This window comes from Achromobacter pulmonis (assembly GCF_002885955.2).
Taxonomy (GTDB): Bacteria; Pseudomonadota; Gammaproteobacteria; order Burkholderiales; family Burkholderiaceae_B; genus Achromobacter; species Achromobacter pulmonis_A.
This window is the reverse complement of sequence record NZ_POQS01000006.1, coordinates 111,079-218,493: the sequence shown is the minus strand read 5'-3', so window position 1 is coordinate 218,493 and position 107,415 is coordinate 111,079. Positions and strand designations below refer to the sequence as shown.

The window sequence follows — 107,415 nt, the reverse complement described above, 5'->3', positions numbered from 1 at the left end:
ATCCCCCCAAAAAAGCCGCCAGCGAACTGGCGGCTTTTTTTGCGCCGCCGGTTGAGGAACCCCCGGAGGAGTCTCCGGGAGCCTCGGGAACCTTCCCCGCGGCGGGCAACCCAGGAGCAGTACCGTGTCACACAATACCGATGACCTTCGCATTCGAGAAATCAAAGAGCTGAACCCGCCCGCGCACGTCATGCGTGAGTTCGCCTGCACCAAGGAGGCGTCGGACACCGTGTTCGCCGCCCGCCAGGCGATGCACCGCATCCTGCACGGCATGGACGACCGCATGATCGTCGTGATCGGTCCCTGCTCGATTCACGATACGCGCGCGGCCATCGAGTATGCGAAACGCCTGAAACCGGTGCGCGACCGCCTGAGCGCCGACCTGGAAATCGTGATGCGGGTGTATTTCGAGAAGCCGCGCACGACGGTGGGCTGGAAGGGCCTGATCAACGATCCCGACCTGGACGGCAGCTTCGACATCAACAAGGGCGTGCGCGTGGCGCGCGAACTGCTGCTGGACATCAACAGCCTGGGGCTGCCGGCGGGCTGCGAGTTCCTGGACATGATTACGCCGCAGTACATCGCGGATCTGGTCTCCTGGGGGGCGATCGGGGCGCGCACGACGGAAAGCCAGGTGCACCGCGAACTGGCTTCCGGACTGTCGTGTCCGGTGGGATTCAAGAACGGCACGGACGGCAATGTGAAGATCGCGGTCGACGCCATCAAGGCCGCGTCGCAGCCGCATCACTTCCTGTCGGTGACCAAGGGCGGGCATTCGGCCATCGTGTCGACCGCCGGCAACGAGGACTGCCACGTCATCCTGCGCGGTGGCAAGACGCCGAACTACGACGCGCAAAGCGTGGATGCGGCCTGCGCGGACATGGCCAAGGCCGGCCTGGCGCAGCGCGTGATGGTCGACGCCAGCCACGCCAACAGCAGCAAGAAGCCCGAGAACCAGCCGCTCGTCATCGAAGACGTGGCGCGCCAGATGGAAGCGGGCGATGCGCGCCTGGTGGGCGTGATGGTGGAAAGCCATCTGCTGGGCGGACGCCAGGACATGGTGCCGGGCACGCCGCTGGTCTACGGCCAGAGCATCACCGACGGCTGCATCGACTGGGACGCCTCGGTCGCGGTGCTCGAACGCCTGGCCCATGCCGTGCGTGAACGCCGCCGCGTCGCGCTGACCTCGGGCAAGTAAATACGCAACCCGCGCCGCGCGCCGCCCGCCAGCGGCGGTGTGCGGCGCAGCACGCGCGGCGGCGTAGAATATTCGGATTATCGAACCCGAATCCACGCTGACCATGAACGCTTCCCTGCCCGCTGAAACATTGCGCCGTCCGGTGCCGGCCGCCTGTCTGGACGCCCTGCGCGCGCGCTTCGGCGATCGCTTCTCCGAGTCCGCCGCGGTGCGCGAGCACCACGGCCGCGACGAATCCCCTTATGCGGCCATGCCGCCGGATGCGGTGGTGTTCGCGCACACCACCGAGGAAGTGGCCGAGGTCGCCAGGCTGTGCAACGAGCACCGCGTGCCGCTAATTCCGTATGGCGCCGGCTCCTCGCTGGAAGGCCACATCCTGGCGATCCAGGGCGGCGTCTGCCTCGACCTGTCGCAGATGAACAAGGTGCTGGCGGTCAACGCCGAAGACCTGACCGCCACGGTGCAGGCCGGCGTGCTGCGCAAGCAGCTCAACGAAGAGATCCGCGACACCGGCCTGTTCTTTCCGATCGACCCCGGCGCCGACGCCAGCCTGGGCGGCATGGCCGCCACGCGCGCCTCCGGCACCAACGCCGTGCGCTACGGCACCATGCGCGAGAACGTCATGTCGCTGACCGTGGTGACGGCCGACGGGCGCATCGTGCGCACGGCCGGGCGCGCCCGCAAGTCCTCGGCCGGCTACGACCTGACGCGCATCTTCGTCGGCAGCGAAGGCACGCTGGGCATCATCACCGAAGTCACGGTGCGCCTGTATCCGCAGCCCGAGGCGGTGTCCGCCGCGGTCTGCAACTTCCCCACGCTGGACGCCGCCGTGCAGAGCGTGATCGAGATCATCCAGATGGGCGTGCCGGTCGCCCGCGTCGAATTCATGGACGCGGCCAGCGTGCGCGCCGTCAACCTGCACAGCAAGCTGAGCCTGCGCGAAACTCCGCTGCTGGTGTTCGAGTTCCACGGCAGTCCGGCCGGCGTGCAGGAGCAGGCCGAGACCGTGCAGGCCATCACCGCCGAGCACGGCGGCATGGACTTCGAATGGGCCGAGCGTCCCGAAGACCGCAGCCGCCTCTGGACCGCGCGCCACAACGCCTATTTCGCCGGCCTGCAGCTGCGTCCCGGCTGCCGCGCCAGCACCACCGACGTCTGCGTGCCGATTTCGCGCCTGGCCGATTGCGTGCGCGACACTGTCGAGGAACTGGACCGCGCCAGCTTCCCGTACACCATCGTGGGCCACGTCGGCGACGGCAACTTCCACGTGCTGATGCTGCTGGACGCCGACAGCGCCGAAGAATGGCAGGAGTCCGAGGCCATCAACCACAACCTGGTGCGCCGCGCGATCGCCGCTGACGGCACCTGCACCGGCGAGCATGGCGTGGGCCTGCACAAGATGCAGTTCATGGCCGAGGAGCATGGCGAAGACGCGCTGGCGCTGATGCGCAGCCTCAAGCATGCGTTCGACCCGAACAACATCCTGAATCCGGGCAAAATCGTTTCCTGGCAGGGCTGAGGAAACGCAGTTCCGGCGGTCGCGCCTTTACGGCTGGTTACTTCTGAGCCCGCGGAAGACCGCCGGATGCGGGTAAATCCCGGCCTGCTTATGGCCGGCGCTCGCGCTATTGTTGCGCTCATGAATTCATTGGTCGAAACCGGCCTGGCACAAGTGCAGGCGCCTTACTCTTTGCAGCAGCTCATCGAGGCCCTGTCGGCGGCGTTGCCCGCGCACTGCGTGTTGTTCCGCGAAGAGGACACCCGCCCTTACGAGTGCGACGGCCTATCCCTTTATCGCGCGCTGCCGGCGGTCGTGGCCCTGCCCGAAACCGAGGAGCAGGTGCAGGCGGTCATGCGCATCTGCAAGCGCCTGAACGCGCCGCTGGTGGCGCGCGGCGCCGGCACCGGCCTGTCCGGCGGCGCCATGCCGCACAGCCGCGGCGTGCTGCTGGGGCTGTCCAAGTTCAACCGCATCAAGCACATCGACCTGGCCAGCGCGACCGCCGTGGTCCAGCCCGGCGTGCGCAACCTCGCCATCTCGGAAGCGGCTGCGCCGTATGGGCTGTACTACGCGCCCGATCCGTCCAGCCAGATCGCCTGCTCCATCGGCGGCAACGTGGCCGAGAACTCGGGCGGCGTGCACTGCCTGAAGTACGGCCTGACCGTGCACAACGTGCTGCGCGTGCGCGTGGTGACCATAGACGGCGACATCGTGGAGCTGGGCTCGGAGGCGCCGGACGCGCCCGGCCTGGATCTGCTGTCGGTCTTCATCGGCTCCGAAGGCATGCTGGGCGTGGTCACCGAGGTCACCGTCAAGCTGATTCCCAAGCCGGCCTGCGCGCAGGTCGTGATGGCCAGTTTTTCCAGCGTCGAGGCGGCCGGCAACGCGGTCACCCAGGTCATTGCCGCGGGCATGATACCCGCCGGCCTGGAGATGATGGACCGGCGCGCCACGCACATGGTCGAGCCCTTCGTGCGCGCCGGCTACGACCTGGACGCGCAGGCCATCCTGCTGTGCGAGTCCGACGGCACGCCCGAAGAGGTGGCGCACGAGATCGAGCGCATGGAAACGGTGTTCCGCCTTGCCGGCTCCACGCGCTGCCAGGTGTCGACGTCCGAGGCCGAACGCCTCAAGTTCTGGGCCGGGCGCAAGAACGCGTTTCCGGCCGCCGGGCGCGTGTCGCCCGACTATTACTGCATGGACGGCACGATACCGCGCCGCCATCTGGCGCGCGTGCTGGGCGCCATCGAACAGATGGAAGACGAGTTCGGGCTGCGCTGCGCCAACGTATTTCACGCGGGAGACGGCAATCTGCATCCGTTGATCCTGTTCGATTCGAACAAGCCGGACGAAGTGGAGCGCGCCGAGAAATTCGGCGCCGCCATACTGGAGCTGTGCGTGCAGGTAGGAGGCACCGTGACCGGAGAGCACGGGGTGGGAATGGAGAAGATAAATCAAATGTGCGTGCAATTCTCTCGCGAAGAACTCGACGCCTTCCTGGCGGTGAAGCGGGCTTTCGATCCGCCTTGCCTGCTCAATCCCGAAAAAGTCATCCCCACGCTGGCCCGCTGCGCCGAATACGGCAAGATGCACGTCCATGCGGGCGAATTGCGCTTCCCCGATCTCGCCCGTTTCTAGGACGCATCCCCTATGGATTTCGTCCTGTCGGAATTGTGCGACCAGGTCATGACGGCCCGCGCCGGCCACAAGCCTTTGTTCGTGATGGGCGGCGGCAGCAAGGCGTTCTATGGCAACTACCGTCCGGTGACGCCGCAGGACGGGCATTGCCTGCTGGACATGACGCCTTATCGCGGCATCGTCAGCTATCACCCCTCTGAACTGGTTGTGACCGTGCGCGCGGGCACGCCGCTTGCGGAACTGGAAGCCGCGCTGGCCGAGCACGGGCAGATGCTGGCGTTCGAGCCGCCGCATTATTCGCCGTCGGCCACGGTGGGCGGCTGCGTGGCGGCGGGCCTGTCGGGGCCGCGCCGCATGAGCGCCGGCGCGCTGAAGGATTTCGTGCTGGGCACGCAGCTGCTGGATTCGGAAGGGCGCATCCTGTCGTTCGGCGGCGAGGTCATGAAGAACGTGGCGGGCTACGACGTGTCGCGCCTGCTGGCCGGCTCGCACGGCATCTTCGGCGCGATACTGGAAGTGTCGCTGAAGGTCGCGCCGCGGCCGATGGAAGAACTCACGCTGGTGCTGCCGGCCACGCAGGCGCAGGCGCTGTCCAGTTTCGCGCTGTGGCGCGGCAAGCCCCTGCCGATCTCGGCCACCAGCTGGAGCGGCGACGACGACCGGGCCGAAGGCGCGATGCGCGTGCGCCTGTCCGGCGCGCCGCCGGCGATCGCCAGCGCGCGCCAGCAGATCGGCGGCGAGCCGATGGCGCCCGACGCGGCGGCGGGCTGGTGGCAGTCGCTGCGCGAGCAGACGCATCCGTTTTTCGCGCCGGGCCAGCCGTTGTGGCGCCTGGCGCTGCCGCCCACGGCCGCCGCGCTCGGGTTGGGGCCGACCCTGATCGAGTGGGGCGGGGGCCAGCGCTGGCTGTCCGGCGCGCACGACGCGGCCATGTTGAGCGAAACCGCGGCCCGGCTGGGCGGCCATGCGACGCTGTTTCGCGCCGGTCACGCCAAGCCGCCGGCCGACGGCGTCTTCCATCCGCTGGCGCCGGGAATCGCGGCGATCACGCGCCGGCTCAAACAAGAGCTCGATCCGGCCGGCTTGTTCAACCCCGGCCGCCTGGTCCTGGAGCTATAAGGCATCATGCAAACCAAGCTGGCATCCTGGGCCCGCGACACCGATCTGGGCAACGAGGCCGACGCCATCCTGCGGCGTTGCGTCCATTGCGGCTTCTGCACGGCGACCTGCCCGACCTATCAGGTGCTGGGCGACGAGCTCGACAGCCCGCGCGGCCGCATCTACCTGATCAAGCAGGTGCTCGAAGGCGCCGAGCCCACGCAGTCCACGCAGCAGCATCTGGACCGCTGCCTGACCTGCCGCAATTGCGAAACCACCTGCCCCTCGGGCGTGGAGTACGGGCACCTGGTGGACATCGGCCGCAAGATCGTCGAGGAACGCGTGCCGCGCTCCTGGGGCGACAGGACCAAGCGCACCGTGCTGCGCAAGGCCATGATGTCGCCCTTGTTCGGCCCCGCGATGCGGCTGGGACAGGCCGTGCGCGGGCTGCTGCCCGAATCGATCCGGCGCAAGGTGCCGGAGCGCCGCGCCGCGGGCGCGCTGCCGCAGGTGGCCGGGCACGCGCGCCAGGTGCTGATGCTGGCCGGCTGTGTGCAGCCCGCCATGATGCCGACCATAGACGCGGCCACCATCCGGGTGCTGGACGCCGTGGGCATCGGCGCGCGCATCGCGCCGGGCGCCGGCTGTTGCGGCGCGGCCAGTTTCCACCTGGACGCGCAGGAAGCCGCGCTGGCGCAGATGCGCGCCAACATCGACGCCTGGTGGCCGCTGGTGCAGGACGGCAAGGCCGAGGCCATTGTCATGAACGCCTCGGGCTGCGGCGCGATGGTGAAGGAATACGCCCATCATCTGCGGCACGATCCGGCCTATGCGCAAAAGGCCGCCGACATCGTGGCGCTGGTCAAGGACGTGGCCGAGATCGTGGCGCCGCACGCCGCGCAGCTGCGCGCGCGCCTGCCGGCGGGCACGCGCGCGGCGTTCCATCCGCCATGCACGCTGCAGCACTGGCAGGGCCTGCGGCCGCTGTCCGAGCAATTGCTTGCCGATCTGGGTTTCGAATTGCTGCCGTTCGCCGACAAGCACCTGTGCTGCGGCTCGGCGGGGGCCTACTCGGTGCTCAATCCGGAGATCGCGCTGGCGCTGCGCGACCGCAAGCTGGGCGCGATTGCGGCCGGCGGCCCGGACGTGATCCTGTCGGCCAACATCGGCTGCATCGGCCACCTGCAAAGCGGCACCGACACGCCGGTGCGGCACTGGGTCGAGGTGGTGGACGAACAGCTGCGCCGCCAGGCGGGCGCGCCGGCCTGAGACCGGCGGCGCCCGCGCAGGCGGTTTACTCCACCGCCTTGACCATGTCTTCCAGCACCTTCTTCGCGTCGCCGAAGACCATCATGGTGCGGTCCATGTAGAACAGCTCGTTGTCCAGGCCGGCGTAGCCGGAGGCCATCGAGCGCTTGTTCACGATCACGGTGCGCGCCTTGTAGGCTTCCAGGATGGGCATGCCGGCGATGGGCGACTTGGGATCGTTCTTGGCCGCCGGGTTGACCACGTCGTTGGCGCCCAGCACCAGCACCACGTCGGTCTGGCCGAACTCGCTGTTGATGTCTTCCATTTCGAAGACCTGGTCGTACGGTACCTCGGCCTCGGCCAGCAGCACGTTCATGTGGCCCGGCATGCGTCCGGCCACCGGGTGGATGGCGTACTTCACGGTCACGCCGCGCTCGGTGAGCTTTTCCGCCAGTTCCTTCAGCGCGTGCTGCGCGCGCGCCACCGCCAGGCCGTAGCCGGGCACGATGGTCACGCTCTCGGCGTTGGTCATCAGGAAGGCGGCGTCGTCCGGGCTGCCCGACTTGACGCTGCGCTGCTGGGCCTCGCCGGCCGCCGCGCCGCCGCCGGCCTGGCCGCCGAAGCCGCCCAGGATGACGTTGAAGAACGAGCGGTTCATCGCCTTGCACATGATGTAGGACAGGATGGCGCCCGACGAGCCCACCAGCGAGCCGGCGATGATCAGCATCGGATTGTTCAGCGAGAAGCCGATGCCGGCCGCGGCCCAGCCCGAGTAGCTGTTCAGCATGGACACCACTACCGGCATGTCGGCGCCGCCGATCGGGATGATGATGAGCACGCCCAGCACGAAGGCGATGGCGGTCATGATGACGAAGGGCGTCCATTCCTGCGTCAGCATGAACCAGATGCCGCAGGCCAGCATCAGCAGCGCCAGCGCCAGGTTCAGCAGGTGCTGGCCGGCGAACACCACCGGCGCGCCCTGGAACAGCCGGAACTTGTACTTGCCCGACAGCTTGCCGAAGGCGATGACCGAGCCCGAGAAGGTGATCGCGCCCACGAAGGTGCCGATGAAGAGCTCGAAGCGGTTGCCGGTGGGAATGGGCATGCCGGCCGGCGCGATGCCGAAGGCATGCGGCTCGGCCACCACGGCCACGGCGATGGCCACCGCGGCCAGGCCGATCATGCTGTGCATGAAGGCGACCAGCTCGGGCATCTTGGTCATTTCGACGCGCTTGGCCATCAGGGTGCCGATGGAGCCGCCGACCAGCAGGCCCAGCACCACCCATCCCAGCCCGATGGTGGCGCCGCCGTCGCGCGCCAGGCCGATGATGAGCGCGGCCGTGGTGAGCACGGCGATGGCCATGCCGGCCATGCCGAACACGTTGCCCAGGCGCGAGGTGGTGGGATGCGACAGGCCCTTGAGCGCTTGGATGAAGCAGACGGAAGCCACCAGGTACAGCAGCGTGACCAGGTTCAGCGAGATCATTGCGCGCCCTCCTTGCCCGGCTTCCTGTCCTTCTTCTTGAACATCTCCAGCATGCGCCGGGTGACGAGGAAGCCGCCGAACACGTTGACCGCGGCCAGCGCCACGGCGAACACGCCCATGCCGCGCGCCAGCCCGCCTTCTGTCAGCGCCGCGGCCAGCATGGCGCCGACGATGATGATGGCGGAAATGGCGTTGGTCACGGCCATCAGCGGCGTGTGCAGGGCAGGGGTGACGTTCCAGACCACGTGGTAGCCGACATAGACGGCGAGCACGAAGATGATGAGGTTCATCAGGGTGGGGTTGATCGCTTCCATGTTCAGGTCCTCCGCGTCACGTTGCCGCCTTCGCACACCAGGCAGGCCGCCACGATTTCGTCGTCGCGCCGGATCGCCAGCGCGCCTTCGGCATCGGTGATGAGTTTCAGGAAATCCAGGATGTTGCGGGCGTACAGCGCCGACGCGTCGGTCGCCACCAGGCCGGGCAGGTTGGTCAGCCCGATGAGGGTCACGCCATGCTTTTCCACGATCTGCCCTTTTTCGGACAGCGGGCAGTTGCCGCCGCGCTCGACGGCCAGGTCCACCAGCACCGAGCCGGGCTTCATGGCCGCGATGGTTTCGGCCGAGACCAGCGTGGGCGCGGGGCGGCCGGGAATCAGCGCGGTCGTGATGACGATGTCCGCCTGCTTGCAGCGCTCGGCCACCAGCACGGCCTGGCGCGCCATCCATGCCGGCGGCATGGGGCGGGCGTAGCCGCCCCTGCCCTGCGCGATCTCGCGTTCTTCGTCGGTCTCGAAGGGCACGTCGATGAACTTGGCGCCCAGGGACTCCACCTGTTCGCGCGCCGCGGGCCGCACGTCCGAGGCCTCGACCACGGCGCCCAGCCGCTTGGCGGTGGCGATGGCCTGCAGGCCGGCCACGCCGGTGCCCAGCACCACGACGCGGGCGGCCTTGAGCGTGCCCGCGGCGGTCATCATCATGGGAATCAGGCGGCCGTAGTGGTGCGCGGCCAGCAGCACGGCCTTGTAGCCGGCGAGGTTGGCCTGCGAGGACAGCACGTCCAGGCTTTGCGCGCGCGTGATGCGCGGCGCGGCCTCCAGGGCGAATCCGACCAGTCCGGCCGCCGCCATCCGCTGCAGGCCTTCGGCGTCGAAGGGGTCGAGCATGCCGACCACGACCGTGCCCGCTTTCATGTGCGCCAGTTCGGCGGCGTCCGGCGCGCGAACCTTCATGACGAGTCCGGCGCCCAGCGCATCCTGGGCGGTGCCCAGCGTGGCGCCGGCGGCTTCATAGGCGTCATCCGGATAGCGGGCGGCGCTGCCGGCCCCGCGCTCCACGACGACGGTGTGCTTGCCGCCTACGTACTTCTTGACGGTCTCTGGTGTTGCTGCGACACGGGTTTCCCCGTCTCGGGTTTCTTTTGGTATCCCGATGTGCATCTACGCCTCTCCTCAGAAGGTTCGCCGTAGTTATACACGGAATGGGGGTACGTACGCGCCCCTCCGTAAAGGAGGGGGCGGCCGCGCGGCCGAAAAAAAGCCCCATGGCGAACCATGGGGCAGGGGTTTTGCAACCCGGTTTGCGGCCGGACGGGTCGCCCCGCCGGCCGCCACTGCGCGCAAACGTCCGGCGTCAAGCCGTTTGCGCGCGAGTCCATGCGATCAGCGCGGCGGTGAGGTCGCGCAGGTCGGCTTTGAGGCGGGCATAGTTCTCGGACGGGCGCAGAGTGACCTCGTCCATGTAGAGCTTGCGGTTGATTTCGATCTGCAGGCTGTGGCGTCCTTCGTCGGGACGGCCGAAGGCGCGCACCAGCTCCACGCCCTTGTAGGGATCGTTCACGCTGACGTCGTAGCCGCGCTCGCGCAGCCAGGCCGCGACGAATTCGCGGAAGGCCGGGTCGCTGGTGCTGCCGTCGCGGTCGCCCAGCACGAAGTCCGGGTGCACCAGGCCGGGGCGGTCGGTGGCGAAGGCGCCGGCCACGCTGGGCATGGAGTGGCAGTTGATGTGCCAGACCTTGCCGAACCTGCGGTGGGCGTCGTCCAGCACGCGGGCCAGGGCCTCGTGGTAGGGCTTCCAGCAGGCGTCGATGCGGTGGCGGACTTCGGCGACCGTCAGCTTGCGGTCGTACAGCGGCGTGCCGTCGTCGAGCATGCGCCAGATCAGGCCCTTGCCCAGCTTGACCTTGGGCGAGGCGTTCAGCGCGTCGGGCCAGGGCTGGTCCAGCAGCAGTTCGTCGATCTCGTCGGGCGCGCGGTTGGCGTCGATGTAGGCGCGCGGGAAAGCGGCCGCGATCATGGGCACGCCCATGTCGATGGCGTCGCCCCACAGGTCGTCAACCCAGGTGTCCTCGGCGGTGCGCAGTGCGCCATAGTCCACCGCGGCGGCGAAATCGGGAGGGTAGGCGGTGCCGCTGTGCGGGGAGTCCAGCACGAGCGGGGCCGAGGAGTCCGAGTCCGGATATTGCTGCGGAAGGTCGAGCCGGTAAGACAGGGGTTGGGTGATTCGCATAGGGGGGTGGTGCGTTCGTCTATCGGAGGCCTGCGCGCCCCGCGGCGGGGGCGGCAGGCCGAAGATCGATCAGTCGATCTTCACGTTGGCTTCTTTGGCGATGCGCTTGTTCTTGGCGATTTCCGCCGCGATCTGCGCACTGAATTCAGCCGGGGTGTTGGCCGCGGGCGCGGCGCCCAGCGCTTCCAGGCGCGACTTGACGTCGGCTTCGGCGCTGACCTTCTGGACCGCGGCGTTGAGCTTGGCCAGGACCGGCGCCGGCAGCTTGGCCGGGGCCACCAGGCCGAACCAGGAGGCGTCGTTCACGGCGGGCAGGCCGGCTTCGGCGAAGGTCGGCACGTCGGGCAGGGCGGCGACGCGCTTGGGCGCGGCCACGGCCATGGCGACCAGGCGGCCCGACTGCACGTGCGGCAGCGACGAGGGCAGGTTGTCATACATGACGTCGACCTGGCCGGCCAGCGCGTCGTTCAGCGCCGGGCCCACGCCGCGGTACGGCACGTGCATCAGGTTGGTGCCCGAGGACATCTTGAACAGCTCGCCCATCATGTGCGAGACCGAGCCGTTGCCGGCCGACGCGTAGGTCAGCTTGCCCGGTTCGCTCTTGGCCAGCTTGATCAGGTCGGCGATGTTCTTGGCCGCAACCTTGGGGTTGACGGTCATGATGTTCGGCACGGCGGCCAGGTTCGAGATGGGCGTGAAGTCCTTCTCGCCGTCGAACGGCAGGTTCGGGTAGATGGCCGGGTTGATGCCGTGCGTGCTGACGGTGGCGATGCCCAGGACGTAGCCGTCGGGCGCGCTGCTGGCGACGAAGGCGCTGCCGATCGAACCGCCGGCGCCGCCGCGGTTTTCGACCACCACGGTCTGGCCCAATTCCTTGCTCAGCTTGTCGGCGAACAGGCGGCCGACGATGTCGGTCGTGCCTCCGGGCGGGAACGGAACGATCAGGCGGATGGGCTTGGACGGATACGCGTCTTCTGCGTGCGCGATACCCGAGGCGAGCGGCGTGGCCAGGGTCGCGGCGGCGACGCACAGGCCCAGGACAACTTTACGGCGTTGCATGGATTCCCCTATTGAATGGAAAGCGGATGCGCAAAGGCAGACGCAAACGCAACGATTCTTTCCCGCCAGCCCCGTTTGCGCAAACGAAAGTTTCTCCGTAAGCTATGACTTTTTTTCATACCTCATTTTGGCGGCAGCCGGGGAAGCGAAAGCAATGCGGCGTTTCTGTCCCTCTTTGACCGACCTCCAGGCGTTCGAGGTGGCCGCGCGGCACAGCAGCTTCACGCGCGCGGCCCAGGAGCTGTGCGTCACGCAGGGCGCGGTCAGCAAGCAGGTCAAGCACCTGGAGGAATTCGTCGGGGTCGAACTATTCCTGCGGATCAGGCAAGGCCTGGTCCTGACCGAGGCTGGGCGCAGCTATCTGGCCAAGGTCCAGGCCGGCCTGGGCCAGATCGAGGCGGCAACCGTCGAACTGATCGCCCACCAGGGGCAGGGCGGCACGCTCAACCTGACCTGTATGCCGACCTTCGGCGCGCGCTGGCTGATCCCGCGCCTGACCGCCTTCATGCGCCTGCGGCCGGACATCCACGTGGAATTCCTGCCGCACCGCCAGGGCTACGATTTTTCCACGCCCGAGCTGGACGCCGCCGTGCGCTTCGGCGAAGGCCTGTGGCCGGGCAGTGGGGCCGACTACATCGTCGGCCGCGAAATCCTGCCGGTGTGCAGCCCGCGCCTGATCCCGGGCGGCTGTAGCTCGCCGGCGGACCTGCTGGCGTACCCGCTTCTGCATCACACCTCGGCGCTGGACGGCTGGCGCGACTGGTTCGAGCAGGCCGGCTGCGACACCCGCCGCAGCCTGGAGGGGGCGCGCTTCGACCAGTACGCGCTGTTGTCGCAGGCCGCGGCGGCCGGCTTCGGCGTGGCCCTGATCCCGCGCTGCCTGATCGAGGACGAACTGCGCGACGGCAAGCTGGCCGTGGCCATCCAGCTGCCCATCCGGGCGCGCATGGGCTACTACCTGTGCTATCCGGAACAGAAGGCCAACCTGCCCACGCTGCAGGCCTTCCGCACCTGGCTGATGGAGGTCTCGCGCGCCGCCGAGCCGCAGCCCGAGGACGCGGCCCAGTCCGATCTAAAATAGCGTCATCATGAGTCAAACACACACCAAGAAGGGCCGCGTCGTCGTCGGTATGTCCGGCGGAGTCGACTCTTCGGTCACCGCCTGGCTGCTCAAGCAGCAGGGCTACGAGGTCGTCGGCCTGTTCATGAAGAACTGGGAAGACGATGACGATTCCGAATACTGCTCCACGCGCCAGGACCTGCTGGACGCAGCCAGCGTCGCCGACCGGGTCGGCGTGGAATTCGAGTTCGTCAATTTCGCCGCCGAATACAAGGACCGCGTGTTCGCGGAGTTCCTGCGCGAATACTCCGCGGGCCGCACGCCCAATCCCGACGTGCTGTGCAACGCCGAGATCAAGTTCAAGGCGTTTCTCGACCACGCCATGGCGCTGGGCGCCGAGCGCATCGCCACCGGCCATTACGCGCGCGTGCGCGAAGTGCCGGCGCAGGGCGGGGGCACCGAATTCCAGCTGCTCAAGGCGCTGGACGGCTCCAAGGACCAGAGCTACTTCCTGCACCGCCTGAACCAGGCGCAGCTGTCGCGCACCCTGTTTCCGCTGGGCGAGATCCACAAGACCGAGGTGCGCCGCATCGCCCACGAGATCGGGCTGCACAACGCCGCCAAAAAGGATTCCACCGGCATCTGCTTCATCGGCGAGCGGCCGTTCCGGGAGTTCCTGAACCGCTACCTGCCCACCGAACCCGGCCCCATCAAGACGCCGGAAGGGCAGACGGTGGGCCGCCACGAGGGCCTGTCGTTCTATACGCTGGGCCAGCGCAAGGGCCTGGGCGTGGGCGGCGTGAAAGGCCGCCAGCGCGAGGACGGCACCGCCGAGGCCTGGTACGTGGCGCGCAAGGACCTGGAGCGCAACGTGCTCTACGTGGTGCAGGGGCACGACCATCCCTGGCTGCTCTCGCAAGGGCTGCGGGCGCAGGACGCCAGCTGGATCGCCGGCCGTGCGCCGCAAGCGGGCGCCTACGGCGCCAAGACGCGCTACCGGCAGGCCGACGCGGCCTGCCGGCTGGACGCCGCGGCGCAGGATACTTTCGCGCTCGATTTCACCGAGCCGCAATGGGCGGTGACGCCCGGGCAGTCCGCCGTGCTTTACGATGGCGAGGTTTGCCTGGGCGGCGGCATCATCGTGTAGGCGTCGCGCCGGAACGCCAGTTTCGAGGGCCCCTGGGGCTGAAGCTCCAGGGGCCTTGTTCATGACCAAGAAAAAGAGGAGACCGTTGTGGATGTAACGATGTTGATTTGCCTGCTGGCGCTCGGTGCGGTGGTGGGCTTTGCCGCGGGCCTGCTGGGCATCGGCGGCGGCATGCTGCTGGTGCCGTTCCTGACCATGCTGTTCACCTGGAAGGGCATGCCCGCCGACCTGGTGGTGCACGCGGCGATCGCCACGTCCATGACCTCCATCCTGTTCACGTCGATATCCAGCGTGCGCGCCCACCAGCAGCGCAAGACGATCAAATGGAACATCGTCTGGGCCATGGCGCCCGGCATCATCATCGGCGGCCTGCTGTCGGGCGGCGCCGTGTTCGCCGCGCTCAGCACCCTGTGGCTGTCGCTGTTCTTCGCGCTGTTCGTCGGCTACTCCGGCTGGAGCATGCTGCGCAATAAAAAGCCCAAGCCCAGCCGCCAGATGCCGGGCGTGGTCGGCACCAGCGCGGCCGGGGCCGGCATCGGCTTTCTGTCAGGCCTGGTGGGCGCGGGCGGCGGCTTCCTGTCGGTGCCGTTCATGGTCTGGTGCAACGTGGCCCTGCACAACGCCGTCTCGACCTCGGCCGCGCTCGGCTTCCCGATAGCGCTGGCCAACAGCGTGGGCTACGTCGTGTCCGGCCTGAATGAAGGCGCCTCGCGCCCCGGCATGCTGGGCTACATCTACTGGCCCGCGCTGCTGGCCCTGGTCTGCACCAGCGTGCTCACGGCCCCCCTGGGCGCGCGCATGGCGCACCGCCTGCCCGTCCAGACCCTGAAGCGCGTATTCGCCGCCCTGCTGTTCGCCCTGGCCGCCTACATGCTCTTCAAGGCCTGGCAGACTTTCAGCGCCTAGCGCAGAGAAGCGGCGGAGCACGCCGCACGGGCGCCGCCACGAAGACACGACGAGCGGGGCGGCGCGGATCCGGCTCCGCCGGTCCGCAGCCGCGCCCCCTTGGGGGGGAAGGCGCGGTAGCGCCTCGGGGGGGATTAGACCACCGGTACGGTGTCGATGAAGGATTGGCGCTGCGACAGCTTCTCGTACAGCCGGGCCAGGTTGGGCTGGCTCGTGCGCCAGTCGAGATCGGCGAAGCGCAGGTCCAGGTAGCCCAGCGCACAGCCGACGGCGATGTCGGCCAGGCTGTAATTGATGCCCATGCAGTGGGCGTTGTCGCCCAGGCTCTTGTTCATCGCGTCCAGGCTGGCGTGGATCTTGGAGTACTGGCGCTGGATCCACTCGGGGCTGCGCTGGGCCTCGGGACGCTGGTTTTCCTTGACGATGGTCACGCAGGCGTCGAGCAGGCCGTCGGCGATGGCTTCCCAGCACTTCACGGCGGCGCGGTCGCGTCCCGGCTGCGGGATCAGGCGGGCGACGGGAGACAGGGTGTCCAGGTATTCGACGATGACGCGCGAATCGAACAGGGCGCCGCCGTCTTCCATGACCAGGCAGGGAACCTTGCCCAGCGGATTGTACGTTTGGATCTGCGTGTCGGCGGACCAGACGTTTTCGAGTTCAAGCCGGTAGTCCAGCTTTTTCTCGGCCATGACGATACGCACTTTGCGCACGTAAGGACTGGTAAGCGAGCCGATCAGTTTCATGGAGTCACAAGCGGAGTCGGAAAGCGGCCGAAGTATAGCAGGCCGCATGACGGGGGTGCCGTCCGCGGGGCGGAATCTTCGCCAGTTTGCCACAATGTTGCAGGCTACCGGATGATAAAATCGGCCGATTCGCTCATTCCCTGTTTTTTTCCTCCCTCAGACCATGCAAATCGCCGACCAGCTCAGCCAACTCAACGCCCTTTCGCCACTGGATGGCCGCTACGCTACGCGGGGCGATGCGCTGCGCGGCCTGCTGTCGGAGGCGGGCTTCATGGCGCACCGCGTCGAAGTCGAGGTGGCCTGGCTGATCGCGCTGTCCGACGCCGGCCTGCCGGAACTGCCGGCCTTCTCGGAATCGGCGCGTGCGCGCCTGCAGCAACTGGTGCGCGATTTCTCCGAATCGGACGCCGCCCGGATCAAGGACATCGAACGCGTCACCAACCATGACGTCAAGGCGGTCGAATACTGGCTGAAGGAAAAAGTGGCCGACGACGCCGAACTGGCCCGCGCCGCCGAGTTCATCCATTTCGCCTGCACTTCCGAAGACATCAACAACACCTCGCATGCGCTGATGCTGACCCGCGCGCGCAACGAGGTGGTGGTGCCGCGCCTGCGCGAGCTGGCCGCCAAGCTGAACGAGATGGCCATCGCCCATGCCGACCAGCCCATGCTGTCGCGCACGCACGGCCAGCCCGCCAGCCCGACCACGCTGGGCAAGGAGTTCGCCAACGTGGCCGCGCGCCTGAACCGCGCCATCGCCGCCATCGAGGCGGTCGAGCCGCTGGCCAAGCTCAACGGCGCCACCGGCAACTACAACGCCCACCTGTCGGCCTACCCCGAGATCGACTGGCCCGCGTTCAGCCAGCGCGTGCTGGCCGGCCTGGGCCTGACCCAGAACCGCCACACCATCCAGATCGAACCGCACGACTGGATGGCGGCGCTGTTCGACGCCGTCACGCGCGCCAACATCATCGTGCTGGACCTGGACCGCGACATCTGGGGCTACGTGGCGCTGGGCTACTTCAAGCAGCGCCTGAAGGAAGGCGAGGTCGGCTCGTCCACCATGCCGCACAAGGTCAACCCGATCGACTTCGAGAACTCCGAAGGCAACCTGGGCCTGGCCAACGCCGTGCTGCGCCATCTCGCCGACAAGCTGCCGGTCTCGCGCTGGCAGCGCGACCTGACCGACTCGACCGTGCTGCGCAACCTGGGCGTGGGCCTGGGCTACTGCCTGGTGGCGTGGGACGCCTGCATGCGCGGCCTGGGCAAGCTCGAGGTCAATGCCGCCGCCATCGACGCCGACATCGACGCGTGCTGGGAAGTGCTGGCCGAGCCGGTGCAGACCGTCATGCGCCGCTATGGCCTGCCGCAGCCCTACGAGCAGCTCAAGGCCTTGACGCGGGGCAAGGGCATCACCGAGGAAGGTCTGCGAGAATTCATCCAGGGCCTGGAGCTGCCTGCCGAACCCAAGGCCCGCCTGCTGGCGATGACGCCGCGCTCCTACATCGGGTTGGCCGCGGCCTTGGCCCGGGCGGTCTAATCGTCTTGCCGCGCGCCGGGGCGCGCGGCCTCTTGTTTGACCTCACCGGAGATAGCAATGAAGAAGTTGTCCACGCTCGTCGCAATGGCCTGTATCACGGTTGGGCCGTTGTTGGCGACGAACGCCTCCGCCCAGTTCGCCAAGCCCGAGGACGCGGTCAAGTACCGCCAGTCGGCCCTGACGCTGATGGCTTCGCACTTCGGCCGCATGGCGCCGGTGGTCAAGGGCCAGGCGCCCTATGACGCGGCCCAGATCAAGGCCAACGTCGAAGTGCTGAAGACGCTGTCGGCGCTGCCCTGGGCGGCGTTCGGTCCGGGCACCGAAGGCGGCGACGCGCTGCCGAAAGTCTGGAGCGATGCCGCCGGCTTCAAGCAGAAGCAGCAGGCGTTCCAGGACAACATCGTCAAGCTGTCGGCGGCGGCCGACGCCGGCGACCTGGACAAGCTGCGCGCGGCGTTCGGCGACGTGGGCGCCAGCTGCAAGGCCTGCCACGATTCGTACCGCAAGAAGAAATAAGCCTTTGGCCGTCCTCGGACGGTCCGACGAAAAAAAAGCCTGGCAATGCCAGGCTTTTTCGTTTTTTCGTTCGTGCGCGGATCAGGAAAAAGACATGTCCGCGGCCACCTCCAGCGAGCGTATCCACAGCACCAGGCCGGTCACGCAGGCGCCCAGCACCAGGGCGCGCAGCCAGACGGCGAAGCCGTCCTGCGCGGGCGGCGTGCCGGCGGGCACGTCCTTGGCGTCGACCTTGCCCGTGATGATGGCGCGCACCAGGCGCTTGCGGCGCACCACCGCGTACCAGGCCACGGCCAGCAGGTGCAGCGCCACCAGGGCGATGATGACCCACTCGTTGAGCTTGTGCCAGGACGTCATGGCGCCGGAGAGGCCTTCGCTGACGTGGCCGAACAGCGGCCCCTGCGTCATGATGTCGTCGGTGGCGAACAGGCCGCTGACGGCCTGGAAACCGATGACCAGCAGCAGCGCCATGACCGACAGCGCGCCCAGCGGATTGTGGCCGGCCGGCGCGGCGGCGCCCTTGAGGTAGCGGGCCACGGCCGCGGGGCCGCGCAGGAACTGCGAAAACCGGGCGTAGCGCGGGCCGAAGAAGCCCCACAGCAGGCGGAACAGGATCAGGCCCAGGGCGGTACAGCCGAAGCGGACGTGCCAGTCCATGTACAGCCCGCCCAGCTTGACGCTGACGAAGGCGCCGACGATACAGACGACGAGCGCCCAGTGGAACAGGCGGGTAGGGAGGTCCCAGATGTGGATCGCTTGGCGGTTGTTCTGCATGTCGGGATTGCAAAGACCTGATTGCCGGAAACTTTATCACGCGCCATCCGCCCGGCCGGGCGGGCAGGGCGAGGCGCATGGGTTCAGCGGGCGGCGCGGCGCACCGGCTCGATGCGATGCACGTGCTCGTGGCGGAAGCGGATGCGCTGGCCCGGGGCCTTTTGCGCCGCCGCGCCGCAGGGCACGACTTCGGTCGTGTAGGTGGTCATGCCGTCGATCGGCGCGTTGAAAATGACTTCCGCGCGGATGGCGGGGCCGTCGACCGGTTGCAGGTAAACGATGTCGCCGATGTGGATCGGCATGTTGTCCAGCTTGGTGTGGGCGGGACGACGGATCAGGTCCGTGGTGGTGAAGTGAGTGTTCATGGTGTCTGTTCTCTTCTTGGTTTCTAGTTATGGGGAAAGCCGGCAGCTTCATGGCCCGTAGGCCAGTCATGACACTACCGCACAATTGCTGCAGGTTTCTTGCGCATTCTCATACGCGCGCCGGTTTGCGGCGTGCGTGCGCAAGCGTGTTCCGGCGCCAGGGCGCGCCTGGTTGCAGGAATGCTGCTGGATGTGCAGGTGCCCAAGGGGGCGAGCTACTGCCAGTCTTGCTCAGGCCGCACGCCGTTTGTTTTCAAATGAAGTGGCGTGGATGGCGAGAGCGCCGCCGCGTTGCCGGTTGTCTATGCTGGGGCCTATTTCAGGCTCCATACCGATGCCATGTTGGGTAAGCATCGCCCGACGTGGCACAGTCGTGTTCGTCGGGGGTATTTCAGGCCGCCGGTATTTCAAGCCGCCAAGACTATGTAGTGTTTATACTTCGCGTGTCTGGCGGCCAACAAAGAATATTAATCGAAGTTGGCCGATTTTGCAAGCTTTTTGTGCAAGCGCTTCAATGCGCCGAGGAATGGGCCTGGCGCTGCGCCTCGATGATCAGCCCTTCCAGCCGCGGCGACATGCGCAGCGCCACCTGTGCGCCGACCTGGCCGTCCGGCCCGGTCGCGGTTTCCAGCGCCAGCCCGATGCTTTCGTTGTCGAAGGCCTCGGGAGCCGCCTTGATTTCCACGTAGCGCGCGAGCAGTGCATCGACCGCCTTCTGCGCATCGGCCAGGGCCTCTCCGGACAGCTGCCCGTGGCCCAGGTATTGGTTGACCACGCGCGCGAGGTCGTCCATGAAAAACAGCAGCGCGGCCGCGCCGCGGCAGTCGGGATGGGCGAAGCCCCAGGCGTTTTGAGTCATATGGCAAGTCTGCGTTACGGGCGGCCCGTCCGGGCCGAAAACGCCATTTTAGAGGAGCCCGGCTTGCGGCATACTGCGAGGCCTATGATCAGACTCGCACGACCTTCCGACCTGGCCGGCCTGGCCGCCATAGAACATTCCGCCGGCCAGCGCTTTTTGGGCACCGCCATGGCCTGGGCCGCCGACGACGATCCGGTGCCGCTGGCCGAGCTGGAGCAGGCCTGCGCCGCCGGCCTGCTGTGGATCGCCGAAGGGCAGGACGGCCAGCCCGCCGGATTCGCGCTGACGCGGCCCATGGACCGCGATCTCTACCTGGCCGAAATGGCCGTGGCGCTGCCCAGCCAGGGCCGCGGGCTGGGCAGGGCGCTGCTGCAGGCGGTGCGCGCCCATGCGTGCGCCGCCGGCTATCGCTCGGTGCTGCTGACCACCGACCGCGAGCTGTCCTGGAACGCGCCTTTCTATCGCCGCAACGGTTTTTCCGAGCTGGCGCCCGGGCAATTGCCCGCGCCGCTCGCGGCGCGCCTGCGGCTGGAAGCGCAGGCCGGCTTCGATCCGGCGCGGCGCTGCGCGATGGCCTGCCCGGCGGCGGCATGATGCTTGCGGGCCGCCCTGTGTCAACACGCTTCGATGGCAACAAAATCCGCCTGCCGGCGGCGCCGGCCCGGCGCTTCGGGATAATCTGGCGGGGAGCGGCGGCCCTGTGGCCGGGCCGCTCCGCCACCGCACAACCGCATGCAAGGAGGATGCGCATGGCATGGCTGCGAGCTTGCCTGCTGGGACTGGCGACGGCATCGCTGCTGCCGCTCGCGGCCTGCGTCAACAAAGAGCCGCAGGAACGTGCGGCGTTCATCCAACTGCTGCAATCCCGCATCGACAGCGCCGCGCTGCTGCCGCTGCCCGTGCTCAGCGAACCGGAGCAGGAGGCGGTGGGCGACTACGCCGACGCCTATGAGGTGATGGGCGAATTCCAGCAGGCCATGGCCCGCGCCGCCGCGCCCATGCGCGACGTGCTGGCGCTGGAAACCCTGCGCTCGGTGGGCGAGATCGTCGAGCGCAGGCCGCGCTTCGAGGCCGCGCGCAAGACGCTGGCCGAGCAGGCCGCCAAGCTGGGGCAGGCGCGGGCCGAGGCCGACAAGGCGCGCGCGGCCCTGGCGCTGCCGCCCGATCTCGCGCCCATCTACGACGGCGTCTACGACGAAGCGGTCAGCGCCCCGGCCGCCGAGCTGATCGAGGCGGCGTCGAAGATGGACGCGGTCGCGCGCGACGCGCTGGGCGTGGCCGACTTCGTGGCCGCGCACGAGGACGAATTCCAGTTCGTGGACGGCCAGACCCTGGTCACGGCGCCGACCCTGCAGCAGGAGCTGAACCTGCGCCTGCAGGGACTGAACGCGCAGTCCGAGGGCCTGGAGCGGGCCCGCGCCACCCTGGCGCAGGCGGCGGGCCTGGCGCGCGGAGAGCGCTGAAACAGGCGCTTTGTACAATGCGGGTCTCGCGGCGCTTGCCGTGCCTGGGACGGAACATGAGTCAATCTTCCAGCGTGCACTACCGAACCTTTCTGCTCCTGCTGGTAGCGGTTTCCATCGCGTTCGGGTGGTTGTTGTGGCCTTTCTACGGGGCCGTTTTCTGGGGCACCATCCTCGCCATCATTTTTGCTCCCCTGCAGCGCCGCCTGGTGCCGCGCATCGGAGGCCGGCGCAACCTCGCCGCGCTGATCACGCTGTTGCTGGTGCTGCTGCTGGTGATCCTGCCGCTGGTCGTCATCAGCGGATCGCTGGTGCGCGAAGGCGCGAATCTCTATCAAAGCATCAAGTCGGGGCAGATCAATTTCGGCGCCTACTTCCAGCAGGCCATGGCGGCGCTGCCGCCGTCGGTGCACGATTTGCTGGCGCGCTTCGACCTGGCCGACATTCCGAGCCTGCAGGAAAAACTGAGCGCCGGCGCGATGCAGGCCAGCCAGTTCCTGGCCACGCAGGCGCTGAGCATCGGACAGGACACGTTCCAGTTCGTGATCAGCTTCGGCATCATGCTGTACCTGCTGTTCTTCCTGCTGCGCGACGGCCCGCAGCTCTCGGCGCGGCTCAAGCGCGCCATGCCGCTGAGCGACACGCACAAGCAGCACCTGTTCCGCAAGTTCACCACCGTCGTGCGCGCCACCGTCAAGGGCAACGTCGCGGTGGCGGCCGCGCAGGGAGCGCTGGGCGGCATCATCTTCTCGATCCTGTCGATCCAGGGCGCGCTGCTCTGGGGCGTCATCATGGGATTTCTGTCGCTGCTGCCGGCGGTGGGCGCCGGCCTGATCTGGGCACCGGTGGCGCTGTACTTCCTGCTGACCGGCGCCACGCTCAAGGGCGTCGCGCTGATCCTGTTCGGCGTGCTGGTCATCGGCATGGTGGACAACGTGCTGCGTCCCATCCTGGTGGGCAAGGACACCAAGATGCCGGACTACGTGGTGCTGATCTCCACGCTGGGCGGCATGGCCTTGTTCGGCTTGAACGGCTTCGTGATCGGCCCGCTGATCGCGGCCCTGTTCATGGCCAGCTGGGACCTGTTCGCGCCCTTGCCCGAGAGCGCGCCCGGCATCGCCGACCAACGCCCGCCCGCCAGGAAATAGGCGCGCGGTGTATGGTGTAGTGGCGCCCGGCCTCCAGGGGGGCGGGCATTTCGTGTGGACTTCGCCTATCAGGAGCGTGTTGCATATGGAATGGAAACTGCATCGGTCCGGCTGGATCGAAGAGCGCAACTTCGATATTGAATTCGCCGAGGTGCCGGAGGGCTTTCGCACCCGCGTGCGCGTCTTCGGCTTTCCCACGCTGGAAGACACCAAGCACGTGTTTCCCAACGAGGCGCTGGCGGAAAAGGGCGCCTTGACCCTGCTCAAGAGCCAGTTCGCCGGCACACCCGACCTGGAAGAGCCGTAGCGCCGGGCGGTTGCCTCCCGTGGTCCGGCGAGCGCTTTCGGGGTAAATTGGGGACACGAAAGTTTTAGCCACACTATCGCCGCGTATTTTGTTGCGAATTGTGTGGCAGCTGGCGGATCCCTCGGGAGGCGCATGAGTGCAATGGTGTCGGTGCAATCGCAGCAGCGCAAGCCGCGCCGCTACTCCATGCGGACCGGCTTGCTGGCGCTGGTCGTGGCCTGTATTTCGCCGGCGCTGATCGTGGCGTCGATCGCCGTCTACGAAAGCTACGTCATCCAGAAAGAACGGATTTTCCGCGACACCATATTCCTGGCGCGCAATCTCACCGCCATTCTCGACCGTGAATTGACCGGCGTCGAAGCCGGGCTGCGCATGCTGGCGTCGTCCCCCGACGCGGTGGCGGGCAATCTGCAGGGCCTCTACGAGCGCGCCCGCGAAGCGGTGGGCTTCCATATCGCCGAACACTACGTGCTGTCGGACCGCGACGGCCGCCAGCTCATCAACACCCTGGTGCCTTACGGCGAGGCGCTGCCCACGTCCAGTACCTCCCCGGAACTGGCGCGCGTGTTCCAGACCGGCGCGCCGGTGCTCACGGGACTGTTCACCGGCGGCGTCAGCCGCGCTCCGTCCATCGCGCTGGGCGCGCCGGTGATGCGCGGCGGGCAGGTGGTCTACACCCTGAGCGCGGGCATTCCACCCGAGCGCATCGGCCAGGTGCTGAGCCGGCGCGCCTTGCCGGACGGCTGGATCGCGGTGGTGCTGGACGGCTCGGGCACCATCGTCGCGCGCACGCGCGACTCGGCCAGGCTCGTCGGCCAGAAGGCCGTGCCCACGCTGACCCGCGCCGCCCTGCAGGAAAGCGAGGGCTCGCTGGAAACGGTCACGAGAGAGGGCGTGCCCGTCTATACGGCCTTCAGCCGCTCGTCGCTGTCGGGCTGGACCGTCGCCGCCGGCGCGCCCATGTCCCTGGTCACGACCGACCTGTACCGTTCCATCGCCTGGATCGCCCTGGGCACCCTGGCCGCCTTCGGCCTGGGCCTGTGGCTGGCGTTGCGGCTGGCCAACCGGCTGACCTCTTCGGTGCAGGGCCTGGTCGCGCCGGCGCTGGCGCTGGGCACCGGCCGCGCGGTGGAGCTGCCGGGCACGCGCGTCAAGGAAGTGGCGGAGGTGGGCGGCGCCATGCTGCAGGCCTCGCGCATGCTGGCGCACGCGCAGCGCCTGGCGCACTACGATCCGCTGACCGGCCTGTGCAACCGGGTCCTGTTCAGCGAACTGGTGCAGCGCGAACTGGCGGTGGCGCAGCGCAGCGGCGACTCCTTCGCCATCCTGGCGATCGACCTGGATGGCTTCAAGGCCGTCAACGACATGCACGGCCACGCCGCCGGCGACGAGGTCCTGCGGGACGTGGCCGAGCGCATGGTCGAGGCGGTGCGGGTCTCGGACGTGGCGGCCCGCCTTGGCGGCGACGAATTCGCGGTGCTGCTGCTGGGGGTCACCGGGGACAACGCGCGGCTGGTCGCCGAAGCGCTGGTTGAGCGCCTGTCGCAGCCTTACCCGGACATCCAGCCGACCGTGTCGGCCAGCGTGGGCGTGGCCATGTTCCCGCAGTCCGGCATGGAGCTGCAGCAGCTCATGGAGCGCGCCGACGTGGCGCTCTACAAGGCCAAGGGGCTGGGCAAGCGGCGGGTGGTGCTGGATGGCTGACGCCAACCGGGCGTTGCCCGCCCGGCGTTTTCGCTACACTGCGCGGTTCGACGCCGCGCGCGACGCGGCGCACCATCGGAAGCGGAAATGCAATTCACCATCGGCCGGAACATGGCCACGACTTCGGGTTTGCTGGCGGTGCTGCTGTGGGGCACGGTCGTCGGCCTGATCCGCAGCGTCAGCGAAAACTTCGGCCCCGTCGGCGGGGCGGCGCTGATCTATACGGCGGGCTCCATTTTCCTGGTGCTTTTGCTGGGCTTTCCCAGGCTGCGCGCGTTCCCCCGTTCCTATCTCATCGTCGGCAGCCTGCTCTTCGTCGCCTACGAGATCTGCCTTTCGCTCTCGCTGGGCTACGCCGCCGACCGCGCGCAGGCGATCGAACTGGGCATCGTCAACTACCTGTGGCCCTGCTTCACGGTGGTGCTGGCCATGCTCATCAACGGCCAGCGCGCCAGCGCCTGGGTGGCGCCCGGCATCCTGCTGTCGCTGGGCGGCATTGTCTGGGTCGTCGGCGGCTCGGGCGGGCTGTCCTGGGAACGCACCGTGGCCAACGTCTCCAGCAATCCCCTGAGCTACGGGCTGGCGTTCAGCGGCGCCGTCATCTGGGCCTTGTATTGCAACGTGACGCGCCGCTACGCCGACGGTAAGAACGGCGTCGCGCTGTTTTTCATGCTGACCGCGGCGGCCCTGTGGACCAAATACCTGCTGGGCGCGGAGCCCGCGCTGGCGTTCACCTGGCCCGCCACGCTGGAGCTTGGCGTGACCGGCGGGGCCATGGCGGCCGGCTACGCGCTGTGGAACGTGGGCATACTCAAGGGCAACCTGACCTTGCTCGCCACCGCCTCGTATTTCACGCCGGTGTTCTCCACCTTTTTCGCCGCCGTGTGGCTGTCGACGCGCCTGGGCGCGCCGTTCTGGCAAGGGGTGGCCATGGTCACCGCCGGGTCGCTGATCTGCTGGGCGGCGACGCGCAACAGGCCGGCCCGGGGCGTGTAGCCCCAGGCCGGGCCGTCATGTCGAAGAAGAATCGCTCGGTCAGAGCACGGATTGCGCGACCGCGTATCCCAGCGGGATCAGCAGCAGCGAAGCGAACAGGGAACTGACGATCGCCGCCGATATTTTCAGCAAGGGCTCGGGCCCTGCGGTTTGAATCGTTTGAATCACCAACGCGACGATACCCATAACCATCAAACAGCTGATAACCACTGCTACGTGAGTCATGTTGTCTCCGTCCTCGCCTGATTAAAGGGATTCGGCGCCGCTGAGCGGTCTAGATGTTTGTATTGATTGTGCGCCTGTATTCGGGCGGCGGGCCCTAGGGTTTTCCTGACGGCGCGCGCGGTTTGTGGCGTATTAGCCGCGCACCCTGCAGCATGAAATCCATGTGCGCATGCAGCATTCGGGACGGCCTTCAAAGCGGCGATGCGCCGCCGGTTTGCGCTACGATGACGGCATCGAATCCCATCAAGAGGCCGCCACATGCCGCAGAAATTGCGTCCGGGCACGCGCGCCACATTGCAGGTCAGGCAACTGATGCCGGGCGAATTCGCCTGGATCATCACCTTGTTCGACCCGGAAAGCGGCAATGTGCGCAGCACCAATTATTCCGAAAAGCGCTACGGCAGCCAGGACGAGGCGTCGGCGGCGGGCAAGGCCGCGGTGGTGGAATTCCTGGGCAGCGATCCGCAAACCCCCGAGCCGGGCAAGGACGGCCGCTCCAGGTCCTGAACCGGCCCGCCTCATTCTTCTTCTTTTCCAAGCCCTCGCCAGAGGGCTTTTTGCTGCCCGCGCGGGCACGCGGATTGCTGGAGGGCGCGTGCGCACCCTGCGCCGATCGAGGAGATTCCGCCATGTCCCAGTCCATGCATAGAGAACCCGGCCAGCCCGACGATCTGCCGCCGGACGATCCCACGATACCCGGCAGCCTGCCGCCCGATGGCTCCGTGCCGCCGCCCGACGACCCCGGCGAGGAAGTCCCGCCGGACCCGCGCCGGCCCGACCCCAGCGACCCGCGCACGATAGACCTGGCCTGAGCGCCGCATCCCGCGCTATGCGCAATCCAAGCAAGGAGGCTTACTCATGCGATCGATCCTGTTGTGGCTGCTGGGCGTGCCCATCCCCATCATCATCCTGCTCGCGCTTTTCTGGCATTGACCTACGCCGCAGCCTACCCGCAATGAACGAGGAATAGTCCATGGAAAACGCATCGATGTTGAACCAACCCTATACCGGCGGCGCGCTGCCACGGGAATCCGCGGCCTCCGCGGTCTCGTGGGCGGCCGTGTTCGCCGGCGCGGTCATCGCGGCCGCGCTGTCGCTGGCCCTGTTCGCCGGCGGCGCCGGCCTGGGCTTTCTCTCGGTTTCCCCATGGGGAGACGAGGGCCTCTCGGCGCCCGCGGCCGGCATCGGCGTCATCGCCTGGATGCTGTTCACGCAGATCGTCGCCTACGGCATCGCCGGCTATGTCACCGGCCGCTTGCGCACTAAATGGGCCGACGTGCACACCGATGAGATCTACTTCCGCGACACCGCGCACGGCTTTCTGGTGTGGGCGCTGAGCGCCGTCGTCAGCGCCGCGCTGGTGGGAGCCTCCATCGTCTCGCTGGCCACGGGCGTGGCCAAGACCGGCGCCTCGATGGCGGGCGCCGGCGCCACGGTCGCCGCGTCCGCGGCGGGCGGCGCCGCGGCATCGGGCGCGGGCTCGGGCGGCATGGCGCAGACCGGCGATTACCTGGCCGACCTGCTGCTGCGCGCCGAACGGCCCGACGCCACAGGCGACCGCGCCAGCGCGCGCGCCGAAGTCGGGCGCATCGTGGCCGTCAGCCTGGCGCGCGGCGACATAACGCCGGCGGACCGCGACTACGTGGCGAAAGTGGTGGCGGCGCAGGCCGGCATCGAGCCGGACGCGGCGCAGCGCCGCGTCGAACAGGCGATCCAGGATGCCCGTAAAACGGCCGACGAAGCCAAGCAGAAGGCCAAGGAGGCCGCGGACGCCGCGCGCAAGGCGGCCGCCGCATTGGCGCTGTGGGGCTTCGCCTCGATGCTGATCGGCGCTTTCGTGGCAAGCCTGGCGGCGACCTGGGGCGGACGGCGCCGGGACCTGCCTTAGTCTGGTTTTTCTCGCCGCTCAAACAGCGTATGCCGCGGGCCGGGCAGGCCCGTGGCCGCCAATTTCGGCCCGATGTGCATTTCGCCGCGAGATGGTAGAAATCGGATTCGTATCCGCAAGCGCAGGCGAAGGGGGGATTGGTTGAGAAAGCCGAGAATCACGCTGCTACTGCTTATCGTCGCGCTGGGGGTGCTGACGGCGATGATCGCGTTCGTCAACGCCCTGGCCGCGGCCCAGATCGTTCAGAAGGAGCAATTGATCGCCCGGTCCCTGGAGGCCAACCGGGCGTATGCCGCCAAGCTCGCCGCCACCGTGGACCTGTACATCGGGTCCGTGCAGCGGCAGCTGGAGGTCAGCGCCAGCCGTCTGCCGGCGCTGCTGTCCTCGCCCCAAGCCCTGGCCGCCGAGGCCGCCAGGGTCGCCCGGCAGTCCGACGGCGTGGTCGCGGCTTTCGTCGCCGACCGCGACAACAGAGTCATCGCATTCGAATCGCTGGCGCCCGAACTCACCCAGAAGCCGGCGATGCTGAGCCGCGTCGAAATCGACCAGCGCGAAGTCGCCGGCCATGTCTCGGCCGTCTATTTGTCCGCCGACGGCTTTCCGATAGTCCTATTTTCACAACCGATTCGCGACGCCGCCGGCAGCTATCTGGGCCTGCTCGGCGCGGTGATCTTCCTGCAGCAGGACAACGAACTCGACCGCCTGGTCAGCGTCCATTTCCACCACGACGGTTCCAACGTCTATGTGGTCGATTCCGGCGGCAAGGTCCTGGTGCACCAGGACAAGTCCCGGATTGGAACGAACGAAAGCGGCAACGTGGTGGTCGATGCGCTCGGGCGGGGCGAGGCCGGCGCGGTGGCCGTCACCGGCACGCGCGGCAAGCGTTACTTCGCCGGCTACGCGCCCATGCGCAGCGGCAAGTGGGGCGTGGTGGTGCAGACCCCGGAAGCGGTCACGCTGGAACCGCAGCGCGACCTGCTGCGCCGCGCGCTGCTGTATTCCGTGCCGGCCGCGGCGCTGACGCTGCTGCTGATCTACGTGCTGGCCCGCGGCATCGCGCACCCGCTGTCCCAATTGGCCCAGGCCATGCGGCGCGACGACGGCGGCAGGGACGAAAAGCCCTTGCGCGGCCTGCGGCCGTGGTACTACGAGGCGCAGCAGCTGCGCGAAGCCGTATGCGTGACGCTGGCGCAGCACCGGCGCCGGATCACCCAGCTCAACACCGAAACGCACACCGATCCCATGACCCGCCTCATGAATCGGCGCGGCATGGAAGGCGCGATCGAACGGCTGATGGCCTCGCATCAGCCGTTCTCGGTGCTGGCCCTGGACATCGACCGCTTCAAGCGCGTCAACGACACCTACGGCCATGCCGCCGGCGACAAGGTGCTGATGACGCTGGCCGACCTGCTGCGCGCCGTTATCCGCGCGGGCGACCTGCCGTGCCGCATCGGCGGCGAGGAATTCCTGGTGCTGATGCCGGCAGGCAACCCCCGGGTCGCGCAACTGGTGGCCGCACGCATCCGCGCAGCCGTCGCCAACACCCATATGCCTGACGGCGTGGGCTGCATCACCATCTCCATCGGCGTGGCCCGCTGGCCCCACGACAACGAAGACGTCTGTGAAGTCGTGAAATCCGCCGACCAGGCGCTGTACGCGGCCAAGAAAGCGGGGGGCGACAGGGTGGTGGTGTATCCGTTCTAGCGAAAACAATGGCCCGTAGTTGCGGGTGCTCTTGAGCCGGAGGTGCCGGTATGACCATCGCGATCTTTTCCAGCAGCGAATTCAGGCTGCATGTGGCGCGTGCGAAGAAGGCGGCCGGTATCGGCCCTGTATTCATCACAGATCACGGCAAGCCGACACATGTGCTGTTGAGCATCGAGGAATACCGTCGGCTGACGAAACCGCGGCGCAACATTGCTGATGCCCTGGCTATGCCGGGCGTCGAGGATTGCGAGTGTTCGTCATAGCCCAGGAGGTGTGCTGTGGAACAAGGTGCCGTTTTTCAAAGCAACCGTAGTCAGGCCATAAGACTGCCCAGGGCCGTCGCGTTTCCTGAGGGCGTGAAACTGGTTGATGTCGTGGTGCATGGTCGGACCAGGATCATTACACCAGTGGGCGAATCGTGGGATGGCTGGTTCGATAGCGAGGGGGTGACCCCCGATTTCATGGCGCAGCGTGAGCAACCGGCAGACCAGGAGCGCGAGGCCGAGGAGCGGGCAAGAGCCACGTGAAAGCTTCAAGCGACAAATGCGCATCAACAAAAAAAGCGCCCACTTAGGTGGGCGCTTTTTGAATTCTTTGGTGGCGCATCCCTGATTCGAACAGGGGACCTGCGGATTATGATTCCGTCGCTCTAACCGGCTGAGCTAATGCGCCACGTCTTCGTTAATTACTAGTAGCGATCAACGAAGAACGAAATTCTAGCACAGAATTTTTTCCATGCGCAAGCAGTCGGCCATCATTTTTTCAGGCGTCTCGCGCCAGGCGGATGCCGGAGAACTGCCAGCGGGCGTCGGGCGGGAAGAAGTTGCGGTAGCTCGGGCGGATGTGGTCCCTGGGGGTGGCGCAGGAGCCGCCGCGCAGCACGTACTGGCTGCACATGAATTTGCCGTTGTATTCGCCGACGGCGCCGGCGTCGGGGCGGAAGCCGGGGTAGGCGTCGTAGGCGCTACAGGTCCACTCCCAGGCGTCGCCGAAGAGCTGCACCGGCCCGCCCGAACCGTTGCGGGCGGGGGCGGGGCGCGGGTCGAGGTGGCCGTTTTCCAGCATGTTGGCGCGGCCCGACAGGGCGCCCTCGGGCAACTGGCGGGCGGCGTGTTCCCATTCGGCTTCGCGCGGCAGGCGCACGCGGGCCCAACGGGCGTAGGCGTCGGCCTCGAAGTAGCTGACGTGCGTGACCGGGGCCTGCAGTTCCAGCTCCTGCATGCCGCGCAGCGTGAACAGGCGCCAGCCGTCGCGCTGCCGTTCCCAGTAGAGCGGCGCCTGCCAGCCTTGTGCGCAGACCTGGTCCCAGCCCAGGGACAGCCACAGCTCGGGCCGCTTGTAGCCGCCGTCCTGGATGAAAGCCAGGTATTCGTGCTGGGTCACGAGGCGGTCGGCGAGGTGGAAGGGGGGCAGCAGCACGTCGTGCGCCGGGCCTTCGTTGTCGAAGCCGAAGCCGCGTCCGTCGTGGCCGATGCGCGTGATGCCGCCGGCGTAGCGGGTCCAGCCGGCGGGCGTGGCCGGGGGCAGGGCGGTCGCGCCGGGCGCCACGTAGGCCGGGCGCAGCGGATTGGCCGAGAGCATGTGCTTCAGGTCGGTGAGGATCAGTTCCTGGTGCTGCTGCTCATGGTTCAGGCCCAGTTCCAGCAGGGCGTCGAACTCCGCGTCGTTGCCGCCCAGGCGCGAGATCAGTTCGTGCATGGCGCCGTCCACGTGCTGGCGGTATTGCTGCACTTCGCCCAGCGAGGGGCGCGACAGCAGGCCGCGCTGCGGGCGCGGATGCTTGGCGCCGATGGCGTTGTAGTAGGAATTGAAGAGCATGCGGTACTGCGGGTGGAATACCGCGTAGGACGGGTGAAAGCGGCCCAGCAGAAAGGTCTCGAAGAACCAGGTGGTGTGCGCGAGGTGCCATTTGACGGGGCTGCAGTCCGGCATGGACTGGACCTGGCAATCCTCCGGGCTGAGCGGCGCGGCGAGGGCCGCCGTCGTCAGGCGCACCGCGTCGTAGCGGTCATGCTGGCCGGCCTGGCCGGCCGCGTACGGTCCGGTGGCGGGGTGGGTCAGCAGGCACGCGGGTTCCATGGCGATCCTCCAGTGGCGTTTAGTGTCTTGCCCGGCATCAGGCGCGGGCGCTGAAAACCGAAAACCAGCCGCGGGAATCCGACCAGTGCGCGACGTCGCGATAGCCGGCGCTGCCGAGCAGGGCGGCAAAGGACTGCGGGGTGAATTTGTAGGAGTTCTCGGTGTGGATGCGTTCGCCAGCGCCGAATTCGCGCTGGCCGCCGGGCCAGGCGACCCGCACGGCGCGCAGCGCCTCCAGGTGCATCTCGATGCGCGAGCGCGCGCTGTCGAAGCGCGCCACATGGCGCCAGTCGGCCACGTCGAAATCGGCGTCCAGCAGGCGGTTCACGTGCCGCAGCAGGTTCAGGTTGAAGGCCGCGGTCAGGTGCAGCGCGTCGTCGTAGGCGGGCTCGAGCACCTGCGCCGGCTTGACGCGGTCCACGCCGACCAGCAGGCCGCCGCCTTCGCACTGGCCGCGGATACGCCGCAGCATGGCGAGCGCGTCTTCGGGGCTGAGGTTGCCGATGCTGGAGCCGGGATAGAAGAACAGCCGCTGGGCAGCGGGGATGTCGGCCGGCAGCGCCAGCGCGTGGGTGTAGTCCTGCCCCAGCGCGGTGATCTGCAGTTCGGGATACGAGAGCCGCAGCCGCCGCACCGCCGATTGCAGGTAGTCGGCGGAGATGTCGATGGGCACGTAATGGCGCGGGCGCAGGCTGGCGAACAGGCGCTCCGCCTTGACGCAGTCGCCCGCGCCCAGGTCTATCATGGCTTGCACCGGGCCGACATGGCGGGCGATGGCTGCGCCGTGGCGCTGGAAGATCTCCGCCTCGCAGCGCGTGGGGTAGTACTCCGGCAGCTGGGTGATGGCGGTGAACAGCGCCGAGCCGAGCGCGTCGTACAGGAACTTGGGATCGACGTGAGCCGGCTGGTCCAGCAGCCCGTCGCGCAATTCGACCTGCTCCGGACTGGGCTGCTGCGGGTGCCGGTCGATGAATTCGGTGGCGGCGGGGGCGAACAGGGTGGAGGGAGAAACCATGCGTTCAGTTCCTTTTTGAGAGCTTGAAGCGCATTGCAAAGGTCTATTGTCGTGGGGATGGGGGTCGGGGTGTCAAGCCTAAGCCGCTGAATGCAATGGACTTTTACCAAATCGAAGCCGGGACCGTGAGCCGGCCTGCGGCGGCTGAAATATCGAATTACGGCTGGTTGCCAAAGCTCGGGCGCCGCGCCCCGGCGGGCGTCACAATAGGCACCATGGCCTGACGCAGCCCGCCGCGGTGGGCGCAGGCAGGCCCGACTCCCTTCAAATAATCACAAGGAGCGACCATGAACCGAAAGCACCAACGCGCCGAAATGGCTTTGCACCGCGAACGGGTGAGCGACAGCTTCCATGAACTGCTGGCGGGCACCGAAGACCTGCTGCGTTCGACGGCTTCGTATACGGGCTCCGAGATCGAGGCGGCGCGGGCGCGCCTGCGCCGCCAGCTGGCCGATGCGCGCGAATCCGCCGGCCAGTGGGAGGGCGCGGCGCGCGAACGCGCGCGGCAGGCCTCCGTCTATGCCGACGAGTACGTGCACGAGCACGCCTGGAAATCGGTGGGCGTGGCCGCGCTGGTCGGCGCCTTGCTGGGCTGCCTGCTGGCGAGCGGCCGGCGCTAGTCCCGTTTCTCCATCATGAGGCCGTCTGCGGCCTGCGCCCGGCCGTGGGCGCGCGCCCTGGCGCTGGCCTGCGCCATGCTGCTGGCCGGCTGCGCCAGCGTGCCGGATTCCGCCGAGCGCGAGGCGCGCGCCGCGCAGGCCAGCCAGTCGGCCGACGCGGCGCTCGACAGCTATCGCCGCAGCCAGGGCATCAGCGCCGACCCGCGCACGCCCAAGGACGATTTCCTGGCGCGCCACCTCGCCGTCGAACAGGCGGTCAGCGGCGCGCCGCTGGTGCCGGGCAATCGTGTCCGGCTGCTGGCCGACGGGCCCAGCACCTATCGGGCCATGCTGCAATCCATCGGCCAGGCGCGCCGCTACGTGCACATGGAGACCTACATCTTCGATGACGACACCGAGGGTTCGCGCTTCGCCGATGCGCTGATCGCGGCGCGCGCGCGCGGCGCCGAGGTGTCGCTGATGGTCGATGCGATCGGGACGATCAAGACGCCCGACGCGCTGTTCGACCGCCTGCGCGATGCGGGCGTGCAGGTGGCGGTCTTCAATCCGGTCAATCCGGCGCTGGCGCGCGCCGGCTGGTCGCCGAACCAGCGCAATCACCGCAAGGTGCTGGTGGTCGACGGCAAGGTGGGCTATCTGGGCGGGCTGAACGTCAGCAGCGTGTACGAGTCCTCGCCGGGGTCGAGTTCGGGATCGGGCAAGTCCGACGCCGCCGCGGCCGGCGACGCGCGGACCGCGCCCTGGCGCGACACGCATCTGCGCATCGAGGGGCCGGCGGTGGCCGAGCTGGAGGCCGTCATCCGGACCGGCTGGGAGTCGCAGACCAAGGAACCGCTGAAAGGCGGCGACGCCTACGTCGCGCCGGCCGCGGGCGACACCAGCGTGCGGATACTGGCCAACCAGCCGGACCGCAGCGATGGCTACACGGTGTACCTGACGCTGATGTCGGCGTTCGAAAGCGCGCAGAAATACATACACATCACGATGGCGTACTTCGTGCCGGACCCGGCCTTCATCGACGTGCTGACGGCGGCCGCGCGGCGCGGGGTCGACGTGGTGCTGGTGCTGCCGGGCTTCAGCGATTCGTCACTGGTGTTCCATGCCGGGCGCTCGCATTACGCCGACCTGCTGGAGGCCGGCGTCAAGCTCTATGAACGGCGCGACGCCTTGCTGCACGCCAAGACCGCGGTGGTCGACGGGGTCTGGTCCACCGTGGGGTCCAGCAATATGGACTGGCGCAGTTTCGCGCTGAACTACGAAATCAACGCGGTGGTGCTGGGGCCTGACTTCGCCGGCGAAATGGAGGCGCTGTTCCAGCGCGACGTCGCCGATTCGGTGCGCATCACGCCCGAGGCCTGGCAGGCCCGGGGCGTGAAAGACCGTTCCATGGAGTTTTTCTCGCGCATGTTCGAGCGCTGGCTCTAGCGGCTCAGGCGCGGCCGGGGGCCGGCGCCGCCTGCATCGCGCGCGCCAGTTCCAGGGCCGTGGGGATGTCGTGGGTCGGCTGGAACGAATGGGCCTGCGCCATGGCCCAGCCGGCGCGAAACACCTGGTGGCGGAATTCGCCGCGCAGCAGCTCGCCCGGGGTCAGCTCGGGAAACAGCGCCGACAGCAGCCGGATCTCGCTGGACGAAATGCGCCGCGCGATGTGGTGGGGGCGCAGCTGGCCCGGATGCGTCAGGCCGGCCGCGGCCAGCAGCTCCGCCAGCGCATGCAGCGTGTTGCGATGGAAGTTGGCCACGCGCTGCGCCTTGTCGGGCACCACTAGCGCGCGCTGGCGCAGCGGGTCCTGGGTGGTGACGCCGGTGGGGCATTTGCCGGTATGGCAGGCCTGGGCCTGGATGCAGCCGACGGCGAACATGAAGCCGCGCGCGGCGTTGCACCAGTCGGCGCCCATCGCCATGACGCGCGCCATGTCGAAGGCGGTGATGATCTTGCCCGAGGCGCCCAGCTTGATGCGGTCGCGCAGGTTCACGCCGATCAGGGTGTTGTGCACCAGGCGCAGCGCTTCGCGCAGCGGCGTGCCGACATGGTCCACGAATTCGACGGGCGCCGCGCCGGTGCCGCCTTCGGCGCCGTCGACCACGATGAAGTCGGGCGTGATGCCGGTCTCCAGCATGGCCTTGACGATGGCGAACCATTCCCAGGGATGGCCCACGCAGAACTTGAAGCCCACCGGCTTGCCGCCGGACAGCTCGCGCAGGCGCGCCACGAATTTCATCAGGCCGATGGGCGAGTCGAAGGCCGAGTGGGTGGCCGGCGAATTGCAGTCCTGCCACGGCGCCACGCCGCGGGCCTCGGCGATCTCGGGCGTGACCTTGCCCGCCGGCAGGATGCCGCCGTGGCCGGGCTTGGCGCCCTGCGACAGCTTGATCTCGATCATCTTGACCTGCGGCGTACAGGCGTTCTTGACGAAGGCTTCTTCCGAGAACGCGCCCTGCGCGTCGCGGCAGCCGAAGTAGCCCGAGCCGATGTTCCACACCAGGCTGCCGCCGGGCTGGCGGTGGTAGCGGCTGATGCCGCCTTCGCCGGTGTCGTGCGCGAAGTCGCCCTGGCGCGCGCCTTCGTTCAGCGCCAGCACGGCGTTGGCCGACAGCGCGCCGAAGCTCATGGCCGAGATGTTGAACACCGACATGGAATAGGGCTGCTTGCATTCCGGGCCGCCCACGGTGACGCGGAAGTCGGTGTCGTCGATGCGCGAGGGCGACATGGAATGGTTGATCCATTCGTACTGGTCGCCGTAGACGTCCTGCTGGGTGCCGAAGGGACGCTTGTCGATCTCGCGCTTGGCGCGCTGGTAGACGATGGAGCGCTGCGCCCGCGAGAACGGCGCGGCCTGGGTGTCGTCTTCGAGGAAGTACTGGCGGATTTCCGGCCGGATGAATTCGAACAGGAAGCGCAGATTGCCCAGCACCGGATAGTTGCGCCGGATGGCGTGGCGGGTCTGGATCAGGTCATAGACGCCGAGCGCGCCCAGCAGCGCCAGCGGCACGGCGATCCACAGCCACCAGGCCGAGCTCGCGTAGGCCAGCGCGGCGGTGACCGCCGCGCCCGCCAGGGTCAACAGAAAAGCCGTGTAGCGGCCGAAAATCCAGCTCATGTCCATCTCCGTATTTCGGGATGGAGCAACCATACACCAGCCTCGGCGCCCCTAGCGGGCGAAAACCGGAATACTGTTTCTCAGCAGCTGGATGCCGACGGCGTCTTTTCCACGGCCAGGCCGAAGGCCGGGCGCAGCCGCACGCCCAGGGCGCTGCCGGCGAAGGCGGCGGGCAGCCACAGCCAGGCGTGCAGGCTGCCCGACAGGATGCCGCTGAAGTAGGCGCCGATGTTGCAGCCGAAGGCCAGGCGCGCGCCGTAGCCCAGCAGCAGGCCGCCGATCACCGCGCCGGCCAGCGAACGGGCCGGCACCTTCCAGACGGGCGCGAACTTGCCGGCGGCGCTGGCCGCGGCCAGCGCGCCCAGCATCAGGCCGATGTCCATGACCGTGGTGACGTCCTGGCGCAGCGGCGCGCCCAGCGACGGCTGCTTGGCCCAGTAGGCCCAGGTGGCCACGTCGCCGCCGGCGGCGTCCAGGGCCTTGGCGCCCCACAGCGCGAAGGCCGAGGTGATGCCCCAGGGGCGGCCGGCCAGCGCCAGCGTGGCGAAGTTCAGCGCCACCAGGGCCACGCCGCCCCAGATCAGCGGCCACGGCCCCTGCAGCAGCGAGCCCGGACGGGCGGTGCGCGCGGCGAAGGAAATGACGTGGCCGTGGCGGCGCTTTTCCAGCGCCGTGACGGCCCAGGCGATCAGCGCGAACACGGCCAGGTTGGCCAGGAGCGCCGGGGCCAGCCCCCAGGTCTTGATCAGCGAGGTGGGCGCCAGCGCGGGCAGATTGGACCACCAGCCGAAGTGGGCGGTCGCGATGACCGAACCGACGATGAAGAACAGCAGCGTGACCAGCATGCGGGTATTGCCGCCGCCGACGGCGAACAGCGTGCCCGAGGCGCAGCCGCCGCCCAGCTGCATGCCGATGCCGAACAGGAAAGCGCCCAGCACCACCGACACGCCCGGCGGCGAGACGAAGCCGCTGACCGGCTGGCCGAACAGCGAACCCGCGGCCAGGAACGGGAAGAACAGCAGCACGCCCGCGGCCAGCATCAGCATCTGCGCGCGCAGCCCGGCGCCGCGGCGGTCCGAGACGAAGACGCGCCAGGCCTGGGTGAAACCGAAGGAGGCGTGGTACAGGGTCACGCCCAGCAGGGCGCCGACGATCCACAGCGCGCCCTGGCGCCAGCTCACGGTCTGGTTCAGGTACAGGGCGCCGGCCAGCACCAGCAGCAGGGCGATCCACAGCGGCTTGCGGTTGATGCGGATCGGCGGCAGGGCCGCTGGGGGCAGGGGTAGGGTCGAGGCGTTGCTGCTCATGGGCGAGTCCCGGGATAAACGTAGAAATGCAAACGGGCGCGTGGACGCACCCGTGAGATGGTTGAAAGTCTAAGGGGGCGCATTAATATCTCAAATCATCAATTAATGCGTTCCAAATAACTAAAAATAATAAAGCGGGCGGGGCCTATTGCAGCCGCCAGACCAGCGCGGCCAGCGTCAGCAGCAGCACCGGCACGGTCAGCACGATGCCGACGCGGAAGTAATAGCCCCAGGTGATGCGCAGGCCCTTGCGCGCCAGCACGTGCAGCCATAGCAGCGTCGCCAGGCTGCCGATGGGCGTGATCTTGGGGCCCAGGTCGCTGCCGATGATGTTGGCGTAGATCATGGCGTCGCGCACCGGGCCGGTGGCGCTGGTGTCGGCGATCGACAGCGCGCCCACCAGCACCGTGGGCAGGTTGTTCATGATGGACGACAGAAAGGCCGTGATGAGGCCGGTGCCCAGCGCCGCGCCCCACAGGCCATGCTGGGCGCAGCGCTCCAGCACCTGCGCCAGGTAGTCGGTCAGGCCGGCGTTGCGCAGCCCGTAGACCACCAGGTACATGCCCAGCGAAAAGACCACGATGTGCCAGGGCGCTTCGCGCATGATGCGCCGCGTGCCCACGATATGCTGGCGGCCCGCGATCAGCAGCAGTCCCAGCGCGCCCGCGGCGGCGATGGCGCTGACCGGGATGCCCATGGGCTCCAGCACGAAAAAGCCCGTCAGCAGCAGCCCCAGCACCACCCAGCCGGCGCGGAACGTGGTCAGGTCGCGGATGGCGCTGGCAGGCGCCGGCAGCTGGGCCACGTCGTAACGCGGCGGAATGCTTTTGCGGAAGTACAGCAGCAGCACGGCCAGGGTCGAGGCCACCGCCATCAGGTTGACCGGCAGCATCACCGAGGCGTACTGGCCGAAGCCGATGCCGAAGAAATCGGCCGACACGATATTGACCAGGTTGGACACGATCAGCGCGATGCTGCCGGTGTCGGCGATGAAGCCCGCGGCCATCACGAAGGCCAGCGAGGCGCCGGGGCCGAAGCCCAGCGCCAGCAGCATTTCCATGACGATGGGGGTGAGGATCAGGGCCGCGCCGTCGTTGGCGAACAGCGCCGAGACGGCCGCGCCGAGCAGCACGATGAGCACGAACAGCAGCCGGCCGCGGCCGCCGCCCCAGCGCGCCACGTGCAGTGCCGACCATTCGAAGAAGCCGGCCTCGTCCAGGATCAGGCTGGTGACGATGATGGCGATGAAGGTCGCGGTGGCGTTCCAGACGATGCGCCAGACTTCGCCGATGTCGGCGAACTGGACCACGCCGGTGGCCAGCGCCAGCGCCGCGCCCAGCAATGCGCTCCAGCCGATGGACAGGCCCCGGGGCTGCCAGATGACGAGCGTGATGGTGAGGATGAAGATCGCGGCGGCGGCAAGCATCGAAGGGTCGGACGTCACAGTAAGGGATGGGCGCTGATCCAGGCGACCAGCAGGCTGACGGTCAGCACCGAGGCGACGGTGCTGACCAGGATGGCGCGCGAGGTCACGCGCGCGTCGCGGCCGTACATGGCGGCCAGCATGAAAGGGCCGGTGCCGATGGGCAGGGCGCTCATCAGCACGGCGGTCCAGGCCCACATGGGCGGCATGGTGAACACGTAGAACGCCAGCAGCGCGGTCACGGCGGGCTGCAGCAGCAGCTTGCCGCAGACCAGGCGCAGCACGCCGGGGCCGGAACTGGCGGTCTCGGTCTGCGCCAGGAACAGGCCTATTGTGACCAGCGCGCAGGGGCTGGCCGAGGCGCCCAGCAGCGCGACGTAGCGGTCCAGGCCTTCGGGCAGCGGCTGGCCGGTATAGGCCCAGGCCAGGCCCAGCATCGGCGCGGCCAGCAGCGGGTTGCGCATCAGCGCGCGCCCGACCTTCAGCAGCGTGGCGCCTATGCCGGGAGCCTGCTGGCGGTCGAACTCGATCAGCGCGATGGCGAAGCCGAACAGCACGCTGGCGGTGAGCAGCGTGGTGAAGGTGGCGGGCGCCAGGCTCTCGGCGCCGAACAGCGCCAGGCATAGCGGTATGCCCATGTAGCCGGCGTTGGCGTAGGAGGCGGCCAGGCCCTGGATGCTGCGGTCGGTCAGCGCGGGCTGGCTGCGGCGCGCGCCCAGGAACGAAGCGAGGAAGGTGACGGCGATGCCGCCGGCGAAGGCGGCGGCGAAATCCCAGTGCGCGGCCTGGGCCAGGTTCACCTGCGTCATGGCGCGAAACAGCAGCGCCGGCAGCGACAGGTAGACGACGTAGCGGTTCAGCGCGTCGGTGGCGGCCGGACCCAGGATGCGCCAGCGGGCGGCCAGCCAGCCGGTCAGGATCAGGGCGAAAACCGGCAGGGCGGCGGTAATGACGGCGTTCATGAGCAGGCTAGCGGGAGGGCGCTCATTCTAGCGCGGACCCGCCTTGCGGGCGCGCGTCACCAGCAGGATGCCCAGCGCGGCCAGGGCCATGCCGGGCCAGGCCAGCGCCGGGATGGCTTCGTCCAGCACCGCCAGCGCGATGAGCGCGGTGCACGGCGGGACCAGGAAGAACAGCGCCGACACGCGCGAGGCCTCGCCATGCCGGATCATGGTCAGCAGCAGGGTGATGGCCACCAGCGAATTGCACAGCACCAGATAGACCAGCGAGGCCCACAGCGCGCCGGTCCACTCGATGCGCATCGGCTCCAGCCAGAAGGCCAGCGGCGCGGTCACGGCCAGGCCGACCGCGTACTGCACCATATTCGAGACGGCCGGATGGGTCTCGGCGCCGTAGCGTTTTTCATACAGCGTGCCGCCGGTGATGGACAGCAGGGCGCCGATGGCGAACAGCAGGCCCAGCGGCGAGAGCACGTCGACCGAGGCCTTGGCCACGATCACCAGCGCTGCGCCCGACACGCCCAGGCCCAGGCCGGCCCAGCGCCGCGCGTCGACGCGCTCGTGCGCGATGGCCGGGGCCAGCAGGCCGATCAGGATGGGCTGCAGCGAAGCGATCAGCGCCAGCCCGCCGGCCGACATGCCTTGCTTGAGCGACAGGTAGGTGAAGCAGAAATAGCCCGCCTGCAGCAGCAGGCCGACCATCGCCAGATGGCCCCAGGCCGCCGCCGCGCGCGGCAGCGGCGGGCGCGCGAACAGCAGGAAGGGGGCCAGGATCAGCACCACGCAGGCGTAGCGCAGCGCCAGGAACGTCATGGGATCGGCGTAGGCCAGCCCGACCTTGAGCACGACGAAGCCGCTGGACCACAGGAGCAGGAAAAGCGCGGGCGCGGCTTTCAGCCAGGCGGGGGGAGCGGCAGGCGGCATGTCGGGGCGCGGAGGCGGGAGCAAGCTGCGATCGTACCCCTTTTGGGGAATCTTCATCCCTGAGAGAATCGGCGTAGGATTCTTTTATTCATAGGCAGCACGCGAGGGATGGACATGTCGACCAATAAAAAAGCTACGGTGCGCATTGCGCTGGGAACCTGGGACCGCTTGCGCGAGGACGCTTATTCTGTGCGCCACGAGGTTTTCGTGGTCGAACAGAAAGTGCCGCCCGAAGTCGAAATGGACGACGACGACGCGGTCTCGGTGCATGCCGTGGCCTACGGGCCGGACGGCACGCCGATGGGCACCGGGCGGCTGTTGCCCGACGGCCATATCGGCCGCATGGCGGTCCACAAGCGGGCCCGCGGCATGGGTGTGGGCGGCCAGTTGCTCGACGCCCTGATCGAACAGGGCCACGGCGACGGCCACCGCATGCTGGTGCTGCACGCGCAGACGCATGCCGCCGGCTTCTACGAAGCGCACGGGTTCCGCATCGAAGGCGAGGAGTTCGTCGAGGCCGGCATTCCGCACGTCGTCATGACGCGCACGTTGAAGTAGGGCGGCCCGGCGGCTCCGTCGGAGCCGCCGAATATCGAAGGGGCAAAGAAGAAGACAAGCAAATAAAAAACCCCGGACGCTTACGCGTTCGGGGTTTTTTTGGCGCATCACGCAGGTACCTCGTGATGTAATAATTGGTGCCCAGGAGAGGACTCGAACCTCCACACCTTGCGGCACATGGACCTGAACCATGCGCGTCTACCAATTCCGCCACCTGGGCGCTGTCGCTTCACATTTCACTTCGCTCTCGCGTTGTTTCGTGTTCAGCAGCAGAGAAAAGAATTATGCATGTTTTTTTAGAAGTGTGCAAGTCGTGCCGGCTTTTTTTCACTTTTTCGTGGAATTTTTTTGGCGCGTTGGGCGGCTGCAACTTTAGATATAGTGTCGCCCCATGCCACGCCCACTTTGCACGCGCTGCCTGCGCCCCTTGTCGCACTGCCTGTGCGCGCTGATTCCCTCGCTTGAATGCCGCACGCGCCTGGTGGTGCTGCAGCATCCGAGCGAGGCGCGCCATGCATTGAACACGGCGCGGCTGGCCGTNCCTTGCGGGCGCGCGTCACCAGCAGGATGCCCAGCGCGGCCAGGGCCATGCCGGGCCAGGCCAGCGCCGGGATGGCTTCGTCCAGCACCGCCAGCGCGATGAGCGCGGTGCACGGCGGGACCAGGAAGAACAGCGCCGACACGCGCGAGGCCTCGCCATGCCGGATCATGGTCAGCAGCAGGGTGATGGCCACCAGCGAATTGCACAGCACCAGATAGACCAGCGAGGCCCACAGCGCGCCGGTCCACTCGATGCGCATCGGCTCCAGCCAGAAGGCCAGCGGCGCGGTCACGGCCAGGCCGACCGCGTACTGCACCATATTCGAGACGGCCGGATGGGTCTCGGCGCCGTAGCGTTTTTCATACAGCGTGCCGCCGGTGATGGACAGCAGGGCGCCGATGGCGAACAGCAGGCCCAGCGGCGAGAGCACGTCGACCGAGGCCTTGGCCACGATCACCAGCGCTGCGCCCGACACGCCCAGGCCCAGGCCGGCCCAGCGCCGCGCGTCGACGCGCTCGTGCGCGATGGCCGGGGCCAGCAGGCCGATCAGGATGGGCTGCAGCGAAGCGATCAGCGCCAGCCCGCCGGCCGACATGCCTTGCTTGAGCGACAGGTAGGTGAAGCAGAAATAGCCCGCCTGCAGCAGCAGGCCGACCATCGCCAGATGGCCCCAGGCCGCCGCCGCGCGCGGCAGCGGCGGGCGCGCGAACAGCAGGAAGGGGGCCAGGATCAGCACCACGCAGGCGTAGCGCAGCGCCAGGAACGTCATGGGATCGGCGTAGGCCAGCCCGACCTTGAGCACGACGAAGCCGCTGGACCACAGGAGCAGGAAAAGCGCGGGCGCGGCTTTCAGCCAGGCGGGGGGAGCGGCAGGCGGCATGTCGGGGCGCGGAGGCGGGAGCAAGCTGCGATCGTACCCCTTTTGGGGAATCTTCATCCCTGAGAGAATCGGCGTAGGATTCTTTTATTCATAGGCAGCACGCGAGGGATGGACATGTCGACCAATAAAAAAGCTACGGTGCGCATTGCGCTGGGAACCTGGGACCGCTTGCGCGAGGACGCTTATTCTGTGCGCCACGAGGTTTTCGTGGTCGAACAGAAAGTGCCGCCCGAAGTCGAAATGGACGACGACGACGCGGTCTCGGTGCATGCCGTGGCCTACGGGCCGGACGGCACGCCGATGGGCACCGGGCGGCTGTTGCCCGACGGCCATATCGGCCGCATGGCGGTCCACAAGCGGGCCCGCGGCATGGGTGTGGGCGGCCAGTTGCTCGACGCCCTGATCGAACAGGGCCACGGCGACGGCCACCGCATGCTGGTGCTGCACGCGCAGACGCATGCCGCCGGCTTCTACGAAGCGCACGGGTTCCGCATCGAAGGCGAGGAGTTCGTCGAGGCCGGCATTCCGCACGTCGTCATGACGCGCACGTTGAAGTAGGGCGGCCCGGCGGCTCCGTCGGAGCCGCCGAATATCGAAGGGGCAAAGAAGAAGACAAGCAAATAAAAAACCCCGGACGCTTACGCGTTCGGGGTTTTTTTGGCGCATCACGCAGGTACCTCGTGATGTAATAATTGGTGCCCAGGAGAGGACTCGAACCTCCACACCTTGCGGCACATGGACCTGAACCATGCGCGTCTACCAATTCCGCCACCTGGGCGCTGTCGCTTCACATTTCACTTCGCTCTCGCGTTGTTTCGTGTTCAGCAGCAGAGAAAAGAATTATGCATGTTTTTTTAGAAGTGTGCAAGTCGTGCCGGCTTTTTTTCACTTTTTCGTGGAATTTTTTTGGCGCGTTGGGCGGCTGCAACTTTAGATATAGTGTCGCCCCATGCCACGCCCACTTTGCACGCGCTGCCTGCGCCCCTTGTCGCACTGCCTGTGCGCGCTGATTCCCTCGCTTGAATGCCGCACGCGCCTGGTGGTGCTGCAGCATCCGAGCGAGGCGCGCCATGCATTGAACACGGCGCGGCTGGCCGTGCTCGGCTTGGCCGGCGCGCGCCGCGTGGTGGGCGAATATTTCTCGGAACAGGACTGGACGCAGCCCGGCTACGCGCCGCGCCTGCTGTTTCCGGGCGAGGGCGCCGAGGTGCTGACGCCGGGCTACGGCCGCGAGCTGGGCATGCCCGTACAGTTGATCGTGCCCGACGGCACCTGGGGCCATGCGCGCAAGCTGCTGCACATCAATCCGCGGCTGGCGGCGCTGCCGCGCGTGATGCTGCCCGCCGGGCTGTCGACGCGCTATCGCGTGCGCCATGCCGACATGCCGGGCGCGCTGTCCACCATCGAGGCCGTGACCCATGCCTTGAACGCCATCGAGGCGCCGCGCAATTTCGACGCCTTGCTGCGGCCGTTCGAAGCCTTGATCGACGGGCAGATCGCCGGCATGGGCGCCGACCTCTACGCGAAGCATCACCTGAACCGAAAAGTGCCCTGGCGCTGAGGGCGGGATGGCGGGGCAGGCCGGGCACAAAGCAAAAGCCCCGAAAACCTTGCGATTTTCGGGGCTTTTCAGCTCTTGCTGTCGAGACCTCGATCGAGGTTCCGACTGGAATTCCGTGGTGCCCAGGAGAGGACTCGAACCTCCACACCTTGCGGCACATGGACCTGAACCATGCGCGTCTACCAATTCCGCCACCTGGGCACTGAGAGATACTGTCAGATTGTTGTGCTACGCTGCGGCCTGTTGCGCATCTGGTACAAGAGTTAGTTAACTATTAATCAACTAAATCCGCATTCAGAAGTGCAGCAGGTCGTAGTTGGTTTTACAATCGGGCTTTGGATTATTCATCCCGCCCTCTGACCTTTCTGCTTCAGTGTTCAGCCTTGGGCGAACCACAGAAGCTGCGCATTATATACGGAAAATTTAGCTTTGGCAAAACGATCGAATAACGAATCGAATAACAACAGATCAACACCCTTGCCCGAAGCGCCGCCGGACTTCGATCCCGATGTTCCGTCTCGTGAAGCCATCCTGAAAGCGTTGCGCGCCGCGGGCTCGCCGCTGTCTCCGGTGGAGCTGGCCGAGCGCATGGGCATCGAGCGCGCCGCGACCATGGTGGGGTTTGAACGCCGCCTGGGCGCCATGGAGCGCGACGGCCAGCTGATGCCCAATCGCAAGGGCGTGCTGCTGCTGGCCACCAAACTGGATTTCATCGCCGGCAAGGTGCTGGGCCATCGCGACGGCTTCGGCTTCCTGCTGCGCGACGACGGCGGGCCGGACCTGTTCCTGTCGCCGCGCGAAATGCTCAAGGTGCTGCACGGCGACCGCGTGCTGGTCAAGCCCACGGGCGAATACCGCGGCAAGCCGGAAGGCACCATCGTCGAAGTCATCGAGCGCCGCACCAACAAGCTGGTCGGACGCTTCCTGCACGAGCACGGGCTGTCCATCGTGGTCCCCGAGGATCAGCGCATCAAGCACGACATCCTGATCCCGCCCAGCGACACCAACGGCGCCCAGCACGGGCAGGTGGTCGCGGTCGAGATCATGGCGCAGCCCACCCGCCACACGCAGCCGCTGGGCCGCGTGGCCGAGGTGCTGGGCGAGATCGACGATCCGGGCATGGAAATCGAGATCGCGGTGCGCAAGTTCGACGTGCCCGTCGAATTCTCGGAGGCCGCCCGCAAGCAGGCCGCGCGCCTGCCGGACGTGGTCCGCAAGGCCGACCTCAAGGACCGCGTGGATCTGCGCGACGTGCCGCTCATCACCATCGACGGCGAGGACGCGCGCGACTTCGACGACGCAGTCTATTGCGAACCGGTGGAACTGGGCTCGGGCCAGCGCAAGCGTCCGGGCTGGCGCCTGCTGGTCGCCATCGCCGACGTGAGCCATTACGTGCGCCCGGGCGACGCGCTCGACGAAGACGCGCTCGACCGCGGCACCAGCGTGTATTTCCCGCGCCGGGTCATCCCGATGCTGCCGGAGTCGCTGTCCAACGGCCTGTGTTCGCTGAACCCGGAGGTCGACCGCCTGGTGCTGGTCTGCGACATGGTCATTCCGGCCAGCGGCGCCAAGGCCGGCACGGTCACCGCCTACCAGTTCTACAACGCCGTCATGCATTCGCATGCGCGCACCACCTATACCAATATATGGGCGGCCCTGCAGCAGCCCGGCGGCCCGGCCGCGCACGCCATGCGCAGCGTCATGCCGCAGGTCCAGCACCTGTACGAGCTGTTCCAGCTGCTGTCGCAAGGGCGCAAGAAGCGCGGCGCGATCGACTTCGACACCGTCGAGACCAAGATCGTCTGCAATGAACTGGGCCGCATCGAGCAGATCGTGCCCTCGGTGCGCAACGACGCGCACAAGCTGATCGAAGAATGCATGCTGGCCGCCAACACCTGCGCGGCCGACTTCATGACCCGCAGCAAGCATCCGGGCCTGTACCGCATCCACGAAGGGCCCACGCCGGAGCGCCTGCAATCGCTGCGCGAATTCCTGCGCACCATGGGCCTGACGCTGGGCGGCGGCGAAACGCCCACCGCCAAGGACTACGGCGACTTCCTGGACCTGGTGCGCGGCCGCCCCGACTACCAGCTGCTGCAGACCATGTGCCTGCGCTCCATGCAGCAGGCCGTCTACAGCCCGGACAACATGGGCCACTTCGGCCTGGCCTATCCGGGCTACAGCCACTTCACCTCGCCGATCCGCCGCTATCCCGACCTGCTCACGCACCGGGTGATCAAGGCCCTGCTGGCCGGGCAGCGCTACGTGCCCAGCCTGGACGACCAGCCGGTCGTCATCGGCCGCACCCAGCGCGAGCACGAACACGCCATCTGGGAAAAGCTGGGGCTGGTGCTGTCGGCCAGCGAGCGCCGCGCCGACGAGGCCTCGCGCGACGTCGAGGCCTGGCTCAAGTGCTGGTTCGTCAAGGAACGCGTGGGCGAGGATTTCAGCGGCACGGTCACCGGCGTGGCCAGCTTCGGCATCTTCGTCACGCTGGACACCTTGCACGTCGAAGGCCTGGTTCACGTCTCGGAGCTGGGCGGCGAGTACTTCCAGTTCAACGACGCGCTGCATGAGCTGCGCGGCGAACGCACCGGCATGCGCTACCGCCTGACCGACAAGGTCCAGGTGCAGGTTTCGCGCGTGGACCTCGAAGCCCGCCGCATCGAGTTCCGGCTGGTGCAGGGCACCAGCTTCGACGCGCTGCGCAAGGCGGCCGCCCGCGGGCCGGACGAGCCATCGCGCCGCGTGAAGAAGGCGGCCGCGCCCAAGCCGGCCGCGCTGAAGGGCCAGACCGCCAAGGAACGTCGCGCCGAGGCCAAGAAGGCCGGCAAGCCGTCCAAGGCGTCCAAACGCGCCGCGCCCGCCAAGAAGGCGACGCACAAGCGCCATTGACGCCGGTTCCCGGGCCGGTGCGCGCCGGCCATGGCGCGCGCCATAAGGGGTAACATTGCGTCTATGGCCGGTTCTTCCGGCGGCCCGCCCCGCTCTGGGGCGGGTGTCCGTTTATCTAAAGGTATTGCATTTATGGCGTCGACCCAAGTTCTGGCCGGGTTTCACGCGGTGGTCGCGCGGCTGCGCCACGCGCCCGATTCGATCAGGGAAATCTATGTAGAGGCGTCGCGCCGCGACAAGCGCATGCAGGCTTTCATCGAGCAGGCCGAGAAAGCGGGCCGCCGCCTGCATCCGGTGCCGATGGAGCGCCTGGACGGCCTGGCCCGCGGCACGCGGCACCAGGGCGTGGTGGCGCTGGCCGACGAGCGCCAGCTGGCGGTGGACGTGGACGAAGTGCTGGACGTGATCGAAGGCCCGCCGCTGCTGCTGATCCTGGACGGCGTGACCGACCCGCACAACCTGGGCGCCTGCCTGCGCACCGCCGATGCGGCGGGCGTGCACGCGGTGATCGCGCCGCGCGACCGCGCCGTGGGCCTGAACGCCACGGTGCAGCGCGTGGCCTGCGGCGCGGCCGACACCGTGCCTTACCTGATGGTCACCAACCTGGCGCGCACCATGCGCAGCCTGAAGGACCGCGGCGTCTGGCTGGTCGGCACCGACGATCAGGCCGCCGACAGCATGCACCAGGTCGACGCCCGCCAGCCGATGGCCTGGGTCATGGGCGCCGAAGGCGAGGGCATGCGCCGCCTGACCCGCGAAACCTGCGACCAGCTGGTCAACATCCCGATGCTGGGTTCGGTCGAAAGCCTGAACGTCAGCGTCGCCAGCGCCGTCTGCCTTTACGAAACCGTGCGCCAGCGCCGGTCCTGATCCGCCCGCCGCTTACGCAGTCGATCCCTTTTCTATCGCGTCACGCCATCATGCACGAGAACGGCTTTACCACCACGATCCTCCATTCCGACCGCAAGCAGTCCGCCGAGCACGGCGCCGTGCACAAGCCGATGCACCCGTCCTCGGAGTTCGCCTACGACGACGCACGCGAACTCGCCGCGGTGTTCCAGGGCAAGGCCGGCTTCACCTACGCGCGCCAGGGCACGCCCACCACCACCGCGCTGGAAGCCAAGGTCAGCCAGATGGAAGCGGGCAAGGGCACGGTCAGCTTCGCCACCGGCATGGCCGCGCTGGCCGCCATCTTCACCACGCTGCTGCGCCGTGGCGATCATCTGGTGTCCAGCCAGTTCGTGTTCGGCAACACCAACAGCCTGTTCGGCACGCTGCAGGAACTCGGCGTCGACATCACGTTCGTGGACGCGACCGACTCCTCGCAAGTGCGCGCCGCCATCCGGCCCGAGACGCGCATGGTCTTCACCGAGACCATCGCCAATCCGGGCACGCAGGTCGCCGACCTGGCCGTGATCGGCGAGATCTGCCGCGAGCATGGCCTGGTCTACGTGGTCGACAACACGCTGAGTTCGCCGTGGATGTTCCGCCCGTCCAGTGTGGGCGCGTCGCTGGTGATGAACTCGCTGTCCAAGTACATCGGCGGCCACGGCAACGCGCTGGGCGGCGCGGTGACCGACACCGGCCTGTATGACTGGTCGAACTACGCGAACATCTACGAGGCCTACCGCAAGGGGCCGGCCACCGGCTGGGGCCTGACCCAGATCAAGAAGAAGGGCCTGCGCGACATGGGCGGCACGCTGGCCGCCGAACCGGCGCACCGCATCGCCGTGGGCGCCGAGACCCTGGCCCTGCGCATGGCCAAGCACTGCTCCAACGCGCTGGCGCTGGCGCGCTTCCTGGAAGAGCATCCCGGCGTGGCCAAGGTGCATTACCCCGGCCTGGCCAGCCACCCGCAGCACGCGCGCGCGGCCGCGCTGTTCGGTTCGCGTTTCGGCGGCCTGCTGGGCGTGGAGCTGGCCGACGGCGTGGACTGCTTCGACTTCCTGAATCGCCTGCGCGTGGTGCTGATGGCGACCCACCTGGGCGACACGCGCAGCCTGGCGCTGCCGGCCGCGCACACCATCTATTACGAGATGGGCGCCGAGCGCCGCAAGCAGATGGGCATCGCCGACAGCCTGATCCGCGTGTCCGTGGGCATCGAGGACGAGGCCGATCTGCTGTTTGATTTCGATCAGGCGCTCAACGCCTGCCTGAAGGGATAATGCGGCGAGCGCGCGCCGTTGCGGCCGCGCGCCCGAGTACGCAAACGGGGCAAGGCCCATGCTCATACAGATAGCAGAAATTTTCACGCCCGAAGAAGCCGCCGAGATCCGGCGGCGCCTGGACGCGGCCGACTGGGTCGACGGCAAGGTGACGGCGGGCTACCAGTCCGCCGAAGTCAAACACAACCGCCAGCTGCCCGAGCAGCATCCGCTGGCGCAGGAACTGGGCAGCCTGATCCTGCAGCGCCTGGCGGCCAACAACCTGTTCATGTCGGCGGCGCTGCCGCGCAAGATCTTTCCGCCGCTCTTCAACCGCTACGAGGGCGGCGAGGCTTTCGGCTATCACGTGGACAACGCCGTGCGCGGCATCGCCGGCACCGCCGAGCGCGTGCGCACGGACCTGTCGGCCACGCTGTTCTTCTCCGAGCCCGATTCCTACGATGGCGGCGAACTCGTCATCGACGACACCTACGGCCCGCGCGCGGTCAAGCTGCCCGCCGGGCACATGGTGCTGTATCCCGGCACCAGCCTGCACAAGGTCAACCCGGTCACGCGCGGCGCGCGCGTGTCCTCGTTCTTCTGGATGCAGAGCCTGGTGCGCGAAGACAGCCAGCGCGCCTTGCTGCTGGACATGGACGTGGCGATCCAGCGCCTGAACCAGGACGCGGCGGGGCATCCTTCCATCGTGCAGCTGACCGGCATTTACCACAACCTGCTGCGTCGTTGGGCAGACGTTTGAAGCCCGGGCAAGCGCTCGCGGCGCAGTGTCGCGCAAACGCAAATTTGCGTGTTTCTGTTTATTGCGAAAAGGGCTAAAAGCTAGTATTGGCGCGGGTTGTGGTGAGGTTTTCGCTTGACAGCCGCCCTACGCCAAGGCCTAATACACGTCTGCGTCGCTGACGGTTCGAAGGCCATTGCCATTGAATCCTAAGCGGCGCAGCACTTTAAAAGTTGTGCTTTGCAGCGCAAGAAAAAGTTTATCCACTGTCTGTTCGTCGTTTGTCGGGTCTTGCGTCTTTCGTGGCGTCCAATCATGACGGCCAGGGACTGCACCTCCGGCAGACTCCACACCTTGTGAGGGGTACACCTGCATGAACAAAACCGAACTCATCGATCATATCGCCAGCAAGGCCGACATCTCCAAGGCTGCTGCCGGCCGTTCGCTCGACGCCCTGATCGGTGCCGTCAAGACCACCCTGAAGAAGGGCGGTACGGTTACGTTGGTTGGCTTTGGCACGTTCGCCGTGTCGGCGCGCGCCGCCCGCACCGGCCGTAACCCGCGCACGGGCGAAACCATCAAGATCAAGAAGGCCAAGGTGCCGAAGTTCCGTCCGGGCAAGGCCCTGAAGGACGCCGTCAACTAATGGACGGCCGGCGGTCGCAAGGCCTGGCGCCATGCGATTTGCCGACATGTGCGCGGTCCGGTATACTCCGGCCCGCGTAATGCTTTTGAGTGCCCCGGTTGGCAGTTGCTTGTACGGATTTTTCGCGAATTTCGTCTTGAGGCTGCATCAGAAAAGGGTGCTTAGCTCAGTTGGTAGAGCGGCGCCCTTACAAGGCGTAGGTCACAGGTTCGACCCCTGTAGCACCCACCACCGAAAGCATATATAAATCAGGCACTTAGGCTTAGCCAAGTGCCTTTTTTGTTGCCTTTTTGCCACCTAAATGGGGAGTCTGGGGGAGTCTCAACCAACCGTAAAGAGCTTGCTACCAACCACACTACGCCCTTACATTGGCCACCTTTGTTGGAGTTAGTAGTAGGGGGCGAAAGTGGCGGGCAAGAGGCAGCGAGCGAACGGGACCTGGGAATACGTCTTTAAACGCGTGGGCGTGCTGGAAAAGCCCATCTACATGACGTTCCCGTCTGAGGAAGAGGGCGACGCGTATGCGGATCGTCTGGAAAAGCTCTTGGACAACGGCATCGTTCCGGCCGAGCACAGGGCCGACAGCCGAGTTCTAACGATTTCAGATTTGCACAGAGAGTATCTGCGCAACGCGCATCCTTCGGACAAGGATATCGCGGCGCTGACCGTTATCGAGCGTATGGAAGGTAAAACGCCGCTGAGCGCCATTTCGGCGGCGTGGGTCGATGATTGGATCAACAGCATGAAGCGCATCGAGAACCTGGCGCCGGCCAGCATTAGGGCGCGGGTGGGGGCGCTGGCGCGATGTACGGACTGGGGCATGCGGCTGCGCTACTTGACGATGCCGGACCATCCTTTTCGTTCACTGGCCAAAGGATATGCGCAATACACACCCGAGGATGTGGCCCAGGCCGGAGTGAAGCGCGTTGATGAAGAGCGCGACCGCAGATTAGAGCGGGGGGAGAACGAGGCCATTCTAGAGGTCATCGACGGCGGGGAGCTGACCCGCAAGCGCAAGGCTTTCCAAATCCCGGATAAGGGAGCCATGAGGCTTCTGTATCTGCTGGCGGTAGAGTCCGCAATGCGGCTGCGCGAGATGTACACCCTGTATGTACACCAGGTGGACCTGGCACGCCGAACGATCTTCCTGGACAAGACCAAGAACGGGGACAAGCGGCAGGTGCCGATGACGAGCGTAGCTCGGGAAATGCTGGAAACTTACATATCGGAGCGGGGGCTCAAGCCCGAGGATTTGCTATTCCCGTGGTGGGATGGCAATAGCGACAAGCATGCTTTGGTCTTGATGAGCGACTACCTGTCGAAGCTATTTGCAAACATCGCAGACCAGGCGGGTTGTGTGGGCCTCCGATTTCATGATCTGCGACACGAAGCGACGAGCCGATTGTTTGAGCGCACCCAGCTGACCGAAACGCAGATCATGAAGATCACCGGGCACAAGAGCCACCGGACGATGATGCGCTACGCGAACTTGCGCGGGTCCGACCTCGCGGCGCGGCTTTGGTAGTGGAGCGCATGCGGGCGCTGGTTTGCGAAATAATGAGCTTCTCCAGGTAGCTCAGCACATCGCGAACCAGCATCGTGTATGCGCGACCCACCTTTGCGGCGGGAATGGCGCAATCGTCAATCAATTCTAGGACGGTCTTCGGATGCACATTCAGCAGTTCGGCGGCTCCTTCCACGCCGGTAGTGGGCGAGCTGGCGCCGAACTGCGTGGCAGAGCCTTTGGTGCGTTTAGTCGGGGTGATGGGTGTCGGGCTGGACATGCTTCGCTCCAATAAAAAGCCCGCGCAAGGCGGGCATCCAAGCATTCTTCGTGGTGTCCAGCAAGCGCTGGATTGTGTCGGTCATTTCGCTGCTTCTTCGGCCGCCTTGAGCATCCACCGCCATCGCCAGATAGACAGCGGGTCCTCATCGCGGTCACACTCGCCGGGGCGGGCAATGTGGACCTGGCTTTCGAGATCCATTTCCATCGAGCCGCCCCGTCTGTGGCGAAACAGCGTGGCGCCATTCGCGTTCTTGGCGTGCGCGAGCATTTCGCCCGCCGTGGTGTTGGTGGCCGGTTCGAAGGCGATTTCGTACCAATCGCCCTCCCAGCACCCCGCACGGCCGAAGCCTTCCGGGAAAACGAGATCCGGAGGCACCTCTTCCAGCAATTGGATAAGTCGTTTCAGGTCCATATGTGATTCGTTAATGATGCACAAACATCGTCTGTGCGCGTTTTATGAGTCATCCGTATACAGCGCCGCCGTCGGTGTGGGAGTTGCCGGTTTCCGGATAGGCTGGGACCGGTGCCGGGCAAGGGTTGCCGGCCGATGATGGCGAGGAAATTGCCGGTTTGTTTGCCGGTTGCGCGGACAGGGCGACGCGAAAAATTTCGCCGACTCGCGACCCCAACAGGTCGAACGCCGCGCAGTACCACTCGTCCCAGCTTTCATCATCTTCAGGCGTCAGGGCAGCGCAGTCATGGATTGCCGCCAAAACGCGGCTGCGCAAGTCGTCCATATCCGAGGTATCGCGCGCCGCCTCGCTGGACTGCGGCGCGGCATTCGTAGCCTGGGAACCGGCGGGATCGAGTGCGGCGCAAATCTCCCCTTCCAGATCTTCGTGTTGCGCGCGCGTAAGCTCGCCGGTTTTGATGACCTTGGAAAGCAGGTGGGCCCCGCTGTGCGTGCCGCAGAGGCTCACGTAGTGGACGTCGGAGTATTCGCCGCCACCGTCGCTGAATCGAATGGTGCAACCGCACGACGCCGGATTACCGTTCACAAAGGTAATCTTTGCCGGTTGCTGCGCCTCCCCGGCTACAGGGGCGCTGGCATTCTCGCGTAGTGGCTTGATCGCCAAGAGGAACGCGGCGCGGCATTTCTCGGCAATGGACTTTGGCACCATCCTGGCCGATGAGCCATCCGGGCAGCAATCAAGATGGCCATCAGCAACATCGCCCACGTGGCCACACCCCGGACAAAACCGCGTCATGGTTGCCTCGGCAATGACGAAATCGGTTTTCCCGGTGAAGGTGTGGACCATCCCCGAAGCAGCCCCACCCGCACCAGGGGTGCTTTCCAGGGCGCGCAACCGCAGCGACTCGGCCCAATATTTGGGATCAACTTTTTCGTCGACCAGCGTCTGAATCGAGGCTACAGGGGTGCGCAGCGCGTAGACCGGGTCGCCGTTCGGGTTCCAATCCACACCGGCGACCCGCAGCAGCGCCGCGGCCAGCTTTCGTTCGGTCGCGGTGACGCCGCCGCCCTCTCCGTTGCTGTTCCAGCTATAGGATGCCAGGACGCTATTCGCCTCCTTGACTTCCTCCCAGGTGGGTGCGCACACCGGGGGCCTGGCTACAGGGGCATGCAGCTTGGACACGGCATCGCTGGCGACAGCGCGAACAGCGGCGCGCATGCTTTCTAGGTATCCCGGCAGTGAGTAATTGCGCAGCGCCGAACCGGACGCGCGCAGGATGGCGTCCAGGTGAGCGTCGATTTCGGGCGCCGAAAGAGGGGCGTTCTGGTTGGTCATGGATAGAGTCCGATAAAAGTACAGTACGATTGTTGGCTATCGATTAGGAGCAGCGATGAGTACTGAGAACCCGATTTATATGAACGACCATGGCGCCCATCACTATGCTGTTCATTGCCAGCGGCATGGTGTGGGCGAGCAGCCGTGGACGGTTTATGTAGAGGTTTTCCGCGAAAAGGAGCTGGTGCTTCCTATGCGCTCGCTTGACGATCAGGCGTTTCAATCGTACGAGGAAGCACGGCAGGCTGGGGCCGCGGTCGCCGAACAGCTGATCAATCAACTGGAGGGTAGGACTCGGTGATCGAAGGAGCCGTCGGGCGCGCCTTTTGGACTGCGTCGAGCACCTCTTCGGGGGGGCGGCGGAACTTTCCAGCTTGAATGCGGATAACTGCCTTGGACCCGTGATAGCTGTCCTCGGCGTTCACCGAAGCTTTCTCGGGCTCCGCCTTGCGGGCGGCCGTCGGATCGAACTGTTCAGGATTACTTAAAAGTTCGTCGCTAGCCTTACGGTGCTGCAATGCGGGCCAAGGGGATGGAGTAGGGCCGGAGTGACGAGGCATATGCGCCGCCATCGCGCTCGGCTTGTGCCTTTTGCCGCGCAGAGATAACGCGGTTAGCGTCCTCCTCGTGCACCCACGCTACCACCTGCTGCGCGTCCGCGGACGCAGGGATGGCTTGGATCTCGACAGGCTTGGACAGGAGCCGGCGCGCAGCCTCTTTGTCAAAGCCCAACCAGTTGCTTGGGCATCCCATATCTTGGTAAATGAACTCGGCCAACGCATCGATTTGCGCGGTTGTCGGCCACGTCTCCTCCTTGGCGCGCGTTTCGTTGGACTGAAGATCATCAGCCGACCAGCGAAAGCCGATCATGGGGGCGCTTGCCAGGGCCGCATCAGCGTCGTCGAGGATTTCGCCAATCGTGCGAGTCACACCATCGAGCTTGATCCTGTCGGCCTCGATCTTCAGCGCCTGGAGCGCTCCAGCAGTCCAGCGCAGGGCGCCCTGCATGGCTATAGGGGCGCACAGCTTGGACAGCACGGCTGATTCGACGGCCCGCCACATCGGCAGCAGGGCCACACTGGGGCGGCCGTATTTTGCGCCCACATCCAAGAGTTCTAAATCCGTCAGCACGGGCTGGGCGGCGTTGTTCTGGTTGGTCATTGCATCGGCTCCATTTTTGCCGGCTCGGCCGGCATCGTTCTGCGCACCCAGGCTGCGGTCGCCTCCAGGCGCTGGGCAGCGGATTCAGACCCTTCGGCCTGGGCCATCACGACGGCGCCGACGCTGGCCAGCTTCATCAGGTAATTGCCGATCTGGTTGCGGTCCGTCATGCAGCAGGCGTTCAGGTAGTCGCGGACCATGCGAACGGCCATCTGCTCGGCGGCTTCCGGTCCGACTGGCTGCGCGGCGGTGGTAGTGGTGGTCATGTCCCTTCCCTCGTGGTGGGCTGGGTGGCGCGCTTGCGTTGAATCAGCGCAGCCAGCTCCTGCCGTCCGATTTCAACCGCGCCCGCTGCCACGGCATGGGCGCGCTTTTTCAGGCAAATGTCGTAGTGGCTGTGGGGCGTGCCGGCCTTCTGGTGCCAACGGCGGGCAACCCCGATGTGGTCCGCCATGGCGTGCAGTTCGTCATCGGTGTCGGCCAGCATGTGACACATGACCATCCGGCCGTAAGGCGCGCGCATGTCATCGACGTAGACCGTCATCACGCCTCTCCCTGCTGCGGGACCTGGGCGGCGCTAAACGACGGCTCGTATTCGAGCTCGACTTCCCATCGCCCAATCTCGGGGCCGGTAAAGCCGTCGAATATGGCGAACGTCAGCGGCCAGTTGGCCTCGAATCCGTCATGGTTGTGGAAGTAGTCTTCGGCGCACGCCTCGGCTTCCTCCTCGTCGATGTCCTCGGCAGACGAGCGTTGAACGAACTCCGGCGCCAAAGTGCGGCGTTCCGGGCCGGATTGCGGCCAAACACGCGCATAGAACCTCATGCCTCCTACCCTTTTCCCTGCTCGGCGGCAATCGCCTGAAAGGCGGATGTGGCCGCTTCACGCCACTTAGAGCCATGCGCCAGGTACTGGCACAACATGAAGTGGATCACCGCCGCTTGTTCGTGCTCGGCCTTCATCTTGATGGTGCGCCCGCCGTTGCGCAGAACCTGCGCCAGAAGCGCGCAAGTGAAACTTGGACGGCCAAGTATTTCGATGAGGTCAGCATTCAACGCGGGCAGCGTCGGCGCATTGCCAGCAGCGGGGGCGGGCGTCAAGAGAGCAAGGAATTCACGCTCGGCGAACAGGCCGTCTATGGCATCGCTCAGCAGGAACCGTTCGAACTCGGTGGGTGTATGGCACCCTTCATCGAGGCGCAGCTCATAGCCATCCAGATACTCGTCGATGGCTGCGTCGATTGCCTTCCAATCCCGCTCCTGGGGTGTTGCGGTGGTGGAAGGGCCGGGGGCGGCTTCCACGGCCAGGCCGTCGTGACGGATCACGCCGGATACCTTGTGCCCCTGTTCCATCCATTGCTTGACCACGGACACGGAATCGGTGAAGAGGGCGGGGAAAGATCCTTCGCGATACCAGCCGAGGAGCTGTAACGCTTTGGTCTTGGTGGTGTCGCTCATGCGGCCATCCTCAATAAGAGTTCGCGCGGAGCATTGGCTGCGATCAGCGCCACCGCCGGGGGCGGGCTGACGCTGTTGCCGACCATATGCACCTGCTGGGACTTGGTGAACACGCGGCCATCGTGCCCGCGGGTGATGATGTATTCCGGGGGGAACCCCTGGAGGTCGTACAGCTCTGCCGGCGTCAGCATCCGCAGCCGGATATCGACGACGACTTACGGCGTGCCCTGGATGTGCACGGTGACCAGCGCCAGGCGATCCCGGGTGGTGAGGGTGCTGGCTGGGTCGCGCAGATCGCCCCATTGGCCGCCCTCGCCGTAGTAGCGCATCAGAAATGCTGCGACCTGGAGGGCGCCGGCCTCGTCGTCTGGCGACAGGTCGTATTCCACGAGTCCGTATCGAGCGGCCCCAGCGAGGACCGTCTGCGCCGGATCGCGCAGGTCAGAGCCGATCACGTTCTGGCTCATGGCCGTCAGGTGGGCCGCCACGACTCCGTGATGGCCGCCGGTGGCGATGGTCGGCACGGCGTCATCCATTCGTCGGCCAGCGTGGCCGCTGGTGTTGGTCACCAGATGGGCCGTGATCAGCTGCTGCTGGCTGCCGCTGTTCGTAATGGTGGACGCCGCCCGGCGCAAGTCATGGGCCGGCGTGGTGTTGTAGCCGCCGTTGGCCTGGACCATGAACGCTGATGCTGCCGAGAACCCGCCATTGCTGGCGGTCATAGTGCCAACCGGGGCCTTCGGATCGTTGCAGCCGTAGCTCCATCGGCGCGCGCCGGCTTTGCCTTCGCCGTGGCCCGCCTGGACCAGATAGCCGGAGGCAACCGCGTGCTTGATCCCGCCAGCCGTTACGGTGCCAAGTGGCTGTTGGTGATCGAGGCATCGCGGAGCCTGGCCTTCGCGCTCGCCGTAGCCGGCCTGCACCAGCACCGGCGCCATGACGGCGCTGTCACCCTTGCGGGTGATTGTGTAATGGGGCTCGTCGGCGGACCGAGGTTGGCTTTGCCCCGCGCGGCCACCAACGCCGGCAAGCACGGGGGCGACAACGGCATGGGAACCACCACGAGGCTTTGCTGTAACGGTGCTGATCGGCTGGCTGGCTGAATGCGATCCGTCGCGGCTCCAGTTGGCGATAGGGACGATGAACGGGTCTGCGCTGTCCAGTACGTAGCGCTTCATGCCGCGGGCGATGCGCCGCATGGTGGCGTCCGCCAGGGGACGCGGGCGGTTGAAGATGCTCCGCCCCTCGATTCTCCAGTCGATTCCGTCTGCGGCCGCGCGCCATCGCTTCTGGCCTTTGGTTGGGGTCTTGAAGTGGGTGGCCTGGGGCCATACGATTGGCATGCCATCGCGGCGGGCCATCATGAACAGGCGGGTCCGCGTCGTGCCTGCGCCATAGTCGGCAGCATTGAGCTCACGCCAATCAACGATGTAGCCCATGCCCTGCAGGATCGCCACGAGACGGAGCCAGTGCTTACCCTGCTGCTTCGGGTCCGGCACAAGGTATTGCTGCTGCACCGGCACGCGCTCGCCCGGTGCTGCCACAGAGCCGTCGAGTTTGACCACGCGGCCGGTGGCCGGATCGCGCTTGGCGATCAGGCGGCCCCATTTCAGGATCTGGACCACGTTTTCCAGGCTGATGATGTCCGGCTTGACTGTGCCGGCCCAGCGCACCGTGACCCAGGCCAGCGCCCGAATGTTCTTGCGGCGCGGCTGGCCGCCCTTGGCCTGGCTGTGGTCGGTGCAGTCGGGGGACAGGTGGAGCCAGCCGACTGGCATGCCGTCGGTGGCCTGGCGCGGGCAAACCTCCCATACGTCTGCGATGTAGTGCCGGGCTTGCGGGTGGTTCACCTCATGCATGCTCAGCGCATCGGGATTGTGGTTGATCGCGATATGCACGTGCTGGCCGGTCGCCTGCTCATATGCCGTCGACCAGCCGCCGCCGCCGGCGAAGATGTCAACGACCAGCTTTGCGGTGATGCCGAGCATTAGTTGCGGTGTCAGCATGCGGATGTTCCTTGTTCTTCGCCCAGCACCCAGCGAAGGGCGGCGGCGTACTCGCCCTGGGCCTGGGCCAGGGCGGCCAAGATCTGCTTGCGAGATTTCACGCGGGGGCGCTCGCCCATGACGGCGGCCTGCTTGCGGCTGCGTTCGTGCGGCGTGGCACCCTTGCCGGCCTCGACCAACTCGGCCACCTTGGCGCGCTGCTCGTCGGGCTGCATCTTGACCAGCGTTTTGACGTGGGTCAGCGTGATATCGCCCGCTTCGAGTGCATTCTTGACGACGGCGGTGCAGTCCAGAATTGCCAGGGTGTCGCGCACGGTGGCCGGTCCGCAACCGAAGATCAGCGCCAGTTCGCTTTCGGAGCGGCCCTGATTGAGCATGAAGGCCATCTTATTGGCCCGGCCGAGCGGGGTGTCTGGCTGACGCAGTTCGTTTTCGCTGACCATGCCGGCGGCGACCTGGTGGGCGGTCCGGCCTCGTCGCGGTACTGCCGGCACCAGAAGCGGCGGCTTGCCCTCGGCGGCCAAGCGCCTGTTGGCTTCCTGTGTGTGCTTGACCCGCTGCCGCCCGGCGACAACCAGCGTCTTGCCCGATTCAGGGTCCTTCCACACAAGAATGGATTGCAGGACTCCGAACTCCTTGATGTTCAGCACCATGGCTTCATCCAGGGGCAGAAAGACCCGCTCATCGAACAGGGGGTGTTCCGGGTCGGTGACGAGGTGCAGTTGCTCGGGAAGGAACGTCAGGATGTTCGTTTTTCCGGTCGATCCGTACACGTCGATGCTGTTCTTTGCCATGTCGTAGTCCTCAGATTCTCTTTTCGCCGCCCAGCGCGTCCACGAGCTCGGCGAGCAGCTTCGCCAGTTCGCCGGTCATCAGCGTCATGTCCGAATCGAATTTCTCGTCATCGTTGGCGGTGACGGTGTCGTTGCCTTCTTTCAGCACGTCCAGGGGCGCGACACGCTTGACGTCCAGGCCTTCGGTCAGGACGAAGGAAATACGATCAGCCCAGGTCATGGCGAGGCGGGTGCACTGCTTGCCGGACTGGATGTGCCGGCCCACGTCAGCGGCGTCGATGGAATGCTTGATGTAGCGGATAGCTGCGCCGCTTTCGCCGGACGAGCGCAGTTCGGTGTCCTGGTCGATGGAGAAGTTGGCGGGCGCTTCGTCTTCGGCCAGCCAGCCGGTCATGGCTGACGCGGGGGACTGCGTGACGTAGAGGTTTTGCAGAGGGAAGGGGTCCACGCACTTCGCCAGAATGCCGATCACCTCATCCGCCCTGGCGGACGCGGCGGCATCGATCACCAGCCAGCGGTTGAGCGGATCAATCCATACGCGGGTATCGCGGTAGACGCTGAAGGCGCGCGGCAGGAGTTCGTCCGTGACGCGCTCCTTGATTTCCTTCATCTGCTTGCGGCCGGGCTTGTAGCCCTGCTGCTCTTCGATTTCCTGGGCACGGAACTTCGCCACCTGGTTAATGACCGTTGCAGGCAGGAGCTTCTTTTCGGCGCGCAGCGTCAGCAGGATCTGTCCGCCGACAACATGGGCCAGTCCGCCACCTTCACGCGGGGGAACCCAGCCGATGGACTGCATTTCCAGGTTGTTGCCTGGATGGAATGCCTGGCGGGCCAGCGCATCTTCCAGGTCATCGCCGAACAGCGACCAGGCGGCGGACAGGCGGTAAATCTTCAGGTTCTTGAACCACATGGGGAAATCCTTCTCTTTGAATTAATACGGAATCCAGCCGATGACAGGCTTCTTCGTCGCCTTGCTGATGATCGGCGTGCCCTTGGCGTCACACTTCTCGCCGCGCACCATTACGGACAGGCGGGAAGCTCGGTGCATGCGCTCGGTGAGCGCGATATAGTCGAAGGCGAACTGGGGGGGCATCGAACGCGCCGGAGACCTGTACCGGCTTGGCCTTCGCAAGGAGGTATTCCGTCTTGACGGCTATCCAGTCGGCTTCGTCCTTATCCGTAAGGCAGGCGCGGACTTCCTTGGTCATCGTGGCGAGGTGCTTGTCCCAGGCCTTCGCGGCGGCCTTGCGCGCTATAGGCTCAGTCATGCCGAATACGCAAAATGCACTCATTGCTGTTTCCTTTTGGCTCGGGGGCGCGCTGGGCGCGGGGAGAGGCCGCCGGAACAGCGCCCGGCCCAGATATTGCTTATGGTCTGCGGCGACACGCCGTAGCACGCGGCCAGTTCGTAGGTGCTGAGCCGGCCTCGGGCCGCTCGGATAAATTCGATTTCCTCGGGCTTGATCGCCTCGGCCTTTGCGCCGACCCAGCGAAGCCGGCGTCGCGGCAGGGGAATAGGCGGTATCCAGCCAGCGCGGTCGCGCAAGATGAAGTCGATACCGTTCATAGGGCGAGGCGGAGTATCCAGCCCAGCACCTGCTGGCCGAAGAGAAGGAACGCCGCCAGGCCAATGCCGGCGCACCACGCCACCAGGGGCGGGATATCTGCGTTGTTGTCCCAGTTGCCCTTGCCCGCGTGGTCGCGAGGGGCGATCAGGCCGCCCACTTTGCGGCAGACCTTGGCGCCCAGGGCCAGGGGGCGGATGCGAGCCGGGGGCGCGCTTGCGCTGATGGTGTTCATGTGGGGCTCCAGGAATCAGCCGCGGCGTGGCGGCGGGTAAGGTAATCGCCGATGGGGACCAGCACCACGGCCACCAGGGCGAGCAGCGCCAGGCCCCACCAGATGGCGGGGATAGTTGAGGGCATGGGGACTTGCGCGGGTGCGCGGTGGTTGGCTTCGGGGAGCAGGCCGGGAGGCCCGAACATCTCTTCACGATGGAAAGTCACTTTTGCGCCGGTGACATAACGGCGCCGGCCTGCTCTCCGAAGCCCCGCGCAAGAAGCAGCGGGGTGGAGGATTAGCTGACCAGGCGGTTCTTGAAGTTGCCCATCGAGCAATGATGGACTTTGTTGTCGACCTTGTAGGCGACGGTGTGACCCAGGCCGCGGCGCGTGATGGCGGTGACGTTCGCCGTGACGGGTTTGCCGCGCGGGCTGGTGGGCTTCAGTTGATAGGTCTGGCCGACGGTGATTTCGGGCATGGGTTCCTCTGTGGTGATTGACGCCGACCGGGCGTCGCGGGGTTGCGGAAAGTGGCCTACCAGTGATTCGCTTTGGCGATCACGTTGAGGACGTTGAACAGGGCCGCGCCGAACTGGCGCATCGAGTGCGTGAGCATTGCGAACATGGGGAGTCCTTCGGAGAGGTGAAGGGAAAAGGCCGTTCAGGGCGGCGCACCCCATCGCCAGGGGCGCGCCTTTCGCACAAAGTTGGACCCCTGTTCGGCGATCTGCCGAGGGGATGCGCCGGCCTGAGCGGCGATAGGAAATGCCGGGTTTCCACCGGACTGCCCGCCTGGATTTCTCGGCGGTCTACCCCTCATGCCGAAGCTTCGGGCGAATTGGTTGATGGGCCGGCCGTCGCCGCGCTCCTAAGAACGAGCGCCCGAAGGCGCTTCACCATCATCGAAGCGGGCCGGGCTTGATACCGGCTTACCCCAACCGCGTGCCGTTGCTTCATAGGGGTCGCTTTCGGCAAAGGCGTATCCATCCACGCCGCCGCTTCGATGATGGCCCTGCGCGCTTACCCGGCGCAGGTTAGGTAAGACCATTCAGCGTATGGAGCCGTCTTCTGGCGTATAGAGGGTGGGTTCTCCTCCAGCCATCGGGCAACTTTGGACCCATGCCGATATCGCCCGGCTCTCTGCGCCCGTTTACTCAGGGATTAAGCCGAGGCGGCCTAGCTGGGGCCGAGGCCCCGCTTGCGCTTCAGATTGAAGATGGTGTTTTCGGCATCATCACCGCCAAACATGGGAAATCTCCTTTGTGACCAGGCACAGCGCCTGCCGATACCCCGCACGCGGGGCATGAGCCGGGGCTGTCAGCGTGAGTAGTGCGGAGCGCGCAGTTCCTTGTATTCGGCCCAATCCAGCGCCGCGTAACCGCTGCGGCGGCACCATTCGCAGTAGCGCGTATATCGGCGTGCCATAAGTTGTAGGTCCATGGTCATTTCCTCAGTTCTGCCCCCACTGGGGCGTTATTCATTTGTCTGCGTACTGTCACGGTGCAGGCAGATGGACCGTTTACGCCCGGTCAGTCGATTTCTACCAAGTCTCCAAAATCGTCCATGACCTGGAGACCCAAGGATTCGGTTGTCATCCACTTCCTACGGTCATCGGAGAAGCGCCACCAGTAAGCGAGACATTTACCGTCGTCGTCATAAACCGACGCATCGTTGTCGTTGCGATCAGCGTGGTACTTAACCTTCATGCCAGCACCACCGTATCCGCGGAGCATTCGTGTAGCGCGCCACCGTCGATGTTCTTAAAGCCTCCGGCCATCTTCACGAAAAAGCGCCGTTGACCGGGGAACCGGAAGGTCTGCCCATTAGTCAGCGCTGCGAACGTCTTGGTTGCCATGCTGTTCTCCCTGTTGCTCACCGAGTGGTGAGGTGGTTGGCTTCGGTAAGCGCTGACTCGCAGCGCTGGCCGAAACCCGCTTTTCAGCGGTTCGGGTGCCGGGATTCCAACCGGCGTGACCGTTTCTGTTCTTGGCCGTCTACGCCTCACCCTATTGACCCGTGGACCGCGCTATGGCGGGCTGGATACGGCAGGGACACCGCGCAGAGCTGCGGCCATGCCCGCAGGTGCGATTGAGCCGGACGAACACCCCACAGGCGAGGTGAGCAACATCGGCGGCAAGTTGTTAAGGAGCGGTGCTCGCCTTCCCCATTCCGACTTTGTGGCGGTGACGTCTCCCGCTTGAGGCGATGCCCTGACTGCTGGCTGCGGGTCCGTGGGGGTGTTTCTGGCGCCGCGTTTGCAGCGTTGAATTGATAGTAGCAAACGCTACGCATTTAATCAATAGCAAAAGCTACGCATGACATCGGTACGATGCGCGAATCTATTTGTTACTGACAGGGAATACGATGGTTCAACGTAGCCACATGGGCGCACGGCTGGGCGCCTCGCGCTGTAGAAACGTCAATGGCAAGGGTGAGGTCGCGGGGCCTTGGGCCGCTTGGCGTCGGGCTGTGGGGGTATGTTTCGTCGCCTTGGGGCTTGCAATGGCCGATGCGGTGGCAGCCGGTCCTATCGGCCAGGCCAACAGTTTTCTAGGAATTACCTTTGGCGCCGAATTCCCGGGTGTAACGGAAATCTGCGAGCCAGAAACGACGGTGCGCTGCGTTCGCCCGAATGGAGCCAATTACTTTGAAATGCGGAACGAACCGGACCTAGGATTTCCGTACAAGGTGACGGTGCTCACTGAGCATGGGAACGCGGCCGAGATGTTGCTAAGTTTCCGGCGCGCAAAGCTACCGGTAATGCGAAATCTGCTGACGAGGCGCTTTGATGAGCCCAGCAGTATCGAAACAACCCTTGTTGATTTTTCGTTTGAAAGCGGCGTGGAAGTGTCGCGCGATGCCCTTTGGATTGGCTCAAAGCTGGTACTGTGGCTGTCGGAAATCGACCCGGAGGAGGAGGGCGGGTCCATGCTGCAGATCCTGCGGAAGGAGCGCTTCGATGCCCTCCTAAGAGAGCAGGATGAAAAAGCGAAAGGGGCGGCGGGTCACTTGTAAGCGTACGACGCCCTCCGTGACGCGCATACTGACCGAAAAACGCAGAACACTGCGCACCAGAAGGGCTGGAATGCAAAGAGGGCGGGTCGTCCCTGGCCGCCCGGCAATCCACAAGGAGTCCACTATGGAACTGATCAAGGCCTCAATCCAGACGATGCAGACGAGGTTCGGCACCGAGATCGAGTATGCGCGGCTGACCTATCGGACCCGGACCGGCATTGTCGGCCAATCCGTACTGTTGGACCGGCTGTCGCCCGAGACGTTGCGCCTGGCTCGGGCCGGCTATCGTGCGGCAAGCTGATGGCACAGGCGTAGCAACAACAAAGCCCCCCGTAGGTGGCCAACCTTGAGCTTTAGTTGTTACATGTACAAGTAAAGGTTGTGCTGTTAGGCTTTACTAACGTACCGGCTAAATTAAGCATTGCTATTCGAGGAAGAGCTTAAAGTAACGATTGAAAGAGTAGAGTCGGCTGCGCTGTCGTCCGCTGATCTCTATCAGGATATCGAGTCGGATCAGGTCTCCAATCACGGCGTTCACGGTCGGCGCTGACACACCGATCTCTTCCTGTAGATCTGGAGCAGTAATTACTGGTCGTCTGTACAGTACATGTAGCGCCTCTCGCGCATTTGCACTGCGCCGGCCCAGCGTCATCACAGCACTTTCCGCTTCGTTTCGGAGGACAAGGATCTTCTGGAAGGTATCCCGGCCCTTCGTGGCGGTTTCGGCCACTCCGTTCAAAAAGAACTTCACCCAATGCGACAAATCGTTAGGGAACCTCTGAACAAGTCCAACGAACCTGTCAGAATATAAGTTATTGAAAACAGTCCGATCCGAGTGAACCCGATGAGCCAGTTGAGTTTTTCCGAAGCCGAGTACGTTGGCAAACGCAAGAAAACGCGCCGTGAGAAGTTTCTGGCCAAGATGGAGCGTGCGGTGCCGTGGAAGCTCTTTGCCGATCTGGTCGATCCGCATTACCCCAAACCGGGCATCGGTCGTCCACCGTATCCGCTGGAAACGATGCTGCGCATCTACTTCATGCAACTGTGGTTTTCGCTGTCGGACCCGGCCATGGAAGAGACGCTGTACGACAGCTTTTCGATGCGCCAGTTTGCCAAACTGCCTGGAGGTCGTGTGCCGGACGAGACCACCATTTTGAACTTCCGTCATCTGCTCGAGCAGCACAACATTGCCGACCAAGCGCTTGAGGCGGTCAACCTGCTGTTGCAGGATCAAGGCATTCAGGTGCGCAAAGGCACCATTGTGGACGCCACAATTATCGATGCACCCAGCTCGACCAAGAACGCCAGCGGCACGCGGGACCCCGAGATGCATCAGACCAAAAAGGGAAACCAGTGGCACTTTGGGATGAAGGCCCACATTGGGGTTGATCTTCACAGCGGGCTGGTCCACACGGTGGTGGGCACCGCTGCCAATGAGCATGATGTTACTCAGGCGGCTGCGTTGCTGCATGGTGAAGAAACGTTGGCTTTTGGCGATGCCGGTTATCAAGGCGTAGACAAACGACCCGAGCACCAAGGGCGTGACGTAACCTGGCACATTGCCATGCGCCCCGGCAAACGGCGCGCCTTGGGTAACAGCGCAATTGATCGTTTGACGCAAAACATTGAGCGGGCCAAATCCAGTCTTCGAGCCAAGGTTGAGCATCCGTTTCGTGTCATCAAATGCCAATTCGGGTTTCGTAAAGTCAGATTCCGTGGACTGGCCAAGAACACTGCGCATTTGAAAATGTTGTTTACGCTGTCCAATATCTGGATGGCACGCCGCCCGTTGACGGCGGTGGCAGGGTAAGTGCGCCCAAAAAGCGCCAACAGGCCCGAAAACGGGCCTGATCGGGGTGCAAACAACCCGAAAGTGGCGATGATTTGAGCAGTTTTTAACCATTTTTGAATACTTTGGTCATGAGGTCGATTTTTGGATGTTTGAAATCGAGTTCTTCAGACCTTCCTTAGATGCCCGAACCCGCATGAGAGCATCGTAATACGCTGCGCGGTTTCGCTCGAAAAAATCAGACAAGTATAGGGACGGCTTTGACAGAATCCCGTGGCTCACCAAATACAAAGTGATGAGTAAGCGCCCAATCCGACCGTTCCCATCCAGGAATGGGTGGATCGTTTCGAATTGGTAGTGGCTAATAGCCGCTCTTATCAAATGGGGGACATGAATCTCTTCGTTGTGCCAAAAGAGCTCTAGATCACCCATCAAGTCAGGCACACTAGTCGGGTGTGCTGGAATGAAAACTGCGTCGGTCAGGTTAGAACCACCGATCCAGTTTTGGCTTATGCGGAATTCCCCTGGCTGCTTGTGTTCTCCCCGAACACCTTGCATGAGAATTCTATGCGCGTCGCGAAGCATTCTGTTCGACAAGGGTAGGTTTGCCAGATCAGCAATGGCACCATTCAAGGCGTCAATGTAATTCCGAACCTCGCGCCAATCATCTCGCTTCTCGGGCTGGATCTGATCTTCAGACATCAACGCTTCGTCCATGCCAGTCTGAGTCCCCTCAATACGGCTGGATTTTTGAGCTTCCTTAATGACGTGCATCCGAATGAACAGATCGATCTCAGGCACGATCAATGAAAATGCGTTGAGCTCTCCCAACGCTTGCGTCGCCTTCTCAAGCAGCGTGGTAATGGCTGGGTCATCCCAACTCCATTGATGATTTACCAGTTCTGGCTCAAAGCTCATGTATTGGTACTGCTGCTTTGGCGCGCCAGCTCTAAATTCTTCGAATTTCATAGAATTCACGTTGTCTTAACAGGCAAACATCTTCAACCCAACATCGTAGCAGGGGCCTTCACTGCGTCACTTGTTCGCCCGGATTCTAGGGCCACAGGATGCTATGACCTTACCCACTGCCCCGCCTCATCATCCCGCAGCCTGGCGCTAGGAGCGCAATAACCGCTCGTCTACCCCGTTCCTCAGGTCATTGGGTGACCAAAGAATGCGGCCCACGATGTTGACGTCGCGGCCATCGTCTCTCGTCAGGGGGATGGGCTTATAGGCGGGGTTCAACGACTTTGCCAGCCAGATTCCGTCTCGTGTCCGCGAGATGCATTTCACCAGCATGGATCCACCTTGATTGATGGCGTAGACGATCCTCCGGTTGATCTTCAGCATGTCGTTGATGCGCTCTATAAATAGAAGCATCGGGTTGCGGTTGCGGATTGCGGGTTCCATGCTGTCCCCATGTGAATAGACGATCCGCATCCGCTCGATGGGCAGACCGAACGACTCCAAGAAGGAGCGGCGAAGCAGGATCTGGCCAATCTCCGTTTCTTGGTAGTTTTCGATGCCGAGGGTGCCCGCGGCCAGACGCACATCCAGTTCCGGGATGGGGATGAATTCGTGATCGTTGGCCGAGTAGCCGGAATCAGGCACGTGCCCAACATCCACTGCGTGGCTGATCAACACGCCTTCAGCCGTGTCCTCCATCTGCTTGGTTGTCTTGCCACCTTCCCAAGGGGCAGCAGGCAAGCCTTCGATGCGCATGGGGAATGGATCATCTGCGGCATCCAAGTCTACGAGCGAGCCCGGGGCCTTCGGCGAGCTTGCTGGGGGCGGAGGCTTCGAAACCGTGATGCCGAGGTTCAATTGCGCGATGGCTAGAGCCATTGCGCCCTGGAGCGCATTTAGTTGAGCGGACGGAAGTCCGCGCACTTGCTCCTCTGGAATATCGGGGAACGGCCAATCAGGCAGAGCCTGAACCTTTACGACAGACGACGAATCATCGCTGAGCTCAAACCAGCCCTTCATTCCGGGCATCGCTTCGATTGCCCAAATCGTCTTCTCAGTCACAGGGCGGATGCCGGAAAGCATCTGACGAACGAATGCGCCGTCTTTGTAGCCGAGCCGGCGTCCAAAGTCGGTTTTGTTCCCTTTTGATACGTGCTCCACGGCCGCGACCAAGCGGGCAATGCGGAACTCGTTTAGCTCAATTTCGTTCATGGCCGGAAAGTAGCATGTGCTACGGGTGCATTTGCTACTTGCGGAAACGTAGCAAACGCTACTAGTATTCGGTATGGACCTGAATTCATACCTGTCATCCCCCGGCGCCCTGACAGTGGCGCAACTTCGTGCCCGTATGGCTGAGCTCGGATATGTCGTTAAGAACGATGCGCAGATTCGACAGTGGCGCGGTCGGTGCAAGGGCCGTAAGCCGTCTCCCAAAAATTGCATGGGACTGGAGTTGGCGTCCGGCGGCCTCGTGCGGCGCCAGGAGCTCCGGCCACTCGATTACTGGATCGTGTGGCCGGAACTCGCGCGGCCTGCCGGCAAGGAGCCCGCCCATGCGTAGCTCCGCCATCCTTGATCGCTTCGCCAACTGGTTCTGCAGCCAGATGTGGGTTTGGGGCTGGGCCGAGAAGCGCGGAAGTCGCCTTGCTGTCCGGACGTGCCGGCTTTGCATGGCCCGCAGCGTCGGCGTTTCCATAGGGTGGGCCCATTTGGTTGGCAAGCTGGACCTCAACGACGCCTTAGCTGATCACGCGGCACAAGTCGGGGGGAACCGACATGCGTAGTAAGCCAGTGTGTGGCGGGCGCATCTTTCCGTGCCATCCAGTCTTGACCAACCTCCAGGATCAACATGTCCTTGAGCGCTTCGCTGCGCTCATGGTCAAGCCCTGCGATAGCACGATTCCATATCGACGCGGCCACAAGTTCGGTTTCTACAAGGATGCCGATGCCCTTGGAGTCGATCCACAAGGGATTGGATTTCGGATCCACGTCCTTTTTGATGTTCTGCACGATGGCCTGCGTCATGGAAAGGCTGTCCTTGCCAGCAGACAGCAGAACCAGAAATTGCCGCTTTTCGGAAGTAGAGGCGGCGTCGTCGTCGCCAAACGGATTCTCGGTCATGGTCGGTCCTCTCCTGTGGGGGCGAGTGTGTTGTGTGAGAGCAATCATTCTAAAGGGCCGGCCGCCCGTTTTAAGGAGCCTTGCCATGCGTAGCTTGGAAGAAACGACGGTCTGGCAAAGGAGCGCCATCGGCGAGTTGCGCCCGTTGGAGAGCGAGGAGGGCGCGACGGACCGGCCTACCCGTGCAGCCATCCCCCTGATTGTCGAAATCCGCGCCACTGCCGGTTGGGTGGTGACGGTGCCCGATTGGTTTTTCAACGGCATACCGGATGTGTCCCGCGAAGCCGCGGACCGCCCGCTGGAGAAGCCGGATGAAAAGGTCCAGATCGGACCGCTCGACGTGTAGGGCGCAATTCGTTTTTTCCATGCTGCGCATCTTAGGGATGGCGGCGCGAGAGCGAAACCCTGTTTTTTCTAGATTCCAAGGTAAGACCCAATGACCTGCCGCCATCCCTCCCACAACTGGCTTGATGTTCTCTACAACGATGTCCGCAGTACGCCTGGTGGCGTGAAGGAGGCTGCGTCGTTCCTGACGGAGCGACGTGGCAAGCGGATCCACTACGAATCCCTGCGCGCCAAGCTGAACGGGCAGGAAGGTGAGTCGATGACGTTCGAGATTGCCGATTTGCTTACCGAGTGGATGTTGCAGTACGCGGCCTCGGCGGGGTTTGCGCATCGCTGGGCGCAGACCTACGCGATGGTGGAGCATGGTTTGACCTGCCTGGACGTGCCGGCGCCGCCCGCTGGTGGCTGGCCCGACGAATTGAAGGCCATTCATGAAAAGGTGCTGCAGGTCGGGGCGAAGGTCGGCGGTCTGAACTCGTCGACCCTCGACGCGATGGCCGATGGGTATATCGACCCCGATGAGCGTAGCGCGCTTTACACGCTGTTCATGGAGTTGGCCGTCCTCGCGTTTCGTGGCGCCCGCAATGTGTCGAGGGTGCGATGCTGACACGCGGAACATCGGGTGTACCTGTGCGGGCGCGTGTTGCGTCCGCAGGGCGCAAGGGGGCGGCGCTGTCGCGCGCGGCTGCAATGATGTGCAACGGTGCGAAGTTCCAGCGGTGGGTTGTTTCCCGCATCGGGGCCGCCCCTGAGGGCGTGTCGCCCAGCCAGCACGCAGCGCAGTACGTGCGCGACATGTGCGGAATCGCCAGCCGCGCGGAACTGGACCACAACGCCACGGCGGCAGGGCTGTTCCATACGGCCATCCGCAGGCCGTTTCTGGCGTGGAGCGGCATCTATGGCTGACTGCCTACACATGTTCAGGGGCTACCGTGTGCCGCTGGAGACGGTGGAGGCGGTCCGCCAGGCCATTATCGACACGGCGCGCCGGGTTGATGTGCGGGCGCTGCGGGAAATCGTTGAGCCCGCGTTGGTGCCGGTCGATCCTTGGCCTAGCACCTCGCGGGACGAAGCAGCCCGCTGTGCCGTCAGCGCTTTCCTATTTGATGCGGTACGCGCCGGCCTGGTGAAGCGGCGTGTGAACGCCTGGCAGCTTCCCGCCTGGTATCGGGTTCGAAAGTCCCCGGGGGCGGCATGACATTGCAACGCAAGACGCCGCTCCGGCAGAAGACGCCGATGAAACGTGGTGCGCCGTTGAAGGCGAAGGCCCCGATGATACGGGCCAAGCCTATGCCGCCGCCCCGCGCTGCCATGCAGGCGCGCAAGAAGGGCAAAAAGCCGCCGAAGACCGTGTATCGCAATCCTGGCCTGCTGGCGCTGGCCAAGGGCGAGGAGTGCCTGCTGCGCGTCCCGAAGTATTGCTGGGGCGGCACGGACACCACGGTCGCCTGCCATTCGAACCAGACCCGAGACGGGAAGGGCAAGGGCATCAAGGCGCACGACTGGGCCATCGCCTTCGGCTGCGGCGGGTGCCACCACTTCCTGGATCAATCGACCGCCCCCCGGGCGATGAAGCTGAGCTATTTCGTCCCCGGCCTGCACCTGACGCGCTTGCGCATCATCGCCATGGGCAAATGGCCGGCGGAGGCGGAGCGCGGGTATCAGCAGTTGTACGGGGAGGCGGCATGAGCGCCGTGGTACTGCCTATGACGCCGAAATCGCCCCAGCTTGAGAACGGCTTTATGCGGATCTCCAACGAATTGGAGGACGCCATCTTGGCGCACCCATTGACGGACCGCCAGCATAAGGTGCTGCGGGCTGTCATGCGCAAGACCTACGGGTTCGGAAAGAAGGAGGACGACCTGTCTGCATCGCAGTTGGCGTCCATTCTTGCGAAGACCCCGCGCCAGCACGTCAGCACCGCGCTCAATGAACTGGCGGCGATGAAGGTCATTCACAAGCGCCCAGGCCGCTACGGCTCGGTCGTGGGCGTGAACAAGAACTATGCGGAATGGTTGCCCAGCGTGCCGACGGCGCCGGCTGCTAGTCCCGAATCGGGACAGGGGGGGAGTCCTGAATCGGGACACCTGTCCCAAAACGGGACATGTCCTGAATCGGGACAGGTGTCCCGAATCGGTGACGCAGGTAGTCCCGAATCGGGACAGGTCGCTAGTCCCGAATCGGGACACACAAAAGACAACCTTCCAAAAGACAACCAACAAAAGGAAGTAACTGCTGACGCAGTTCCTTCTGGCGACGGCCAGCTTGCGCTGACCGCCCCCGAAGAAACCGATGCTCCGCCTCCCGTTTGCCAGCCGCTGCTGCTGGCTGACGGCTCCGAGCATCTGCCGACAGCCCAGGAGGTCGCGGAGTGGAGCGCGGCGTTTCCCCTGGTCAACGTGCCCGACGCAACGCGGCAGATGGCTGTGTGGCTGAAGGCCAACCCCGCCAAGCGCAAGACGCGCCGCGGGATCAACAAATTCATCGTGAACTGGCTCGGGGGCGCGCAGCGGGACGCGTCCGTCCCCGGCCACCGAAACGCCGTTGCAAAGCCTGCCGGCAAAGGACAGAGACAGCATGGAAACTTCGACCGCCAGGACTACCGCAGCGGTGTTGATGACGATGGCCGGTTTTAACTTCGAAACCGAGACGCGGCGCTGCCCGGAACATGGCGAGTACACGGCCATGAAAACGCCGGTCGGCTGGTCCGACTGCACGGTGTGCAATGCGAAGCGCCAGCAGGCGGAGCGGTTCCGTCTGGAGGCGGAGGCCAGCCGGGCCAGTCTCATGCGCCAGGCGGACGTGCCGCTGCGTTACCACGGCAAGACCTTGGAAACGTACGACGCGGCCGGCGGTGGCCGACCGGCTGTCGCGCTTGCGGTTGCCAACGAATACGCCGATTCCTTTGCCGACGTACGCGCCGCTGGCCGGGGGCTGATCTTCTGCGGGCGCCCGGGCACTGGCAAAACGCACTTGGCGGTCGGGATCATGCACCGCGTGCTGGCGGCGGGCTACTCGGCGCGCTTCGCGGTGGTGCTGGATGCCATGCAGGCGGTCAAGGGCACCTACCGCAAGGACGCGGCCACGACTGAGGCGGCCGTCATCGAGAAGCTGACGGCGCCGGACCTGCTGGTGCTGGACGAAATCGGCAATCAGTACGGCACGGACGCGGAACGCATCATCCTGTCCAGCGTGATCAACACTCGATACAACGCCATGAAGCCCACGATCTTGCTGAGCAACCTAGCGAAGGAAGCGCTGGTGCAAGAACTGGGCGACCGCGTGATCGACCGGATGCGGGAGGGCGGTGGCCGCATGGTGGTTTTCGATTGGGACAGCCACCGGGGGGCGCGGGTATGAGCGGTGCGATGTCCCGCAACAAGGGTGCAGCCTACGAGCGCAAGGTGGCCGGTCTGCTGACGGAGGCGACGGGAACGACCTGGCGCCGCCGCGTGCGAAATCAGGCGGGCGATAGCGATGTCGTGGCGGATGAGCCGGCCTTCGCCCGGATCAGCATCGAATGCAAGCACAAGAACACGCTGGCCTTGCCGGCTTGGTGGCGTCAGGCCCAGGACCAGGCCGGCGAAAGCGGCGTGCCGGTCCTGATCTACAGGCAGACGGGGGCGCGCGGCGAATCGGTGATGGTGGATGCGCACCATGTGAACCCAAGGATTTTTCCTGTCCGGGGGCGGCATACCGTCACGCTCGGCTGGGAAGCGGCAATGCAATGGTTGCGGGAAATGCTGCCCGCGAAAGTGACTTATTCCCCGGGGATTATTTGATGACGCCAGAGAGAAGAGCTGCCCTGCTTGATGGGCAAACGTCGGTGGCCCAGAAGGTCTATGCGGTGCTGCCCGCGAGGGCGTCCGGATCGTTCACGCCTTTGGAGATTGCCAAGGCATTGAAAGAAAGCACGGGCGCATCCCCGGATATTCACACCATGCGCGGTTGCCTGGGCCGGCTCAAGGACGCGGGCTTGGTGAAAGAAATCGTGCCGGGGTCGTTCCGGCGCGTTGAAGTCAAGGAGAAGGAGAGCATGAGCGAACAACGCATGACAACGGTGAAGCTGCGGCCCGGCCCGATAGCGACTGGCATGTCGCTGGAGTCCGTTGCGCCCGCTGGCGCGGAGCCGGTGGTGAAGGGGGAGCCTATGGATGTCATCGGCGGCATCGCGGCCAAGCTTCGCTCCGAAGCGAAAGCGCTGCTAAGGATCGCGGACGAGCTGGACGCGGGGGCGATTGTCATGGCGGAACGGGCGCAGAAGCTGACGGAGGAGGTCGCTACCGTCCGCCAGATCGCGACGCTGCTCAAGGGGCTGGGCTAGGTGCCCGGGGGCGCGATGGCTGATCGAATGAACGCGGATGCTGTGCTCTGGAACTGGGCGCGCTGGTGCTGGGCCGGCGGGCCCGTCGGGAACATGACGTGGTACGTGCCCGAGACGGAGGACTATCACCCCATCGAGGTGAGCCACGCGCTGGCGGTTGAACGTCTGCACCGGGCGCTGCCTCTCGCCGAACGCATGATCATCATCGCGGAGTATCCGCAACGCCATGAAAGGTTTGCGGGCCTGGAATCGCATGAGCGGCGCACGGCAGCCCTGCGCTGGATTGCGCAGGTGACGGGCAATGCCGTATCGGCAACTGAATACAAGCTGTATTTGGGACTCTTCAAAGACAAGGTGAAACGTGAAGTTTGCTAAGGAAATTATCGGGTTGATGGCGGCCTACCCGGGGCGGGATTTCAGGATGGTCGAACTGGTGCGGCATGCAACGGGGGCGCGGGAACTGGCCCCACGCGAGCGTGAGCGTGATCGCAAGGCCATTACCCGCGTATTGGCGCAGTTGGCGGAAGCAGGCCATATCCTGCGGCGCCCAACCCGAAGCGGTGTGCGCAATTCGTTGTGCTATCGCTGGAAAAGTGGGACATGAAGTTCTCGCAAAGTGGGACGTGATCTGGGACAATTTGTCCGTCCACAGGTGCGCCTGTACGAAATGCAAATAAGAAGCCCGCCGCGTGAAAGCCGGCGGGCTTTTTGCATTCTCCAGCTAGATGGCCGTTTGTCCGCAACGTCCAACCCTAGTGAGGAACAATCCTGTTCGGTTCTATTTCGTCCCCGGCCAAAAGTCAGGGACGTTTTTTTTGGAGGTTGCAAATGAAGTTTCGCAGTCTGATTATCGGGTGCCTGCTCGGCTTGGGATTGGTGGGCGCCGCTACTGCGGCAGATCCGAACAAGGAAATCCCCGTGTGGAACATGAGCATGTTCTCCCGGGCCAACTGCATCAACAACGAATCCATATCCTGGGACACTGGCGGAGCTTCGTACTGGAATCTGTACACGCAGTCATACCAGGTGAATCTGGACGACTTCAACCAGGTCTTTGTGAGCGCTGGTCCTGCCGTGACGTGGCGATCCGCTGCGGTATCATGGTTCGCTGCGGGAGAAGGTTTTTGGCAGGTTGAAGGCTTCCATCAAATTCAGCCGGCTCCGAGGACCGATGAGGATGAGGGGTGGGCCCTAATCGCCATGCATTGCCCGAACAGTTTTGGCGGAGCGACGGACGATCTCGAAGATTGCGTGCATACGTTCGCCGACAACTGCAGCTTTTAAGGGAAGTCAGATGCGCAATAGTTTCAAAGTAGTTGTTTTCGCTCTCGTCGCTGGAATACTGCAGTCGGCCGGAGCAGTTGCATATGCGGCGGCTGCGGTGCCGACCGAGTTTCCCGCGCGGAGCGAGATCAAGCCGCCCGCCAACATGCCAAGCGATGCAAGAGCAGTTTGGGATAAGCACCAGGCGGACTCGGCCAAAGCTGCAAGCCGTACTCTCAAGTCGAGCATCGTCTCGGATCTCGATTCGTTGCCTGTTGTCGAGCGTTCATTCAAACCCATGCAGGAACGTATCGACCAACTCGCCAAGGCCCGCGGCACCCTTCCCGAGAATCTGAATTCGTCCTGGGTCATTCCCGCCGACATATCGAGGGGGCTGTTGGGCCAATGCGGTTTGCTGCAGAGCACCCCCAGTGGTGTCGAAGTGGATGGCAAGCTAACGGGCCAAATTCGGGTGTTCAGTTGCGCGGATGTGGGACCGGTCATCCTGTCGGAAGAACTGCTGAGCAAGGGCGGCATGGTCAACCTCACATCCGCGGACGATGTGAACGTGCGAATTTCGGCTGGCGGTATCGAGCGAGGTGCAATCGCTACGCGCCTCGTTCGTCCGGAGGACAAGGAGGAAATGACTATGGTGCGTTGGCGTAGCGGCGATAAGTCGATCACGCTTCGCGTTGCCGGAACGCAGAAGCCCTCCCTGGACTTTGTGAAAAAGACCGTCGACGGCATCTCCGACTGAGCGGCGTGCGAATCAGCTTTACATAGTGAGGCCAGTTTCTGGCCATTTCGAGGCCCGCCGCTGCGCCAGTGGCGGGTTCTGCGTTCTTGCGCGGTGCCCGAGATGCCGAAAGGTCTGGACGAAGGGTGATGCCGCTACAGGCTCTCCAGTGGGGCGCGCACCCAATACTGGGGAGTCCCTGGGTTCGAATCCCAGCCGCGCAACCCGCGGGCATGCTCATGGTGAGCCGCCGGCCTTCCAAGCCGCGCAGCGAGGGTTCGATTCCCTCTGTCCGCTCCAGATAATCGAAAGCCCCGATACGGATAGTCCGGTCGGGGCTTTGTGTATTGCGGCTATAGCGGGCTACGCGTGCGCCATAGAGCGTTCTGTGGCCATGGAGACCATTTCGTGTTCGGCCGCCATAGCCAGGAATGCCGAGCGCGAAAGGTGGCGCGACTTTGCCATCTCGTCGATGCGGTGAACAAGGTTTTCGGGCAGGCTGATGTTGAGCCGCACGGCCTTGGTACTGATCTTGGACAGGTCGATATCGACCATCATCCAGTAGCCACCTTGGAAATCTTCGTGGTTGGCCCAGGCTTCGGGAGTAGACGGGGCCGGGATGCCTTCGGTCTCACCGAAGAAGTGAGCTTCAACAGCTTCCTGCGCTGCGCGCGGAAGATCTTGGAGTTCGTCGGCCGCTGCAAAGCAGCCGGGGAAGTCGGGGAAGGACGCCCCGTAGGCGCTGCCTTCGTCCTTATCTACGTGGATCGGGTAGAGCATTCGGTTTCTCCTGTAATGGCCTGCTTATCGCAGGCCGGCTTGCTTGAGGATGCTGCGCTGTGTCGCTATCGGCAAGTCCTTCTTGGGATGCGGCACGGTGACCTTGCCGGGCTTGGTGGGGTGCTTGAACTGGTGGTGTGAACCCACGGTGTGCACGTGATACCAGCCGTCGGCTTTCAGTTGCTTGATGAGGTCTGCGCTGTTCATGTGTGTAATTATACACAATACACACGAATACACAACATAAATGTGGCTGCTCTGAGGAGCGGTCACGTCCCGCTGCGAATCTCCTGATTGACCGGCAAGGGCAGCGAGGCGGCCCGGGCCTTCAATAAAAGGGGATGGCTTTATAGGGAAAACCCGGGGGCCCCTCCGAAAATCGGTCCGGTAAGGGTAATTCGAACCCCGAACGCTCGCTAGTCACGGGCGCGCTAAGGGGGGGTAATAATAATTTCGGCCTCCAAGCCGCGATTCATGCGGGCTTCCGGCCGCCGTTGAATGTGTCCCTCCGAGAATTTCCCTCGGCGGCGGGCTTATATCTGAGGGCTTTATGAAGCTGCGCCATCACTCGTCGATGAGGGAGGGCGTGGATTTCTTCGGCCAGGCCCAGCGTCAGTTGCCATACGCCACGTCGCTGGCGTTGAACCGGGTTGGGCAGCACATCCTGGACGCGCTGGCTCGCGTTACCGGCGAAGTATTCGACCGGCCGACGCCATACACGATGCGCGCCTTGCGGTTGACCCGGGCCACCAAGGACAACCTGGTGGCCACCGTCGACTACCGCGACGGCGCCGGCAAGGGCCTTTCTGCTGACAAGTACTTGCCGCCCCAGGTGCTGGGCGGCGGCCGCCGATTCAAGCGTTCCGAGCGGGCGCTTTCTCGGGTCGGATTGCCTGCCGGCGCCTATACGGTGCCGGCGGCGGCCGCCGAGATCGACGCCTACGGCAACATGTCGCGCGGCCAGATCGTGCGATTGCTCTCATACCTCCAGGCCTTCGGCGAGCAGGGCTACCGGGCGAACTCTACGCCCCGCAGCCGCGCTCGAACGGCGAAGGTGGGAAGGACGGCCGAAGGCTACAAGCGCATCAACGGCGTGCAGTACTTCGTTTCGCGCGGCAAGGGGTCTATGTCTGGCAACCGCGAGCAGCGGCTGGCCGCCGGCGTGTGGCAGAAGACGGGCACGCATGGCGCCGATGTGAAGCCGGTTCTGTTGGCAGTGGCCCAGCCGTCATATACGCAACGTTTCCCCTTCTACGAGACGGCCGAGGCGGTCTACGGCGAACGCTACGACGCTGAGTTTTCCACCGCCTTAGACCTGGCCCTGTCCACCGCAAGATGATCGACCTTGACAAGAAGACGACCCAGGCCCGGTTCGGGCAACTGGTCGGCATCACGCAGCCTGCCGTAAGCGGTTTGCTCATGCGTGGCGTCATGGTCGCGGGCGACACGTTGGGCAACTGGCTGCTGTCCTACTGCGGGCACATTCGAGACGTAGCAGCCGGACGCCACGCTGGCGAGGAAACCAGAACGCTCGATCCTGCCGAGGAGAAGGCGCGGCTGTATGCAGCGCAGGCGGACAAAATCGAGATGGAGAACGCGGTTGCGCGCGGCGAACTTGCCCCAGTCAGTGTGCTGGAGGATGTGCTGACGCGGGCTGGAACAAAGGTCAGCGCCGCTATGGATGCGATTCCGACGGCGTTGAAGCGCCGGCTGCCGAATCTGACTGATGCGGATCTGACCATCGTGCGGCGCGAGCTTGCCAAGGCCCGCAATGCGGTTGCATCCCTGTCGCTGGAAGACCTGGAGGCTGACGAAGAGAACGAGGGTGAGTAATGCTCGTAGAGTCCAATCGCGCCGCGGTCGCGCGCGCGCTGAGACGCGGGCTTGCATCCTTCGCCGCTCCGGAGCCCATGACGCTGCGCGAATGGGCCGAGCGCCATTTCTATCTATCGGCGGAATCGTCATATGTCGAGCAGCGCTGGGAGGCCTGGCCGTTTCAGCGGGCCATCCTCGCCTGCGTCGGCAGCGACGACGTGCACGAGGTCGACGTAATCAAGTCGGCCCGCGTCGGGTACACCAAGATCCTGCTGGCGGCTGTTGGCTATTTCGCTGAACACAAGCGGCGCAATCAGGCGCTGTGGCAGCCGACAGACAGCGCGCGCGACGAGTTCGTCAAGACCGAGCTGGAGCCGATGCTGCGGGACGTGACGGTCATGCATCCGATCTTCCCGACACGGCTGGCTCGGCATAAAGACAACACGCTGCTGGTAAAGAAGTTTCGCGGCAGTGTGCTGCATCTTCGCGGGGGGCGGTCGGGCGACAACTACCGGCGACTATCCATCGGCGTTGCGTACCTGGACGAATTCAGCTCGTTCGATTCGAACATCGACGGCGAAGGCGACCCCGGCCAGTTGGCAGCCAAGCGCCTCGAGGGCGCAACGTTCCCCAAGATGGTGGTCGGATCCACGCCGAAGCTGAAAGAGACCTGCCTGATGGATAAGCGTGCAGCCGGCGCCGATGCGCGATACGACTATCACATCACCTGCCCCCACTGCGACGAGCATCATGCGCTGACCTGGGGGGGCAAGGACGAACCGCATGGGTTCAAGTGGGTCGATGGTGATCCGGAATCGGTGAAGCACCTATGCCCGCACTGCGGCTGCCTTATCACGCAGAGCGAGTACCTGGAGGCATCGGAAGCCGGGTTCTGGTACGGCTCAGACGGCACCACCATCGACCGCGACGGCGTATTTCGCAACGCCGCTGGCGAAGTCATACCGGCGCATCGCCGCGTCGCGTTCCATGTGTGGACCGCGTACAGCCCCATGGTCAGTTGGGCCAAGCTTGTGCGCGAATTCCAGGAGGCCTACGCCAAGGCGAAGCTGGGTGACGACGAACCGCTGAAGACCTTCTGGAATACCACCCTGGGCCAGGCCTGGGAGGGCGAAGTCGAGAAGATCGAAGCGGACGAGCTGAAGCGCCGGGCCGAGATCGAAGCCTACAGGCTTCCCGGCTTGGCCGAGAACCTTGTTCCGATGGGCTGCGTGTTGCTGCTTGCGGGTTGCGACACGCAGGGAAATCGGGTGGAGGTTGGCGTCTGGGGATTTGGTCGTGGCGGTGAAATGTGGACCGTCGATCACCAGATATTCCACGGCAACCCGGCGGAGGACGAGGTCTGGTCGAACGTGGCGGCGTATCTGTTCGAGCGTCGCTTCCAGCATGAAGGCGGCCAACAGATGAGCATCTACGCCACGGCCATCGACAGCGGCGGGCACCATTCGAATGCGGTTTACGACTTCGCGCGCCGAAACAAGGCGCGCCGGGTCTTTGCCGTCCGCGGTCGCCCCTTCGGCGAGAAGGCCATCAAGGATGGAGCCGGCCAGGTGGATATCGACTGGCGAGGGAAGCGGATCAAGAAGGGCGTGATCCTGTGGCACGTCGGCACGAACCTAGCCAAGGATCTGCTGCACAGCCGTCTCGCTATCGAAACGCCAGGCCCAGGCTATGTCCACCTTTCCGAGGATATGTCGGACGAGTGGTTCCGCCAGTTCTCAGGCGAGGCGCGAGTATCTCGGAAGACTGCTACGGGTGTTCGAACGCTGTGGACGGCGCTACGCAAGCGCGTCGAAGCACTGGACTGCGCGGTGTATGCGCTATGGGTGGCAGAGCATCTGAGCCTGTCTCGCAAGACGGAAGCCTGGTGGGACGCCATGGCGGCAAAGCTCGATGCATTACCGCCACCGCGGGACGAAGAGGCAGACCCGCCGCCGCAATCAACCACACGGCCAGCCACCTCGGCGAAGACCGCGCCTGCGGCGCCAGCGGCGCGTGCCGTGCCGGCTGTCAAACCGGCGCGCCGGCGAGTTGCGGCTTCCAGCTACCTCAGGGGGCGCAGGTAGGCCGCAGAACAGAAACCAATAGGGCAAGGTCATGGCATACACCCAGGCGGACCTGGAAAGGCTGGATCGCGCGATAGCGAACAGCCAACTGGAGGTCCAGTACGACGGCAAGCGCGTGCGCTTTCGCAGTACGGACGAATTGATGCGCGCCCGCGCCCATGTGGAGCGGGAACTGAGCAAAGGAAAGGGGCGCCCGCGGCAGTTCAGGCTGCGCAACGCTGGCAAGGGGATCCGATGAGCTATCTGAAACATCGTGGTTCCAGTCTGCTTGTGCCTCGTCGCCTTAGCGCGCAGATGAGCAGTAGCTACGAAAGCGGCAGCGCCACGGGCAGCCGGGCGCGGAACTGGAATCCCTCGGGGGCTGGGCCGAACGCCGCGGCGACGCAAAACCTGGGCCTGCAGCGTCGTCGGGCGCGCGACGCCGTGCGCAATGACCCATGGGCGTTGACTGCGACCACACGCTGGGTATCCAACGTGATCGGCACGGGGATCCAGCCGTACCCCAAGCACCCGGACCCCGACATCCGGCGGGCGCTGAAGGAGCTGTGGGCCGACTGGGTGCAGGAGGCCGACGCCGACGGTCGACTGGATTTTTACGGGATGCAGGCGCTGGCCGTGCGCAGCATCTTCCAGGATGGTGAAACTCTGTTCCGTTTGCGTCCACGGCGGCCGCAGGACGGGTTATCCGTACCACTGCAATTGCAGCAGATGGAAGGCGACCAACTGCCGGTCGAGCGGTCGTCTACCTTGCCGCACGGCGGCGAGATCGTCAATGGCGTGGAATTCGATGCCATCGGACGGCGTACTGCCTATCACCTGTGGCGTCGTCATCCTGGCGAATTTGGCCGCAGTGCGGCAGGCCAGGACATCGTCAGGGTGCCAGCCGACCAGGTTATCCACGCGTATCCGATGCTGCGGCCTGGACAGGTGCGGGGGGTAACCGCTCTGGCTACCGTCTTGCTCCGTCTGAAATCCATCGACAACTTGGACGACGCTGTCATGTATCGGCAGGAGGTGTCAAACCTCTTTGCTGGTTTCATCACGAAGCCCGACCCTGACGCCGACCCGAATAACCCGCTTACGGGGGAGTCTGACGGCTATGAGATTGATGACGATGGCACGCCGCTCGTCTCCATGGAGCCCGGCACCATGCAGGAATTGGCACCCGGCGAAGCAGTGACATTCTCCAGCCCGCCAGATGCCGGCGACAACTACGAAGGGTTCATGCGGCAACAGTTGATGGGGGCGTTTGCTTCTGTCGGCGTGCCTTACGAGATCGCAACTGGCGACCTGCGCGGCATCAGCGATCGGACGCTGCGGGTGGTGGTCAACGAGTTTCATCGGCTCATCGAGCAATACCAATGGCACTGCGTGATCCATCAGCTCTGCCGCCCCGTCTGGAATGCCTGGATCGACGCCCTGGCGCTTTCCGGCACGTTCCCCATGCCAGATTTCCACCGCCGCCGCCGTGAATGGTTGCGCGTGCTGTGGGTGCCCCAGGGCTGGCCGTACTTCAACCCCGTGCAGGACGCGCAGGCCGACAAGGAATCGGTGCGAAGCGGCTTTTCCAGCCGGTCGTCAATCATCCTCAAGAAGGGCGACGATCCGGACCACATTGCGGCGGAGATTCGTGCCGACAACGACACGGCCGACGCCGAGGGCTTTGTGTTCGATAGCGATCCTCGGTACACGACCAGCGCCGGCAAGGCGACGAGATCTGACGGGGGCGGCAGCCCCGACCCTCTCAATCAATGAATGGAGCCAATATGGCAAAGAAGGCTTGGTATTCGATCACCGTCAATGCGCAGGCGGATAAGCCCGTGGTCGAGATTCGCATTTATGGCGAAATTGGATTCTGGGGAACTACGGCCGAAGCGTTCGTCGCAGAACTGGACGCTGCAGCGGCAGGTGGTGCCGACATCTTGGTGTCGCTGAACAGCCCAGGGGGCGACGTTTTCGACGCCTTTGCAATCTACAACGCGCTTCGTCGGTACGCCGGTCGGGTAACCACGCGGGTGGATGGCGTCGCCGCCTCCGCGGCCTCATTGATCGCGATGGCCGGCAAGCCAACGATCATGCCCGAGAATACGCAGATGATGATCCACAACGCTTGGATCATCACTGGTGGTACGGCCGAGGATCTGCGCACCACCGCAGAAATGATGGATCGGATCCGAGACGGCGTGGTGGCAGCCTACTCCCGTAAGAGTGGGTTGGACAGTGACAAGATCATCGAAATGATGGACGCGACCACGTGGATGTCCGCGCTCGAAGCGCAGGCGTTGGGATTTTGCGACCTGATCGAGGAGCCCGTGCGCCTGCAGATGTCGGATAGTGCGGCTGCTGTGCTGCAAAAGCACAAGAATCTGCCTGACGACGTGAAAGCTATGCTCAAGTCCCTGGAAGAGGGCGACCCCGAGCCCGCGCCGGATCCGAAGCCCGAGCCCGAGCCCGAGCCGGTCCCGGCTCCTCCGGCGGATGCGCCGACGGCATCTGCGCTGGCCGCCCGTGTCTATGCGTCTTGCCGGCAAGAGGGGATCGCGGATCTTGCGGAAGGTGTGCTGCTCAGCGGTGCGCTGGATAGTCTTGAACTGGCGGATCAACGGGTCACGCAAGCCAAAGAGATCGCCGGCATCTGCTTGGCAGCAAAGCTGCCTGAGAAGGCTGCCGCTTTCGTGTCTGCGGGCCTCACGGTAGACCAGGCGCGTGCGCGCCTGTTCGAGCATGTCGTGGCCGATGCGGGCGACCCTATCAATAACCGACCTCCCACCAATTCATCGGCCCCGAAGCAGAGCGGGCCGAATCCCCAGGCGATCTACGCCAAACGAAAAGCCCTCTCTGCCCACTAGGAGTCAGCACCATGCCTTTCATCCATCAACAGGCCCGAACGGCCGATTTCATCCTCTCCGAAGCCAACGGCCAGCGCTCGCGCGAAAACGCGATCTTGGCTGCCACCCTTGTCCCCCTGGCTGCCGGGCAATTGCTCACGCTGGGTGACGACGGCAAGTACGTCGCCTACGCCGGCCCGGGGGCGGACCCCGACGAGCCGATCACTGCCGACGCCGTGCTGTACGGCAATGTCCCGGCGTCCGACGAGGATCAGCAGGTCGTCGTCATCGCACGTGAAGCGGAGCTGGTCGGCGATCTGCTCGTCGGCCTGGATGCGCCGGCGCGCGTAGCTCTGGAGGCGGCCGGCATCATCGTTCGCTGATCCCTACCAACACAAATCCACCTTCCCAACATTCGCGACCGCCTTCGGGCGGCCGTTTCTATTTCTGGAGCCTGACATGGCCGATATCAATATCTTCCAAGACGAGAAATTCACGGTTTCCGCCTTGACCGCCGCCATCAACGAGCTGGAGAGCGTCCCGGGCCGCATCGGCAAGCTCGGCCTTTACTCGGAAGAGGGCGTTTCCTCCACCGTGGTGCAAATCGAATACGACGGCCAGACGCTGGGCCTGGTGTCCGCCAAGCCCCGTGGCGGTGTCGGTCAATCGGTCGTCCTGACCGGCCGCAAGCTGATTCCGTTCAACACCGTGCATTTGCCGCAACGTTCCACGATGCTGGCCGACGAAATCCAGGGCATCCGTGCGTTCGGGAGCCAATCGGAGCTGGAATCGGCCGAGGCGCGGGTTGCCAAGTACCAGAAGAAACACCGCCAGCAACTCGATCTGACGCACGAATATCAGCGCGTGGGCGGCATCAAGGGGCAGATCCTGGATGCCGACGGCACTTCGGTGTTGCTCGATGTTTACCATTCCTTCGGCATTGTCCAGCAGGAATTCCCGATGGAGCTCACGAGCGCAACCACCCTCGTTCGTCAGAAGTCGGACGATGTCGTGGATCTGGTCGAGGATGCCCTGGGCGCCACCCCGGCCAGCGGCGTTCGCGCGCTGTGCGGCAAGGACTTCTGGAAGACGCTGATCAACCACAAGAGCGTACGCGAGACGTACCTCAATACCGCGCAAGCAGCCGAGCTGCGGGGCAAGCCGGCCGATTCCTTCGAGATCGGTGGCATTACCTACGAACGCTACCGCGGCAAGCTGGGGGGGGCTCCCTTCATCGGCGACGAGGAGGCGTACGCCTTTCCCGACGGCGTGTCCGATTTTTTCATCACGCGCTTCGCGCCGGCCGACTATATGGAAACCGTCAACACCGACGGCCTGCCGTATTACACGCGGGTCGAGCCGCTGCCGTTCGGGAAGGGGCTCGAGATCGAAAGCCAGTCCAATCCGCTGCACCTGCCGACGCGGCCCAAGGCCATCATCAAGCTGAAGATGGGCACCTAAAGCCATGGAATGGGATAACTCCGTGTTCGACGAAGCGTTCGATGCGGTGGGGCTGCGCGAGCCGGCGTGGCTGCTGGACACGGAGCCTCCCGTTCCATTCAAAGTCCGGTTCGAGCGCCCGCAGGTCATCGACGAGGGGGAGCTGGTGCATTCGACCGACTACGAGATCGAATACACCACTGCTGACGTGCCCGACCTGGCGTACCGCAGCCAGGTGGAAATCGGGGGCGACCGTTACCGAGTCCGTCAGGAGCCAACCGCTGTAGGCGACGGCTTCTGGTCGCGCGCGATGCTGGAGCTGCTGGCATGACCACCCTGGCAATGCAATACGTCGAGGACCTGCGTGCCGCCCTAGAGGAGGCGCCAGGATTTCCCGCCGAGGTTGAGCCATCGCCTGTACGTGCAATCTCCAGGGAGGCACCGATGGTGATATCCGTGCAGTTGGGTGGGGAGTCCGTGGAGAGCGTTCACCCGCCACGGGCCACCCGCGTACGCGAGATCCACCTCCTTGTTCACACCGCAGGCGATGACCATCAGGCCCTGGCCGAGATGGTGTTCGAGCAGGCCCACCCGGTCGTCATGGCATACGCCGGCCCCAATGTGGTCGAGGTTGCCGAGTTCGGCACCGATGAGCCCAAGTACGTCAATGGCGACCTGCGGCGGCAGGTTGTGAACAAGCGATACCGGATCACCTATCAGACCGACGAGCATGCGCTGGACCGGTGACTTCCTGGAGAAACCATGAGCAAGACCAAGGCGGTGACCACCGCTGGCAAGGGCGCGCCCACCGAGAGCGCATCGGCTGCGCCGGCGCCCGAGTCCGCTCCCCCCGACGAACACCACGGCCGCGGCGGCACCTATCTGCGCGATCCGGTCACCGGCGAACGTGTCCTGGTCCAGCGGACTGCGCCCTGCGCCAATTGCCAGGCCCGGTAGGGCTGGCGCTTCACAAACAGGCCCCGCCGGGGCCGTCATTCTTTGGAGCCCATGATGGCTAAGAAAACCCGAAAGTCCGTCGTGCTGGCGAAGCTGCAGGCCTCTGGCGGAACCGACGCCCAACCGGCAGGCGCCACCGACGCTGTGCTGGTGCGAAATCTGACCGCGACGCCCTTGTCGGCCGAGTTCGTCGAGCGCGAACTGTTGCGGCCTTACATGGGCAATTCCGGCCAGGTCGCCGTCACCCAGTACGCACAACTGGAATTCGAAGTCGAACTGGCAGGTTCGGGCACGCCCGGCACTCCGCCTGCGTGGGGCCCGCTCTTGCGTGCCAGCGGCTTCGCGGAAACCATCACCGAAGATACGGACGTTCGCTATCTGCCGATCTCCGACGACTTCGAACTGATTACGCTGCACTACTTCCTGGACGGGGTGTTCCACAAGATCGTGGATGCCCGCGGGACCGTGGCGTTCGACCTGACCGCCAAGAGCATCCCGGTGTTGCGCTATCGCTTCATGGGGGCATACCTGCCCATCACCGACGGCGCGATGCCGGCAGGGGTGAATTTCAGCGCCTTCCAGATCCCGAAGGCGGTCAACAAAGCGAATACTCCGGCTTGGTCCCTCGGTGCCTACACGGGCTGCCTGCAGTCCATGTCGTGCGATATCGCGAACCAACTGGTATGGCGCACGCTCATCGGGTGCGAGGGGGCCGAGATCACGGACCGCAAACCGACCGGCAAGCTGGTCCTGGAGCTGCCGCGCATCGCCGATTTGAACTGGCCGACCATGGTGCTGTCCGGTGCGGGTTCCCCGCTCTCGGTTACCCATGGCGTGGCCGTGGGCCACATCGTGCAGATCAATGCGAATGCCGCCCAACTGACCAATCCGACGTACTCCGACCAGGATGGCGTGGCGATGCTCAACCTGGATATGAACATCAACCCCGGCGCCGTCGGCAACGACGAGCTGGAAATCGTCGTCAAGTAGCAGCTCGCCGCTTCGGCATCCATTCCTCACTTATCCCATTGCGCCCGGCCTATGCCGGGCGTTTCTCATTCTGGAGAGCATTCATGTCTTTCGTCGTTACGCGTCGCCCCATTGCTGCCATCGAAGTGGACGTTAGCGTCCACGGAGCGGATGGCAAGCCCGTCGCAATCAATTTCGTCGCGCAATATCACCGCCATTCGCCGGAGCAGTTGGCCGATTTGCGGGACGGCATGGTGAACAAGGCCCGTGCGGCCCAGGGCTTGGGTCCCATCGTTCGCGAAGATGGCACCGTCCCGGCCTACTCCTATGCCAGCGATATCGATTTCATCAAGGAAAAGATGGCCGGCTGGCTCGGCGTCAAAGACGCCTCCGGCGATTCGGTTCCCTTCAGCGCGGGATCGCTGGGTCAGGTGCTGGAAGATTGGCCGGAACTGGTCATCCCCCTGCACAACGGATTCTTCGCCGCCCATGAAGGGGCCAAGAAAAAAAACTAATCGAGGCCGCCAGGTACTGGGCCGGCGGGGCTCGCTCATCGGGCGATGAATTCGATGCCGACGATCAGGTGCTGGCGGCACTGAGGGCGGCCGGCGCGTCGCCGGAAGTCATCGAAGCGGCCCGGCCGGCTGGCGAGTCCCAAGCGCAGGTCTTCGAGATCTGGCCAGAGAACTGGGCGACGTTCGAAGCGTTTCTGGCGCTTGGGCGGTGCTGGACCTGGGTCGCACCCGCAATGGGCGATCCGGTTCGGGTTGGCATCGCATCGGCAGAAATCGAGTCCACGCTGCGCTTGCTGCGGGTGAAGCGGCGCGCGCGCCGCGAGATGTTCATGGAGCTCAGGGCGATGGAACAGGCCGCCATTGAGGTCTTTGAGAACAAGGGATAGGCGCAACGCCGGAAATCAAAATGACGGAAAAGACTCTTGGCGTTCGGCTCACCGGCGACGAATCCGACCTGTTGCGCGCGTTTAGTGCTGGCAGTGCCGCGTCGGCGCAGTTTGCCGCGGCGACGGAAACCACCCTAGGTCGCGCTTCTGCAGCCGCTCAGCGGATGGGGGCGTCTTCCTCCCAGATGTCGGTCGCGGTAAACGCGGCCTCTGCTGGCGCCCAAGCATACGCAACCGCCGGGGATCGCTTTCTGCAAAGCCTGGAGCGCCAGGCGCAGGCGATTGGGAAGACCCGCTCGGAACTGCTGGAGCTCCGGGCTGCTGAACTGGGCGTCGCCGGCCAGGCCGCACCTCTGATCAGTCGATTGAAGGCCCAGGAAGCCGCGCTCAACGCTGGGTCAACCGCTCTGAATAAGCACGGCATGTCCGCCGCGCAGACAGCCGCGGCCATGCGTGGTGTTCCTGCACAGATTACGGACATCGTGGTGTCGCTGCAAAGCGGCCAACAGCCGATGACCGTCATGCTGCAGCAGGGCGGACAGTTGAAGGACATGTTCGGCGGGATCGTGCCTGCGGCGCGCGCGCTGGGCTCAACTCTGATGGGCCTGGTGAACCCGTACACGCTACTGGCCGGAGCGGCGGTGGCGTTCGGGGTCGCTGCATACCAGGGCCATGCCGAATCCGAACGGTTCAATCGCACGATCAGGCTGACGGGAAACTACGCCGGCGTTACGGCGGGCAGCATTCGCGAGATGTCCGCGGCTGCCGCTCAGCTTGGCGGCGGTGGGCTCGGCAAGGCGCGTCAGGCCGTGGAGTCGCTGGTCGCCACCGGCCAGATCTCGAAGGACACGATCTCCAGCTTGAGCGCCACGATGGTGGAGCTGCGGCGTGTGTCCGGTCAGTCGATGGATGATATATCCAAGGACTTCGCGCGGATGCCGGAGGGCGTCACGAAGTGGGCGGAAGAGCACAACCGCTCCATGAACTTCATGTCGCTTGCCCAGTGGGACTACATCCGCACGCTGGAGGAGACCGGGAACCGCGAAGCTGCGATGCAGGCAACGTCACGGGCCCTGCATGACTACCTAGGTACAGAGGCGCCTCAGAAACTGGGTTTCCTCGAGCGCGCATGGAAGGGCGCCAAGCAGGAGGCCGAGGGTTATTGGGAGGTGTTGAAGTCCATTGGCCGTGACACCACGCTGGATGAGGAGATCAAAAAGGTTCAGGGGCGGATTCGACAGCGCGAGCAGCGGCTGGAGCGGGGGGCACTGTCTGATGTGAATCGTCGCCGCACCGAGATGAACTTGGCGTCCGACCGCGCCGAGCTTTCTTCGCTGCAGGATCAGAAAGGCATCGAAGATGCAACAGAACAGATCAAGGGTCTGAACGCAGCGGCGGAGAAGGCTGCAATCGAGGCCAAGAAAGAGCTCTTGAAGCTTGATCTGGCTGCCGATAAGGGAAAACAGCTTAAGGAGGCGCTGAAGCAGCTAGATTCCTGGGTCACTGATACCAAGATAGTAAGTCCCAATGATCCAGATATCGAGCCCAAGAGAATTGAGGCGCTAAAGGCTTATCTCCGGAAGCAGTATGAGGACAAGGACGCCACCTCGGCCGGCCAGAACGGCATTTCTGCCCAGTTGGCTGCGATGCAGGCGCAGGCGCGGCTGCGGGAAGAGGCGTTACGGCAAGAGAACACGCGCCTAGAAGGCGAGCGTGCCCGCGGCCTGCTGTCGGAAGAGCAGTTCATCCACAAGCGCGCGGAGGCTCAGCGCGCCGCCCTGCAGGATGAGCTGGAGGTCGTGCGTAGGCAGGCGGAGATCGCCGGCGGCAAGAAGCAGTTGGCGGAGCGGGAGCGCTACCTTGGTCGGGTAAAGGAGCTCGAGGCCCAGATCGTGCGTTCGCACGCGCAAGAGGCCACGGATATTGAGAAGTACCAGGAGAAGATCCGAGGAGCTATCCGGGCCACTGAACTCGATATCAAGAACTACGTCGGCACGCGCGACCAGCAGGTCAGTCGCCAGATCAACGCGATGACCCTGGGCGCGAACGACCGTGCCTTGGTTGATTCGATCAACCAGGCGCAGGATCGGTTTCGGCGAATCCGAGACGGCTTCACGGACAAGGTTCTGCGGGAGGGCGGGGCACGCGCATTAGATTCGGAGCAGTACCAGCAGGGCATTGCCGAAATCGACGCTGCCATGTTGGCTCAGGTCGAACGCGAGCGCGGCTACATGCAGCAGCGCGTCGCGCTTCAGGCCGACTGGAAGAACGGCGCGCTGCTGGCCGTCAACGAGTGGGTCGACGGCGCGGCCAACCTGATGGGCCAGTCCCAGCAGGTGTTTTCCTCGTTGTTCTCCGGGATGGAGAACGTCGTGGCGTCGTTCGCCACGACGGGAAAGACGCACTTCTCCGACTTCACCCGCAGCGTCTTGGCCGACATTTCGAAGATCGCGGCGCGCCAGGCCATGGTGGGCCTCGTTACGGGAATTACTGGAAGCCTTTTCGGCCTCGGCTCCGGAGCGGCTGCTGGGACGGAAGCGATGGCCAGCAGCGTTCAGGCTGCCGGGGGTGACGGCATCGGGTCGCTCATCGCGTCGAATGGATGGGTCGCGAACGCCAAGGGCAATGTCTACACGTCGCCCAGCCTCTCCACGTACTCCAACGGCGTCTACGACACCCCGCAGGTATTTGCATTTGCGAAGGGTGCGGGCGTTTTCGCTGAAGCCGGGCCCGAGGCAATCATGCCGCTGCAGCGCGCCTCGGACGGAAGTTTGGGGGTTAGAGCTCAGATTCCCAATTGGCCCAGCGGACCTGGAGCTGACGGCGGCTACCGGGCAGGTCCTCCCGTGCAAGTGTCGATCTACCTACAGGAAGGGCGCGGTGTGCGTACCGACGCGCCGGCGGGCTTGGAGCAGTTTGGAAAGGAGATCGGCGAATTCGTTGACCAGCGCTGTCAGCGGCTGATTGCGCGTTCGTATAAGGCCGGCGGGGCGTCATGGAACCGACTGAATGGTAGGTGACCGTAGTGGAAATTTTTTCGTGGTGCCCGCGTAAGAACCCGCGAGGCGACGTTCGCTTTCGCGCGTTGAAAGCGCAGTTTGGCGACGGCTACTCCCAGGACGCCGAAGACGGCATCAATTCTCGGTCCGAAACATGGCCGCTGGAGTTTTTCGGAACGGAATCTGAAATTTTGCCGATCAAGGCTTTTCTCGACCGCCATGGCACTTGGAAGGGATTCCTCTGGACCCCGCCCATGGGCCAGCAGGCGGTCTTTCTCATGGAGCAGGGGTACAGCCCTGTTCCCATCGGTGGCGGCTGGTTCACGTTGACCGTCACCTTCAAGCAGAAATTCAAACCCTGATAGCTATGGCGACTCTCGAAGAAATCAATATCGGCCAGGCCGCCAACGACCGGAAGGGCGACCCGCTGCGCAACGCGATGCAGAAGGTCAACACGAACTTCTCGAGGCTCAATCTCGAGCTGAAGAGCGTTTGGGATAGCAAGGGCGCGGCCAACGGCATTGCCCCGCTGGATGCGAACGGCCGGCTCCCGATCGGGTATGCGCCGTACTCGCAGCGCCTGCCCAATACTGCGCACGACCTGAACACCTACACGGCGCCTGGCGTCTACGTGCAGGCGACGTCGGCCGGGGTCAGCGCTGGGGCCAACTACCCGATCCCCAGCCAGGGGTGGCTGGAGGTGATCCCGGACAACACGGCGTCGTCCGTCGTGGTCATGCAGCGATTCACCGCCAGGGCGTCGTCGGCCGCCGGCACGCGTGTCTTTGTGCGCACGCAGACGGGAACGGCAGGCAGCTGGGTGGACTGGACCGAGATCCCGAACTTCGCGGGCGTGTTCGGGTATATGGGCAACATGCCGGATTCTCCAGCGCCGAACCTGAACGACTACACCCAGCGCGGGATCTGGATCGTAGGATCTTCCAGCGCCGCCGCCAACGGCACCAATTTCCCAATCGGCAATTCTGGTGTCCTGCTTGTGCTGTCAGGCATCCACCCGGGACAGGCCGCCGGCACCACGGGCATCGTTCAGGTGTACGTGGCGGCGAACTCCAATCGCATGTTCTTCCGCACGCTGGTGTCGAACGTATGGAGGGATTGGGAAGAGGCGGTGCGCACGTCGTTGCTGGGCGCGGCGAACGGCGTGGCCACACTGGACGCCAACAAGAAAGTCCCGCAAGACCAGATTCCCGGCGTGCTCGGCAAGTCGTTGGGGGTGGCCGACAACCTCAACGATTTCGATACGCCCGGCACCTACTACATGAACAGCAACGCCACGGCGCTGCCGGAGCTGAATTATCCGGTCGTGCTGGCCGGCATGCTAATGGTCGAGGCGGCGACGGGCGGCAACCTGCAGGTCACGCAGCTCTACGTCACGAACCCGACGTCCAATCCGCGCATGTTCCTGCGCATCCGTTTCGGCACCTCGAAAACCTGGGGGCCCTGGTTCGAGTTGGCGCGCTTCGATCAGGCGATGACGCACACCTACCTGACCGGTTCGGGTGTGGATATGAACAAGCTGACCGCCGACAACACGTATTACACGTGGAATTCCAGCGCGGTGCAGAGCGGCGGCGTCAATTTTCCGCCCTCAGCTGCGAATTCGTCGGGTTCCCTATCGGTGGTGGTCATCACGGGTTCGTGGATGATCCAGACCTGCTCGATGACGCCATCGTCCACGCGACGTCCCATCGTGTTCCAGCGCATCGGCAACGGTTCCACCACCTGGGGCGACTGGCGCGTCACGCAGCCGATCTCCATCGCTTCCGACCTGCCGACCGCAAACTGCGGCGATGTGTACGTGGACGGCGTCGGCATGCACTCATGGATCGGTGGCGCCTACGTCAACGTTTCGCTCCCTTACATGGGATTGATGGCGGCCGGGCAGGACCTGAATACCTACTTGAATCGAGGCGTCTGGACAATCCCGACTGCCGCCGCTGCTAACAGCGGCTCCAATTTTCCGATCGGTCAGGCCGGTAATTTGGAAGTGTTCGCGCAAGTTTCCACGGGAGGTACGCCTGCCGGGTATGTGGTGCAGCGCTACACATCCGGCAATAGCAACCAGATGTTCACGAGGACCTATGCGAACGGCACGTGGACCGCTTGGAAAGAATACGCTGACATGGCGACTGCCATTACGCAGACGACCCTGAGCAGTGCTGCTGATGCCAACACGCTGACCACACCCAATACGCGCTACATCTGGACTAATGGTGCGGTCGTCAATAGCGGGACCAATTGGCCTTCCTTGTCGGGCTTGATGGCCCGAGGATTCGTGGACGTCGTGGCCATGAGTTCGAGCCAAATCTACCAGCGCTTCGTCTGCACCCTGGCCTCCAACGTTCATCCTATTGTGTTCGAGCGATACGGCAGTGTCGGCGGGACTTGGTACTCGTGGCGTGTGGCCGGTCCCTGGTCGCCCACTTCGTTTTCTTCATACGCACCTACGGCGGACTACGGGGATCTCTATGTGGATGGGGTCGGATGGCACCGTTGGAACGCGGGCCTGTCGAAGTATGCGCTCGCGCCGGTCACTCCGACGCAGCGCGAGGGCCTGGGCACCGAGTGGGTGAACGCGACGTCGATCTTGGTCAAGCCCGGCCGCTGCGCATCGACGAGCGGCGATGTGCTGCTGGAGCTGACCGCCAACAACACGCGCACGGTACAGACGTCTGGGGCGTACGTGCACGGCGCAAGCGGCAACGGCCTGCTGTCGGGCACCCGTCAGGCCGGCTGGTGGTACTACGTGTTCCTGCTGCGTCGGGATTCTGATGGCCTTGTCGCGGTGGCTTTCGACACGTCGGTCGTAGCCGCCAATCGCCCCGCCGGCTACAGCCACTATCGCCGCATCGGAACCGTGCGCACCGATGCCAGTAACAACCTGATGGCGTTTACGCAGATCGGCAACGAGTTCTGGTTCGACAACGTCGTACGAATCTACACCTTCGACGCTGTGGTGGCGGGCACGACCTACGCGCCGGGCACGGGCACGCCGGGGCCGATTTCCCACACCGTTCATCTGTCCGGATGGGCCACCACAGCCGCCGGGCAGCCAAACTTGTCGGTGGAGCTGAACCATCCGACCAGAGGCGGCGGACGTTCCGAGTTCGTCTACTTCATGGCATCCGGTGTGGGTTGGAACCAGATTTCCGACCGGTCTGTACCGATATACGCCAATCCGAGCGTGCCTACTTTGCAGTTCCGAGTGAACGGCGGCAACGGCAACGTCACCCTGTGGGCGCGTGGCTACACCGACCATTTTGAGGATTGACCGTGAAGTACTTTCAAGACAGTGAAACCGGCCAGTACTGGGGCCTACAGGACGACGTGCGCGTCGAGGAAACCGAGGGCGGCTTGGCGTTCTACGACATCACGGGCGCACCCTTGGCCGGCCTGCCTGCATCGCTTATCGCTATGGCCGGTGGACCGCCGGAGCCTCCGGCACCGGTGCCGGAGGCCGTCTCGCGATTCCAGGGCCGCGAGGCGATGTGGCAGACGCCCCACGGCGACATGTCGCTCTTCGAGGCCGCCGAGGCGGTCATCAACGACCCAGCGACGCCGGCGATGTATCGCCGGGCCTGGGCAGACCTGCAGGGGTTCCGCCGCGACAGCGAAATGCTGATCGCCATCGCCGCCACCCTGGGGCTGACGGCGCAGGACCTGGACAGTCTATTCATCTTGGCCGCTGGTATTGCGGCCTAAAGGATTCGAGGATGGGAATCAACGCAGACGTCCAGAAACTTGAGGTAGGGGCAGTCGTTCGACTTTTCGAACTGGATGCGAGCAACATCGGCGGGGCGACCTTGCGCTTTCACGGTTACGCCCAAGCCGGTCCTATCTGGTGGCAGGGGAATCGGTATGACCCCTGGGCGATCGAGGCAGAAGGGCTCGAGCTTACCGGAGAGGGTGAGCAGCCAACGCCTAAGCTGAGGGTTGGAAACGTCGGAATGCAAGAAGATGGAACGCCATTGGGTGGGGTGATTTCGGCGCTGTGCCTTGCTCTTGACGATTTGGTTGGGGCTCGGGTGGTGGTGCGTCGTACCTTGGGAAAGTACCTGGACGCGCGGAACTTTCCAGAGGGTAATCCAACGGCGTCGCCCGATGAGCATTTCCAGGACGATATCTGGATCGTGCAACAGAAGACGGGTGAAACCAAAGAAACTGTCGAGTTCGAGCTATCAAGCGCACTGGACTTTACCGGGCAGATGTTGCCGGCCCGCCAGATTATTGCCGGCGTTTGCGGTTGGCTGAGTATCGGTGGCTACCGTGGAACGTACTGCGGCTATACAGGGGCGCGCATGTTCGACATAGAAGGAAATCCGGTTTCCGATCCTGCCTTGGATCGCTGCTCGGGTTTGCTTTCTGACTGCAAGAAGCGTTTCGGCGAATACGAAACGGTCAATTTCGGTGGCTTTCCTTCGGCGGATCGCATCAGGGGCTAATCATGCGTAAGAGAACATTGGCAGCCATCCGGGCGCACGCGGTGGCTGAGTACCCACGCGAGTGCTGCGGCCTGGTGGTGCAAATTGGCGATATTGAAACCTATCGTCGCTGTAAGAACCTGGCAACGGGTTCGGATCATTTCGTGATGGACCCAGCGGACTACGCCGACGCCGAAGAGGCTGGGCGCATCACTGCGATTGTCCATTCCCACCCGGATATGCCTGCCACGCCCAGCGAGGCTGATCGGGTGGCATGCGAGGCCACAGGCTTGCCCTGGTTCATAGTTGCGGTGACCCAAGACGCCAGCGGCGCGCCGGCGGCCGAGGAAGTGTTGGGATTTGCGCCGGAGGGGTATGTGGCGCCGCTGCTCGGTCGTCCTTTCGCACATGGCGTGCTGGACTGCTACAGCTTGATTCGGGACGCATTCTCGCGGGAGCTCGGCATTGTGTTGCCTGACTTTCCGCGGGAGGACGGTTGGTGGGAGCCGGGTCGAACGGGGAACCTATACATGGACCACTTTGCAGAGGCTGGGTTTCGTCCGTTGGCCATCGGCGAGGGTATCCGGTTCGGAGACGTGGTGCTGATGCAGATTCGATCCGACCGAGTCAACCACGCCGGATTTTTCATGGGTGATAAAGCTTTGCAAGAAGCGCAGGACTTGTTCCCCGTCCCCAACGCAATGCTGCACCACCTGTATGGGCGTGATTCCGAACGGGTCGTGTACGGGGGCTATTGGCAAGAGGCGACGCGGCTGGTGCTGCGTTATCAGGGGTAAGCGATGAGCGAAAGGCTGCGAAACATTCGACTTTACGGATGGCTCGGCACTCAGTTTGGCCGGTTCCATCAATTGGCCGTCGGCAGCACTGCAGAAGCAATTCGGGCATTGTGTGTCGTGCTGCCTGGTTTTGAGAGGGCGCTGGCCGATAGCGAAGCGAAAGGGGTGCGATATGCGTGTTTGGTCGGAAAGCGCAACATTTCCGAAGAAGAACTTCGATCGCCGACTGGTGCGGATGTGATCCGTATCGCTCCGGTTCCGGCCGGGGCCAAACGAGGCGGTCTGTTCCAAACGATCTTGGGAGCGGCTCTAGTCGCGGTGTCGTTCTACGCACCCTTTGCAGGTTTGGCGATTACCTCAAACTTGACCGCTGGCACCCTGGCGTTCTCGCTCGGGGTATCTCTTGGGCTGGGCGGGGTATCGCAAATGTTATCGGCACAGCAGCGCGGATTAAGCGCAAAGGACGGGCCGGATAACGGCGCTTCGTACAACTTCAACGGACCGGTCAACACGATGGCACAAGGCAATCCTGTGCCGCTTTTGTATGGCCGGATGATCGTTGGTAGCGCGGTGATTTCGGCGGGAATCTACGCAGAGGATCAGGTATGAGGTTGCAGCACATTCCAGCCACTGGGGCGCCTTCGGGCGCCCTTTTTGTTTCCGGAGGCACTCAGCGACCGCGCGTTTCGGTCGTCGGCTACGGAGGCGGGAAAGGCGGTGGTGGAGGCCGAAGCCCTAAGGAAGCACCCGACAGTCTCCATGGAACTTCCTATGCGCGGGTGATCGACCTGATCTCAGAAGGAGAGGTCTTTGGGCCGGCCCATGGCTTGAATGAGGCGTTGCGCGACGTTTACTTGGACGGCACGCCCGTGGCGAATGCCGACGGAACGCTGAATGTTCCAGACATCGAGATTGATTTCCGGCCCGGCACGCAAACTCAAGATCCGCTTCCGGGGTTTCCCGCGGCGGAAAGCACCACTTCGGTCAATCTCGAGCTGCGGTTTGGCACACCCTGGGTGCAGACGCTGAGCAATCTGCAGTTGTCGGCGGTGCGGGTGAATCTCGCATTCGAAGGGCTATCTGAGGCCAGTGAAAGCAAGGGCATTGGCGGTTATCGCGTTGAGTATCAGATTGAACTCAGCACGGATGGAGGCGCCTATCAGGTTGTGCTTTCTAGCGCGGCGGACGGGAAGACGACGCAGCGCTACCCGCGGTCGCATCGGGTCGACCTGCCGAGAGCTCGGCAGGGATGGTCTGTGCGAGTCGCCCGGCTGACCCCGAACGCCAATAGCAACACGATCGCAGATCGTACGCTTGTGGATTCGTATTCGGAGGTGATTGACGCGAAGCTGCGATATCCGATGTCGGCAGTTGTCGGCCTCAAGATTGACGCGTCGCGATACCAGCGGATACCGACCCGAGCGTATGACTGGAAGGGCCGCATCATTCGCGTCCCTTCCAATTACGACCCCAATTCGCGTGTCTATGTGGGCACCTGGGACGGCACGTTCAAGCTGGCCTGGACGGACAACCCGGCATGGATATTTTTCGACCTGATCTCCAACGACAGATACGGGCTGGGCAGCCGAATCCCTGCGGGGTGGCTGGACAAGTGGAGTCTCTATCAGATCGGCCGCTACTGCGATGAACTGGTCCCTGACGGTTTTGGTGGTCAGGAGCCGCGTTTTACCTGCAACTGCTATCTCCAGTCGGCCGCCGACGCCTTCCGCGTGATGCAAGATCTGGCGTCGGTATTCCGCGGCATGGCGTACTGGGCCAGCGGTTCGGTGGTGGCGGTGGCTGATATGCCGGGTGATCCCGTCTACACCTTTACCGCAGGCAACGTCATTGACGGCCGGTTCACCTATGTTGGATCGGCGCTGAATACGCGTCACACAGTCGCGCTCGTTTCGTGGAATGACCTTTCCGACATGGGGCGCCAGAAGGTTGAGTACGTCGAAGACCGCGAAGCGCTGGCCCGCTACGGCCTGAAGAAGGTCGAGGTCAGCGCATTCGGGTGCACCTCTCGTGGCCAAGCCAACCGGGTGGGTAAGTGGTTGCTGCTCACATCGCGGATGGAAACGCGTTCGGTGTCGTTCTCCGTGGGTCTGGATTCGTGCCGCGTGCGACCTGGAAGCATTATCCGCGTGGCGGACCCCAATCTCGCGGGCCGCCGCATCGGCGGTCGCGTTCGGTCGGCCACTGCTGCGCAAATAACCGTCGATGCGGAATTGGGCGTCCGTCCTGGCGATCGGCTGACCATTAATTTGCCTAGCGGCGTTTCTGAGACTCGGATTATCAGTACTGCTGTCGGCCAGGGCGTGACGGCGGACATGACCACATTCACGGTGGATTCCACGGAGCTCACTGCGGATATGGTGGGCTTGCCCGGCACTGTTCTCATTTTGACGGTGACTGCCCCCTACTCGGAGGTTCCGGAGGCCGAGTGCGTATGGACCTTGGAGTCCGAGGCGCTTTCGGCCCAACGCTTCCGGGTCCAGCGCGTAAGGCAGACTGATGGCCTGATAGCGGAAATCGCTGCCATCCAGCACGAACCCGGAAAATTCAACAACGTCGACTTTGGCACGAGACTGGACCCGCCGCCCGTCAGTGTCATTCCACCCGGCGTGCAGCCCCCTCCGACGGGCGTGACGATTACCTCCTATCCGGTGATCAGCCAGGGTTTCGCCAGCCATACGGCGGTGTTCACCTGGGAGCGGGCCGACAGCGCGGTGGCGTACGAGGTGCAGTGGCGTCGCGACAATTCGGAGTGGGTGAATCTTCCCCGAACAGGCTCCACCAGCATCGAGGTGCCCAACATATACGCGGGCGCATTCATTTGCCGCGTGAGAGCTGTGAACGCCCTAGACGTAACGTCTATTTGGGCTTCCTCGGCCCAGACGCAGCTGGATGGCATTCTTGCGCCACCGCCGACGGTCACCAGCTTGACGGCTAAATCGCTCGTCTTCGCTATCCAGTTGAAGTGGGGCTTTCCGGCCGGGCCTTCGATCATCGAGCGGACCGAGATTTGGTACGGAACGTCGCCGTCTTTCGAGGCGGCGCAGAAGCTTGGAGACTATGCGTTTCCGCAAGACAGTGCCACGTTGATGGGACTGTCCGCGGGCGCTCGCCTTTACTTCTGGGCGATCCTGCGTGATCGCAACGGCGTCGCCGGTGTGCGGTATCCGGCCGGAAACGGGGCGGTCGGGCAGGCAAGCTCGGATGCCTGGGAAATTCTGGAGTACCTCAAGGGCAAGATTACCGAAACTGAACTGGCTCAGAATGTTTTAGCCCCTATTCAGAAAGTGCCTGTATTGGAAACACGCATTGAGCAGGAGGAGATCACCAGGAAAGAGCAAAACGCTGAGATGGCGCAGACCATTGCCACGGTAAGTGCAAAGGTCGGCGAAAACACGGCGTTGATTAAGGAGGAGGCGCTGACCCGAGCAGATGAGGTGGGCTCGTTGGGGAAGCGCGTCACCTCTGTACAGGCGTCTGTTGATGACGTGTCCGTGCGGGCTGATGGCGCACTCGACAAGGCTGGCGGCGCGCTTGATAGAGCCAATCAAGCATTCGCTGGGGTGGAGGAAACCAGCCAGGCCATCGCGCAGACCGACGGGAAATTGGCGGCCATGTGGAGCATCAAGGTTCAGACCTCATCTGGGGGAAAGAACTGGATTGCGGGTATCGGCGTGGGCGTCGAGAACAGCGGTGGCGTAAGGGAGTCGCAGGTAATTGTTGCTGCGGACCGTTTCGCGGTGCTTCACCCCAACGGCGATCAGGTTGCGTTGCCCTTCGCCATCGTCGGCGGCCAGGTTTTCATCAACGACCTGCTTGTCCGTAATGCCTCGATCGGTGCCGCCAAGTTTACGGATTACCTGGATTCCGACGCCACGGGGTTTGGAGGGCGGCCGCTTCTGCGCTTGAATTTTCGGACTGGATCGGCCGAGTTCAACGGGCAGGGGGCTGACGGTTCGCGCACGGAGATCAACAACAAGGGGATGAGGTACTACTACCCCAATGGCGTGCTGGGCGCACGATTTGGAGGCGACTGATGGCAATCGCTCCTCTCCAAGTCTGGGACGACCAAGGGCGAATGCTGATCAACTTCAGCACCCGCATTGCCCGCCAGCTCGGCGCAGTCTGGACCGGGACCAGCGACGGCAGCATCTACGTCCCCGAGCTTGCCGGTCCCGATGGCTGGATCGCGGTTCAGGCGCTGGGCGATTACGGGTCCGGGAACGCCCCAATGATCGCTCGCTCAGGGGGCACGATCTCCTGGCGGTTCGTCCCGGGCCAGCCCAACGGGCGCGTTAATGCCAAGATCCTTTACGGAGTTCGTTAATGGCTGATGCAGCTGTAGTTTTGTACAACGAAGCTGGAAATCTGATCGTTGATAGCCGGAACGTGAACATGTTCCTTCGGTACTCTGGGGTCACCGGTGCGGACCGCTACAACAATATCTTTGTGAATTGCATTGACCCCGTTCTCTTCTTTCGTCCCGTATCCGAGTTTGGCGGCGTCGTCGCCATGGCCCGCAACGGGAACGAAGTGCTCTATCGATTTCGCGGCCAATGCGAGTACTACGTATTTGATCGGCCTTGGCAGACCGGGGGGCCGATTGATATCTGGGCACAAGACGGGACGCACATTTTCATGAGCACGGCAAGGCCCATGGACGTGCTGCAAACCATCGACCTGCCCAACTACTTCGATGCCTATCGCCAGGCGTATCGGGATGGATGGGACTACGCGGGGCTGCCGGCGTCGAAGTATGCGTACAACGTGTCGTTCACTCGACAGGGGTACGACTGCATGCCGCAGGCAGGTGGCGGCTGGTCATGTTTTCTCTGCCTGGAGCACATCTACGCTAGATCCAACGGCCTTCACGTTGCATTTCCCGAGTATGGAATGCGGTTCTTCGGCTGGGCACCGCTCTTCGCGAACGTTTTCACCAGCTACGCCGGGGCGTGCCCCGTCTCGTTCATTGACGTGACCGGTTGGCTCTAAGGCCGCCGTCGATCTCGCCCACGTCGCGCGGGCATATTTCTTGGAGTTTAGATAGATGGCAGAACCTGCAAGCACAGGTGTTGTGGCGGCAGCAGCCGCGGGCGTGACGCTCGCCGGCCTGCTGCCTGGGATAGATGGCAATGCTCTCATCGGGGCGTTTGCCGGGGCGTCGCTTTTCGTCGTGTCGCGCAAGGAGGGTGGCTTGCTGTCGCGCGGCATCTACTGGGCTATCTCTTTCGTGATCGGCTACCTGGCCGCGCCGGACGTGGTGGCGCTGACGCCGATCAAGGAAACCGCCATCGCGGCCTTCGGTGCGGCGGCGCTGGTCGTGACTATCGCTCTGGCGGCAATCGAGCGCATCAAGACGTTCGATTTCACCGCGGTCTTCAAGAAAGGGGGCTGATATGCAACCTGCCGAAATGATCAGCATGGGCCACCAGCATCTGGTGGCCCTTTTGTTTGTGGTGGCGAATTTCGCGTCGGCGGCGCGGCTGCTGCTGTATCGCCGGAAGGGCGCCCGGTTTCGCCGCGGGATGTCCTGGCTGGCCTACCTGCTCATTGTGGGCACGGGCGGGCAAGCCCTGGATGTTCTTCTGCGGCACGAGCCGGTGACGGTCTGGCAGGCGGTTGTGGCGGTGCTGATCGCCGTGTTGGTCTATCGCGCCCAGGGGAACGTGGCGTGCATTGTGAGGATCAATTCATGACGCTGAAAGAGATTATCGCAGGGGCTATCAACCCCGCGCTGGCGCTGCTTCCGGCCAAGATGGACACGCCTTCGGCGCGCGTCCAGCTGCTAGCTACCGGTCTGCAAGAAAGTCGCTTGGTGGACCGCCGCCAACTGGTCGGCAGCCCGCCGCGACCGACTGGCCCTGCCAAGAGCTTCTGGCAGGCGGAGCGGGGAGGCGGCATGGTACATGGCGTTCGGCTGCACGCGGCTACGAGCGCCGCGGCGGCGCACCTCTACCAGGTCCGAGGTGTGCCCGCGCGCGATGCCGCAATCTGGGATGCCATCGAGCATGACGACGTGCTGGCGGCAGGCCTGGCTCGTCTGCTGCTGTGGAGCGACCCGGGCCGGCTGCCGCTTGTGGGTGACGAAGAGGGCGCCTGGCGGTTGTATCTGCGCACCTGGCGGCCCGGTGCTTACGACCGCGGCACGCCCGCCCAGCGCGCGGAGCTTCGCGCCAAGTGGGGCCGCAACTATGCCCAGGCCCTGGCCGAGGTGACCCGATGAAACCGCTGGTGCGTGCCGCGCTTCCCTATCTGATCGTCGTCGCCCTGGTGGTGGGCGCCGCACTCTGTGTGCGCTGGTACGGCTCCAGCCAATACCAGGCCGGCGGTGACGCGCGCCAGGCAGAAATCGAGAAGCGCCAGGCTGCTATCGAGCGCGCCTGGCAGGAGGAAAAAGACCGTGCTGATGCCCAGTTCCGCGGCGCCGTCCTGGCGCGGCAGCAAACCGAATCCAAGTTGGCCAAGGCTGAGCGTGATCGTGACGCCGCTTTTGCTCGCGTTGGGAGGCTGCGCAAGCAGCTTGCCGCCCGGGACGCCGAGGCATCCTACGCCGGCGGCGGACCTGATGGCGCCAGTCCCGACTGGATCGGCCTATTTGGAGAGTGTCTTGACCGAGCTCAACGCCTTGGACGCCGACTTGGCGAGGTGGGAAAAGATGGTGCAGGATGGGCTGACCAAGTGAACGGCCTGCAAGGGTACATTCATAGTCTGCGTGATGCGCGGTAAAGCGAGTGGGGTGCTTGGGATTTCGCGAACCAACCCCCATGTGCGTGATGTAGGCATGCACGTTGCTGTGGTAGAACGGAAGCTCGGCGATCCAGAGAGCAAGCCACTTTTCTAGCGCTATCTTGGCGATAGGGTAAAAAGGGGACATGCTATATTCCCCCTCGATCGCCGAATTGAGCTGATCACGGAACTTTGATAATGGCCCACCAAGTCTACTTTGTTACAGCGCTGTCGAAGCCAAGCGCCGTTGCCGAACGATTGCCGGAGGTCATCCCTGATGAAGGCATGATCTACAAGTTGGCGAACGATAAGTGGTTCGTTGTCTATGATGGCATCTCTCGAGAACTAGCCGAAAAGCTTGGCATGCGGGGTGATCCCTTTATTTCAAGTGGACTAGTCTTGCCCGTCTCTAGCTACAGCGGACGGGCACCTACCGATTTGTGGGAATGGTTGCGACTTCGGATGGAGTGATCATGGCGGTAAAGGGCGCATCAGAACGCCGGAGGTCGGACGCCTCGCGAATGATTGATACAGCAGACGACTCATCATCTAACGTCGTCTCGGACCCAGGAATAATGCGAGGTGATTACTCGCAATTCATCTGGCAAAAGTTGGATTCTATTGACACCCGGTTAGGCGAGTTGGCCGAGCGCCACGGGCGCATGGACGAAAAGCAAGGACGTGTGGCCAGTTCTCTCGAAAAAGTGGAAGGTAAAGTCTCGGACGTCGAAAAGTCGATCCGCTGGGTGAAAGCTCTTTTTGTGGTTGGCGGAGCTTTGATCGGTGGCGCTTTTGCGCTCTATAAAGTTTTCGAGTCGCACATCTCCATCACCCTCAAATGAGGGCATGAATTGATTACCTGCTGCGTGACCGCAGCGCCATACCCTTGCGCAGCTTGCGCGGTTGCTCCAGCAGCTCGGCCGTCATCTGGTCGCGCTCAATCACACAGGGTTCGGCGGCCAAGCCCTCCATCAGGTCGTCGTAGATCTCGCCCATGAGGCTTGCGGGCCGCTTCAGATCGCCGGAGACCTGGTGCAGGCGTAGCAGGACCGAGCGTAGCCGCTTGATCTCCCACAGCAGGGCGATCACATCGGGGTTCCACGGCTGACGCAGGCGGATGGTGCGTAGCTGGTCGGCGGTCAGGGGCTCTTTGAACGGCATAGCGGAAAACACTGGTTGTATATCCAGTATATTCCGCTTTAAATGGGGTCGATTGCGTTGGCGAGCTGGTACTTGGAATTGCCCACTTCTTTGCGCACCGGGTGCCAGGTGAACGCCGTTTCCGGCAGGCCATGCTCCAGCAGCGCAAGCGCCTGGGCAGTGGGAACCTCCGGGTCCACCCAGTGGATGGCGAGGTCGGCCGGCAGCGCTACCGGCCGCCGGTCGTGAACGTCGATCATGCCGCCCAGGGAGAGTCATTGGTGACGAGAGCAAAGCCGTGGGCTTCGTCCTTGTCGGCGCCGGGGCGCCAGTTGCTAAGGGCTGCGAAGAACAGCGGTGCATTGTCGGTCGCGTGGATGTAGTAGGGCTGCTTGGGCGGCTTCGGCCCATCGGCCAGGGGCTTCCATTCATACCAGCAGTCCGCCGGCACCAGGATGCGGCCGCGCGCGGTGAGCATCTTCCAGGGCCAGGCGCCGGCGAGGATCTTGTCCAGCCGCGCGCTTGACATGAAGTACTTCGAATTGTGCGGGCGCCAGCCCCAGTGTAGGCGCTCCAGCTCGAAGTCGTCGGCCAGGCGATGCATTGCCATCGGATGCGTGCCGGGCGGGATGTTGTAGCGCGGTCCTGCGGAATCGGCAAAGATCAGGCGCGGATTGGGGAACAGGCGCTCGACGTAATCCATAGGGCCTGACTTCTGGACAATGCGACCGCACATAGGCACCTCCAGGAAGAAGGGGAAGGGCCAGTATAGGATCAGTCCTGCACAGGAACCTCACCCTTGAGGCGTTGTAGGCGCACCTCGTCAAGGTAGATCAGTAGCGCGACCTCTAGGCGCTCCTTCTCCTGTTCAGTCAGCAGGCTAAATTGCTCGGGGGTGATTGTGTCGAATGGCCAAGGTTCCATGTCGGACACGCTAACCCATTGTGGCCGCTCGGATGCGGCTCAAGCGGCAATCTCGGACTGAACGCCGGCTTCCTTTAATATGGAGGTGTGGCGCGAACGCAAGAAATGCGGAATTTCGGGTGTGGTTGGTATTTTTGGTTGGTTTTTACCCTAAGTCTTTGATTTGCAATGTAGGATTACCCCCTTACAAGGCGTAGGTCACAGGTTCGACCCCTGTAGCACCCACCACCGAAAGCAAACCGCGTCGCTGCAAATCCCGCAAATCCGGATTGCAGTAACCATAGAAAACCCGCACACATCGCCGTGGCGGGTTTTTTGTTTGACGATGACTCCAGCCCGGTACTTCGCTGGACTGCGCCGTAGCTCGATGAAGCAGGTTTATCAAGGACTTACGCGCGTCCATCATATGCCGGTGCTTTCTGAAACTTGACCCGGTTTTCCCTCGCGCCGCTCCTATCTGGCTCTTGGAATTCGGGTCGTTCCAAGGAGTCATCATGGCGAAGATCAAGCTCACCAAGACCGCCGTAGAGTCGGCGCAACCCCAGGCCAAGGACATCGAACTACGGGATACCGTGGTGCCGGGTTTCCTCTGCAAGATTACCCCGAAGGGCCGTCGGGTGTTCATGCTCCAGTACCGCACGAACTCCGGGCAGCCCCGCAAGCCCTCGCTGGGCCTGTTCGGGGAACTGACCGTGGAGCAGGCCCGCGTCATGGCGCAGGACTGGCTGGCCGAGGTTCGCCGAGGCGGCGACCCCGGCGGCGCCAAGGCCGAGGCGCGCAAGGCGCCCACGGTCGAAGCGCTGTGCAAGAAGTTCATGGAGGACTACTCCAAGAAGCGCAACAAGCCGAGCACGCAGCGCGGCTATCAGGCCGTCATCGACCGCTGCATCGTCCCGCTGATCGGCCGCAAGAAGGTGCAGGACGTGAAGCGGCCCGACATTGCCGGGCTGATGGAGAAACTGGCCTACAAGCCCGCCGAGGCGAACAACGCCTTCGGCGTGCTGCGCAAGATGTTCAACCTGGCCGAAGTGTGGGGCTACCGCCCGGACGGCACGAACCCGTGCCGCCACGTCCCGATGTACCCGCCCGGCGAGGAAACCCGGCTCATCGTGGACGACGAACTGGCGCTGATCTTCCGCCAGTTGGAGAAGCTGGAGGCGGAAGGACTGGAGAACTACGTCATCCCGCTGGCGATTCGCCTGCAATTCGAGTTCGCCGGCCGCCGCTCCGAAATCTGCATGCTTGAATGGGATTGGGTCGATCTGGAGAACCGGCGCGTGGTCTGGCCCGACAGCAAGACCGGCGGCCTCTCCAAGCCCATGAGCGCGGAAGCCTATCGACTGTTCTCGACGGCACCGCGCCGAGAAGGTTGCCCCTACGTCCTGCCTTCGCCCAACGACCCGACCAAGCACCTGACCTTTGGCGAGCACTATGGCGGATGGTGCCGGGTGCTCAAGGCAGCCGGCGTCCCACACGTCGGCACGCACGGCATCCGCCACCGCTCCACGACCGACATTGCCAATTCGGGAGTGCCGACCAAGGTAGGCATGAAGCTGACGGGCCACAAGACCGTGGCGATGTTCATGCACTACGTCCACACCGAGGACAAGCCGGTGCGGGATGCTGCCGAACTGGTGGCGAGTCGGCGGCAGGCCATCACGGGCGCGCGGCGCCCTGCGGAGGCCACGGCATGAGCAAGAGGACGCTTTCGGTGGCGCCCCCCGCTGCCTTGGCGGCCGACTATCCCCGTTCCGCAATTTCCGAGACAGTGTCTGGGAAATTCGGCCTCGCCGAGCTGGCCAAGGTCTTCACGCTGCCGTGGTCGGCCTATGCGCTGCTGATTTCGGTCAAGGATGCCCGCGGATCGGTGGCCGGCATCCCGTCCAGTCGGCTCCGATTGTCGTGCCGGCGTCACGACAATCGGGCGGGCCATCCCTTCTATCTAGGTGCTACACCGGAGACTGGAAAAGTATGCCCGTTTCGGGTATAGTTTGGAGGTCGAAATGACGGTCATCCTCAAGCGCAAGGACTTTGCACGCTGGCAGTCGGGCGAGAAGCTGTCCGATGCCGCGTTGTGCAAGGCGGTTCAGGAGATGGAAAGCGGTCTGATCGACGCGGACTTGGGCGGCTCCCTCTACAAGAAGCGGGTGGCCCGCCCCGGTGGTGGTAAAAGCGGCGGCTACCGCACACTGGTATCGGCCAGGATCGGCAGCCGCTACGTGTTCCTGCATGGGTTCCCGAAGAACGACAAGGCGAACATCACGCAGGACGAGAAGAAGGCGCTGCAATTCGCCGGCAAAGCGTTCTTGCAACTGTCCGGGGAAACGTTATCGAAGGCGTTGCAGTCGGGCGTGTTATTGGAGGTGCATTGTGAGCAAGATCATTGAATCCCTGCGTGACGACCTGGCCACGCTTCATGAAGTGGGTGCGATCAGCAAGGTGACGATGCGCGAGTTCGACGCGATCTGCCCGCCGCCAGTGCGGGAGTTTGGCGCCGAGGACATTAGGCGCCTACGGGAGACGCTGAAATTCAGCCAGCCGGTGTTCGCGCATCACCTGCACACCTCGGCCTCGACCGTGCGCAAGTGGGAGCAAGGTGAAACCCGACCCGCTGGCCCGGCGCTGAAGCTGCTCAACATCATCGCCGACAAGGGGCTCCGGGCGATCCTTTGATTGATCTGCGTTTTCTGCCATAACCACCTAATTTCAGTTACGATCTTTTACGCTATCAAAACGTCGATGGAGGTGACAGATGGCAGAGAAAAGGAACGTGTTTATCAGCCATGTCCATAAGGACGATCATGGGCTCCAAAAGCTCAAAGATCTGCTGGC

General features: G+C 64.4%; 131 protein-coding genes, 7 tRNA genes and 3 pseudogenes (1 of these 141 only partly in view). 90 read left to right on the top strand and 51 right to left on the bottom strand.

The window, feature by feature from the left end; genetic code table 11:
• Positions 1-124: 124 nt before the first annotated feature.
• The 5 genes from aroG to glcF all read left to right on the top strand — a co-directional run bounded on the left by aroG (position 125) and on the right by glcF (position 6,704).
• Positions 125-1,198, top strand: a complete 1,074-nt coding sequence (gene aroG / locus C1I89_RS22705; protein WP_102774732.1) for a 3-deoxy-7-phosphoheptulonate synthase AroG — start codon at positions 125-127, stop codon at positions 1,196-1,198.
• A gap of 103 nt (positions 1,199-1,301) precedes the next feature.
• A complete protein-coding gene (locus C1I89_RS22700; protein ID WP_102774731.1) occupies positions 1,302-2,717 on the top strand; it encodes an FAD-binding oxidoreductase in 1,416 nt (471 codons plus the stop codon).
• 120 nt (positions 2,718-2,837) lie between these two features.
• A complete protein-coding gene (locus C1I89_RS22695) occupies positions 2,838-4,337 on the top strand; it encodes an FAD-linked oxidase C-terminal domain-containing protein (protein ID WP_102774730.1) in 1,500 nt (499 codons plus the stop codon).
• 12 nt (positions 4,338-4,349) lie between these two features.
• Positions 4,350-5,456, top strand: a complete 1,107-nt coding sequence (glcE, locus tag C1I89_RS22690; protein ID WP_102774729.1) for a glycolate oxidase subunit GlcE — start codon at positions 4,350-4,352, stop codon at positions 5,454-5,456.
• Positions 5,457-5,462: 6 nt separating this feature from the next.
• On the top strand, positions 5,463-6,704 hold the full coding sequence (gene glcF / locus C1I89_RS22685) for a glycolate oxidase subunit GlcF (protein ID WP_102774728.1): 1,242 nt from the start codon (positions 5,463-5,465) through the stop codon (positions 6,702-6,704).
• A gap of 25 nt (positions 6,705-6,729) precedes the next feature.
• Here glcF and C1I89_RS22680 read toward each other — a convergent pair whose 3' ends face one another.
• The 5 genes from C1I89_RS22680 to C1I89_RS22660 form a co-directional block, all read right to left on the bottom strand.
• A complete protein-coding gene (locus C1I89_RS22680; RefSeq protein WP_102774727.1) occupies positions 6,730-8,169 on the bottom strand; it encodes an NAD(P)(+) transhydrogenase (Re/Si-specific) subunit beta in 1,440 nt (479 codons plus the stop codon).
• A complete protein-coding gene (locus tag C1I89_RS22675; protein ID WP_102774726.1) occupies positions 8,166-8,483 on the bottom strand; it encodes an NAD(P) transhydrogenase subunit alpha in 318 nt (105 codons plus the stop codon). The genes C1I89_RS22680 and C1I89_RS22675 overlap by 4 nt, the downstream gene beginning before the upstream one ends.
• Before the next feature lie 2 nt (positions 8,484-8,485).
• Positions 8,486-9,604 (bottom strand): Re/Si-specific NAD(P)(+) transhydrogenase subunit alpha, encoded by a 1,119-nt coding sequence (locus C1I89_RS22670; RefSeq protein ID WP_102774725.1) that lies wholly within the window; start codon positions 9,602-9,604, stop codon positions 8,486-8,488.
• A 193-nt stretch (positions 9,605-9,797) separates the two neighbouring features.
• Positions 9,798-10,673, bottom strand: a complete 876-nt coding sequence (locus C1I89_RS22665; protein WP_102774724.1) for an N-formylglutamate amidohydrolase — start codon at positions 10,671-10,673, stop codon at positions 9,798-9,800.
• A 69-nt stretch (positions 10,674-10,742) separates the two neighbouring features.
• Complete coding sequence (locus tag C1I89_RS22660) at positions 10,743-11,732, bottom strand: Bug family tripartite tricarboxylate transporter substrate binding protein (protein ID WP_102774723.1); 990 nt, start codon at positions 11,730-11,732, stop codon at positions 10,743-10,745.
• Between the two features lie 154 nt (positions 11,733-11,886).
• On the opposite strand from C1I89_RS22660, the gene gcvA reads away from it, so the two are divergent.
• From gcvA to C1I89_RS22645, 3 genes are all read left to right on the top strand, one after another.
• Positions 11,887-12,813, top strand: a complete 927-nt coding sequence (gcvA, locus tag C1I89_RS22655; RefSeq protein WP_102774722.1) for a transcriptional regulator GcvA — start codon at positions 11,887-11,889, stop codon at positions 12,811-12,813.
• A 7-nt stretch (positions 12,814-12,820) separates the two neighbouring features.
• Complete coding sequence (mnmA, locus tag C1I89_RS22650) at positions 12,821-13,939, top strand: tRNA 2-thiouridine(34) synthase MnmA (RefSeq protein WP_102774721.1); 1,119 nt, start codon at positions 12,821-12,823, stop codon at positions 13,937-13,939.
• 87 nt (positions 13,940-14,026) lie between these two features.
• Positions 14,027-14,845 (top strand): sulfite exporter TauE/SafE family protein, encoded by an 819-nt coding sequence (locus C1I89_RS22645; protein ID WP_102774720.1) that lies wholly within the window; start codon positions 14,027-14,029, stop codon positions 14,843-14,845.
• A 134-nt stretch (positions 14,846-14,979) separates the two neighbouring features.
• Here the strand turns inward: C1I89_RS22645 and C1I89_RS22640 are convergent, their stop codons facing one another.
• Positions 14,980-15,588 carry a glutathione S-transferase gene (locus C1I89_RS22640; protein ID WP_102774719.1) on the bottom strand — a complete coding sequence of 203 codons (609 nt, stop codon included), beginning with the start codon at positions 15,586-15,588 and terminating at the stop codon, positions 14,980-14,982.
• Between the two features lie 163 nt (positions 15,589-15,751).
• On the opposite strand from C1I89_RS22640, the gene purB reads away from it, so the two are divergent.
• Positions 15,752-17,128, top strand: coding sequence for an adenylosuccinate lyase (purB, locus tag C1I89_RS22635; RefSeq protein WP_102774718.1), 1,377 nt, complete (start codon positions 15,752-15,754; stop codon positions 17,126-17,128).
• 57 nt (positions 17,129-17,185) lie between these two features.
• Positions 17,186-17,644, top strand: a complete 459-nt coding sequence (locus tag C1I89_RS22630) for a c-type cytochrome (protein ID WP_102774717.1) — start codon at positions 17,186-17,188, stop codon at positions 17,642-17,644.
• Between the two features lie 81 nt (positions 17,645-17,725).
• On the opposite strand, the gene C1I89_RS22625 is transcribed toward C1I89_RS22630, so the two are convergent.
• The 3 genes from C1I89_RS22625 to C1I89_RS22615 all read right to left on the bottom strand — a co-directional run bounded on the left by C1I89_RS22625 (position 17,726) and on the right by C1I89_RS22615 (position 19,642).
• Positions 17,726-18,418 carry a cytochrome b/b6 domain-containing protein gene (locus tag C1I89_RS22625; protein ID WP_102774716.1) on the bottom strand — a complete coding sequence of 231 codons (693 nt, stop codon included), beginning with the start codon at positions 18,416-18,418 and terminating at the stop codon, positions 17,726-17,728.
• 83 nt (positions 18,419-18,501) lie between these two features.
• On the bottom strand, positions 18,502-18,783 hold the full coding sequence (locus C1I89_RS22620) for a hypothetical protein (RefSeq protein ID WP_102774715.1): 282 nt from the start codon (positions 18,781-18,783) through the stop codon (positions 18,502-18,504).
• A gap of 511 nt (positions 18,784-19,294) precedes the next feature.
• The gene (locus tag C1I89_RS22615; protein ID WP_102774714.1) at positions 19,295-19,642 is read right to left on the bottom strand and encodes a hypothetical protein; all 348 of its coding nucleotides are present in this window, start codon (positions 19,640-19,642) and stop codon (positions 19,295-19,297) included.
• 84 nt (positions 19,643-19,726) lie between these two features.
• Between C1I89_RS22615 and C1I89_RS22610 the strand changes: the two genes are divergently transcribed.
• The 6 genes from C1I89_RS22610 to yddG all read left to right on the top strand — a co-directional run bounded on the left by C1I89_RS22610 (position 19,727) and on the right by yddG (position 25,260).
• Positions 19,727-20,236: a GNAT family N-acetyltransferase gene (locus C1I89_RS22610; RefSeq protein ID WP_102774713.1), complete on the top strand. Its 510-nt coding sequence runs from the start codon at positions 19,727-19,729 to the stop codon at positions 20,234-20,236.
• A gap of 155 nt (positions 20,237-20,391) precedes the next feature.
• The gene (locus C1I89_RS22605) at positions 20,392-21,105 is read left to right on the top strand and encodes a DUF3053 family protein (protein ID WP_102774945.1); all 714 of its coding nucleotides are present in this window, start codon (positions 20,392-20,394) and stop codon (positions 21,103-21,105) included.
• A 56-nt stretch (positions 21,106-21,161) separates the two neighbouring features.
• Positions 21,162-22,253, top strand: coding sequence for an AI-2E family transporter (locus C1I89_RS22600; RefSeq protein WP_102774712.1), 1,092 nt, complete (start codon positions 21,162-21,164; stop codon positions 22,251-22,253).
• 85 nt (positions 22,254-22,338) lie between these two features.
• Entirely contained in the window at positions 22,339-22,560 is a 222-nt protein-coding gene (locus C1I89_RS22595; RefSeq protein ID WP_102774711.1) for a hypothetical protein, read from the top strand.
• A gap of 141 nt (positions 22,561-22,701) precedes the next feature.
• Positions 22,702-24,264 (top strand): GGDEF domain-containing protein, encoded by a 1,563-nt coding sequence (locus C1I89_RS22590; RefSeq protein WP_258231517.1) that lies wholly within the window; start codon positions 22,702-22,704, stop codon positions 24,262-24,264.
• 87 nt (positions 24,265-24,351) lie between these two features.
• Entirely contained in the window at positions 24,352-25,260 is a 909-nt protein-coding gene (gene yddG, locus C1I89_RS22585; RefSeq protein ID WP_102774710.1) for an aromatic amino acid DMT transporter YddG, read from the top strand.
• Positions 25,261-25,299: 39 nt separating this feature from the next.
• On the opposite strand, the gene C1I89_RS22580 is transcribed toward yddG, so the two are convergent.
• The gene (locus C1I89_RS22580; protein ID WP_102774709.1) at positions 25,300-25,485 is read right to left on the bottom strand and encodes a hypothetical protein; all 186 of its coding nucleotides are present in this window, start codon (positions 25,483-25,485) and stop codon (positions 25,300-25,302) included.
• A gap of 258 nt (positions 25,486-25,743) precedes the next feature.
• On the opposite strand from C1I89_RS22580, the gene C1I89_RS22575 reads away from it, so the two are divergent.
• The 6 genes from C1I89_RS22575 (at position 25,744) to vapB (ending at position 29,607) form a co-directional block, all read left to right on the top strand.
• On the top strand, positions 25,744-25,992 hold the full coding sequence (locus C1I89_RS22575) for a hypothetical protein (RefSeq protein ID WP_102774708.1): 249 nt from the start codon (positions 25,744-25,746) through the stop codon (positions 25,990-25,992).
• A 122-nt stretch (positions 25,993-26,114) separates the two neighbouring features.
• A complete protein-coding gene (locus C1I89_RS22570; protein ID WP_102774707.1) occupies positions 26,115-26,297 on the top strand; it encodes a hypothetical protein in 183 nt (60 codons plus the stop codon).
• Between the two features lie 161 nt (positions 26,298-26,458).
• Positions 26,459-27,373: a hypothetical protein gene (locus tag C1I89_RS22565; protein ID WP_102774706.1), complete on the top strand. Its 915-nt coding sequence runs from the start codon at positions 26,459-26,461 to the stop codon at positions 27,371-27,373.
• Between the two features lie 141 nt (positions 27,374-27,514).
• Positions 27,515-29,077, top strand: a complete 1,563-nt coding sequence (locus C1I89_RS22560; RefSeq protein ID WP_258231508.1) for a GGDEF domain-containing protein — start codon at positions 27,515-27,517, stop codon at positions 29,075-29,077.
• 50 nt (positions 29,078-29,127) lie between these two features.
• The gene (locus tag C1I89_RS22555) at positions 29,128-29,343 is read left to right on the top strand and encodes a type II toxin-antitoxin system Phd/YefM family antitoxin (RefSeq protein ID WP_102774705.1); all 216 of its coding nucleotides are present in this window, start codon (positions 29,128-29,130) and stop codon (positions 29,341-29,343) included.
• A gap of 15 nt (positions 29,344-29,358) precedes the next feature.
• Positions 29,359-29,607 carry a type II toxin-antitoxin system VapB family antitoxin gene (gene vapB, locus C1I89_RS22550; RefSeq protein WP_102774704.1) on the top strand — a complete coding sequence of 83 codons (249 nt, stop codon included), beginning with the start codon at positions 29,359-29,361 and terminating at the stop codon, positions 29,605-29,607.
• Positions 29,608-29,675: 68 nt separating this feature from the next.
• Here the strand turns inward: vapB and C1I89_RS22545 are convergent.
• From C1I89_RS22545 to egtD, 3 genes are all read right to left on the bottom strand, one after another.
• Positions 29,676-29,752: transfer RNA gene (locus C1I89_RS22545), tRNA-Met, on the bottom strand.
• Between the two features lie 90 nt (positions 29,753-29,842).
• Complete coding sequence (gene egtB / locus C1I89_RS22540) at positions 29,843-31,159, bottom strand: ergothioneine biosynthesis protein EgtB (RefSeq protein ID WP_102774703.1); 1,317 nt, start codon at positions 31,157-31,159, stop codon at positions 29,843-29,845.
• A gap of 37 nt (positions 31,160-31,196) precedes the next feature.
• On the bottom strand, positions 31,197-32,174 hold the full coding sequence (egtD, locus tag C1I89_RS22535) for an L-histidine N(alpha)-methyltransferase (protein WP_102774702.1): 978 nt from the start codon (positions 32,172-32,174) through the stop codon (positions 31,197-31,199).
• A gap of 287 nt (positions 32,175-32,461) precedes the next feature.
• Between egtD and C1I89_RS22530 the strand changes: the two genes are divergently transcribed.
• Positions 32,462-32,794, top strand: a complete 333-nt coding sequence (locus C1I89_RS22530) for a DUF883 family protein (protein ID WP_102774701.1) — start codon at positions 32,462-32,464, stop codon at positions 32,792-32,794.
• A gap of 15 nt (positions 32,795-32,809) precedes the next feature.
• Positions 32,810-34,219 (top strand): cardiolipin synthase, encoded by a 1,410-nt coding sequence (gene cls / locus C1I89_RS22525; protein ID WP_102774700.1) that lies wholly within the window; start codon positions 32,810-32,812, stop codon positions 34,217-34,219.
• A 4-nt stretch (positions 34,220-34,223) separates the two neighbouring features.
• On the opposite strand, the gene C1I89_RS22520 is transcribed toward cls, so the two are convergent.
• The 5 genes from C1I89_RS22520 to C1I89_RS22500 all read right to left on the bottom strand — a co-directional run bounded on the left by C1I89_RS22520 (position 34,224) and on the right by C1I89_RS22500 (position 40,507).
• A complete protein-coding gene (locus C1I89_RS22520) occupies positions 34,224-35,894 on the bottom strand; it encodes an FMN-binding glutamate synthase family protein (protein ID WP_102774699.1) in 1,671 nt (556 codons plus the stop codon).
• 80 nt (positions 35,895-35,974) lie between these two features.
• Positions 35,975-37,201, bottom strand: coding sequence for a YeeE/YedE family protein (locus tag C1I89_RS22515; RefSeq protein WP_102774698.1), 1,227 nt, complete (start codon positions 37,199-37,201; stop codon positions 35,975-35,977).
• Positions 37,202-37,346: 145 nt separating this feature from the next.
• Positions 37,347-38,627: an arsenic transporter gene (locus C1I89_RS22510; protein WP_102774697.1), complete on the bottom strand. Its 1,281-nt coding sequence runs from the start codon at positions 38,625-38,627 to the stop codon at positions 37,347-37,349.
• A gap of 14 nt (positions 38,628-38,641) precedes the next feature.
• Positions 38,642-39,586 carry an AEC family transporter gene (locus C1I89_RS22505; protein WP_102774696.1) on the bottom strand — a complete coding sequence of 315 codons (945 nt, stop codon included), beginning with the start codon at positions 39,584-39,586 and terminating at the stop codon, positions 38,642-38,644.
• A 27-nt stretch (positions 39,587-39,613) separates the two neighbouring features.
• Positions 39,614-40,507 (bottom strand): DMT family transporter, encoded by an 894-nt coding sequence (locus tag C1I89_RS22500; protein ID WP_102774942.1) that lies wholly within the window; start codon positions 40,505-40,507, stop codon positions 39,614-39,616.
• 108 nt (positions 40,508-40,615) lie between these two features.
• On the opposite strand from C1I89_RS22500, the gene C1I89_RS22495 reads away from it, so the two are divergent.
• Positions 40,616-41,065, top strand: coding sequence for a GNAT family N-acetyltransferase (locus tag C1I89_RS22495; RefSeq protein WP_440130658.1), 450 nt, complete (start codon positions 40,616-40,618; stop codon positions 41,063-41,065).
• A 135-nt stretch (positions 41,066-41,200) separates the two neighbouring features.
• Here C1I89_RS22495 and C1I89_RS22490 read toward each other — a convergent pair.
• Positions 41,201-41,285 (bottom strand) — tRNA-Leu (locus C1I89_RS22490).
• A gap of 171 nt (positions 41,286-41,456) precedes the next feature.
• On the opposite strand from C1I89_RS22490, the pseudogene C1I89_RS22485 reads away from it, so the two are divergent.
• A pseudogene (locus C1I89_RS22485) lies at positions 41,457-41,603 on the top strand (DTW domain-containing protein); the annotation flags it as partial.
• 13 nt (positions 41,604-41,616) lie between these two features.
• Here the strand turns inward: C1I89_RS22485 and C1I89_RS22480 are convergent.
• Positions 41,617-42,486: pseudogene (locus C1I89_RS22480) on the bottom strand (DMT family transporter); the annotation flags it as partial.
• Between the two features lie 108 nt (positions 42,487-42,594).
• Between C1I89_RS22480 and C1I89_RS22475 the strand changes: the two are divergent.
• Positions 42,595-43,044 carry a GNAT family N-acetyltransferase gene (locus C1I89_RS22475; protein WP_440130658.1) on the top strand — a complete coding sequence of 150 codons (450 nt, stop codon included), beginning with the start codon at positions 42,595-42,597 and terminating at the stop codon, positions 43,042-43,044.
• A 135-nt stretch (positions 43,045-43,179) separates the two neighbouring features.
• On the opposite strand, the gene C1I89_RS22470 is transcribed toward C1I89_RS22475, so the two are convergent.
• Positions 43,180-43,264, bottom strand: a tRNA-Leu gene (locus tag C1I89_RS22470).
• 171 nt (positions 43,265-43,435) lie between these two features.
• On the opposite strand from C1I89_RS22470, the gene C1I89_RS22465 reads away from it, so the two are divergent.
• The gene (locus C1I89_RS22465) at positions 43,436-44,047 is read left to right on the top strand and encodes a tRNA-uridine aminocarboxypropyltransferase (RefSeq protein WP_102774695.1); all 612 of its coding nucleotides are present in this window, start codon (positions 43,436-43,438) and stop codon (positions 44,045-44,047) included.
• Positions 44,048-44,163: 116 nt separating this feature from the next.
• Here the strand turns inward: C1I89_RS22465 and C1I89_RS22460 are convergent.
• Positions 44,164-44,248: transfer RNA gene (locus tag C1I89_RS22460), tRNA-Leu, on the bottom strand.
• 228 nt (positions 44,249-44,476) lie between these two features.
• Here C1I89_RS22460 and rnr point away from each other — a divergent pair.
• From rnr to C1I89_RS22425, 7 genes are all read left to right on the top strand, one after another.
• Positions 44,477-46,942: a ribonuclease R gene (gene rnr / locus C1I89_RS22455; RefSeq protein ID WP_102774694.1), complete on the top strand. Its 2,466-nt coding sequence runs from the start codon at positions 44,477-44,479 to the stop codon at positions 46,940-46,942.
• A 132-nt stretch (positions 46,943-47,074) separates the two neighbouring features.
• The gene (rlmB, locus tag C1I89_RS22450; protein WP_102774693.1) at positions 47,075-47,812 is read left to right on the top strand and encodes a 23S rRNA (guanosine(2251)-2'-O)-methyltransferase RlmB; all 738 of its coding nucleotides are present in this window, start codon (positions 47,075-47,077) and stop codon (positions 47,810-47,812) included.
• A 50-nt stretch (positions 47,813-47,862) separates the two neighbouring features.
• Complete coding sequence (locus C1I89_RS22445) at positions 47,863-49,107, top strand: cystathionine gamma-synthase family protein (RefSeq protein WP_102774692.1); 1,245 nt, start codon at positions 47,863-47,865, stop codon at positions 49,105-49,107.
• Positions 49,108-49,165: 58 nt separating this feature from the next.
• Entirely contained in the window at positions 49,166-49,846 is a 681-nt protein-coding gene (locus tag C1I89_RS22440; protein WP_102774691.1) for a Fe2+-dependent dioxygenase, read from the top strand.
• Between the two features lie 352 nt (positions 49,847-50,198).
• Positions 50,199-50,471: an HU family DNA-binding protein gene (locus C1I89_RS22435; protein WP_003812968.1), complete on the top strand. Its 273-nt coding sequence runs from the start codon at positions 50,199-50,201 to the stop codon at positions 50,469-50,471.
• Between the two features lie 155 nt (positions 50,472-50,626).
• A tRNA-Val gene (locus tag C1I89_RS22430) sits at positions 50,627-50,702 on the top strand.
• Between the two features lie 235 nt (positions 50,703-50,937).
• On the top strand, positions 50,938-51,996 hold the full coding sequence (locus tag C1I89_RS22425; protein ID WP_258231507.1) for a site-specific integrase: 1,059 nt from the start codon (positions 50,938-50,940) through the stop codon (positions 51,994-51,996).
• Here C1I89_RS22425 and C1I89_RS35775 read toward each other — a convergent pair.
• From C1I89_RS35775 to C1I89_RS22410, 3 genes are all read right to left on the bottom strand, one after another.
• Positions 51,917-52,255, bottom strand: a complete 339-nt coding sequence (locus tag C1I89_RS35775) for a helix-turn-helix domain-containing protein (protein WP_181391031.1) — start codon at positions 52,253-52,255, stop codon at positions 51,917-51,919. The two genes, C1I89_RS22425 and C1I89_RS35775, sit on opposite strands and share 80 nt — an antisense overlap.
• 81 nt (positions 52,256-52,336) lie before the next feature.
• Positions 52,337-52,669, bottom strand: a complete 333-nt coding sequence (locus C1I89_RS22415; protein ID WP_102774689.1) for a hypothetical protein — start codon at positions 52,667-52,669, stop codon at positions 52,337-52,339.
• 49 nt (positions 52,670-52,718) lie between these two features.
• Positions 52,719-54,005 carry a hypothetical protein gene (locus C1I89_RS22410; protein ID WP_102774688.1) on the bottom strand — a complete coding sequence of 429 codons (1,287 nt, stop codon included), beginning with the start codon at positions 54,003-54,005 and terminating at the stop codon, positions 52,719-52,721.
• 55 nt (positions 54,006-54,060) lie between these two features.
• Between C1I89_RS22410 and C1I89_RS22405 the strand changes: the two genes are divergently transcribed.
• Entirely contained in the window at positions 54,061-54,306 is a 246-nt protein-coding gene (locus C1I89_RS22405; protein ID WP_102774687.1) for a hypothetical protein, read from the top strand.
• 203 nt (positions 54,307-54,509) lie between these two features.
• On the opposite strand, the gene C1I89_RS22400 is transcribed toward C1I89_RS22405, so the two are convergent.
• The 16 genes from C1I89_RS22400 to C1I89_RS34610 form a co-directional block, all read right to left on the bottom strand.
• Complete coding sequence (locus tag C1I89_RS22400; protein WP_102774686.1) at positions 54,510-55,166, bottom strand: hypothetical protein; 657 nt, start codon at positions 55,164-55,166, stop codon at positions 54,510-54,512.
• Entirely contained in the window at positions 55,163-55,432 is a 270-nt protein-coding gene (locus tag C1I89_RS22395; RefSeq protein ID WP_102774685.1) for a hypothetical protein, read from the bottom strand. The genes C1I89_RS22400 and C1I89_RS22395 overlap by 4 nt, the downstream gene beginning before the upstream one ends.
• Positions 55,429-55,710: a DUF4031 domain-containing protein gene (locus tag C1I89_RS22390; protein ID WP_102774684.1), complete on the bottom strand. Its 282-nt coding sequence runs from the start codon at positions 55,708-55,710 to the stop codon at positions 55,429-55,431. Before C1I89_RS22390 ends, C1I89_RS22395 begins: the two co-directional genes overlap by 4 nt.
• Positions 55,710-55,991, bottom strand: a complete 282-nt coding sequence (locus C1I89_RS22385) for a hypothetical protein (RefSeq protein ID WP_102774683.1) — start codon at positions 55,989-55,991, stop codon at positions 55,710-55,712. The genes C1I89_RS22390 and C1I89_RS22385 overlap by 1 nt, the downstream gene beginning before the upstream one ends.
• Positions 55,992-55,996: 5 nt before the next feature.
• Entirely contained in the window at positions 55,997-56,623 is a 627-nt protein-coding gene (locus C1I89_RS22380) for a hypothetical protein (protein ID WP_102774682.1), read from the bottom strand.
• Positions 56,620-56,814, bottom strand: a complete 195-nt coding sequence (locus C1I89_RS35395; RefSeq protein ID WP_102774681.1) for a DNA cytosine methyltransferase — start codon at positions 56,812-56,814, stop codon at positions 56,620-56,622. Before C1I89_RS35395 ends, C1I89_RS22380 begins: the two co-directional genes overlap by 4 nt.
• A gap of 24 nt (positions 56,815-56,838) precedes the next feature.
• Positions 56,839-58,629 (bottom strand): DNA cytosine methyltransferase, encoded by a 1,791-nt coding sequence (locus tag C1I89_RS22370; RefSeq protein WP_258231506.1) that lies wholly within the window; start codon positions 58,627-58,629, stop codon positions 56,839-56,841.
• Positions 58,623-59,423 carry a ParB/RepB/Spo0J family partition protein gene (locus C1I89_RS22365; protein WP_102774680.1) on the bottom strand — a complete coding sequence of 267 codons (801 nt, stop codon included), beginning with the start codon at positions 59,421-59,423 and terminating at the stop codon, positions 58,623-58,625. The genes C1I89_RS22370 and C1I89_RS22365 overlap by 7 nt, the downstream gene beginning before the upstream one ends.
• A gap of 10 nt (positions 59,424-59,433) precedes the next feature.
• Positions 59,434-60,333: a recombination-associated protein RdgC gene (locus tag C1I89_RS22360; RefSeq protein ID WP_102774679.1), complete on the bottom strand. Its 900-nt coding sequence runs from the start codon at positions 60,331-60,333 to the stop codon at positions 59,434-59,436.
• 21 nt (positions 60,334-60,354) lie between these two features.
• Entirely contained in the window at positions 60,355-60,516 is a 162-nt protein-coding gene (locus C1I89_RS35390; protein ID WP_258231505.1) for a hypothetical protein, read from the bottom strand.
• 195 nt (positions 60,517-60,711) lie between these two features.
• Positions 60,712-60,990, bottom strand: coding sequence for a hypothetical protein (locus tag C1I89_RS34170; RefSeq protein ID WP_146196936.1), 279 nt, complete (start codon positions 60,988-60,990; stop codon positions 60,712-60,714).
• On the bottom strand, positions 60,987-61,223 hold the full coding sequence (locus C1I89_RS22350) for a hypothetical protein (protein WP_102774678.1): 237 nt from the start codon (positions 61,221-61,223) through the stop codon (positions 60,987-60,989). The genes C1I89_RS34170 and C1I89_RS22350 overlap by 4 nt, the downstream gene beginning before the upstream one ends.
• Positions 61,220-61,348, bottom strand: a complete 129-nt coding sequence (locus tag C1I89_RS35385) for a hypothetical protein (protein WP_258231504.1) — start codon at positions 61,346-61,348, stop codon at positions 61,220-61,222. Before C1I89_RS35385 ends, C1I89_RS22350 begins: the two co-directional genes overlap by 4 nt.
• Before the next feature lie 152 nt (positions 61,349-61,500).
• Positions 61,501-61,683 carry a hypothetical protein gene (locus tag C1I89_RS22340; RefSeq protein ID WP_102774676.1) on the bottom strand — a complete coding sequence of 61 codons (183 nt, stop codon included), beginning with the start codon at positions 61,681-61,683 and terminating at the stop codon, positions 61,501-61,503.
• A gap of 838 nt (positions 61,684-62,521) precedes the next feature.
• A complete protein-coding gene (locus C1I89_RS35380; protein ID WP_258231503.1) occupies positions 62,522-62,644 on the bottom strand; it encodes a hypothetical protein in 123 nt (40 codons plus the stop codon).
• A 262-nt stretch (positions 62,645-62,906) separates the two neighbouring features.
• Positions 62,907-63,059, bottom strand: a complete 153-nt coding sequence (locus tag C1I89_RS34610) for a hypothetical protein (RefSeq protein WP_181391030.1) — start codon at positions 63,057-63,059, stop codon at positions 62,907-62,909.
• Between the two features lie 647 nt (positions 63,060-63,706).
• Between C1I89_RS34610 and C1I89_RS22335 the strand changes: the two genes are divergently transcribed.
• Together C1I89_RS22335 and C1I89_RS34605 are read left to right on the top strand one after the other, a co-directional pair.
• The gene (locus tag C1I89_RS22335) at positions 63,707-64,219 is read left to right on the top strand and encodes a hypothetical protein (RefSeq protein WP_146196935.1); all 513 of its coding nucleotides are present in this window, start codon (positions 63,707-63,709) and stop codon (positions 64,217-64,219) included.
• A 124-nt stretch (positions 64,220-64,343) separates the two neighbouring features.
• Positions 64,344-64,520 carry a hypothetical protein gene (locus tag C1I89_RS34605; protein WP_181391029.1) on the top strand — a complete coding sequence of 59 codons (177 nt, stop codon included), beginning with the start codon at positions 64,344-64,346 and terminating at the stop codon, positions 64,518-64,520.
• Between the two features lie 123 nt (positions 64,521-64,643).
• Here C1I89_RS34605 and C1I89_RS34165 read toward each other — a convergent pair whose 3' ends face one another.
• Complete coding sequence (locus C1I89_RS34165) at positions 64,644-64,970, bottom strand: winged helix-turn-helix transcriptional regulator (protein ID WP_146196934.1); 327 nt, start codon at positions 64,968-64,970, stop codon at positions 64,644-64,646.
• A gap of 93 nt (positions 64,971-65,063) precedes the next feature.
• Between C1I89_RS34165 and C1I89_RS22330 the strand changes: the two genes are divergently transcribed.
• A complete protein-coding gene (locus C1I89_RS22330; RefSeq protein ID WP_102770808.1) occupies positions 65,064-66,029 on the top strand; it encodes an IS5 family transposase in 966 nt (321 codons plus the stop codon).
• Positions 66,030-66,137: 108 nt separating this feature from the next.
• On the opposite strand, the gene C1I89_RS22325 is transcribed toward C1I89_RS22330, so the two are convergent.
• The 3 genes from C1I89_RS22325 to C1I89_RS22310 form a co-directional block, all read right to left on the bottom strand.
• Positions 66,138-66,977, bottom strand: a complete 840-nt coding sequence (locus tag C1I89_RS22325) for a Fic family protein (protein ID WP_219929600.1) — start codon at positions 66,975-66,977, stop codon at positions 66,138-66,140.
• A 147-nt stretch (positions 66,978-67,124) separates the two neighbouring features.
• Positions 67,125-68,186, bottom strand: coding sequence for a S24 family peptidase (locus C1I89_RS35375; protein ID WP_258231502.1), 1,062 nt, complete (start codon positions 68,184-68,186; stop codon positions 67,125-67,127).
• Positions 68,187-68,702: 516 nt separating this feature from the next.
• Positions 68,703-69,095, bottom strand: coding sequence for a hypothetical protein (locus C1I89_RS22310; RefSeq protein WP_102774674.1), 393 nt, complete (start codon positions 69,093-69,095; stop codon positions 68,703-68,705).
• A gap of 85 nt (positions 69,096-69,180) precedes the next feature.
• Here C1I89_RS22310 and C1I89_RS22305 point away from each other — a divergent pair, with 85 nt between their 5' ends.
• The 15 genes from C1I89_RS22305 to C1I89_RS22240 all read left to right on the top strand — a co-directional run bounded on the left by C1I89_RS22305 (position 69,181) and on the right by C1I89_RS22240 (position 76,063).
• Positions 69,181-69,441 (top strand): hypothetical protein, encoded by a 261-nt coding sequence (locus C1I89_RS22305; RefSeq protein WP_102774673.1) that lies wholly within the window; start codon positions 69,181-69,183, stop codon positions 69,439-69,441.
• A 90-nt stretch (positions 69,442-69,531) separates the two neighbouring features.
• Positions 69,532-70,047, top strand: coding sequence for a hypothetical protein (locus C1I89_RS22300; RefSeq protein WP_102774672.1), 516 nt, complete (start codon positions 69,532-69,534; stop codon positions 70,045-70,047).
• Entirely contained in the window at positions 70,041-70,346 is a 306-nt protein-coding gene (locus C1I89_RS22295) for a hypothetical protein (RefSeq protein WP_181391028.1), read from the top strand. Before C1I89_RS22300 ends, C1I89_RS22295 begins: the two co-directional genes overlap by 7 nt.
• Positions 70,339-70,638 carry a hypothetical protein gene (locus tag C1I89_RS22290; protein WP_102774670.1) on the top strand — a complete coding sequence of 100 codons (300 nt, stop codon included), beginning with the start codon at positions 70,339-70,341 and terminating at the stop codon, positions 70,636-70,638. Before C1I89_RS22295 ends, C1I89_RS22290 begins: the two co-directional genes overlap by 8 nt.
• On the top strand, positions 70,635-71,129 hold the full coding sequence (locus tag C1I89_RS22285) for a nuclease domain-containing protein (RefSeq protein WP_102774669.1): 495 nt from the start codon (positions 70,635-70,637) through the stop codon (positions 71,127-71,129). Before C1I89_RS22290 ends, C1I89_RS22285 begins: the two co-directional genes overlap by 4 nt.
• Positions 71,126-72,076 (top strand): replication protein, encoded by a 951-nt coding sequence (locus C1I89_RS22280; protein ID WP_181391027.1) that lies wholly within the window; start codon positions 71,126-71,128, stop codon positions 72,074-72,076. Before C1I89_RS22285 ends, C1I89_RS22280 begins: the two co-directional genes overlap by 4 nt.
• Positions 72,018-72,800, top strand: coding sequence for an ATP-binding protein (locus C1I89_RS22275; RefSeq protein ID WP_102774667.1), 783 nt, complete (start codon positions 72,018-72,020; stop codon positions 72,798-72,800). Before C1I89_RS22280 ends, C1I89_RS22275 begins: the two co-directional genes overlap by 59 nt.
• Before the next feature lie 8 nt (positions 72,801-72,808).
• Entirely contained in the window at positions 72,809-73,222 is a 414-nt protein-coding gene (locus C1I89_RS22270; protein ID WP_102774666.1) for a putative PDDEXK endonuclease, read from the top strand.
• 44 nt (positions 73,223-73,266) lie between these two features.
• Complete coding sequence (locus C1I89_RS22265) at positions 73,267-73,764, top strand: hypothetical protein (protein WP_146196933.1); 498 nt, start codon at positions 73,267-73,269, stop codon at positions 73,762-73,764.
• Between the two features lie 27 nt (positions 73,765-73,791).
• On the top strand, positions 73,792-74,139 hold the full coding sequence (locus C1I89_RS22260) for a hypothetical protein (protein WP_258231501.1): 348 nt from the start codon (positions 73,792-73,794) through the stop codon (positions 74,137-74,139).
• On the top strand, positions 74,126-74,368 hold the full coding sequence (locus C1I89_RS22255) for a hypothetical protein (protein ID WP_102774663.1): 243 nt from the start codon (positions 74,126-74,128) through the stop codon (positions 74,366-74,368). Before C1I89_RS22260 ends, C1I89_RS22255 begins: the two co-directional genes overlap by 14 nt.
• Positions 74,369-74,592: 224 nt before the next feature.
• Positions 74,593-75,048 carry a hypothetical protein gene (locus C1I89_RS22250; protein ID WP_102774662.1) on the top strand — a complete coding sequence of 152 codons (456 nt, stop codon included), beginning with the start codon at positions 74,593-74,595 and terminating at the stop codon, positions 75,046-75,048.
• A 10-nt stretch (positions 75,049-75,058) separates the two neighbouring features.
• Positions 75,059-75,784, top strand: coding sequence for a hypothetical protein (locus C1I89_RS34160; RefSeq protein ID WP_146196932.1), 726 nt, complete (start codon positions 75,059-75,061; stop codon positions 75,782-75,784).
• An 87-nt stretch (positions 75,785-75,871) separates the two neighbouring features.
• Positions 75,872-75,987: transfer RNA gene (locus tag C1I89_RS34600), tRNA-OTHER, on the top strand.
• A gap of 3 nt (positions 75,988-75,990) precedes the next feature.
• Positions 75,991-76,063, top strand: a tRNA-Gly gene (locus C1I89_RS22240).
• Positions 76,064-76,126: 63 nt separating this feature from the next.
• Here C1I89_RS22240 and C1I89_RS22235 read toward each other — a convergent pair.
• Both C1I89_RS22235 and C1I89_RS22230 read right to left on the bottom strand, forming a co-directional pair.
• On the bottom strand, positions 76,127-76,543 hold the full coding sequence (locus C1I89_RS22235) for a type II toxin-antitoxin system HicB family antitoxin (RefSeq protein ID WP_102774660.1): 417 nt from the start codon (positions 76,541-76,543) through the stop codon (positions 76,127-76,129).
• A gap of 24 nt (positions 76,544-76,567) precedes the next feature.
• The gene (locus C1I89_RS22230) at positions 76,568-76,750 is read right to left on the bottom strand and encodes a type II toxin-antitoxin system HicA family toxin (protein WP_102774659.1); all 183 of its coding nucleotides are present in this window, start codon (positions 76,748-76,750) and stop codon (positions 76,568-76,570) included.
• A gap of 343 nt (positions 76,751-77,093) precedes the next feature.
• Here C1I89_RS22230 and C1I89_RS22225 point away from each other — a divergent pair, with 343 nt between their 5' ends.
• From C1I89_RS22225 to C1I89_RS22080, 30 genes are all read left to right on the top strand, one after another.
• Entirely contained in the window at positions 77,094-77,882 is a 789-nt protein-coding gene (locus C1I89_RS22225) for a hypothetical protein (RefSeq protein ID WP_102774658.1), read from the top strand.
• Positions 77,879-78,376 carry a terminase small subunit gene (locus C1I89_RS22220; RefSeq protein WP_102774657.1) on the top strand — a complete coding sequence of 166 codons (498 nt, stop codon included), beginning with the start codon at positions 77,879-77,881 and terminating at the stop codon, positions 78,374-78,376. The genes C1I89_RS22225 and C1I89_RS22220 overlap by 4 nt, the downstream gene beginning before the upstream one ends.
• 77 nt (positions 78,377-78,453) lie before the next feature.
• Positions 78,454-80,442: a phage terminase large subunit family protein gene (locus C1I89_RS22215; protein ID WP_102774938.1), complete on the top strand. Its 1,989-nt coding sequence runs from the start codon at positions 78,454-78,456 to the stop codon at positions 80,440-80,442.
• Between the two features lie 31 nt (positions 80,443-80,473).
• Complete coding sequence (locus C1I89_RS22210) at positions 80,474-80,680, top strand: phage head-tail joining protein (RefSeq protein ID WP_102774656.1); 207 nt, start codon at positions 80,474-80,476, stop codon at positions 80,678-80,680.
• A complete protein-coding gene (locus C1I89_RS22205; protein WP_102774655.1) occupies positions 80,677-82,197 on the top strand; it encodes a phage portal protein in 1,521 nt (506 codons plus the stop codon). Before C1I89_RS22210 ends, C1I89_RS22205 begins: the two co-directional genes overlap by 4 nt.
• A gap of 11 nt (positions 82,198-82,208) precedes the next feature.
• Positions 82,209-83,291 carry a head maturation protease, ClpP-related gene (locus C1I89_RS22200; RefSeq protein ID WP_181391025.1) on the top strand — a complete coding sequence of 361 codons (1,083 nt, stop codon included), beginning with the start codon at positions 82,209-82,211 and terminating at the stop codon, positions 83,289-83,291.
• Between the two features lie 11 nt (positions 83,292-83,302).
• Positions 83,303-83,653: a head decoration protein gene (locus C1I89_RS22195; protein ID WP_102774653.1), complete on the top strand. Its 351-nt coding sequence runs from the start codon at positions 83,303-83,305 to the stop codon at positions 83,651-83,653.
• Between the two features lie 76 nt (positions 83,654-83,729).
• Complete coding sequence (locus C1I89_RS22190) at positions 83,730-84,731, top strand: major capsid protein (RefSeq protein WP_102774652.1); 1,002 nt, start codon at positions 83,730-83,732, stop codon at positions 84,729-84,731.
• Between the two features lie 22 nt (positions 84,732-84,753).
• Entirely contained in the window at positions 84,754-85,041 is a 288-nt protein-coding gene (locus C1I89_RS22185) for a head-tail joining protein (protein WP_146196931.1), read from the top strand.
• Entirely contained in the window at positions 85,038-85,457 is a 420-nt protein-coding gene (locus C1I89_RS22180) for a hypothetical protein (protein WP_102774650.1), read from the top strand. Before C1I89_RS22185 ends, C1I89_RS22180 begins: the two co-directional genes overlap by 4 nt.
• 15 nt (positions 85,458-85,472) lie before the next feature.
• Positions 85,473-85,667 carry a hypothetical protein gene (locus C1I89_RS22175; protein ID WP_102774649.1) on the top strand — a complete coding sequence of 65 codons (195 nt, stop codon included), beginning with the start codon at positions 85,473-85,475 and terminating at the stop codon, positions 85,665-85,667.
• 54 nt (positions 85,668-85,721) lie between these two features.
• Positions 85,722-86,657 carry a phage tail tube protein gene (locus tag C1I89_RS22170; protein WP_102774648.1) on the top strand — a complete coding sequence of 312 codons (936 nt, stop codon included), beginning with the start codon at positions 85,722-85,724 and terminating at the stop codon, positions 86,655-86,657.
• 83 nt (positions 86,658-86,740) lie between these two features.
• A complete protein-coding gene (locus C1I89_RS22165) occupies positions 86,741-87,151 on the top strand; it encodes a hypothetical protein (protein ID WP_102774647.1) in 411 nt (136 codons plus the stop codon).
• Positions 87,152-87,219: 68 nt separating this feature from the next.
• Positions 87,220-87,537: a DUF1799 domain-containing protein gene (locus C1I89_RS22160; RefSeq protein WP_181391024.1), complete on the top strand. Its 318-nt coding sequence runs from the start codon at positions 87,220-87,222 to the stop codon at positions 87,535-87,537.
• Positions 87,538-87,557: 20 nt separating this feature from the next.
• Positions 87,558-90,557 (top strand): phage tail tape measure protein, encoded by a 3,000-nt coding sequence (locus C1I89_RS22155; RefSeq protein ID WP_102774645.1) that lies wholly within the window; start codon positions 87,558-87,560, stop codon positions 90,555-90,557.
• 5 nt (positions 90,558-90,562) lie between these two features.
• Complete coding sequence (locus tag C1I89_RS22150) at positions 90,563-90,898, top strand: phage tail protein (RefSeq protein ID WP_258231500.1); 336 nt, start codon at positions 90,563-90,565, stop codon at positions 90,896-90,898.
• A gap of 5 nt (positions 90,899-90,903) precedes the next feature.
• Positions 90,904-93,828 carry a pyocin knob domain-containing protein gene (locus C1I89_RS22145; RefSeq protein ID WP_102774643.1) on the top strand — a complete coding sequence of 975 codons (2,925 nt, stop codon included), beginning with the start codon at positions 90,904-90,906 and terminating at the stop codon, positions 93,826-93,828.
• Positions 93,829-93,830: 2 nt separating this feature from the next.
• The gene (locus C1I89_RS22140) at positions 93,831-94,259 is read left to right on the top strand and encodes a hypothetical protein (protein ID WP_258231499.1); all 429 of its coding nucleotides are present in this window, start codon (positions 93,831-93,833) and stop codon (positions 94,257-94,259) included.
• 11 nt (positions 94,260-94,270) lie between these two features.
• Entirely contained in the window at positions 94,271-94,999 is a 729-nt protein-coding gene (locus C1I89_RS22135) for a phage minor tail protein L (RefSeq protein WP_102774642.1), read from the top strand.
• 2 nt (positions 95,000-95,001) lie between these two features.
• Positions 95,002-95,775 carry a C40 family peptidase gene (locus tag C1I89_RS22130; protein WP_102774641.1) on the top strand — a complete coding sequence of 258 codons (774 nt, stop codon included), beginning with the start codon at positions 95,002-95,004 and terminating at the stop codon, positions 95,773-95,775.
• Between the two features lie 3 nt (positions 95,776-95,778).
• Entirely contained in the window at positions 95,779-96,384 is a 606-nt protein-coding gene (locus C1I89_RS22125) for a tail assembly protein (protein WP_102774640.1), read from the top strand.
• A 170-nt stretch (positions 96,385-96,554) separates the two neighbouring features.
• On the top strand, positions 96,555-99,830 hold the full coding sequence (locus C1I89_RS22120; RefSeq protein WP_258231498.1) for a host specificity protein J: 3,276 nt from the start codon (positions 96,555-96,557) through the stop codon (positions 99,828-99,830).
• Entirely contained in the window at positions 99,830-100,120 is a 291-nt protein-coding gene (locus tag C1I89_RS22115) for a hypothetical protein (RefSeq protein ID WP_102774638.1), read from the top strand. Before C1I89_RS22120 ends, C1I89_RS22115 begins: the two co-directional genes overlap by 1 nt.
• On the top strand, positions 100,120-100,785 hold the full coding sequence (locus tag C1I89_RS22110) for a hypothetical protein (RefSeq protein ID WP_146196930.1): 666 nt from the start codon (positions 100,120-100,122) through the stop codon (positions 100,783-100,785). Before C1I89_RS22115 ends, C1I89_RS22110 begins: the two co-directional genes overlap by 1 nt.
• A gap of 55 nt (positions 100,786-100,840) precedes the next feature.
• Complete coding sequence (locus tag C1I89_RS22105) at positions 100,841-101,188, top strand: putative holin (RefSeq protein ID WP_102774636.1); 348 nt, start codon at positions 100,841-100,843, stop codon at positions 101,186-101,188.
• Between the two features lies 1 nt (position 101,189).
• A complete protein-coding gene (locus tag C1I89_RS22100) occupies positions 101,190-101,489 on the top strand; it encodes a phage holin family protein (RefSeq protein WP_102774635.1) in 300 nt (99 codons plus the stop codon).
• Complete coding sequence (locus C1I89_RS22095) at positions 101,486-102,016, top strand: hypothetical protein (RefSeq protein ID WP_102774634.1); 531 nt, start codon at positions 101,486-101,488, stop codon at positions 102,014-102,016. The genes C1I89_RS22100 and C1I89_RS22095 overlap by 4 nt, the downstream gene beginning before the upstream one ends.
• Positions 102,013-102,519, top strand: coding sequence for a hypothetical protein (locus C1I89_RS34155; RefSeq protein ID WP_146196929.1), 507 nt, complete (start codon positions 102,013-102,015; stop codon positions 102,517-102,519). Before C1I89_RS22095 ends, C1I89_RS34155 begins: the two co-directional genes overlap by 4 nt.
• A 198-nt stretch (positions 102,520-102,717) precedes the next feature.
• A complete protein-coding gene (locus C1I89_RS34150) occupies positions 102,718-102,990 on the top strand; it encodes a hypothetical protein (RefSeq protein ID WP_146196928.1) in 273 nt (90 codons plus the stop codon).
• Between the two features lie 50 nt (positions 102,991-103,040).
• The gene (locus tag C1I89_RS22080; protein WP_146196927.1) at positions 103,041-103,361 is read left to right on the top strand and encodes a hypothetical protein; all 321 of its coding nucleotides are present in this window, start codon (positions 103,041-103,043) and stop codon (positions 103,359-103,361) included.
• 13 nt (positions 103,362-103,374) lie between these two features.
• Here C1I89_RS22080 and C1I89_RS22075 read toward each other — a convergent pair whose 3' ends face one another.
• From C1I89_RS22075 to C1I89_RS34595, 4 genes are all read right to left on the bottom strand, one after another.
• The gene (locus C1I89_RS22075; RefSeq protein ID WP_102774630.1) at positions 103,375-103,680 is read right to left on the bottom strand and encodes a hypothetical protein; all 306 of its coding nucleotides are present in this window, start codon (positions 103,678-103,680) and stop codon (positions 103,375-103,377) included.
• Positions 103,681-103,718: 38 nt separating this feature from the next.
• Positions 103,719-103,919, bottom strand: coding sequence for an SOS response-associated peptidase family protein (locus tag C1I89_RS35370; RefSeq protein ID WP_258231497.1), 201 nt, complete (start codon positions 103,917-103,919; stop codon positions 103,719-103,721).
• The gene (locus C1I89_RS22070) at positions 103,916-104,362 is read right to left on the bottom strand and encodes an SOS response-associated peptidase (protein WP_258231496.1); all 447 of its coding nucleotides are present in this window, start codon (positions 104,360-104,362) and stop codon (positions 103,916-103,918) included. The genes C1I89_RS35370 and C1I89_RS22070 overlap by 4 nt, the downstream gene beginning before the upstream one ends.
• A 71-nt stretch (positions 104,363-104,433) precedes the next feature.
• Positions 104,434-104,592 carry a hypothetical protein gene (locus C1I89_RS34595; protein ID WP_181391023.1) on the bottom strand — a complete coding sequence of 53 codons (159 nt, stop codon included), beginning with the start codon at positions 104,590-104,592 and terminating at the stop codon, positions 104,434-104,436.
• 108 nt (positions 104,593-104,700) lie between these two features.
• Here C1I89_RS34595 and C1I89_RS34590 point away from each other — a divergent pair.
• The 6 genes and pseudogenes from C1I89_RS34590 to C1I89_RS22050 all read left to right on the top strand — a co-directional run.
• Positions 104,701-104,811: pseudogene (locus C1I89_RS34590) on the top strand.
• Between the two features lie 266 nt (positions 104,812-105,077).
• Complete coding sequence (locus C1I89_RS22065; protein WP_028240170.1) at positions 105,078-106,277, top strand: tyrosine-type recombinase/integrase; 1,200 nt, start codon at positions 105,078-105,080, stop codon at positions 106,275-106,277.
• Positions 106,274-106,573 (top strand): hypothetical protein, encoded by a 300-nt coding sequence (locus C1I89_RS34145; RefSeq protein ID WP_033045758.1) that lies wholly within the window; start codon positions 106,274-106,276, stop codon positions 106,571-106,573. The genes C1I89_RS22065 and C1I89_RS34145 overlap by 4 nt, the downstream gene beginning before the upstream one ends.
• Positions 106,574-106,586: 13 nt before the next feature.
• Entirely contained in the window at positions 106,587-106,970 is a 384-nt protein-coding gene (locus tag C1I89_RS22060; RefSeq protein WP_028240169.1) for a type II toxin-antitoxin system RelE/ParE family toxin, read from the top strand.
• Positions 106,954-107,256 carry a helix-turn-helix domain-containing protein gene (locus tag C1I89_RS22055; RefSeq protein WP_028240168.1) on the top strand — a complete coding sequence of 101 codons (303 nt, stop codon included), beginning with the start codon at positions 106,954-106,956 and terminating at the stop codon, positions 107,254-107,256. Before C1I89_RS22060 ends, C1I89_RS22055 begins: the two co-directional genes overlap by 17 nt.
• Before the next feature lie 79 nt (positions 107,257-107,335).
• A protein-coding gene (locus C1I89_RS22050; protein WP_028240167.1) for a TIR domain-containing protein crosses the window boundary here: on the top strand, positions 107,336-107,415 show its 5' portion. It continues 388 nt past the right edge of the window; only the first 80 of its 468 coding nucleotides appear in the window; its start codon is at positions 107,336-107,338; its stop codon lies off the right edge, out of view.

Bases quoted from the DNA above. Each gene is read 5' to 3' on its own strand.
- C1I89_RS22700 (WP_102774731.1), top strand. From the start codon at position 1,302: ATGAACGCTTCCCTGCCCGCTGAAACATTGCGCCGTCCGGTGCCGGCC.
- C1I89_RS22695 (WP_102774730.1), top strand. From the start codon at position 2,838: ATGAATTCATTGGTCGAAACCGGCCTGGCACAAGTGCAGGCGCCTTAC.
- glcE (WP_102774729.1), top strand. From the start codon at position 4,350: ATGGATTTCGTCCTGTCGGAATTGTGCGACCAGGTCATGACGGCCCGC.
- glcF (WP_102774728.1), top strand. From the start codon at position 5,463: ATGCAAACCAAGCTGGCATCCTGGGCCCGCGACACCGATCTGGGCAAC.
- C1I89_RS22680 (WP_102774727.1), bottom strand. From the start codon at position 8,169: ATGATCTCGCTGAACCTGGTCACGCTGCTGTACCTGGTGGCTTCCGTC.
- C1I89_RS22675 (WP_102774726.1), bottom strand. From the start codon at position 8,483: ATGGAAGCGATCAACCCCACCCTGATGAACCTCATCATCTTCGTGCTC.
- C1I89_RS22670 (WP_102774725.1), bottom strand. From the start codon at position 9,604: ATGCACATCGGGATACCAAAAGAAACCCGAGACGGGGAAACCCGTGTC.
- C1I89_RS22665 (WP_102774724.1), bottom strand. From the start codon at position 10,673: ATGCGAATCACCCAACCCCTGTCTTACCGGCTCGACCTTCCGCAGCAA.
- C1I89_RS22660 (WP_102774723.1), bottom strand. From the start codon at position 11,732: ATGCAACGCCGTAAAGTTGTCCTGGGCCTGTGCGTCGCCGCCGCGACC.
- gcvA (WP_102774722.1), top strand. From the start codon at position 11,887: ATGCGGCGTTTCTGTCCCTCTTTGACCGACCTCCAGGCGTTCGAGGTG.
- mnmA (WP_102774721.1), top strand. From the start codon at position 12,821: ATGAGTCAAACACACACCAAGAAGGGCCGCGTCGTCGTCGGTATGTCC.
- C1I89_RS22640 (WP_102774719.1), bottom strand. From the start codon at position 15,588: ATGAAACTGATCGGCTCGCTTACCAGTCCTTACGTGCGCAAAGTGCGT.
- purB (WP_102774718.1), top strand. From the start codon at position 15,752: ATGCAAATCGCCGACCAGCTCAGCCAACTCAACGCCCTTTCGCCACTG.
- C1I89_RS22630 (WP_102774717.1), top strand. From the start codon at position 17,186: ATGAAGAAGTTGTCCACGCTCGTCGCAATGGCCTGTATCACGGTTGGG.
- C1I89_RS22625 (WP_102774716.1), bottom strand. From the start codon at position 18,418: ATGCAGAACAACCGCCAAGCGATCCACATCTGGGACCTCCCTACCCGC.
- C1I89_RS22620 (WP_102774715.1), bottom strand. From the start codon at position 18,783: ATGAACACTCACTTCACCACCACGGACCTGATCCGTCGTCCCGCCCAC.
- C1I89_RS22615 (WP_102774714.1), bottom strand. From the start codon at position 19,642: ATGACTCAAAACGCCTGGGGCTTCGCCCATCCCGACTGCCGCGGCGCG.
- C1I89_RS22610 (WP_102774713.1), top strand. From the start codon at position 19,727: ATGATCAGACTCGCACGACCTTCCGACCTGGCCGGCCTGGCCGCCATA.
- C1I89_RS22605 (WP_102774945.1), top strand. From the start codon at position 20,392: ATGGCATGGCTGCGAGCTTGCCTGCTGGGACTGGCGACGGCATCGCTG.
- C1I89_RS22600 (WP_102774712.1), top strand. From the start codon at position 21,162: ATGAGTCAATCTTCCAGCGTGCACTACCGAACCTTTCTGCTCCTGCTG.
- C1I89_RS22595 (WP_102774711.1), top strand. From the start codon at position 22,339: ATGGAATGGAAACTGCATCGGTCCGGCTGGATCGAAGAGCGCAACTTC.
- C1I89_RS22590 (WP_258231517.1), top strand. From the start codon at position 22,702: ATGGTGTCGGTGCAATCGCAGCAGCGCAAGCCGCGCCGCTACTCCATG.
- yddG (WP_102774710.1), top strand. From the start codon at position 24,352: ATGCAATTCACCATCGGCCGGAACATGGCCACGACTTCGGGTTTGCTG.
- C1I89_RS22580 (WP_102774709.1), bottom strand. From the start codon at position 25,485: ATGACTCACGTAGCAGTGGTTATCAGCTGTTTGATGGTTATGGGTATC.
- C1I89_RS22575 (WP_102774708.1), top strand. From the start codon at position 25,744: ATGCCGCAGAAATTGCGTCCGGGCACGCGCGCCACATTGCAGGTCAGG.
- C1I89_RS22570 (WP_102774707.1), top strand. From the start codon at position 26,115: ATGTCCCAGTCCATGCATAGAGAACCCGGCCAGCCCGACGATCTGCCG.
- C1I89_RS22565 (WP_102774706.1), top strand. From the start codon at position 26,459: ATGGAAAACGCATCGATGTTGAACCAACCCTATACCGGCGGCGCGCTG.
- C1I89_RS22555 (WP_102774705.1), top strand. From the start codon at position 29,128: ATGACCATCGCGATCTTTTCCAGCAGCGAATTCAGGCTGCATGTGGCG.
- egtB (WP_102774703.1), bottom strand. From the start codon at position 31,159: ATGGAACCCGCGTGCCTGCTGACCCACCCCGCCACCGGACCGTACGCG.
- egtD (WP_102774702.1), bottom strand. From the start codon at position 32,174: ATGGTTTCTCCCTCCACCCTGTTCGCCCCCGCCGCCACCGAATTCATC.
- C1I89_RS22530 (WP_102774701.1), top strand. From the start codon at position 32,462: ATGAACCGAAAGCACCAACGCGCCGAAATGGCTTTGCACCGCGAACGG.
- cls (WP_102774700.1), top strand. From the start codon at position 32,810: ATGAGGCCGTCTGCGGCCTGCGCCCGGCCGTGGGCGCGCGCCCTGGCG.
- C1I89_RS22520 (WP_102774699.1), bottom strand. From the start codon at position 35,894: ATGAGCTGGATTTTCGGCCGCTACACGGCTTTTCTGTTGACCCTGGCG.
- C1I89_RS22515 (WP_102774698.1), bottom strand. From the start codon at position 37,201: ATGAGCAGCAACGCCTCGACCCTACCCCTGCCCCCAGCGGCCCTGCCG.
- C1I89_RS22510 (WP_102774697.1), bottom strand. From the start codon at position 38,627: ATGCTTGCCGCCGCCGCGATCTTCATCCTCACCATCACGCTCGTCATC.
- C1I89_RS22505 (WP_102774696.1), bottom strand. From the start codon at position 39,586: ATGAACGCCGTCATTACCGCCGCCCTGCCGGTTTTCGCCCTGATCCTG.
- C1I89_RS22500 (WP_102774942.1), bottom strand. From the start codon at position 40,507: ATGCCGCCTGCCGCTCCCCCCGCCTGGCTGAAAGCCGCGCCCGCGCTT.
- C1I89_RS22495 (WP_440130658.1), top strand. From the start codon at position 40,616: ATGGACATGTCGACCAATAAAAAAGCTACGGTGCGCATTGCGCTGGGA.
- C1I89_RS22475 (WP_440130658.1), top strand. From the start codon at position 42,595: ATGGACATGTCGACCAATAAAAAAGCTACGGTGCGCATTGCGCTGGGA.
- C1I89_RS22465 (WP_102774695.1), top strand. From the start codon at position 43,436: ATGCCACGCCCACTTTGCACGCGCTGCCTGCGCCCCTTGTCGCACTGC.
- rlmB (WP_102774693.1), top strand. From the start codon at position 47,075: ATGGCGTCGACCCAAGTTCTGGCCGGGTTTCACGCGGTGGTCGCGCGG.
- C1I89_RS22445 (WP_102774692.1), top strand. From the start codon at position 47,863: ATGCACGAGAACGGCTTTACCACCACGATCCTCCATTCCGACCGCAAG.
- C1I89_RS22440 (WP_102774691.1), top strand. From the start codon at position 49,166: ATGCTCATACAGATAGCAGAAATTTTCACGCCCGAAGAAGCCGCCGAG.
- C1I89_RS22435 (WP_003812968.1), top strand. From the start codon at position 50,199: ATGAACAAAACCGAACTCATCGATCATATCGCCAGCAAGGCCGACATC.
- C1I89_RS35775 (WP_181391031.1), bottom strand. From the start codon at position 52,255: ATGTCCAGCCCGACACCCATCACCCCGACTAAACGCACCAAAGGCTCT.
- C1I89_RS22415 (WP_102774689.1), bottom strand. From the start codon at position 52,669: ATGGACCTGAAACGACTTATCCAATTGCTGGAAGAGGTGCCTCCGGAT.
- C1I89_RS22410 (WP_102774688.1), bottom strand. From the start codon at position 54,005: ATGACCAACCAGAACGCCCCTCTTTCGGCGCCCGAAATCGACGCTCAC.
- C1I89_RS22405 (WP_102774687.1), top strand. From the start codon at position 54,061: ATGAGTACTGAGAACCCGATTTATATGAACGACCATGGCGCCCATCAC.
- C1I89_RS22400 (WP_102774686.1), bottom strand. From the start codon at position 55,166: ATGACCAACCAGAACAACGCCGCCCAGCCCGTGCTGACGGATTTAGAA.
- C1I89_RS22395 (WP_102774685.1), bottom strand. From the start codon at position 55,432: ATGACCACCACTACCACCGCCGCGCAGCCAGTCGGACCGGAAGCCGCC.
- C1I89_RS22390 (WP_102774684.1), bottom strand. From the start codon at position 55,710: ATGACGGTCTACGTCGATGACATGCGCGCGCCTTACGGCCGGATGGTC.
- C1I89_RS22385 (WP_102774683.1), bottom strand. From the start codon at position 55,991: ATGAGGTTCTATGCGCGTGTTTGGCCGCAATCCGGCCCGGAACGCCGC.
- C1I89_RS22380 (WP_102774682.1), bottom strand. From the start codon at position 56,623: ATGAGCGACACCACCAAGACCAAAGCGTTACAGCTCCTCGGCTGGTAT.
- C1I89_RS35395 (WP_102774681.1), bottom strand. From the start codon at position 56,814: ATGCTGACGCCGGCAGAGCTGTACGACCTCCAGGGGTTCCCCCCGGAA.
- C1I89_RS22370 (WP_258231506.1), bottom strand. From the start codon at position 58,629: ATGCTGACACCGCAACTAATGCTCGGCATCACCGCAAAGCTGGTCGTT.
- C1I89_RS22365 (WP_102774680.1), bottom strand. From the start codon at position 59,423: ATGGCAAAGAACAGCATCGACGTGTACGGATCGACCGGAAAAACGAAC.
- C1I89_RS22360 (WP_102774679.1), bottom strand. From the start codon at position 60,333: ATGTGGTTCAAGAACCTGAAGATTTACCGCCTGTCCGCCGCCTGGTCG.
- C1I89_RS35390 (WP_258231505.1), bottom strand. From the start codon at position 60,516: ATGCCCCCCCAGTTCGCCTTCGACTATATCGCGCTCACCGAGCGCATG.
- C1I89_RS34170 (WP_146196936.1), bottom strand. From the start codon at position 60,990: ATGAACGGTATCGACTTCATCTTGCGCGACCGCGCTGGCTGGATACCG.
- C1I89_RS22350 (WP_102774678.1), bottom strand. From the start codon at position 61,223: ATGAACACCATCAGCGCAAGCGCGCCCCCGGCTCGCATCCGCCCCCTG.
- C1I89_RS35385 (WP_258231504.1), bottom strand. From the start codon at position 61,348: ATGCCCTCAACTATCCCCGCCATCTGGTGGGGCCTGGCGCTGCTCGCC.
- C1I89_RS22340 (WP_102774676.1), bottom strand. From the start codon at position 61,683: ATGCCCGAAATCACCGTCGGCCAGACCTATCAACTGAAGCCCACCAGC.
- C1I89_RS35380 (WP_258231503.1), bottom strand. From the start codon at position 62,644: ATGGACCTACAACTTATGGCACGCCGATATACGCGCTACTGCGAATGG.
- C1I89_RS34610 (WP_181391030.1), bottom strand. From the start codon at position 63,059: ATGGCAACCAAGACGTTCGCAGCGCTGACTAATGGGCAGACCTTCCGG.
- C1I89_RS22335 (WP_146196935.1), top strand. From the start codon at position 63,707: ATGGCCGATGCGGTGGCAGCCGGTCCTATCGGCCAGGCCAACAGTTTT.
- C1I89_RS34605 (WP_181391029.1), top strand. From the start codon at position 64,344: ATGGAACTGATCAAGGCCTCAATCCAGACGATGCAGACGAGGTTCGGC.
- C1I89_RS22330 (WP_102770808.1), top strand. From the start codon at position 65,064: ATGAGCCAGTTGAGTTTTTCCGAAGCCGAGTACGTTGGCAAACGCAAG.
- C1I89_RS22325 (WP_219929600.1), bottom strand. From the start codon at position 66,977: ATGAAATTCGAAGAATTTAGAGCTGGCGCGCCAAAGCAGCAGTACCAA.
- C1I89_RS35375 (WP_258231502.1), bottom strand. From the start codon at position 68,186: ATGAACGAAATTGAGCTAAACGAGTTCCGCATTGCCCGCTTGGTCGCG.
- C1I89_RS22310 (WP_102774674.1), bottom strand. From the start codon at position 69,095: ATGACCGAGAATCCGTTTGGCGACGACGACGCCGCCTCTACTTCCGAA.
- C1I89_RS22305 (WP_102774673.1), top strand. From the start codon at position 69,181: ATGCGTAGCTTGGAAGAAACGACGGTCTGGCAAAGGAGCGCCATCGGC.
- C1I89_RS22300 (WP_102774672.1), top strand. From the start codon at position 69,532: ATGACCTGCCGCCATCCCTCCCACAACTGGCTTGATGTTCTCTACAAC.
- C1I89_RS22295 (WP_181391028.1), top strand. From the start codon at position 70,041: ATGCTGACACGCGGAACATCGGGTGTACCTGTGCGGGCGCGTGTTGCG.
- C1I89_RS22290 (WP_102774670.1), top strand. From the start codon at position 70,339: ATGGCTGACTGCCTACACATGTTCAGGGGCTACCGTGTGCCGCTGGAG.
- C1I89_RS22285 (WP_102774669.1), top strand. From the start codon at position 70,635: ATGACATTGCAACGCAAGACGCCGCTCCGGCAGAAGACGCCGATGAAA.
- C1I89_RS22280 (WP_181391027.1), top strand. From the start codon at position 71,126: ATGAGCGCCGTGGTACTGCCTATGACGCCGAAATCGCCCCAGCTTGAG.
- C1I89_RS22275 (WP_102774667.1), top strand. From the start codon at position 72,018: ATGGAAACTTCGACCGCCAGGACTACCGCAGCGGTGTTGATGACGATG.
- C1I89_RS22270 (WP_102774666.1), top strand. From the start codon at position 72,809: ATGTCCCGCAACAAGGGTGCAGCCTACGAGCGCAAGGTGGCCGGTCTG.
- C1I89_RS22260 (WP_258231501.1), top strand. From the start codon at position 73,792: ATGAACGCGGATGCTGTGCTCTGGAACTGGGCGCGCTGGTGCTGGGCC.
- C1I89_RS22250 (WP_102774662.1), top strand. From the start codon at position 74,593: ATGAAGTTTCGCAGTCTGATTATCGGGTGCCTGCTCGGCTTGGGATTG.
- C1I89_RS34160 (WP_146196932.1), top strand. From the start codon at position 75,059: ATGCGCAATAGTTTCAAAGTAGTTGTTTTCGCTCTCGTCGCTGGAATA.
- C1I89_RS22235 (WP_102774660.1), bottom strand. From the start codon at position 76,543: ATGCTCTACCCGATCCACGTAGATAAGGACGAAGGCAGCGCCTACGGG.
- C1I89_RS22230 (WP_102774659.1), bottom strand. From the start codon at position 76,750: ATGAACAGCGCAGACCTCATCAAGCAACTGAAAGCCGACGGCTGGTAT.
- C1I89_RS22225 (WP_102774658.1), top strand. From the start codon at position 77,094: ATGAAGCTGCGCCATCACTCGTCGATGAGGGAGGGCGTGGATTTCTTC.
- C1I89_RS22220 (WP_102774657.1), top strand. From the start codon at position 77,879: ATGATCGACCTTGACAAGAAGACGACCCAGGCCCGGTTCGGGCAACTG.
- C1I89_RS22215 (WP_102774938.1), top strand. From the start codon at position 78,454: ATGACGCTGCGCGAATGGGCCGAGCGCCATTTCTATCTATCGGCGGAA.
- C1I89_RS22210 (WP_102774656.1), top strand. From the start codon at position 80,474: ATGGCATACACCCAGGCGGACCTGGAAAGGCTGGATCGCGCGATAGCG.
- C1I89_RS22205 (WP_102774655.1), top strand. From the start codon at position 80,677: ATGAGCTATCTGAAACATCGTGGTTCCAGTCTGCTTGTGCCTCGTCGC.
- C1I89_RS22200 (WP_181391025.1), top strand. From the start codon at position 82,209: ATGGCAAAGAAGGCTTGGTATTCGATCACCGTCAATGCGCAGGCGGAT.
- C1I89_RS22195 (WP_102774653.1), top strand. From the start codon at position 83,303: ATGCCTTTCATCCATCAACAGGCCCGAACGGCCGATTTCATCCTCTCC.
- C1I89_RS22190 (WP_102774652.1), top strand. From the start codon at position 83,730: ATGGCCGATATCAATATCTTCCAAGACGAGAAATTCACGGTTTCCGCC.
- C1I89_RS22180 (WP_102774650.1), top strand. From the start codon at position 85,038: ATGACCACCCTGGCAATGCAATACGTCGAGGACCTGCGTGCCGCCCTA.
- C1I89_RS22175 (WP_102774649.1), top strand. From the start codon at position 85,473: ATGAGCAAGACCAAGGCGGTGACCACCGCTGGCAAGGGCGCGCCCACC.
- C1I89_RS22170 (WP_102774648.1), top strand. From the start codon at position 85,722: ATGGCTAAGAAAACCCGAAAGTCCGTCGTGCTGGCGAAGCTGCAGGCC.
- C1I89_RS22165 (WP_102774647.1), top strand. From the start codon at position 86,741: ATGTCTTTCGTCGTTACGCGTCGCCCCATTGCTGCCATCGAAGTGGAC.
- C1I89_RS22155 (WP_102774645.1), top strand. From the start codon at position 87,558: ATGACGGAAAAGACTCTTGGCGTTCGGCTCACCGGCGACGAATCCGAC.
- C1I89_RS22145 (WP_102774643.1), top strand. From the start codon at position 90,904: ATGGCGACTCTCGAAGAAATCAATATCGGCCAGGCCGCCAACGACCGG.
- C1I89_RS22135 (WP_102774642.1), top strand. From the start codon at position 94,271: ATGGGAATCAACGCAGACGTCCAGAAACTTGAGGTAGGGGCAGTCGTT.
- C1I89_RS22130 (WP_102774641.1), top strand. From the start codon at position 95,002: ATGCGTAAGAGAACATTGGCAGCCATCCGGGCGCACGCGGTGGCTGAG.
- C1I89_RS22125 (WP_102774640.1), top strand. From the start codon at position 95,779: ATGAGCGAAAGGCTGCGAAACATTCGACTTTACGGATGGCTCGGCACT.
- C1I89_RS22115 (WP_102774638.1), top strand. From the start codon at position 99,830: ATGGCAATCGCTCCTCTCCAAGTCTGGGACGACCAAGGGCGAATGCTG.
- C1I89_RS22110 (WP_146196930.1), top strand. From the start codon at position 100,120: ATGGCTGATGCAGCTGTAGTTTTGTACAACGAAGCTGGAAATCTGATC.
- C1I89_RS22105 (WP_102774636.1), top strand. From the start codon at position 100,841: ATGGCAGAACCTGCAAGCACAGGTGTTGTGGCGGCAGCAGCCGCGGGC.
- C1I89_RS22100 (WP_102774635.1), top strand. From the start codon at position 101,190: ATGCAACCTGCCGAAATGATCAGCATGGGCCACCAGCATCTGGTGGCC.
- C1I89_RS22095 (WP_102774634.1), top strand. From the start codon at position 101,486: ATGACGCTGAAAGAGATTATCGCAGGGGCTATCAACCCCGCGCTGGCG.
- C1I89_RS34155 (WP_146196929.1), top strand. From the start codon at position 102,013: ATGAAACCGCTGGTGCGTGCCGCGCTTCCCTATCTGATCGTCGTCGCC.
- C1I89_RS34150 (WP_146196928.1), top strand. From the start codon at position 102,718: ATGGCCCACCAAGTCTACTTTGTTACAGCGCTGTCGAAGCCAAGCGCC.
- C1I89_RS22080 (WP_146196927.1), top strand. From the start codon at position 103,041: ATGATTGATACAGCAGACGACTCATCATCTAACGTCGTCTCGGACCCA.
- C1I89_RS22075 (WP_102774630.1), bottom strand. From the start codon at position 103,680: ATGCCGTTCAAAGAGCCCCTGACCGCCGACCAGCTACGCACCATCCGC.
- C1I89_RS35370 (WP_258231497.1), bottom strand. From the start codon at position 103,919: ATGATCGACGTTCACGACCGGCGGCCGGTAGCGCTGCCGGCCGACCTC.
- C1I89_RS22070 (WP_258231496.1), bottom strand. From the start codon at position 104,362: ATGGATTACGTCGAGCGCCTGTTCCCCAATCCGCGCCTGATCTTTGCC.
- C1I89_RS22065 (WP_028240170.1), top strand. From the start codon at position 105,078: ATGGCGAAGATCAAGCTCACCAAGACCGCCGTAGAGTCGGCGCAACCC.
- C1I89_RS34145 (WP_033045758.1), top strand. From the start codon at position 106,274: ATGAGCAAGAGGACGCTTTCGGTGGCGCCCCCCGCTGCCTTGGCGGCC.
- C1I89_RS22060 (WP_028240169.1), top strand. From the start codon at position 106,587: ATGACGGTCATCCTCAAGCGCAAGGACTTTGCACGCTGGCAGTCGGGC.